The sequence below is a fragment of the Escherichia albertii genome (assembly GCF_028622335.1).
Lineage (GTDB): Bacteria > Pseudomonadota > Gammaproteobacteria > Enterobacterales > Enterobacteriaceae > Escherichia > Escherichia albertii.
Map to the genome: position 1 here is coordinate 1,441,789 of NZ_CP117568.1, position 115,343 is coordinate 1,557,131.

At 50.7% G+C, this 115,343-nt stretch carries 106 protein-coding genes, 6 tRNA genes, 1 other RNA gene and 3 pseudogenes (2 of these 116 only partly in view); 40 read left to right on the top strand and 76 right to left on the bottom strand.

The window, feature by feature from the left end:
• Window positions 1-595: the 5' portion of a beta-ketoacyl-ACP synthase I gene (gene fabB, locus PS053_RS07050; RefSeq protein WP_000817188.1), read on the bottom strand. Its footprint begins 626 nt before the window's first position; 595 of the gene's 1,221 nt are visible here — the first part of the coding sequence; the start codon lies at window positions 593-595; its stop codon lies beyond the left edge, outside the window.
• A 158-nt stretch (window positions 596-753) separates the two neighbouring features.
• Between fabB and mnmC the strand changes: the two genes are divergently transcribed.
• A complete protein-coding gene (mnmC, locus tag PS053_RS07055; RefSeq protein WP_256878993.1) occupies window positions 754-2,760 on the top strand; it encodes a bifunctional tRNA (5-methylaminomethyl-2-thiouridine)(34)-methyltransferase MnmC2/FAD-dependent 5-carboxymethylaminomethyl-2-thiouridine(34) oxidoreductase MnmC1 in 2,007 nt (668 codons plus the stop codon).
• 226 nt (window positions 2,761-2,986) lie between these two features.
• On the opposite strand, the gene PS053_RS07060 is transcribed toward mnmC, so the two are convergent.
• The 6 genes from PS053_RS07060 to prmB are packed head-to-tail and all read right to left on the bottom strand — an operon-like array spanning window position 2,987 to window position 7,536.
• Complete coding sequence (locus PS053_RS07060) at window positions 2,987-3,265, bottom strand: YfcL family protein (protein WP_000559765.1); 279 nt, start codon at window positions 3,263-3,265, stop codon at window positions 2,987-2,989.
• Window positions 3,266-3,298: 33 nt separating this feature from the next.
• Window positions 3,299-3,847 (bottom strand): elongation factor P hydroxylase, encoded by a 549-nt coding sequence (epmC, locus tag PS053_RS07065; RefSeq protein WP_001089214.1) that lies wholly within the window; start codon window positions 3,845-3,847, stop codon window positions 3,299-3,301.
• The gene (locus PS053_RS07070; RefSeq protein WP_000379359.1) at window positions 3,847-4,656 is read right to left on the bottom strand and encodes a sulfite exporter TauE/SafE family protein; all 810 of its coding nucleotides are present in this window, start codon (window positions 4,654-4,656) and stop codon (window positions 3,847-3,849) included. Before PS053_RS07070 ends, epmC begins: the two co-directional genes overlap by 1 nt.
• Entirely contained in the window at window positions 4,656-5,480 is an 825-nt protein-coding gene (gene mepA, locus PS053_RS07075) for a penicillin-insensitive murein endopeptidase (RefSeq protein WP_273774840.1), read from the bottom strand. Before mepA ends, PS053_RS07070 begins: the two co-directional genes overlap by 1 nt.
• Before the next feature lie 3 nt (window positions 5,481-5,483).
• Entirely contained in the window at window positions 5,484-6,569 is a 1,086-nt protein-coding gene (gene aroC, locus PS053_RS07080) for a chorismate synthase (protein WP_010326100.1), read from the bottom strand.
• Window positions 6,570-6,603: 34 nt separating this feature from the next.
• The gene (prmB, locus tag PS053_RS07085) at window positions 6,604-7,536 is read right to left on the bottom strand and encodes a 50S ribosomal protein L3 N(5)-glutamine methyltransferase (RefSeq protein ID WP_010326099.1); all 933 of its coding nucleotides are present in this window, start codon (window positions 7,534-7,536) and stop codon (window positions 6,604-6,606) included.
• Between the two features lie 164 nt (window positions 7,537-7,700).
• On the opposite strand from prmB, the gene smrB reads away from it, so the two are divergent.
• Complete coding sequence (gene smrB / locus PS053_RS07090) at window positions 7,701-8,252, top strand: endonuclease SmrB (protein WP_000730462.1); 552 nt, start codon at window positions 7,701-7,703, stop codon at window positions 8,250-8,252.
• Window positions 8,253-8,318: 66 nt separating this feature from the next.
• Here smrB and PS053_RS07095 read toward each other — a convergent pair whose 3' ends face one another.
• The 11 genes from PS053_RS07095 to PS053_RS07145 form a co-directional block, all read right to left on the bottom strand.
• Window positions 8,319-9,170, bottom strand: a complete 852-nt coding sequence (locus tag PS053_RS07095; RefSeq protein WP_306294377.1) for a StfH/YfcO family fimbrial adhesin — start codon at window positions 9,168-9,170, stop codon at window positions 8,319-8,321.
• 7 nt (window positions 9,171-9,177) lie between these two features.
• On the bottom strand, window positions 9,178-9,675 hold the full coding sequence (locus PS053_RS07100) for a fimbrial protein (protein WP_076740149.1): 498 nt from the start codon (window positions 9,673-9,675) through the stop codon (window positions 9,178-9,180).
• Between the two features lie 47 nt (window positions 9,676-9,722).
• Window positions 9,723-10,202, bottom strand: a complete 480-nt coding sequence (locus PS053_RS07105; RefSeq protein WP_000824796.1) for a fimbrial protein — start codon at window positions 10,200-10,202, stop codon at window positions 9,723-9,725.
• Window positions 10,199-10,690 (bottom strand): fimbrial protein, encoded by a 492-nt coding sequence (locus PS053_RS07110; protein WP_025238635.1) that lies wholly within the window; start codon window positions 10,688-10,690, stop codon window positions 10,199-10,201. Before PS053_RS07110 ends, PS053_RS07105 begins: the two co-directional genes overlap by 4 nt.
• Window positions 10,691-10,705: 15 nt before the next feature.
• A complete protein-coding gene (locus PS053_RS07115) occupies window positions 10,706-11,455 on the bottom strand; it encodes a fimbria/pilus periplasmic chaperone (protein ID WP_000555837.1) in 750 nt (249 codons plus the stop codon).
• A gap of 10 nt (window positions 11,456-11,465) precedes the next feature.
• On the bottom strand, window positions 11,466-14,114 hold the full coding sequence (locus PS053_RS07120; protein ID WP_059274633.1) for a fimbrial biogenesis outer membrane usher protein: 2,649 nt from the start codon (window positions 14,112-14,114) through the stop codon (window positions 11,466-11,468).
• A gap of 78 nt (window positions 14,115-14,192) precedes the next feature.
• On the bottom strand, window positions 14,193-14,750 hold the full coding sequence (locus PS053_RS07125) for a fimbrial protein (protein ID WP_000033341.1): 558 nt from the start codon (window positions 14,748-14,750) through the stop codon (window positions 14,193-14,195).
• A 644-nt stretch (window positions 14,751-15,394) separates the two neighbouring features.
• Window positions 15,395-15,880 carry a phosphohistidine phosphatase SixA gene (gene sixA, locus PS053_RS07130; RefSeq protein ID WP_001195822.1) on the bottom strand — a complete coding sequence of 162 codons (486 nt, stop codon included), beginning with the start codon at window positions 15,878-15,880 and terminating at the stop codon, window positions 15,395-15,397.
• 202 nt (window positions 15,881-16,082) lie between these two features.
• Entirely contained in the window at window positions 16,083-18,227 is a 2,145-nt protein-coding gene (fadJ, locus tag PS053_RS07135; protein ID WP_256878992.1) for a fatty acid oxidation complex subunit alpha FadJ, read from the bottom strand.
• Window positions 18,227-19,537: an acetyl-CoA C-acyltransferase FadI gene (fadI, locus tag PS053_RS07140; RefSeq protein ID WP_059250543.1), complete on the bottom strand. Its 1,311-nt coding sequence runs from the start codon at window positions 19,535-19,537 to the stop codon at window positions 18,227-18,229. The genes fadJ and fadI overlap by 1 nt, the downstream gene beginning before the upstream one ends.
• Window positions 19,538-19,717: 180 nt before the next feature.
• Window positions 19,718-20,002, bottom strand: a complete 285-nt coding sequence (locus PS053_RS07145; RefSeq protein WP_059223876.1) for a YfcZ/YiiS family protein — start codon at window positions 20,000-20,002, stop codon at window positions 19,718-19,720.
• A 371-nt stretch (window positions 20,003-20,373) separates the two neighbouring features.
• Between PS053_RS07145 and fadL the strand changes: the two genes are divergently transcribed.
• Window positions 20,374-21,714, top strand: a complete 1,341-nt coding sequence (fadL, locus tag PS053_RS07150; RefSeq protein WP_002461669.1) for a long-chain fatty acid transporter FadL — start codon at window positions 20,374-20,376, stop codon at window positions 21,712-21,714.
• 61 nt (window positions 21,715-21,775) lie between these two features.
• Here fadL and mlaA read toward each other — a convergent pair whose 3' ends face one another.
• On the bottom strand, window positions 21,776-22,531 hold the full coding sequence (mlaA, locus tag PS053_RS07155; protein ID WP_000776777.1) for a phospholipid-binding lipoprotein MlaA: 756 nt from the start codon (window positions 22,529-22,531) through the stop codon (window positions 21,776-21,778).
• Window positions 22,532-22,814: 283 nt separating this feature from the next.
• Between mlaA and PS053_RS07160 the strand changes: the two are divergent.
• Window positions 22,815-22,910 (top strand): annotated as a pseudogene (locus tag PS053_RS07160) (hypothetical protein); the annotation flags it as partial.
• 60 nt (window positions 22,911-22,970) lie between these two features.
• A tRNA-Arg gene (locus PS053_RS07165) sits at window positions 22,971-23,045 on the top strand.
• 132 nt (window positions 23,046-23,177) lie between these two features.
• Here the strand turns inward: PS053_RS07165 and dsdC are convergent.
• Window positions 23,178-24,125, bottom strand: a complete 948-nt coding sequence (gene dsdC / locus PS053_RS07170) for a DNA-binding transcriptional regulator DsdC (RefSeq protein WP_024164897.1) — start codon at window positions 24,123-24,125, stop codon at window positions 23,178-23,180.
• 217 nt (window positions 24,126-24,342) lie between these two features.
• Between dsdC and dsdX the strand changes: the two genes are divergently transcribed.
• Window positions 24,343-25,680, top strand: coding sequence for a D-serine transporter DsdX (gene dsdX / locus PS053_RS07175; RefSeq protein ID WP_000556029.1), 1,338 nt, complete (start codon window positions 24,343-24,345; stop codon window positions 25,678-25,680).
• Window positions 25,681-25,697: 17 nt separating this feature from the next.
• A complete protein-coding gene (dsdA, locus tag PS053_RS07180) occupies window positions 25,698-27,026 on the top strand; it encodes a D-serine ammonia-lyase (RefSeq protein WP_059218297.1) in 1,329 nt (442 codons plus the stop codon).
• Window positions 27,027-27,380: 354 nt separating this feature from the next.
• On the opposite strand, the gene PS053_RS07185 is transcribed toward dsdA, so the two are convergent.
• Window positions 27,381-27,623, bottom strand: coding sequence for a YfdY family protein (locus PS053_RS07185; protein ID WP_000639870.1), 243 nt, complete (start codon window positions 27,621-27,623; stop codon window positions 27,381-27,383).
• 384 nt (window positions 27,624-28,007) lie between these two features.
• Here PS053_RS07185 and lpxP point away from each other — a divergent pair, with 384 nt between their 5' ends.
• Window positions 28,008-28,928 carry a kdo(2)-lipid IV(A) palmitoleoyltransferase gene (gene lpxP / locus PS053_RS07190; protein WP_256878991.1) on the top strand — a complete coding sequence of 307 codons (921 nt, stop codon included), beginning with the start codon at window positions 28,008-28,010 and terminating at the stop codon, window positions 28,926-28,928.
• Window positions 28,929-29,284: 356 nt separating this feature from the next.
• Window positions 29,285-29,356, top strand: a complete 72-nt coding sequence (ypdK, locus tag PS053_RS07195) for a membrane protein YpdK (RefSeq protein ID WP_010723117.1) — start codon at window positions 29,285-29,287, stop codon at window positions 29,354-29,356.
• A 63-nt stretch (window positions 29,357-29,419) separates the two neighbouring features.
• Here the strand turns inward: ypdK and alaC are convergent, their stop codons facing one another.
• Entirely contained in the window at window positions 29,420-30,658 is a 1,239-nt protein-coding gene (gene alaC, locus PS053_RS07200) for an alanine transaminase (RefSeq protein ID WP_059228342.1), read from the bottom strand.
• A 377-nt stretch (window positions 30,659-31,035) separates the two neighbouring features.
• On the opposite strand from alaC, the gene ypdA reads away from it, so the two are divergent.
• The 3 genes from ypdA to PS053_RS07215 are packed head-to-tail and all read left to right on the top strand — an operon-like array spanning window position 31,036 to window position 34,354.
• Complete coding sequence (ypdA, locus tag PS053_RS07205) at window positions 31,036-32,733, top strand: two-component system sensor histidine kinase YpdA (protein WP_000544353.1); 1,698 nt, start codon at window positions 31,036-31,038, stop codon at window positions 32,731-32,733.
• 14 nt (window positions 32,734-32,747) lie between these two features.
• Window positions 32,748-33,482, top strand: a complete 735-nt coding sequence (gene ypdB / locus PS053_RS07210) for a two-component system response regulator YpdB (protein ID WP_002461650.1) — start codon at window positions 32,748-32,750, stop codon at window positions 33,480-33,482.
• Between the two features lie 14 nt (window positions 33,483-33,496).
• Window positions 33,497-34,354 (top strand): AraC family transcriptional regulator, encoded by an 858-nt coding sequence (locus tag PS053_RS07215; protein WP_000642252.1) that lies wholly within the window; start codon window positions 33,497-33,499, stop codon window positions 34,352-34,354.
• Between the two features lie 2 nt (window positions 34,355-34,356).
• On the opposite strand, the gene ptsP is transcribed toward PS053_RS07215, so the two are convergent.
• The 6 genes from ptsP to glk form a co-directional block, all read right to left on the bottom strand.
• Window positions 34,357-36,852: a phosphoenolpyruvate--protein phosphotransferase gene (ptsP, locus tag PS053_RS07220; RefSeq protein ID WP_204629233.1), complete on the bottom strand. Its 2,496-nt coding sequence runs from the start codon at window positions 36,850-36,852 to the stop codon at window positions 34,357-34,359.
• A 24-nt stretch (window positions 36,853-36,876) separates the two neighbouring features.
• Window positions 36,877-37,914 carry an aminopeptidase gene (gene ypdE / locus PS053_RS07225; RefSeq protein WP_025238628.1) on the bottom strand — a complete coding sequence of 346 codons (1,038 nt, stop codon included), beginning with the start codon at window positions 37,912-37,914 and terminating at the stop codon, window positions 36,877-36,879.
• Entirely contained in the window at window positions 37,914-38,999 is a 1,086-nt protein-coding gene (gene ypdF, locus PS053_RS07230; protein ID WP_256878990.1) for an aminopeptidase, read from the bottom strand. Before ypdF ends, ypdE begins: the two co-directional genes overlap by 1 nt.
• Before the next feature lie 14 nt (window positions 39,000-39,013).
• Window positions 39,014-40,261, bottom strand: coding sequence for a PTS fructose transporter subunit IIC (locus PS053_RS07235; RefSeq protein ID WP_025238626.1), 1,248 nt, complete (start codon window positions 40,259-40,261; stop codon window positions 39,014-39,016).
• Window positions 40,262-40,281: 20 nt separating this feature from the next.
• Window positions 40,282-40,608 carry a PTS fructose transporter subunit IIB gene (locus PS053_RS07240; protein WP_000038455.1) on the bottom strand — a complete coding sequence of 109 codons (327 nt, stop codon included), beginning with the start codon at window positions 40,606-40,608 and terminating at the stop codon, window positions 40,282-40,284.
• Window positions 40,609-40,826: 218 nt separating this feature from the next.
• Complete coding sequence (gene glk, locus PS053_RS07245) at window positions 40,827-41,792, bottom strand: glucokinase (protein ID WP_059225735.1); 966 nt, start codon at window positions 41,790-41,792, stop codon at window positions 40,827-40,829.
• A gap of 203 nt (window positions 41,793-41,995) precedes the next feature.
• Between glk and PS053_RS07250 the strand changes: the two genes are divergently transcribed.
• Window positions 41,996-43,231, top strand: a complete 1,236-nt coding sequence (locus PS053_RS07250) for an ion channel protein (RefSeq protein ID WP_000903166.1) — start codon at window positions 41,996-41,998, stop codon at window positions 43,229-43,231.
• 134 nt (window positions 43,232-43,365) lie between these two features.
• The gene (gene ypeC, locus PS053_RS07255; RefSeq protein WP_000490097.1) at window positions 43,366-43,692 is read left to right on the top strand and encodes a DUF2502 domain-containing protein YpeC; all 327 of its coding nucleotides are present in this window, start codon (window positions 43,366-43,368) and stop codon (window positions 43,690-43,692) included.
• 80 nt (window positions 43,693-43,772) lie between these two features.
• Here ypeC and PS053_RS07260 read toward each other — a convergent pair whose 3' ends face one another.
• Window positions 43,773-45,011 (bottom strand): Nramp family divalent metal transporter, encoded by a 1,239-nt coding sequence (locus tag PS053_RS07260; RefSeq protein WP_000186362.1) that lies wholly within the window; start codon window positions 45,009-45,011, stop codon window positions 43,773-43,775.
• Window positions 44,992-45,048, bottom strand: coding sequence for a hypothetical protein (locus PS053_RS23145; protein WP_418921615.1), 57 nt, complete (start codon window positions 45,046-45,048; stop codon window positions 44,992-44,994). The genes PS053_RS07260 and PS053_RS23145 overlap by 20 nt, the downstream gene beginning before the upstream one ends.
• Window positions 45,049-45,346: 298 nt before the next feature.
• Here PS053_RS23145 and nupC point away from each other — a divergent pair, with 298 nt between their 5' ends.
• Entirely contained in the window at window positions 45,347-46,534 is a 1,188-nt protein-coding gene (gene nupC / locus PS053_RS07265) for a nucleoside permease NupC (RefSeq protein WP_002461638.1), read from the top strand.
• A 121-nt stretch (window positions 46,535-46,655) separates the two neighbouring features.
• Here nupC and tnpA read toward each other — a convergent pair whose 3' ends face one another.
• The 4 genes from tnpA to PS053_RS07285 all read right to left on the bottom strand — a co-directional run bounded on the left by tnpA (window position 46,656) and on the right by PS053_RS07285 (window position 50,041).
• Entirely contained in the window at window positions 46,656-47,114 is a 459-nt protein-coding gene (gene tnpA, locus PS053_RS07270) for an IS200/IS605-like element IS200C family transposase (RefSeq protein ID WP_000526135.1), read from the bottom strand.
• 357 nt (window positions 47,115-47,471) lie between these two features.
• Window positions 47,472-49,661, bottom strand: a complete 2,190-nt coding sequence (locus PS053_RS07275) for a bifunctional diguanylate cyclase/phosphodiesterase (RefSeq protein WP_256879235.1) — start codon at window positions 49,659-49,661, stop codon at window positions 47,472-47,474.
• A gap of 189 nt (window positions 49,662-49,850) precedes the next feature.
• A tRNA-Ala gene (locus PS053_RS07280) sits at window positions 49,851-49,926 on the bottom strand.
• 39 nt (window positions 49,927-49,965) lie between these two features.
• Window positions 49,966-50,041, bottom strand: a tRNA-Ala gene (locus tag PS053_RS07285).
• 220 nt (window positions 50,042-50,261) lie between these two features.
• On the opposite strand from PS053_RS07285, the gene PS053_RS07290 reads away from it, so the two are divergent.
• Complete coding sequence (locus PS053_RS07290; RefSeq protein ID WP_000472030.1) at window positions 50,262-50,621, top strand: YfeC-like transcriptional regulator; 360 nt, start codon at window positions 50,262-50,264, stop codon at window positions 50,619-50,621.
• A gap of 1 nt (window position 50,622) precedes the next feature.
• Entirely contained in the window at window positions 50,623-51,015 is a 393-nt protein-coding gene (locus PS053_RS07295) for a MerR family transcriptional regulator (protein ID WP_000826487.1), read from the top strand.
• 47 nt (window positions 51,016-51,062) lie between these two features.
• Here PS053_RS07295 and gltX read toward each other — a convergent pair whose 3' ends face one another.
• Window positions 51,063-52,478 (bottom strand): glutamate--tRNA ligase, encoded by a 1,416-nt coding sequence (gltX, locus tag PS053_RS07300; protein ID WP_256879234.1) that lies wholly within the window; start codon window positions 52,476-52,478, stop codon window positions 51,063-51,065.
• 258 nt (window positions 52,479-52,736) lie between these two features.
• Here gltX and PS053_RS07305 point away from each other — a divergent pair.
• From PS053_RS07305 to PS053_RS07320, 4 genes are all read left to right on the top strand, one after another.
• Window positions 52,737-52,812: transfer RNA gene (locus PS053_RS07305), tRNA-Val, on the top strand.
• Window positions 52,813-52,856: 44 nt separating this feature from the next.
• Window positions 52,857-52,932, top strand: a tRNA-Val gene (locus PS053_RS07310).
• 4 nt (window positions 52,933-52,936) lie between these two features.
• Window positions 52,937-53,012, top strand: a tRNA-Lys gene (locus PS053_RS07315).
• A gap of 24 nt (window positions 53,013-53,036) precedes the next feature.
• A non-coding RNA gene (locus tag PS053_RS07320) (RtT sRNA) lies at window positions 53,037-53,168 on the top strand.
• Window positions 53,169-53,219: 51 nt separating this feature from the next.
• Here PS053_RS07320 and PS053_RS07325 read toward each other — a convergent pair.
• The 6 genes from PS053_RS07325 to PS053_RS07350 form a co-directional block, all read right to left on the bottom strand.
• Window positions 53,220-54,104, bottom strand: a complete 885-nt coding sequence (locus PS053_RS07325; protein WP_000446234.1) for a LysR family transcriptional regulator — start codon at window positions 54,102-54,104, stop codon at window positions 53,220-53,222.
• A 71-nt stretch (window positions 54,105-54,175) separates the two neighbouring features.
• A complete protein-coding gene (locus PS053_RS07330) occupies window positions 54,176-55,432 on the bottom strand; it encodes a nucleoside permease (RefSeq protein WP_059228336.1) in 1,257 nt (418 codons plus the stop codon).
• Between the two features lie 58 nt (window positions 55,433-55,490).
• Window positions 55,491-56,324: a xanthosine phosphorylase gene (gene xapA / locus PS053_RS07335; protein WP_000194404.1), complete on the bottom strand. Its 834-nt coding sequence runs from the start codon at window positions 56,322-56,324 to the stop codon at window positions 55,491-55,493.
• 247 nt (window positions 56,325-56,571) lie between these two features.
• Window positions 56,572-56,841, bottom strand: a complete 270-nt coding sequence (locus tag PS053_RS07340) for a hypothetical protein (protein ID WP_273774849.1) — start codon at window positions 56,839-56,841, stop codon at window positions 56,572-56,574.
• Complete coding sequence (locus PS053_RS07345) at window positions 56,838-57,500, bottom strand: nucleoside 2-deoxyribosyltransferase (protein WP_273774850.1); 663 nt, start codon at window positions 57,498-57,500, stop codon at window positions 56,838-56,840. Before PS053_RS07345 ends, PS053_RS07340 begins: the two co-directional genes overlap by 4 nt.
• Before the next feature lie 42 nt (window positions 57,501-57,542).
• The gene (locus tag PS053_RS07350; protein ID WP_001049809.1) at window positions 57,543-58,796 is read right to left on the bottom strand and encodes a nucleoside permease; all 1,254 of its coding nucleotides are present in this window, start codon (window positions 58,794-58,796) and stop codon (window positions 57,543-57,545) included.
• 621 nt (window positions 58,797-59,417) lie between these two features.
• On the opposite strand from PS053_RS07350, the gene PS053_RS07355 reads away from it, so the two are divergent.
• Window positions 59,418-60,416, top strand: a complete 999-nt coding sequence (locus tag PS053_RS07355) for a bile acid:sodium symporter family protein (protein WP_059234609.1) — start codon at window positions 59,418-59,420, stop codon at window positions 60,414-60,416.
• On the opposite strand, the gene PS053_RS07360 is transcribed toward PS053_RS07355, so the two are convergent.
• The 3 genes from PS053_RS07360 to zipA all read right to left on the bottom strand — a co-directional run bounded on the left by PS053_RS07360 (window position 60,413) and on the right by zipA (window position 63,714).
• Window positions 60,413-60,631 carry a DUF3820 family protein gene (locus PS053_RS07360; protein WP_256879233.1) on the bottom strand — a complete coding sequence of 73 codons (219 nt, stop codon included), beginning with the start codon at window positions 60,629-60,631 and terminating at the stop codon, window positions 60,413-60,415. The two genes, PS053_RS07355 and PS053_RS07360, sit on opposite strands and share 4 nt — an antisense overlap.
• Before the next feature lies 1 nt (window position 60,632).
• The gene (ligA, locus tag PS053_RS07365) at window positions 60,633-62,648 is read right to left on the bottom strand and encodes an NAD-dependent DNA ligase LigA (RefSeq protein WP_256879232.1); all 2,016 of its coding nucleotides are present in this window, start codon (window positions 62,646-62,648) and stop codon (window positions 60,633-60,635) included.
• A 70-nt stretch (window positions 62,649-62,718) separates the two neighbouring features.
• A complete protein-coding gene (gene zipA, locus PS053_RS07370; RefSeq protein WP_256879231.1) occupies window positions 62,719-63,714 on the bottom strand; it encodes a cell division protein ZipA in 996 nt (331 codons plus the stop codon).
• Between the two features lie 229 nt (window positions 63,715-63,943).
• Between zipA and cysZ the strand changes: the two genes are divergently transcribed.
• From cysZ to crr, 5 genes are all read left to right on the top strand, one after another.
• On the top strand, window positions 63,944-64,705 hold the full coding sequence (gene cysZ / locus PS053_RS07375) for a sulfate transporter CysZ (RefSeq protein WP_000255063.1): 762 nt from the start codon (window positions 63,944-63,946) through the stop codon (window positions 64,703-64,705).
• 184 nt (window positions 64,706-64,889) lie between these two features.
• Window positions 64,890-65,861, top strand: coding sequence for a cysteine synthase A (gene cysK, locus PS053_RS07380; RefSeq protein WP_000034395.1), 972 nt, complete (start codon window positions 64,890-64,892; stop codon window positions 65,859-65,861).
• A 381-nt stretch (window positions 65,862-66,242) separates the two neighbouring features.
• Window positions 66,243-66,500: a phosphocarrier protein Hpr gene (gene ptsH, locus PS053_RS07385; protein WP_000487600.1), complete on the top strand. Its 258-nt coding sequence runs from the start codon at window positions 66,243-66,245 to the stop codon at window positions 66,498-66,500.
• Window positions 66,501-66,544: 44 nt separating this feature from the next.
• The gene (gene ptsI, locus PS053_RS07390) at window positions 66,545-68,272 is read left to right on the top strand and encodes a phosphoenolpyruvate-protein phosphotransferase PtsI (RefSeq protein ID WP_000623128.1); all 1,728 of its coding nucleotides are present in this window, start codon (window positions 66,545-66,547) and stop codon (window positions 68,270-68,272) included.
• 40 nt (window positions 68,273-68,312) lie between these two features.
• On the top strand, window positions 68,313-68,822 hold the full coding sequence (gene crr / locus PS053_RS07395; RefSeq protein ID WP_000522254.1) for a PTS glucose transporter subunit IIA: 510 nt from the start codon (window positions 68,313-68,315) through the stop codon (window positions 68,820-68,822).
• Between the two features lie 42 nt (window positions 68,823-68,864).
• Here the strand turns inward: crr and pdxK are convergent, their stop codons facing one another.
• Complete coding sequence (pdxK, locus tag PS053_RS07400; protein ID WP_256879230.1) at window positions 68,865-69,716, bottom strand: pyridoxine/pyridoxal/pyridoxamine kinase; 852 nt, start codon at window positions 69,714-69,716, stop codon at window positions 68,865-68,867.
• Window positions 69,717-69,819: 103 nt separating this feature from the next.
• Between pdxK and PS053_RS07405 the strand changes: the two genes are divergently transcribed.
• On the top strand, window positions 69,820-70,194 hold the full coding sequence (locus PS053_RS07405) for a YfeK family protein (protein ID WP_000719930.1): 375 nt from the start codon (window positions 69,820-69,822) through the stop codon (window positions 70,192-70,194).
• Between the two features lie 39 nt (window positions 70,195-70,233).
• On the opposite strand, the gene PS053_RS07410 is transcribed toward PS053_RS07405, so the two are convergent.
• Complete coding sequence (locus tag PS053_RS07410) at window positions 70,234-71,613, bottom strand: DKNYY domain-containing protein (protein ID WP_223274641.1); 1,380 nt, start codon at window positions 71,611-71,613, stop codon at window positions 70,234-70,236.
• A 148-nt stretch (window positions 71,614-71,761) separates the two neighbouring features.
• Here PS053_RS07410 and PS053_RS07415 point away from each other — a divergent pair, with 148 nt between their 5' ends.
• Entirely contained in the window at window positions 71,762-71,932 is a 171-nt protein-coding gene (locus PS053_RS07415; protein ID WP_002461616.1) for a hypothetical protein, read from the top strand.
• A gap of 81 nt (window positions 71,933-72,013) precedes the next feature.
• Here the strand turns inward: PS053_RS07415 and cysM are convergent, their stop codons facing one another.
• The 6 genes from cysM to ucpA all read right to left on the bottom strand — a co-directional run bounded on the left by cysM (window position 72,014) and on the right by ucpA (window position 77,832).
• Complete coding sequence (gene cysM / locus PS053_RS07420) at window positions 72,014-72,925, bottom strand: cysteine synthase CysM (RefSeq protein ID WP_010340238.1); 912 nt, start codon at window positions 72,923-72,925, stop codon at window positions 72,014-72,016.
• A 133-nt stretch (window positions 72,926-73,058) separates the two neighbouring features.
• Complete coding sequence (gene cysA / locus PS053_RS07425; protein ID WP_000021026.1) at window positions 73,059-74,156, bottom strand: sulfate/thiosulfate ABC transporter ATP-binding protein CysA; 1,098 nt, start codon at window positions 74,154-74,156, stop codon at window positions 73,059-73,061.
• On the bottom strand, window positions 74,146-75,021 hold the full coding sequence (cysW, locus tag PS053_RS07430) for a sulfate/thiosulfate ABC transporter permease CysW (protein WP_059274002.1): 876 nt from the start codon (window positions 75,019-75,021) through the stop codon (window positions 74,146-74,148). The genes cysA and cysW overlap by 11 nt, the downstream gene beginning before the upstream one ends.
• Window positions 75,021-75,854, bottom strand: a complete 834-nt coding sequence (gene cysT, locus PS053_RS07435; protein WP_000458400.1) for a sulfate/thiosulfate ABC transporter permease CysT — start codon at window positions 75,852-75,854, stop codon at window positions 75,021-75,023. The genes cysW and cysT overlap by 1 nt, the downstream gene beginning before the upstream one ends.
• Window positions 75,854-76,870 carry a thiosulfate/sulfate ABC transporter substrate-binding protein CysP gene (gene cysP / locus PS053_RS07440; protein WP_256879229.1) on the bottom strand — a complete coding sequence of 339 codons (1,017 nt, stop codon included), beginning with the start codon at window positions 76,868-76,870 and terminating at the stop codon, window positions 75,854-75,856. The genes cysT and cysP overlap by 1 nt, the downstream gene beginning before the upstream one ends.
• Before the next feature lie 170 nt (window positions 76,871-77,040).
• Window positions 77,041-77,832 carry an SDR family oxidoreductase UcpA gene (gene ucpA / locus PS053_RS07445; RefSeq protein WP_000517455.1) on the bottom strand — a complete coding sequence of 264 codons (792 nt, stop codon included), beginning with the start codon at window positions 77,830-77,832 and terminating at the stop codon, window positions 77,041-77,043.
• A 289-nt stretch (window positions 77,833-78,121) separates the two neighbouring features.
• Between ucpA and murQ the strand changes: the two genes are divergently transcribed.
• From murQ to PS053_RS07460, 3 genes and pseudogenes are all read left to right on the top strand, one after another.
• On the top strand, window positions 78,122-79,018 hold the full coding sequence (gene murQ, locus PS053_RS07450) for an N-acetylmuramic acid 6-phosphate etherase (RefSeq protein ID WP_256879228.1): 897 nt from the start codon (window positions 78,122-78,124) through the stop codon (window positions 79,016-79,018).
• A gap of 3 nt (window positions 79,019-79,021) precedes the next feature.
• Entirely contained in the window at window positions 79,022-80,446 is a 1,425-nt protein-coding gene (gene murP / locus PS053_RS07455; protein WP_001040438.1) for a PTS N-acetylmuramic acid transporter subunit IIBC, read from the top strand.
• 2 nt (window positions 80,447-80,448) lie between these two features.
• A pseudogene (locus PS053_RS07460) lies at window positions 80,449-80,815 on the top strand (serine hydrolase); the annotation flags it as partial.
• Window positions 80,816-81,022: 207 nt separating this feature from the next.
• On the opposite strand, the gene yfeX reads toward PS053_RS07460, so the two are convergent.
• The 4 genes from yfeX to PS053_RS07480 all read right to left on the bottom strand — a co-directional run bounded on the left by yfeX (window position 81,023) and on the right by PS053_RS07480 (window position 83,661).
• Entirely contained in the window at window positions 81,023-81,922 is a 900-nt protein-coding gene (gene yfeX / locus PS053_RS07465) for a porphyrinogen peroxidase (protein ID WP_000084594.1), read from the bottom strand.
• A gap of 94 nt (window positions 81,923-82,016) precedes the next feature.
• Window positions 82,017-82,592, bottom strand: a complete 576-nt coding sequence (locus PS053_RS07470; protein WP_025238614.1) for an RpoE-regulated lipoprotein — start codon at window positions 82,590-82,592, stop codon at window positions 82,017-82,019.
• 207 nt (window positions 82,593-82,799) lie between these two features.
• Window positions 82,800-83,249, bottom strand: coding sequence for a DUF2919 domain-containing protein (locus PS053_RS07475; protein ID WP_010332548.1), 450 nt, complete (start codon window positions 83,247-83,249; stop codon window positions 82,800-82,802).
• The gene (locus PS053_RS07480) at window positions 83,236-83,661 is read right to left on the bottom strand and encodes a GNAT family acetyltransferase (protein WP_010332550.1); all 426 of its coding nucleotides are present in this window, start codon (window positions 83,659-83,661) and stop codon (window positions 83,236-83,238) included. The genes PS053_RS07475 and PS053_RS07480 overlap by 14 nt, the downstream gene beginning before the upstream one ends.
• 211 nt (window positions 83,662-83,872) lie before the next feature.
• Between PS053_RS07480 and amiA the strand changes: the two genes are divergently transcribed.
• From amiA to PS053_RS07500, 4 genes and pseudogenes are all read left to right on the top strand, one after another.
• Window positions 83,873-84,742, top strand: a complete 870-nt coding sequence (amiA, locus tag PS053_RS07485) for an N-acetylmuramoyl-L-alanine amidase AmiA (protein ID WP_000102912.1) — start codon at window positions 83,873-83,875, stop codon at window positions 84,740-84,742.
• Between the two features lie 3 nt (window positions 84,743-84,745).
• On the top strand, window positions 84,746-85,645 hold the full coding sequence (hemF, locus tag PS053_RS07490; protein ID WP_137648431.1) for an oxygen-dependent coproporphyrinogen oxidase: 900 nt from the start codon (window positions 84,746-84,748) through the stop codon (window positions 85,643-85,645).
• Between the two features lie 93 nt (window positions 85,646-85,738).
• Window positions 85,739-87,000: pseudogene (locus tag PS053_RS07495) on the top strand (DUF1963 domain-containing protein).
• A gap of 50 nt (window positions 87,001-87,050) precedes the next feature.
• The gene (locus tag PS053_RS07500) at window positions 87,051-87,368 is read left to right on the top strand and encodes a hypothetical protein (RefSeq protein WP_044709100.1); all 318 of its coding nucleotides are present in this window, start codon (window positions 87,051-87,053) and stop codon (window positions 87,366-87,368) included.
• Window positions 87,369-87,444: 76 nt separating this feature from the next.
• Here the strand turns inward: PS053_RS07500 and eutR are convergent, their stop codons facing one another.
• The 18 genes from eutR to maeB form a co-directional block, all read right to left on the bottom strand.
• Window positions 87,445-88,497 (bottom strand): HTH-type transcriptional regulator EutR, encoded by a 1,053-nt coding sequence (gene eutR / locus PS053_RS07505; RefSeq protein ID WP_054411216.1) that lies wholly within the window; start codon window positions 88,495-88,497, stop codon window positions 87,445-87,447.
• Window positions 88,498-88,542: 45 nt separating this feature from the next.
• The gene (eutK, locus tag PS053_RS07510; RefSeq protein WP_059274006.1) at window positions 88,543-89,055 is read right to left on the bottom strand and encodes an ethanolamine utilization microcompartment protein EutK; all 513 of its coding nucleotides are present in this window, start codon (window positions 89,053-89,055) and stop codon (window positions 88,543-88,545) included.
• A 12-nt stretch (window positions 89,056-89,067) separates the two neighbouring features.
• Entirely contained in the window at window positions 89,068-89,727 is a 660-nt protein-coding gene (gene eutL, locus PS053_RS07515; protein ID WP_001111022.1) for an ethanolamine utilization microcompartment protein EutL, read from the bottom strand.
• 9 nt (window positions 89,728-89,736) lie between these two features.
• Complete coding sequence (gene eutC / locus PS053_RS07520) at window positions 89,737-90,624, bottom strand: ethanolamine ammonia-lyase subunit beta (RefSeq protein ID WP_098400948.1); 888 nt, start codon at window positions 90,622-90,624, stop codon at window positions 89,737-89,739.
• 20 nt (window positions 90,625-90,644) lie between these two features.
• Window positions 90,645-92,006 (bottom strand): ethanolamine ammonia-lyase subunit alpha, encoded by a 1,362-nt coding sequence (gene eutB, locus PS053_RS07525; protein WP_000769982.1) that lies wholly within the window; start codon window positions 92,004-92,006, stop codon window positions 90,645-90,647.
• A gap of 11 nt (window positions 92,007-92,017) precedes the next feature.
• A complete protein-coding gene (gene eutA, locus PS053_RS07530) occupies window positions 92,018-93,421 on the bottom strand; it encodes an ethanolamine ammonia-lyase reactivating factor EutA (protein ID WP_054411210.1) in 1,404 nt (467 codons plus the stop codon).
• On the bottom strand, window positions 93,418-94,644 hold the full coding sequence (gene eutH / locus PS053_RS07535; RefSeq protein ID WP_000512343.1) for an ethanolamine utilization protein EutH: 1,227 nt from the start codon (window positions 94,642-94,644) through the stop codon (window positions 93,418-93,420). The genes eutA and eutH overlap by 4 nt, the downstream gene beginning before the upstream one ends.
• 116 nt (window positions 94,645-94,760) lie before the next feature.
• Complete coding sequence (gene eutG / locus PS053_RS07540; RefSeq protein ID WP_256879226.1) at window positions 94,761-95,948, bottom strand: ethanolamine utilization ethanol dehydrogenase EutG; 1,188 nt, start codon at window positions 95,946-95,948, stop codon at window positions 94,761-94,763.
• Entirely contained in the window at window positions 95,938-96,774 is an 837-nt protein-coding gene (eutJ, locus tag PS053_RS07545; protein WP_044709179.1) for an ethanolamine utilization protein EutJ, read from the bottom strand. The genes eutG and eutJ overlap by 11 nt, the downstream gene beginning before the upstream one ends.
• 10 nt (window positions 96,775-96,784) lie before the next feature.
• On the bottom strand, window positions 96,785-98,188 hold the full coding sequence (locus PS053_RS07550) for an aldehyde dehydrogenase family protein (RefSeq protein WP_137646438.1): 1,404 nt from the start codon (window positions 98,186-98,188) through the stop codon (window positions 96,785-96,787).
• Between the two features lie 11 nt (window positions 98,189-98,199).
• A complete protein-coding gene (eutN, locus tag PS053_RS07555; protein WP_000761496.1) occupies window positions 98,200-98,487 on the bottom strand; it encodes an ethanolamine utilization microcompartment protein EutN in 288 nt (95 codons plus the stop codon).
• 106 nt (window positions 98,488-98,593) lie between these two features.
• Entirely contained in the window at window positions 98,594-98,887 is a 294-nt protein-coding gene (gene eutM / locus PS053_RS07560; RefSeq protein ID WP_000387719.1) for an ethanolamine utilization microcompartment protein EutM, read from the bottom strand.
• Window positions 98,888-98,925: 38 nt separating this feature from the next.
• A complete protein-coding gene (gene pta / locus PS053_RS07565) occupies window positions 98,926-99,942 on the bottom strand; it encodes a phosphate acetyltransferase (protein ID WP_256879224.1) in 1,017 nt (338 codons plus the stop codon).
• On the bottom strand, window positions 99,939-100,742 hold the full coding sequence (gene eutT / locus PS053_RS07570) for an ethanolamine utilization cob(I)yrinic acid a,c-diamide adenosyltransferase EutT (RefSeq protein ID WP_059216100.1): 804 nt from the start codon (window positions 100,740-100,742) through the stop codon (window positions 99,939-99,941). Before eutT ends, pta begins: the two co-directional genes overlap by 4 nt.
• Window positions 100,739-101,440 carry an ethanolamine utilization acetate kinase EutQ gene (gene eutQ / locus PS053_RS07575; RefSeq protein ID WP_000733887.1) on the bottom strand — a complete coding sequence of 234 codons (702 nt, stop codon included), beginning with the start codon at window positions 101,438-101,440 and terminating at the stop codon, window positions 100,739-100,741. The genes eutT and eutQ overlap by 4 nt, the downstream gene beginning before the upstream one ends.
• Window positions 101,415-101,894, bottom strand: coding sequence for an ethanolamine utilization acetate kinase EutP (gene eutP / locus PS053_RS07580; protein ID WP_000820776.1), 480 nt, complete (start codon window positions 101,892-101,894; stop codon window positions 101,415-101,417). The genes eutQ and eutP overlap by 26 nt, the downstream gene beginning before the upstream one ends.
• Before the next feature lie 12 nt (window positions 101,895-101,906).
• Complete coding sequence (gene eutS / locus PS053_RS07585) at window positions 101,907-102,242, bottom strand: ethanolamine utilization microcompartment protein EutS (protein ID WP_000356954.1); 336 nt, start codon at window positions 102,240-102,242, stop codon at window positions 101,907-101,909.
• 294 nt (window positions 102,243-102,536) lie between these two features.
• Window positions 102,537-104,816, bottom strand: a complete 2,280-nt coding sequence (gene maeB / locus PS053_RS07590; protein ID WP_000344305.1) for an NADP-dependent oxaloacetate-decarboxylating malate dehydrogenase — start codon at window positions 104,814-104,816, stop codon at window positions 102,537-102,539.
• Between the two features lie 287 nt (window positions 104,817-105,103).
• Between maeB and tal the strand changes: the two genes are divergently transcribed.
• Both tal and tkt read left to right on the top strand, forming a co-directional pair.
• Entirely contained in the window at window positions 105,104-106,054 is a 951-nt protein-coding gene (gene tal, locus PS053_RS07595) for a transaldolase (protein WP_256879223.1), read from the top strand.
• Between the two features lie 19 nt (window positions 106,055-106,073).
• Entirely contained in the window at window positions 106,074-108,077 is a 2,004-nt protein-coding gene (gene tkt / locus PS053_RS07600; RefSeq protein ID WP_256879222.1) for a transketolase, read from the top strand.
• Window positions 108,078-108,239: 162 nt separating this feature from the next.
• Here tkt and nudK read toward each other — a convergent pair whose 3' ends face one another.
• Both nudK and aegA read right to left on the bottom strand, forming a co-directional pair.
• Window positions 108,240-108,815, bottom strand: a complete 576-nt coding sequence (gene nudK / locus PS053_RS07605) for a GDP-mannose pyrophosphatase NudK (protein ID WP_010343559.1) — start codon at window positions 108,813-108,815, stop codon at window positions 108,240-108,242.
• Between the two features lie 67 nt (window positions 108,816-108,882).
• Window positions 108,883-110,862: a formate-dependent uric acid utilization protein AegA gene (aegA, locus tag PS053_RS07610; protein WP_059244522.1), complete on the bottom strand. Its 1,980-nt coding sequence runs from the start codon at window positions 110,860-110,862 to the stop codon at window positions 108,883-108,885.
• Window positions 110,863-111,067: 205 nt separating this feature from the next.
• Between aegA and narQ the strand changes: the two genes are divergently transcribed.
• Both narQ and acrD read left to right on the top strand, forming a co-directional pair.
• Window positions 111,068-112,768, top strand: coding sequence for a nitrate/nitrite two-component system sensor histidine kinase NarQ (gene narQ, locus PS053_RS07615; protein WP_002461597.1), 1,701 nt, complete (start codon window positions 111,068-111,070; stop codon window positions 112,766-112,768).
• A gap of 158 nt (window positions 112,769-112,926) precedes the next feature.
• Window positions 112,927-115,343, top strand: partial view of a multidrug efflux RND transporter permease AcrD gene (gene acrD, locus PS053_RS07620; protein ID WP_256879221.1) — the 5' portion only. It continues 697 nt past the right edge of the window; 2,417 of the gene's 3,114 nt are visible here — the first part of the coding sequence; its start codon is at window positions 112,927-112,929; its stop codon lies off the right edge, out of view.

Consider the following 115,343-nt stretch of genomic DNA (forward strand, 5'->3'; position numbering starts at 1 on the left):
ACGCCATTTCCCAGCACAGCTCTTCGCCGCCGCCAGCAAATACGATGTCTTGTTTGCCCAGTTGGATCTGCTCTACCGCATTACCGATACAGTGTGCGGAAGTCGCGCACGCGGAGCTGATAGAGTAGTTAACGCCGTGAATTTTGAACGGCGTAGCGAGACAGGCAGAAACGCCAGATGCCATCGCTTTGGTGACCACATACGGACCAACCGCTTTCAGGCCGCGCGGGCTACGCATTGCGTCAGCGCCAAATACCTGAAAACGCGGGGAACCGCCGCCGGAACCTGCAATCAGGCCAACGCGCGGGTTATTCTGGTAAGTTTCCGGGGAGAGGCCGGCATCTGCAATTGCCTGCTCCATAGAAAGGAATGCATAGATGGATGCGTCGCTCATAAAGCGCACTACTTTGCGGTCAATGAGGCCAGTGGTATCCAGTTTTACGTTGCCCCAAACGTGGCTACGCATGCCGGAATCCTTCAGCTCCTGAGAGAAAGTGATCCCTGAACGTCCTTCACGCAGAGATGCCAGGACTTCCTGCTGGTTATTACCGATGCTGGAAACAATGCCCAGGCCAGTAATCACTGCACGTTTCATTCAATACCTCTGTAAGTCGCACATAGAGTAAGTTTCGCATGCACAATAGCGTACACTTGTACGCCGAACAAGTCCGATCAGCCAATTAATAGAGAAATTTGCGCCGCCTGGCACACATCGCTAAGATCGAGCCACCGCCTGTGAGACGAGTAACTTACGTGAAACACTACGCCATACAACCTGCCAACCTCGAATTTAATGCTGAGGGTACACCTGTTTCCCGAGATTTTGACGATGTCTATTTTTCCAACGATAACGGACTGGAAGAGACACGCTATGTTTTTCTGGGGGGTAACCAATTAGAGGCACGTTTTCCCACACATCCATATCCTCTGTTTGTGGTAGCTGAAAGCGGCTTCGGCACCGGATTAAACTTCCTGACGCTATGGCAGGCATTCGATCAATTTCGCGAAGCGCATCCACAGGCGCAATTGCAGCGATTGCATTTCATCAGTTTTGAGAAATTCCCCCTCACCCGCGCAGATTTAGCGCTGGCGCATCAGCACTGGCCGGAGCTGACCCTGTGGGCGGAACAGCTTCAGGCGCAGTGGCCTTTGCCCCTGCCCGGTTGCCATCGTTTATTGCTCGATGAAGGCCGCGTAACGCTGGATTTATGGTTTGGCGATATCAACGAACTGACCAGCCAACTGGACGATTCGCTGAACCAAAAAGTGGACGCCTGGTTTCTGGACGGTTTTGCGCCAGCGAAAAACCCGGATATGTGGACGCAAAATCTGTTTAATGCCATGGCACGCCTGGCACGCCCCGGCGGTACGCTGGCGACCTTTACTTCCGCCGGTTTTGTCCGCCGTGGTTTACAGGAAGCCGGATTTACCATGCAAAAGCGCAAAGGGTTTGGTCGTAAACGGGAAATGCTTTGCGGCGTAATGGAGCAGACATTACCACTCTCCTGCTCCGCGCCGTGGTTTAACCGTACGGGCAGCAGCCAACGGGAAGCGGCAATTATCGGCGGCGGTATTGCCAGCGCGTTGTTGTCGCTGGCGCTGTTACGTCGCGGATGGCAGGTAACGCTTTATTGCGCGGATGACGCCCCTGCGCTGGGGGCTTCCGGTAACCGTCAGGGCGCGTTGTATCCGTTATTGAGCAAACATGACGAAGCATTAAATCGCTTTTTCTCCAATGCGTTCACCTTTGCCCGCCGACTTTATGACCAATTCCCCGTTACATTCGATCATAACTGGTGCGGTGTAACGCAGTTGGGATGGGATGAAAAAAGCCAGCATAAAATCGCACAGATGTTGTCGATGGAATTACCCGCAGATCTGGCGAGTGCGGTAGAAGCGAGTGACGTTGAGCACATTACAGGCGTTGCGACGAATTGCGGCGGCATTACTTATCCGCAAGGTGGCTGGCTGTGTCCGGCAGAACTGACCCGTAATGTACTGGAACTGGCGCAACAGCAAGGTTTGCAGATTCGTTATCAACATCGGTTACAGGATTTATCCCACCAGGATGATGTGTGGCAACTGAGGTTTGCGGATAATCAGCAAGCGACACATAGCGTGGTGGTACTGGCGAACGGGCATCAAATCAACCGTTTCAATCAAACATCGCATTTGCCGGTTTATTCAGTTGCCGGTCAGGTCAGCCATATTCCGACCACGTCGGAGCTGGCGAAGCTGAAGCAAGTTTTGTGTTATGACGGCTATCTCACACCGCAAAATCCGGCAAATCAGCACCATTGTATTGGCGCCAGTTATCATCGCGGCAGCGAAGATACGACCTACAGTGAGGACGATCAGCAACAGAATCGGCAGCGGCTTATTGATTGTTTCCCACAAGCACAATGGGCGAAGGCGGTTGATGTCAGAGATAAAGAGGCACGTTGCGGTGTTCGCTGTGCTACCCGCGATCATCTGCCAATGGTAGGCAATGTGCCTGATTATGACGCAACGCTCACGGAATATGCCTCTCTGGCGGAACAGAAAGATGAAGCGGTAAGCGCACCGATTTATGCCGATCTGTTTATGCTTGCTGCTTTGGGGTCGCGTGGTTTGTGCTCAGCCCCGCTGTGCGCCGAAATTCTGGCGGCACAGATGAGTGAAGAACCGATTCCGATGGATGCCAGTACGCTGGCAGCGTTAAATCCGAATCGATTATGGGTACGGAAGTTGCTGAAAGGTAAAGCGGTTAAGGCTGGGTAATCTGCTTTGGCATTGTTTTGTCGGATGCGGCGTGAACGCCTTATCCAACCTGGGTGTAACCTGTAGGCATGATAAGACGCGACAGCGTCGCATCAGGCATGGTGCACTCAATGTCGGATGCGGCGTGAGCGCCTTATCCGACCTACGCATAACCTGTAGGCCTGATAAGACGCGGTAAGCGTCGCATCAGGCATCGTGGCTCCGAACGCCGGATGCGACGAATAATTTACTGCTGCGAGGCCTGCTGAAACAGGTGTTCCCACATATCGGTTACCAGCGCCTGGTCGCGCGGCGACAATTCACCCGCGCCAATAGCTTTTTCCAGACTCTGGCTAACCGTTGTATATACCGCCTGGGCGGAGTGGTCATCGCCACTTTCCAGTTCTGCAATGGCTAATGTCAGGTGGCCACGCAAATACCCACTGGCAAATAACTCATCATCACTGGCATGGTCAACCATACCGTCGATTAATGCCAGAATGCGTGATTCAAACTCCGCGATCATCTTCTTTCCTCATTGTAAAACGTGGCGCAGGCTTCAGTTGAGCGCTTCCGGCCACGGGAACTGTTCCGCCGTAAGTTCCGGCGTGTGATAATAATTTTGTAATGCTTTGATAAAGCGTGCCGGACGTTCGGGAATACCGTTCTCCAGATAGTTCATTACCTGTGCATGGACCCGCCGTTGAAATGCCACGCGATCCGGTTCGAAATCCCCTTCAAGGTTGTCGCAACTGACATTAAACGGATATCCCGCCGCCACGCAAAACAACCAGTCAAGCGCCTGCGGCTTCACTTCAACATCTTCAAACTGGCTCTGCGTTTGAGCATCGCGACCATCCGGGCAATACCAGTAGCCGAAGTCAACCAGTTCTCGGCGCGCTTTCCCGGCAATACACCAGTGCGAAATCTCGTGGATGGCACTGGCGTAAAAGCCGTGAGCGAAAATAATGCGGTTATACGGTACTTCCGCATCTGCAGGAAGATAGATCGGTTCGTCGTCGCCTTTAATCAGACGGGTATTAAATTCATCGGCAAAGCAGTTATTAAAAATTTCAATCAGCTGCTCATAGTGGTGTGTACTGTTCATTAGTTCATCCCCAACCAGTGGAGGATCTCCTGTCCGTGGCTATCATAAAGTAATTTGGCGCTCATCACCGCTGAGACGATAACGATCATCGGGCGGATCAGTTTTTGTCCTTTGCTCAACACCAGTCGTGACCCCATGCGCGCGCCGAGAAATTGCCCCACCAGCATCACAAATCCCGTCGCCCAAATAACTTTACCGCCGAGAATAAACAGCAACAAACCGCCGAGGTTTGACGTTGCATTGAGTAATTTCGCGTGGGCGGTGGCTTTAGCGAGGTTGAATCCGCACAGCGTCACAAAGGCCAGTGCGTAAAACGAGCCGGCTGCCGGGCCGAAGAAACCGTCATAAAAGCCAACGCACCCACCAGCAATTAAGGCAAAAGGCAGACCGTACATCCGGCGCTGACGGTCTTCTTCACCCAGTTTTGGCATCAGCAAGAAATAGAGGCCGATACAAATGACCAGGAGCGGCAAAATCTGCCGTAACACATCGGCTTTAACGTACTGCACCAGTAAAGCGCCGCTCATTGAGCCGACAAAGGTCATAGCAATATTGAGCTTCTGGTCGCTTAAGCTAACCACTTTACAGCGAATAAAATAGATGGTTGCAGAGATAGAGCCGCCACAAGCCTGCAGTTTATTGGTTGCCAGCGCATTAGCCGGAGGCATTCCTGCCGCCATCAATGCCGGGATAGTGAGTAACCCACCGCCGCCCGCTATCGAGTCGATAAATCCCGCCAATATGGCGACCAAAAAGAGGACGCCCAGCAACAGCGGGGAGACCATAAACAGATGATTAAAAGTATCCATTACAGTACGTGCTCATCCAGTAGCGCCTGGCAGGAAGGCGGCAACGGAGGCGGTGTCTTCTTCTCAGGCTTGATTATTCCTGGTTTTGGCGGTTCAAACCAGCTTTGCAGTTCTGCCCCACAGCCATCGCCTGGCGGTGGTAAAGGTTGATCTTCACACTCCAGACTATCGGCAGGACAACGTAATCGTACATGCATATGCGCGCGATGCTGGAACCAGGGCCGCACTTTCCGCAACCAGTCGCGATCGGTGCCTGCATCCAGACAAAGTTGTTGTTTAATCGCCGGATTAACAAAAATGCGGGTAACATCTTCGTCCTGCGCAGCAAGTTTAATCAGATTGAAAATTTCCGGTTTCCATAGCGATGGAACAACGTGCTTACCGTCGCGAGAAACGAGATCCAGCGCCTGTGGCCGCAAAAGTTGCGCCGAGGTCCAGCGTGTTTTTGGCAGTTGCAGGAAGATATCAACATCCAGTCCGGTCTGGTGGCTGGCGTGACCGCCGTTGAAGCGCCCACCCGCAGGCATCCCCATATCGCCAATCAGTACCGTCCCCATCCCCAGATTATTGACCTGGCGGCTAAGACGCTGAATAAACCTGACCAGATCCGGGTGACCGAAATAGCGACGCTGATCGGTACGCATCACCTGATAATGTTCGGACTGTATCGGCAGCGTGTCAGCGCCGACGATACAGCCATTAGAAAAACTGCCTATCGATTGTGCGCTACCCGGCACAGGTTGGGTAATTTTTTGCCACGGCGTCGCCGCCAGGCTGACGTTGCTGGCAAGCAGGGCCAGCAACGCAATCGCGGTTTTGTTCATTTTTTACCAGCGTGGAATATCAGTCTTCACATCGGCATTTTGCGCCCGTTGCCGTAACAGGTGATCCATCAAAACGATCGCCAGCATGGCTTCGGCGATCGGCACTGCGCGGATCCCGACACAAGGATCATGGCGACCTTTGGTGATCATCTCTACTTCTTCGCCAACGCGGTTAATTGTACGCCCCGGCACGGTAATACTGGAGGTCGGTTTCAGCGCCATATGAGCAATGATTTGCTGCCCGCTGCTGATGCCGCCGAGAATACCGCCCGCGTGATTACTCTGGAAACCTGCTTTGGTGATTTCGTCGCGGTTCTGGCTGCCGCGCAGCGCTACAACGTCAAAACCATCGCCGATTTCCACACCTTTCACCGCGTTAATGCTCATCAGCGCATGGGCGATGTCGGCATCCAGGCGATCAAATACTGGCTCGCCAAGTCCGGCGGGTACGCCATTTGCCACCACGGTCACTTTCGCGCCGATGGAGTCGCCCTCTTTTTTCAGCGCGCGCATCAGTTCATCTAAGGCGTCGATTTTGTCCGGGTCCGGGCAGAAGAAGGGATTTTGCTCAACCTGCGACCAGTCTTTGATTTCCAGTGGAATGTCGCCCATTTGACTCAGGCAGCCGCGAATTTCGATACCGAATTTCTCGGCGAGATATTTTTTGGCAATCGCCCCTGCTGCCACGCGCATCGCCGTTTCGCGAGCGGAAGATCGTCCGCCGCCGCGATAATCGCGCAGACCGTATTTTTGTTCGTAGGTGTAATCGGCATGACCCGGGCGGAAAACATCTTTAATTGCGCTGTAATCCTGGGAACGTTGATCGGTGTTTTCGATCAACAAACCAATGCTGGTGCCGGTGGTAACGCCTTCAAAAACACCGGAGAGTATTTTGACCTGATCCGGTTCGCGGCGCTGGGTGGTATAGCGCGATGTCCCGGGGCGACGACGGTCGAGGTCATGTTGCAGGTCCGCTTCCGAGAGCGGAATGCCTGGCGGAACACCATCGACGATACAGCCGAGCGCCAGCCCGTGCGATTCGCCGAAGGTGGTTACGCGAAAGAGTTGTCCAATTGTGTTTCCAGCCATCACGGTTCCGTTATTGTTGTGTTTGCGTGTTTACTTAATCTTTATAAATACCGAAATGTTCACGGGCCGCCAGCAATTGTGCTTTAGTGAGCATAAACACACCGTCGCCGCCGTTATCAAACTCCAGCCAGGTGAACGGAACATCCGGGTATTGCTCCATCAGATGTACCATGCTGTTGCCCACTTCACAAATCAGTACGCCGTCATCCGCAAGGTAATCAGCCGCATTACCGAGAATGCGACGTGTCAGTTTCAGGCCGTCGGTGCCAGACGCCAGACCCAGTTCCGGTTCGTGGCGATATTCATTTGGCAAGTCAGACATATCTTCCGCATCGACATACGGCGGATTAGTGACAATCAGGTCGTACTGTACTTTCGGCAAATCGCGGAACAGATCGGAACGAATCGGAATGACGTTATGAATCAGGCCGTGTTCTTCAATGTTCTGTTCGGCAACCGCCAGCGCATCAGGAGAAATGTCTACCGCGTCGACTTCCGCTTCCGGGAAAGCATAAGCACAGGCAATGGCGATACAACCGCTACCGGTGCACATATCTAAAATGTGCTGCGGTTGTTTGTTGATAAGCCCGGCAAATTTGTTGTTGATCAGTTCCCCAATCGGCGAGCGCGGTACCAACACGCGCTCATCGACGTAAAATTCATGGCCGCAGAACCAGGCTTTATTGGTCAGGTAGGCAACCGGAATGCGCTCGTTGACGCGACGGATTACGCGCTCAACAATACGGTGTTTTTCGCTGGAGGTCAGGCGCGCATTGCGCATGTCTTCCGGGATATCCAGCGGCAGATAAAGCGACGGTAATACCAGTTGTACCGCTTCATCCCACGGGTTATCGGTGCCGTGACCGTACCAGATATTCGCCGCGCTGAAGCGGCTCACCGACCAGCGCAACATGTCCTGAATGGTTTGCAGTTCATTTACTGCTTCATCAACGAAAATTTTATCCACGTGTTCCTCCAGGGCATGATTGCATTAATTTCGGCGGCTAGTTTGCCATGAAGGCGGTGATAAATCAGCATCCATGCGCCGTGAGTGAGGAAAAATACGTTTAAAACGATCGATTGCGCGGCGAGTCGGGTAAACTGTAGGAAAATGAGAAATGAGAAGCGTAAATGAAAAAGAAATCACCACTTAGTGAGGAGGATCAGGCGCTGTTCCGCCAGTTGATGGCGGGGACTCGCCAGCTTAAACAGGACACGATTGTCCATCGACCGCAACGCAAGAAAATCAGCGAAGTACCGGTCAAACGTTTGATTCAGGAGCAGGTTGATGCCAGCCATTATTTTTCCGATGAGTTTCAGCCGTTATTAAATACCGAAGGTCCGGTGAAATATGTCCGCCCGGATGTCAGCCATTTTGAGGCGAAGAAGTTGCGACGCGGGGATTATTCACCGGAGTTGTTTCTCGATTTACACGGTCTGACGCAACTACAGGCGAAACAGGAATTAGGCGCATTGATTGCCGCCTGCCGACGGGAACATGTGTTTTGCGCCTGCGTGATGCATGGTCACGGTAAACATATTCTCAAGCAGCAAACGCCGCTGTGGCTGGCGCAGCATCCGCATGTGATGGCATTTCACCAGGCGCCGAAAGAGTACGGCGGTGATGCGGCATTGCTGGTGCTTATTGAGGTAGAAGAGTGGCTGCCGCCGGAACTTCCCTGAGAAATATCTTCGCGGAAACCTGTTATCCGACCAGGACTCTGGTCGGATAATATTGAATCATCAACGCTACAGCTCGTTCAAAATATACTGGAAGCGACAGGTCGCGGCGATCGCGGGGACGTTGTTGGAGGTATTCACCTGCAACACCATATCGTGCAGTTGTTTGTCGGTGATGGGGTGCGGCGTTGGCGTGACGCTAACCCTGGCATCATCGCAGCCCGAGGCGGTAAAGGTCATCAGTTGAGCCACCAGACGGCAATAAAGGCCACGTTCATCAGGCTGGCTACCGTCGCACAGTTGACCATCTTTCATCAGATAGGTAGAAAGCGTTTGGGTGACAACACCACCGCCCCCGGGCAGGCGTACCGTTTTATTATGCGCCACATAGTTTTCATCCCAGGAGACGTCATAAGGTGCAACCGCCACTGGCGGGCACGATGAGTTATGCGCTTTCGGGCCAGTATAAGGCCCCTGATCTCCGGTGAAGGTGCTGTGATAAAATGTTGTTATATATGATGAAATCAACCACGGACATCCGCCAACCGGTTGATCAACATAAACCGAGATATTCGTAAAGTAACACCCCCATGCGCTGGTGTTTGGCGCATCATGAACACCGGGACATGGCCCAATGCTTCCCGCGCCGGAGGCGGCCCCCATATTCAAACGAGGTGCATGGATAGTCCCCGTGGTGTCACTCCAGTAAATGTTTGTTATATTTCCAGTATTCAAACGCTGGCTTGGCTCCTGATATGTCCCATAGTACGTTCCGTGCGGCGTCACCACCTCCAGATAAAGAGTGAAATTGGTCATAGAGGGGTTACCTGCGCCAAAATAGGTATGCAGGTCACCAACATATGTATCCGCCTGCCCTCCGAAACTCAACAGCATCAACAACCCTAAAAAATAGCGTGTCATTTTCATCTTAAATATACTCAAATGTCGCCGTCAGCTGGGCGGTAAAGTCGCCAGGCGTCACATCCCGGCCGCTTTTCGCCTGAAGCCAGGCATTGAAATTCAGCGAATTGTTACCGCCGCTTGCGGTAGTGAGCACAAATGTCGCCCCGGTGGTGCTATTGATTGGCACTTGCACACCGTTGGTCGTTTCCATACCAATCCCTACCCCTTGCGCTCCTGAAGAAGCGTCCAGCGCCAGAAATCCCGGCTGACCGCTGTCTTCCGTGCCAGTAAGCGTGACCTTAACGTTGTACTGCGCAGGCCCCTTGCACTCTTTCAGTTGAAAAACCACCGGCACGCGCGCGGACTGCCCGCTCACCATCAGGTCTTTGTAACTCATGGTAGGAAAATGCACTTCCACCAGCAGCCCGCCGTTCGATACCGGGGTGCAGGACTTGCTCAACAAATTACCGTGCAGATACAGGTTGTCGTTCTTAGCCTGAGTCACACCGCCAAAAACCAGCATCAGGCCACACGCCAACGCCAGATGGTTAAACACTCTGCTTATCGTCGTCATTGATAATCCACCTGTAAGGTGGCGTAAGCGCTGAAATCACCATCGTTCAGCACCGCGCCATTTTTCTTCACCGGCACCGCCTTCAGCGTCGGCAAATTCGTTGTATCGATCGTCAGTGGCGTATTCCAGCGAAACGGCTGGCCGTTTTGCTGAAGCTGAATGCCCAATCCTGTCACGTTGGTTTGCACCGCCGCGTTATCAAAATCCGTTTGCGATCCTGTCCAGGTCAGCGTCATTACCCAGGCGGAATTTCGGCTGGCACTGTCGCAGGTAATGGTATAGGGCACATCCTGGCGGAAGTTAACGCCGTTGATATTGTCGATAATGACGTCCTGAAACAGCACATCAATGGTGTTATTGGCACTGACGGTACACGCGGGCGGCGCCAGCAAATTCCCCTGAAACGTAATATCTTCTGGCGCGGCAAACGTTACGCCACAGAGTCCAGACAGTAAAAAAAGCGCGAGTCGTTTCATTGGTAGTCCACCACCATCGTTACTGTGGCGCTAAACGCCGACGCAGTAAGCTGAACGCCGCTCTGTTTCACCGGTACCGCCTCCAGCTTCGGCTGATTGGCGAAATTAAAAGGCGTCCAGTTATCGTTCCCCACAGCAAACAGCGAATGATCGCTGACGCTCTGTACCCGAATACCGAAACCGTCAATGCCGGTAGCGACCACCGTCTGGCCATTAATAGTGGCGGTGGTGCCGCGAAGCTGCATTCGCAGATCGTCGAATTTGCGAGCGCCGCAGTTCAGCGTGTAGCCGACAGGCTTCAGATAGTTGCTGCCGTCGATGCTTTTAATCAGCACATCGCCAAAATTCACCGCACTACCCTTTATCGAACAGGGCGGCGGCGCATCCACCAGCACACGTAGCTCCATGTTTACCGTTTTGCTGTCGGCCCAGACTGTGACACTGGTCAGCAACAACGCGGCAGCAATGGGCAGAAAAGCTCCTCTCATCGTGACCTCCCGGCGTTAGCCTTTGCGGCTTTGCGCGTCATCCACCTGGCAGGTATCACCAGCGCAGTGGAAGAACAGCGGTAAACGCGCGCCGTAATCATTGACATAAGTCAGCACCGGCACGCTGTCCATTTTCACCTTCAACGGTTGCGAGGTTTTCGGCAGAATAACCAGCGGCGAGAAACCTGCCGCCGTGCTGCCATCGTTTTTCGCCCCGGCGTTGCTGAGAATGACGTAGTACGGCGTCGGGTTATTGACGGTAAACGTTTGTCCGGCGCGGGTGAGCGTCACTTTGTATTGCCACGGGTTTCTCATATCCACTTTTTCCAGCGCTTTCGGTCGCCAGAACAACTTGATGCGCGTTTGCAGGGCGATTTGCAGCGTATTGGGGGTGTTCGATTTCGGCGGGATCTCGCGCACGTTGAAATAGAACATGCTTTCACGATCGGCGGGCAGATTATGGATATCCGGCAGCCCCTGCACCTTAACCTGACCATTCATCATGGCGTCGATGCGCTGCACTGGCGGCAACACCGCCAGCGGCGAACTGATCTTGTTGCCCTTCGCATCTTCGAGCCAGCTCTGAGCCAGATACGGTGATTTAGGGTCGTTATTGCGCAGCGTCACGCTGATCGAGTTATCGCTTTCATTAAAAATCAAGCGGGTACGGTCGGGCGTAACCGAAGCCTGCGCAGGCAGGCTGGCGGCGGTGAGCAGCAACATCAGTGCCGCCCCGAGGGTTGTTGAAGGCTGAAGTGAGTGCATGGATCGTTCCTTAATCACGTAACTGAAGAGAAGAGAGCGCTGCGGGCGCCACCGTTGGCGCAACTTTATGCGCCTGCTCCTGAATTGCGGGTTTGACATCAACCGGCGCTGTCGCAGGCGTCTGTGCATTTTTCTGTCGGCAAGGCAACAACAGGCCGTTAAACAGATTGGCAGGCAGCGGATCGGGCAGCGAGATATCGCATTGAATTGCACCATCCCAGGAGACCGCCATATGCTCACCCGCTTTCACACCCGCGAGGTAGACATTACCGTCGTCGTCCACCAGTCCAACCTGCTGCTGACTGTCATTTTTTACTTCCGCGCCGAACGGCGGGTAGCTGCCGTCGCGTAAACGCAGTACGGCCATCGCTTTTTGCCCGCTAATGACGCTAAATTTGCGGTAGCCGATAGCCCCTTCGGTCAGCGTCGCCTGTACCACGGATTGCGTCGCTTCGGCGTTCTCCGGCATATTGTTTAAGTCGATATTGGCCTGGTTACGGTAGTAGCTGTTCACATCACCGATGACCGCCTTACCGAACATATTGGTGTAGACCGGCGCGCCGTTGCTCTGCACAGGCACTCCGCCAACGCCGTCGGCATCGACCAACAGACGCGTACCACCCATATTTTGCAGGCGATGCAGCGCGCCGCCATGTGCAGTCAACGTGGCCCCGCCCTGTAAAGAGATCCCCGCCGACTGATATTGTCCTTCGTAATAGTTGGCGTTGAGATCGACTTTCGCCAGCGTGCCATCGTGACTCAGATAGCCGTCCACGCTGGAGTGATGATCGCTGGTACCGACGTTCACCTGATAGTGCGTGGCGTCGTCGATACGGCTGAAGTAACCGACCTGGCTGCTGTTCGGGCCGTTGCCGTAAGAACCGTTGTAGTTAATGGTGCTGGTGTCGCTCCACGGAATACTCATAGTGACGTATACGCCCTTATCGCTGCTGTTATCGTATTCATAGCGATAACCGGTCAGCGAGAGACTCATATTGCGGATGTTGCCGACGCTGAAATAATGGGAGAACATCACGTTGTAGTTCGTTTGTTCCGGGCGATCCCAGTAAGTACGGCGAGAATAGTTGAGATAGACAGAGACGCCGGCATTGGCAAAATTCTGGTTATAAGTGACCGTGTACATCTCTTTATCGTTGCCCGTGCGCGCGTAATCGGCGTTATTCGCATCGAGATACTCGCTCATGGTCATGTAGTTCTTTTCCGAGAAACGATAGCCAGCAAAGGTGATGCGGCTGTTCAGTTCGTCGAAATCTTTGGCATAGCTCACGCGAAATGAGTTGCCATTCTGCGCCCCCTTGCCATAAGCGTTATTGTCGTCCAGTTGTGCATGGGCGTGCGTGACGTCAAACGCCAGCGCGCCAAGCAGCGCTAAATCTCGTCCAACGCCCAGTGCCAACGACTGATAGTGATTGTCTGCCAGCGCGCCGCCGTACAGCGACCAGCCATCGGCGACACCCCAGGAGGCTTCACCGCCGGAGAAAAAGCCGCTTTCAACATGGTGATCCCAGTCCTGTGGGCGCCCCATCATCACTTTGTAGCGCACTCGTCCCTCGCGGGTCAGGAAAGGCATGGAGGCAGTACTGACGTCATACTCCTGTATCTGCCCATTTTGTTCTTCAATACGCACATGCAGCGTGCCGGACACCGAGTCGCCGATATCCTGAATACGGAACGGTCCGGCGGGCACCTGTGTTTCATACAGCACGCGTCCCATCTGTGTGACGGTCACTTTCGCCGTACTGTGGGCCACGCCGGAAATATCCGGGGCGTAGCCACGCAGGTTGGGCGGCAGCATTTGATCGTCGGAATTGACGCTGGCGCCGATGTAGCTGAAGCCGTCAAAAATATCAGAGTTGAGGAAATCCTCCCCAATGGACAGTTTGGCTTTTAAGGACGGCAGTGCGCGCCAGGCGTAATAACGGCTCCACTGCCAGCTTCTTTCCGTACCGTCGCTGCTTTTATCATCGCTATTGCGAGTGTGCTGATAGTCGCTTTGCCAGTCGGCGCGCAGGCGCCATGCGCCAAGATTGGCGCCCACAGTACCGTTGCCGCTGACATCATAGTTATTTTCGCCGTTGTCTTCCTGATGCCGGGTTTGAGCGTTGATACTGTAGTCGGCAATAAGCCCTGGGATACCATCATCCCAGCGCGAAGGGGGATCCCAATCGTTATCGGCGTATTCGAGGTAAGCCTGCGGCAGAGAGATGACTAATGCCGACTGGCTGAGATCGCCCTCAACCGTCATCCCATCTAACTGACCTGACTTCAGACACTGACCGTCATGCGTCCATTGTAAAGCTTTGGCGATATCGTCTTTCAGACCAAACAGCGCGACCAGCTCCGGCGTCAGGCAGGCATAACTTTTACTGGCGTCATTCTCTGCAGCGTACCAGTAAATATCATATTCGTTGGGTAACGGTTGTTTATTTACCAGAACACGTAAATTATATTTCCCGGGTTCGACGTAGCCTTTATGAGAAAAGCGACCAAGGTCGATTTTCGTGTCGCCTTTTAATTCCAGAAAACGGGGGTCAAATTGAATGGTATCATCGGCCCATGCATTAAACTGGCATCCTGTTATCGCCAGAGCGATATACCAGGGCAGCCCACGTAAACGAAATAAAGAGTGGTCAGGCATACACGTATCATCCGTGATTATAATAGTTTAATGGCGATATATTGAGGCCCCATAGCGTAACGCCATGGGGCAACCACATTAGAGATAGGTAATCTGGAAGGTGGTGAGGGTTTCAAAGGCGCCCAGATCGGCCTGTGTAGCTTCACCCACTAACCAGGCTTTAAATTCCAGAGTCTGTTTAGCTTTGCCTTTGCCAGTAGCGGTATCCATCACAATACTCTGTTTGATAGGCTGACCCACTCTATAACCAGCACCCGCTTTATCGCCAATCACCAGGCTGACGTTTTTCATTTCACGTCCCGTATCCTGGCTAAACAGCGCATAGTTATCGGTATTCGGGCCAGTATAATTCGTACCGGTGAATGTCGTTTCCATAGTGGTTTCAGTACCGAATGCACAGTCCTGCAAACGGATCTGGAAAGATTTCGGTGTAGACGTGGTGTTTAAGATCGCGCTGGCGCCAATATCACCCATGTCGACTTGCAGTTTGTGATCGTCAGGAATAATAGAGCAGACAGAATCTTCCAGCGTACCGTAGAAACGCGCGGTACCGTTGTTAGCGGCAAAAACAGAAGCAGAAGAAAGCGCACCCATGACCAACGCTGCCGCAACGGCAGTTTTAACAAACTTACTCATTATTCATCCTTAAACTCTAAATGATTAAAATATAAACATCGTGGAATATATAATCCGCAGATCATAAATATCCTGGAAGTGTTTATACCCAGCCATCGAATAAGCTATCCGACCAATAGTGAAATAGGTCGAGCAAGAAGATATTCTTTGGTGTGGCGAGACATTACGGTTTTTGTCCAGATGCTTCAATTTAATTTTACTTAATTCAGAAGTTAGAAAATATTGTTATATAGAAACAATGTATTTATTCATAAGACTATCCTGATTATTTTGTACACTTTATGTTAAAAACACGACATAAACATACACCATGCAAATATTTATCATTCGCAAAAAGCACAAAAAAAATATTTAATTTGCCTGCCTGTTCTTTTATGAATATAATTTAAAGGAATTTAAATAATATATTATCTGGACCCAATAATATTATTAGTAATACCCGCCATAGGTTTTGAGTTTATTAATGTAATAATACATCACGACGAAAAATCTCCTCTTCCCCTCGACGAACTCTCCAAAAGCTCCCAAAGGCGCTAGCTGAAAGCGGAGATAAAGATAACCCGGCTTGTTTTCGGTCGAGTGTTGATGATGAGATGTAAAACAGAAATGCCCGATATGTTGCTCATATCGGGCATACCAGGAGGTTAAATCGCTTTCGCCATCTTCAGATTACATGGGCTCATTTGCCAGTTGAATGTACCGTTTCCGCTTTCATCAAGCGTTACACAGGCAATGGCTGAAGTGGTAAACATAGGCGGCGTTTCGCCCGGGCATAACTCGGAAACCAGATACCCAACTAACGGTAAGTGAGAGATAACCAGGACCGATTTGACACCCTCGTTGGTCAATGCCTGAAGATAAGCACTGACCAGACCAACATCGCCGCAGGGCGTCAACTCCGGCAGAACTTCCACGCTGGAAGGCAGATCCATACAATCCCCGACTTCTTCCAGTGTTTGCTCGGCTCGCAGGAACGGGCTCACCAGAACACGTTCGATTTCCACTTTTTGACCTTTCAGCCAGTTCGCCATCAGGCGAGATTCGTCACAACCATTAGTGGTCAGAGGACGAACCGAATCACTGGCGGCATCGAGGGCTGCGTCGCCGTGACGCATGATAAAAACTTGCATATTGCACCGCTTTTGTTAACCAGATTCACCCGTCTTGTTTCATCTGAAACCAGAGAAACGAAACGGTGGCCGGCATTGTGCCTTATCCATTCACCGAATGAAACGCTGTTTTTTACCTCAATGGCGTAAGTATAGTCAATATGTGTTTACATTTTGACCTGAACTCCGCCATTCAGCGCGGATTGATATAGCTTTGACCCTTTTAATGAGGGTCAGTTGCAGTTGTTTTCCAAAAACTTTCTCCACGCTCGCTCATCTCTTGTAAACGTTCACAAGGGGTAAAGCGCGAACCATACTGCGTGGCCAGGCGTTGCATTATCGCCACGACTTCCCCCACCCCGAGTGTATCGATATAGCGGAACGGGCCACCAAGAAACGGCGGGAAACCAATACCAAATACGGCGCCAATATCGCCATCGCGGGCACTGCGAATAACCTGTTCGTCCAGACAACGTACGGCTTCATTCAGCATTAACATCACGCACCGCTCAGCAATCTGTGGTGCGGAAAGTCTCCCCTGCCCTTGTGCGCCAATCAGCGGATAAATGGCGGGATCGACCTGTTTTTTGCTTTTACGCCCTTTTGGGCCATAAAGATAGAAACCCCGGCCATTTTTTCTGCCTTTGCGATCGTCATTCAAAATTGAAGAGACAATATTTGCAGGCGCGCTAAAACGCTCTCCATAAGTTGCTTCCAGTACAGGAATAATTTTAGTCCCGGTGTCGATTCCTACCTCATCCAAAAGTTGGATTGGTCCGACAGGAAAACCAAATTTAACCAGCGCTGCATCGATATGCTCCACACGCTCGCCTTCAGTCAACATGCGGATAGCTTCGTTAATGTACGGCGCTAAAATGCGATTGACATAAAACCCGGCTTTATCCTGCACCACGATCGGCGTTTTACCTTGTTTTTTCGCCAGTTTTACCGTGGTGGCGATGGTTTGCGCCGATGTACCGACATGAGGAATAATTTCCACCAGCGGCATTTTTTCGACCGGACTAAAGAAATGCAGGCCGATAACCTGTTCTGGTCGCGTGGCATACGCGGCGATATCGCTAATGGGTAAAGATGACGTATTCGACGCAAAAATAGTATGAGAAGCGCAATTTTGCTCAACTTCTGCCACCATCTTTTGTTTTAATTCGAGATTTTCAAATACCGCTTCAATAATCAAATCGCGATGTGAAAAACCGCGGTAATCCGTCGTACCGGAAATTAAAGCCAGTTGCTTGTCGCGTTCGCTGGCTTTGAGATGACGACGGCGCACTTTGCTGTCCAGCTGATCCCAACTGTATTTCAACGCATGATTAATGCCCTGGGCGTTGATATCTTTAATTCGTACCGGAAGACCCGCTTTGCAGGCAGTGACGTAAGCAATACCGCCGCCCATCAAGCCGCCGCCTAAAATCCCCACGCTGTTTAATGGGCCAGGTTCGACATCGCTACCGGGATCTTTCTTCACTTCTGTACTGGCAAAAAAGAGATTACGCAGAGCTTGCGATTGCGGCGTCATCGCCAGCTCGCCAAAAGCACGAGCTTCAGCGTCATAACCACTGCTGACGCCTTGCGCCAGCCCGGTTTCGATAACCTCAAGAATACGCTCTGTCGCCGGATAATTGCCCTGTGTTTTCTGCTCTGTTTTTTTGCCGACCATTTTGAACAGCAACGCACGCCCCAACGGCCCCGCCATTACGCGCTCACGGATTGGGAGAGTTCGTGAAGCCTGACGATTCTGCTTCGCCAGCTCTACCGCGGCTTCCAGTAAAATGGAATGAGGAACGACATCATCCACCAGTCCAGATTTTAACGCCTGTTTCGCACGAAGTTGCTTGCCGGTGAGGATCATCTCCAGCGCAGTGCTAACGCCCACCAGTCGGGGTAAACGCTGAGTTCCGCCCGAACCGGGCAATAATCCCAGTTGGACTTCCGGTAAACCAAGCACCGTTTTAGGGTCGTCACTACAGACGCGTCCGTGACAGGCCAGCGCCAGCTCCAACCCGCCACCGAGGCAAGCGCCGTGGACAGCGGCAATAACCGGTACGGGTAAGGCATGAATTTCCGCCATCAACTGCTGGCCTTGCCGCGCCAACGCTTCCGCCTCTTGTGCCGTTTTGCAGTTGCCGATCATGTTGATGTCTGCCCCGGCAATAAAGTTGTCCGGCTTCGCGGAGATAAACACCACGCCGCGCAGATTTTTGTTTTCACGGAGTTGCTTAATGATGGCGCGTACCTGCGAAGCGAACTCTGCCTTCAGGGTATTCATTTTCTCGCCGGGAACGTCAATAGAGATGACGGCAACATTGTCCAGACGCACATTGAGGGTAAATGCTGATGCTATTTCCATTATTCCGCCTCCAGAACCATTGCTGCGCCAAGTCCACCTGCGGCACAGGCGGTCACCAAACCAAATCCACCGCCACGGCGGCGCAGTTCATGTAAGGTCTGGGTGATCATTCGCGCACCTGTTGCGGCAAAAGGATGACCGTAAGCAATGGAACCGCCGAGCACATTAAATTTACTGTCGTCAACTTCACCGGTAGCATGCATTCTTCCTAACACATCGCGGGCAAAACGTTCACTACCGAGTAACTGGATATTCGCCAGCGTTTGGGCGGCAAAGGCTTCGTGCATATCAATCAACGTCAGATCGGCCATCGTCAAACCAGCACGTTCCAGCGCCAGCGGTGTTGACCAGGCCGGGCCGAGCAACATGTCCTGCCAGACATCAATCGCGGTAAACGCGTAGCTACGCAGATATCCCAACGGTATCAGCCCTAATTCTTTCGCCCGCGATTCGGTCATCAGGATCACAGCGGCTGCGCCATCGGTCAGCGGCGTACTGTTCGCCGCAGTCACTGTGCCATGTTTACGATCAAACGCCGGGCGTAACTTTGCGTAATCAGCAAGCGTGGAATTACCGCGAATATTATTATCTTCTGCGAGAGGCTGTTTATAAGGAGGGATGTAGGCGGTCATCACCTCTTCTTTAAGTTTTCCTTCCGACCACGCCAGAGCGGCACGTTGATGCGAACGATGGGCCAATGCATCCTGCTGTTCGCGAGTAATGCCGTATGTTTTCGCCATTTGCTCCGCAGTGTCACCCATTCGCAAGCCGGTGGAGTATTCCGCCACCGCAGGCGGTACAGGCATCAGGTCACGTAAACGCAGGCGGGAGAATAGTTTCAGACGCTGGCTCAGCGTGCGGGCTTTGTTGACATCCACCAGCACTCGCGCCAGTTTTTTACTGACGCCAATTGGCAATACGGAAGAGGAGTCAGCTCCGCCCGCAATACCCGCGCGAATGGTTCCCGCCATTAAACTTTCGGCAACGTTAGCGACAGCCTGAAAACTCGTGGCGCAAGCGCGACTAACGCTATAAGCATCGGTATGGACATTCATTCCGACGCCAAGAACAATTTCACGGGCAATGTTGGGGGCTTCCGGCATTTGCACAACCTGACCAAAGACCAGTTGTTCAATCACATCGGCGGGAATTTCACTGCGGGCGAGCAGTTCACCGACCACCATCTTCCCCAAATCAACAGCAGGAATGCCATGAAATGCCGTCGCCTGACGGGCAAAAGGCGTACGTAGCCCACTGACAATGGCGATACGATCGCCGTGACGGGTAACCAGCGGTAAAACCTGACCCATAACATTCCCCTGTAAAAAAAAGATATAAAGTGGTCTGACCTGATCATAGTCTTAACCATTTTTTTACATTTAGCCAAGCAGAGAAAAGGGAAAGTGAGAGCTATGACACAGTGATAACGGGAAGAAGAAAAGAAAACGCCCCTGCCAGCAACGGGCAGAGGCGTCGTTATCCGAGAGGAATTAACGCAGACCCAACTGGAAGATCAGCATTTCAGCTTCGCAGGCAAAAGTAAAATCAATATCCAGACGAACACCGTCAGACTCTTCAGTGAAAGTCGGAGTAATTTTGCACGGTTCGGACTCTACGCTACGGGCTTTTTCAGTCAGCGCCACCAGCGTTTGTTCTGCTTCTGCGCGGTTTGCAAACACACGGCTGTAAGACGCGGTGCAATCGGAGTTGTCCATAATGGTGCCAACATCCATACAGCAGCAAACCGGGGTTTCATCAGCACTACATTTACTCATCGTTGATTTCCTCTGTATGTGCACCCAAGGTGCCAGATAAACGTTACGGATATTTTACGCTTCTGGAAAGTGCCGCTCCAGTTGTTAATTCTGCAAAATCAGATAAGTGACCGAAATCACACTTAAAAATGATCTAAAACAAAATTCACCCAAATGAATGAGTGCGCCACCTCCAAATTTTGCCAGCTGGATCGCGTTTCTTTGATCATATTTGAAAAAGTATCGAAACATACTTGCAACATTCTATCTGGTCCGACCTATACTCTCGCCACTGGTCTGATTTCTAAGATGTACATCAGACCCTACACTTCGCGCTCCTGTTACACCACGTAACATAGTTTGTATAAAAATAAATTATTGAGGTTATGGTCATGAGCCAGAAAACCCTGTTTACAAAGTCTGCTCTCGCAGTCGCAGTGGCACTTATCTCCACCCAGGCCTGGTCAGCAGGCTTTCAGTTAAACGAATTTTCTTCCTCTGGCCTGGGTCGGGCTTATTCTGGGGAAGGCGCAATTGCCGATGACGCGGGTAACGTCAGTCGTAACCCGGCGTTGATTACTATGTTTGATCGCCCGACTTTTTCTGCCGGTGCGGTTTATATCGATCCTGATGTGAATATCAGCGGGACTTCTCCGTCTGGTCGTAGCCTCGACGCGGATAACATCGCGCCGACGGCATGGGTTCCGAACGCTCACTTTGTGGCGCCAATTAACGATCAGTTTGGTTGGGGAGCTTCCATTACCTCCAACTACGGTCTGGCGACAGAGTTTAACGACACCTATGCAGGTGGTTCTGTCGGTGGTACAACCGACCTCGAAACCATCAACATGAACCTAAGCGGCGCCTATCGTTTAAATAACGCATGGAGTTTTGGTCTCGGTCTGAATGCCGTCTACGCCCGCGCGAAAATTGAACGCTTCGCGGGCGACCTGGGGCAACTGGTTGCAGGTCAGATTATGCAATCTCCCGCCGGGGCGACGCCACAAGGGCAGCAACTGGCGGGCATGGCTAATAGCATCCCAAGCGATGAGAAAATTGCTCATCTGAATGGCAACAAGTGGGGCTTTGGCTGGAATGCCGGCATCCTGTATGAACTGGATAAAAACAACCGCTACGCGTTGACCTACCGTTCTGAAGTTAAAATTGACTTCAAAGGTAACTACAGCAGCGATCTGCCAGTGGCTATTAACAACTACAATTTCGGTCTGCCAACGGCTACGGGCGGAGCAACGCAGTCAGGTTATCTGACGCTGAATCTGCCTGAAATGTGGGAAGTGTCGGGTTATAACCGTGTCGCGCCGCAATGGGCGATTCACTATAGCCTGGCTTACACCAGCTGGAGCCAGTTCCAACAACTGAAAGCGACCTCTACCGGTGGCGATACGTTGTTCCAGAAACATGAAGGCTTTAAAGACGCTTACCGCATCGCGTTGGGTACCACTTATTACTACGATGATAACTGGACCTTCCGTACGGGTATCGCCTTCGATGACAGCCCGGTTCCGGCACAAAACCGTTCGATTTCCATTCCCGATCAGGACCGTTTCTGGCTGAGCGCAGGTACGACTTATGCGTTTAATAAAGATGCATCCGTCGATGTTGGCGTTTCTTATATGCACGGTCAGAGTGTGAAGATTAACGAAGGCCCATACCAATTCGAGTCCGAAGGTAAAGCCTGGCTGTTCGGTACTAACTTCAACTACGCGTTCTGATAACCTGGTCATTTAATAAGAAAAAAGGTGAGTTTTGCGACTCACCTTTTTTATTTATCGATTACTCAGAATCGATTTCTTTTAACTCATCCTGAATCGCTTGCGCGTTCGGGTTTTCCTGCGGTTTAAGTTCACCGCCATTGGCAATGAAGTCATGACGCTGGAAGTAGGCCTCACGCACCATAATATAAGGATCTGACGACTGGCGAAGCAGGCCATCAGAATCCAGCAATTGCGCACGAGTTTCGATACCTTCAAGCGTCCATTTACCGATAGACATCGGCCAGGTCAGCCAGGAAAGTACCGGATACAAGCCATCCGCCATATCACCGCCATCATCACGCAACGTGAAGCTGCCGTAGAACGGTAATTGCATGTACGGCCCGTAGCCAACGCCGTAATGGCCCAGAGTGCTACCAAAACGATGAGGTTCCGTACGTTGCAGTTTCGGATTTGCCATCCCCGCGACATCAATAAAGCCGCCCATACCCAAAATGGTGTTCAGGAAAAAGCGGGTAAAGTGGACCATCCCCTGATAAGGATCGCCCTGCAAGAAATAGTTGACCATTACCGCAGGTTCTTCAAGGTTGCCGGTAAAGTTGCTCAGCCCATTACGAGCCGGTTGCGGGACATAGTCGCGCCAGGCGACAGCCACCGGTCGAACAACATACGGATCTAACACATTGAAGTTGAAATTGTACATGGTGCGGTTAAACCCTTCTAACGGGTCAGAACGCCCTTGCTGATCTGTGCCGGAACTCGCACACCCCACCAGAAGCGTAGTTCCCAGAGCAAGCGCCGACAGGCGAAGCTTCATAAATGTCTCCCTGTTTTTTTATGGCTTATGCAGTTTGCCATCCATGACGGAACGATACCGTATCCGCCTGTTTAGGTGTGTGCGATTGTAACAGCACGTCAAATGATGTCCAGACGACTTGTTTTGCTGATTTGATCATAGCCTGGTAATTGATGACCTGTAGGCTACGCGATTTCACGAAAGCAGAAAAAGGCATACATCGTCATTTATGCATTTTCAGAGTAACACCCGCCAGTTACGCGTAAAAAAATCGTCACAATTTAGCTATACGTGCTAATGAGCCAGCAACAAGCGTAAAGAAGATGCGCATCCAAAAGCAGAAGATGCGGAAAACATTAAGAAAAATGATAAAAACCACGCACAGGTGGCGAGGGTTTAGGCAATCGAACATTCACATACTTACCCCGTCGTTCATTAGCGGGTATACTCATGCCGCAATGTCCTCTTAGTTAAATGGATATAACGAGCCCCTCCTAAGGGCTAATTGCAGGTTCGATTCCTGCAGGGGACACCATTTATCAGTTCGCAAAATCCCCTGAATATCTCCCCTGTCAGTGAATCATCAGTTCGTTACCTTAAGACGGGTAAAAAGCGGATAAAATAAATTTACCCACCGGATTTTTACCCATGCCCGCCGTTTAATACATTATGAAATGTGGTTTTCAGACTGGCAGACTTGTTCTCTTAACCAGTGAATAAAAGCCTCAATTTTCGGCCACTGCCTTCCCGGCAGCGTAGTGATGTAATAATGCTGATGACATTTCACCGCCATATCGCCAAACGGTGCGACAAGTTCACCACTGGCAAGCCTTTTTTGTACCAGACGTTTTCTGCCCATCGCGACCCCAATATGATTCATCGCTGCGATGACGGCTAAGTCTGAACGATCAAAGCCAATTCCCGAAGATGTCGGCAAATTAACCGCATAATGTTGTGCCCAACTGTGCCATTCATCCGTGCCAGAGTCATTGCTCCATGCCTGTCTGTCGTGCAGCAGAGTACAGTGGCGCAAATTAATTACCGTGTTTGTTAAAGCATGGCGTTGGGCATATTCAGGACTGCACACTGGCAATATTTCTTCATCCATCAGGAAATGATGAGTCAGTTGCGCTGACGGCGCATCATCAAAGTAAATCGCTAAATCGACCCCGGCACGTTGCAGATTAATGTTGTCATTACCGGTGAGCACGGTGAGCGAAATCGACGGATAGCGGCGTGTAAAGTCACCTAATGCAGGCACCAGCCAGCATTGCGCGATAGAGGGACGAGAATACAAGGTTAAGGTTCCCGATAACTCCTGATTTTTAATATCAAGGATCTCCTGATTCAGGGTATCCAGCGACGATTTTAACGCCCAATAAACACGTTTCCCCTCATGCGTTAATTCCACTTTGCGATGGGAACGGACAAACAACTGAATGCCCAACTCTTCTTCCAGCTGATTAATACGGTGACTTACCGCGCTGGGACTCAGCGACAATTCCTCTGCCGCCAGGGCGAAAGACTGATGCCTGGCAGCCACTTCAAAAGTATGCAGTTTTGATAGTTGCCAGCCATTAAGCAGTCGATTTCTCATTTCACGTAGGGGTTCCATAATCACCTCATTTTTTTCCTGAGTGTAAAAAAATGACAGTGAAAATTCAGCTTTAAGGTGAACCAAAGTGAACCATATCTCATTTCACCCCTATTTTTAGACATAAATCACTCTCTTGATTCGATTTACCTCATGTGAATGGCAAATTTTATCGTTTGTCAGTCTGCGTTGTTTTTTTGTCCAATATCACCAGGTTAATCACAGGGGAAGGTGAGATATGCACTCTCAAATCTGGGTTGTGAGCACGCTGCTTATCAGCATCGTGTTAATCGTACTGACCATCGTGAAGTTCAAATTCCACCCGTTTCTGGCGTTGTTACTGGCCAGCTTCTTCGTGGGAGCGATGATGGACATGGGGCCGCTGGAGATGGTGAATGCCATTGAAAGTGGGATTGGAGGAACGCTGGGGTTTCTCGCTGCAGTTATCGGCCTTGGCACAATTCTGGGAAAAATGATGGAAGTTTCCGGGGCGGCAGAAAGAATTGGTCTGACGCTCCAGCGCTGCCGCTGGCTTTCGGCTGATGTCATTATGGTGCTGGTGGGCCTGATTTGTGGCATCACGCTGTTTGTTGAAGTGGGCGTTGTGCTGTTGATTCCTCTGGCTTTTTCAATTGCTAAAAAAACCAATACCTCATTGTTAAAGCTGGCTATTCCGCTGTGTACCGCGCTGATGGCCGTTCACTGTGTGGTTCCTCCGCACCCGGCGGCTTTGTATGTTGCCAATAAATTGGGCGCAGATATCGGCTCGGTGATCGTCTACGGCTTGCTGGTTGGGCTGATGGCATCACTGATTGGCGGCCCGCTTTTCCTTAAATTTCTGGGTCAACGACTGCCCTTTAAACCTGTACCCACAGAGTTTGCCGATCTCAAAGTTCGCGATGAAAAAACGCTGCCCTCATTAAGCGCAACGTTATTCACCGTACTGCTGCCCATTGCGCTGATGTTGGTGAAAACGATTGCCGAACTGAATATGGCACGTGAGAGCGGTTTGTATTCCTTGCTTGAGTTTATTGGCAACCCTATCACTGCCATGTTTATCGCTGTGTTTGCCGCCTATTATGTGTTAGGCATACGCCAGCACCTGAGCATGGGGGCGATGCTCACGCATACAGAAAACGGCTTTGGTTCGATTGCCAATATTTTGCTGATTATCGGGGCCGGAGGCGCATTCAACGCCATTCTGAAGAGTAGCGGTCTTGCGGATACACTGGCAGTTATTCTCTCCAATATGCATATGCACCCGATTCTTCTGGCCTGGTTGGTGGCGCTTATTCTGCATGCGGCAGTGGGCTCCGCTACCGTAGCAATGATGGGAGCGACGGCAATTGTCGCACCCATGCTGCCGCTGTATCCCGACATTAGCCCGGAAATTATTGCAATTGCCATCGGTTCGGGCGCAATTGGCTGCACAATCGTGACAGACTCGCTTTTCTGGCTGGTGAAGCAATATTGCGGCGCTACGCTCAATGAAACATTTAAATACTATACGACAGCGACATTTATCGCTTCGGTCGTCGCTCTGGCGGGCACATTCCTGCTGTCATTTATCATCTAAGCGCAAAGAGACGTACTATGGAAAACGCTAAAATGAATTCGCTCATCGCCCAGTATCCGTTGGTAGAGGATCTGGTTGCTCTTAAAGAAACCACCTGGTTTAATCCTGGCACCACCTCATTGGCAGAAGGTTTACCTTATGTTGGCCTGACCGAACAGGATGTTCAGGACGCCCATGCGCGCCTGTCTCGTTTTGCGCCGTATCTGGCAAAAGCATTTCCTGAAACGGCTGCCGCGGGGGGGATTATTGAATCAGAACTGGTTGCTATTCCTGCTATGCAAAAACGGCTGGAAAAGGAATATCACCAGCCGATCGCCGGGCAATTGCTACTAAAAAAAGACAGCCATTTGCCGATTTCCGGCTCCATAAAAGCACGTGGTGGGATTTATGAAGTCCTGGCCCATGCTGAAAAACTGGCTCTGGAAGCGGGTTTGCTGACACTTGAGGATGATTACAGCAAACTGCTTTCCCCGGAGTTTAAACAGTTCTTTAGCCAATACAGTATTGCTGTGGGATCAACCGGAAATCTGGGGTTATCAATTGGTATTATGAGCGCCCGCATCGGCTTTAAGGTAACGGTGCATATGTCTGCTGATGCCCGTGCGTGGAAAAAAGCGAAACTGCGCAGTCATGGCGTTACTGTCGTGGAATACGAGCAAGATTATGGTGTTGCCGTCGAGGAAGGACGTAAAGCCGCGCAGTCTGACCCGAACTGTTTCTTTATTGATGACGAAAATTCCCGCACGTTGTTCCTTGGATATTCCGTCGCAGGCCAGCGTCTTAAGGCGCAATTTGCTCAGCAAGGTCGCATCGTCGATGCTGATAACCCTCTGTTTGTCTATCTGCCGTGTGGTGTTGGCGGTGGTCCTGGTGGCGTCGCATTCGGACTTAAACTGGCGTTTGGCGATCATGTTCACTGCTTTTTTGCCGAACCAACACACTCCCCGTGTATGTTATTAGGCGTCCATACCGGATTACACGATCAGATTTCTGTTCAGGATATTGGCATCGACAACCTTACCGCCGCGGATGGCCTTGCGGTTGGTCGCGCATCGGGCTTTGTCGGGCGGGCAATGGAGCGTCTGCTGGATGGCTTCTATACCCTTAGCGATCAAACCATGTATGACATGCTTGGCTGGCTGGCGCAGGAAGAAGGCATTCGTCTTGAACCTTCGGCACTGGCGGGTATGGCGGGGCCTCAGCGCGTGTGCGCATCAGTAAGTTATCAACAGATGCACTGTTTCAGCGCCGAACAACTGCGTCATGCCACTCATCTGGTGTGGGCGACGGGAGGTGGAATGGTGCCGGAAGAAGAAATGAAACAATATCTGGCAAAAGGCCGCTAATTACTTTTCAACGCAGCATCGCTCTGAATGAGCGATGCTGTCTCATCAGTTCATCATGAACGTATAAAAGTCGGTCAATGACCTTGTTCTGATATCACTCATTGCATTTTATGAACATCCAGAAAACAATGAATGATTATTTCAATTTCAAATAAAAAAATTCCAGCGTGATTTCAGAAAAATGCAATCCGGGAGCCTGGAGATTTTTATAATCTTTATTTACACTATGTTGAATTGAGATGTTTTTTAATTCCCAACTATGAATAGCAATATAAAACAAAGCTAGCCTGAACGTTCAGCGCAGGCTGGAATAATTTAATTCCAGCACTGCCGAAATATTCCTGCCCTTCAAGGTTATTGTTTTCCGTATCCCACCATAAAACGGATCATCAAACCACAAGCCGGAGCAATAAACATAAATATGCCCGTTACCAGCTCATTAGCGCCAGTTAACCACATAGTGAAGTAATAAATAATGGCGGCGAGGATCACCATTCCGAAGAAGGAAGAGACTGCTGATACCACGCCCAATACCTGTCCTATGTATCCACTGACACAAACAATACAAAGGGCGAGAAACATCCATAAATAAATCATAGCTCAACCTCCTGCCTCGCTAAAAAACCTGTAACATCAATCATTTTAATAATAAGACAATCCTTACCCATTGGCAATTTTGGCAATCTTTGCCAGAGATTTTTTCTTTTCCGACGGATAATAAAAGAAAAACAAGATGTTAGCCTGGCGCTAATATCACACTAAAATATATTCACGCAGAGTGACTAATAAACAGTGGCGAAAAGCAGGCTGCTAATGATAAAGTAGAAGGACCGCATTCATGCTCCTCGTGGTTTTGTCCTGACTAGTCTTTACACTCTTTACAGGAACCATTGTCGTACATGATGGCCTAATCAATTGAGTGTACCGCTGTCGACAAGAAATCTTCTGCGATACAACAACGCGTATCTACAGAAGGTAACTATGTTTCCACAACGCAAATTTTCTCGCGAGTTTCTCCATCCTCGCTACTGGTTCACGTGGTTTGGTTTGGGTGTACTCTGGCTTTGGGTACAGCTTCCTTACCCTGCCCTGTGTTTTCTTGGTACACGCATCGGCACAATGGCCAGACCGTTTCTTAAACGTCGTGAATCCATCGCGCGCAAAAACCTTGAGCTTTGCTTCCCACAATATTCAGTTGAACAACGCGAGAAGATGATCGCTGAAAACTTTCGTGCGCTTGGTATGGCGCTGGTAGAAACCGGAATGGCCTGGTTCTGGCCCGATCATCGCGTACATAAATGGTTTGATGTTGATGGCCTGGATAACCTCAAACGCGCGCAAATGCAAAATCGCGGCGTTATGGTGGTCGGCGTGCATTTTATGTCGCTGGAGCTGGGTGGCCGCGTGATGGGCCTGTGTCAGCCGATGATGGCCACTTACCGCCCGCATAATAACCAGCTAATGGAGTGGGTGCAGACACGTGGCCGCATGCGCTCTAATAAAGCGATGATCGGCAGAAATAATCTGCGTGGTATCGTCGGCGCACTGAAAAAAGGCGAAGCCGTGTGGTTCGCCCCCGACCAGGATTATGGTCGTAAAGGCAGCTCTTTCGCTCCTTTCTTCGCGGTAAAAGATGTCGCGACGACTAACGGTACCTATGTGCTCTCTCGTCTTTCTGGCGCAGCCATGCTAACCGTAACGATGGTGAGAAAAGCCGATTACAGCGGTTACCGTCTGTTTATTACGCCGGAGATGCAAGGTTATCCGGCAGATGAAAATCAGGCTGCTGCTTACATGAACAAAATTATTGAGAAAGAGATTATGCGTGCGCCGGAGCAGTATCTCTGGATCCACCGCCGCTTTAAAACCCGTCCCGTGGGCGAAGCGTCGTTATACGTTTAACAAATAACCGCTGCACTCATCCTCCTCGAATCAGCCATAATAACCTCATGGTTTTTATGGCTTTTTTCTTAAGTTTTTTTCCTTCGCTGAATCGTGAATTATTACTGCCAGAAATTAAACTGTCGCCGATATGAGACACTCGTAAGTTACTAAAAGTAAATAAGAAAATGCCTCTTGTTTCGTCCCATTTTTAGGCGTACATTAGCGCCGTCTCGAGCAGATTAGCTCAGAATTCTGGGGTGGCGCCCACGGCAAAACAGAGAACTTTTAAGGTCGTTTTGCCCGGTGTCAACTCACTGTAGCAGGTGTAATGAAGTCATTCAGGCGTAACAGTAAATTACGCGGAGAGATGTAAAGTGAAATATTTCTTTATGGGCATTTCTTTTATGGTCATCGTTTGGGCCGGTACTTTTGCCCTGATGATCTAAAAGCAAACTGTGCAATGAAAAACAGGAGCCATCTGGCTCCTGTTCGCTTTTCTGAAGAAGCGTTTATTCAGCGTCTTCGTGAATATGTTTGCTGCTGGCTGGCAGTAAGCCATCGGCGCGGAACATCGCTTTAATGCCCCTGATGGCCTGACGAATACGATCACGGTTTTCAATCAGCGCAAAGCGCACATGCGTATCGCCGTAGTCGCCAAAACCGATGCCTGGAGAAACACACACCTTCGCTTCATTGAGCAGTTTCCTGGCAAATTCGAGCGACCCCATTGCGGCATATGGTTCTGGTATTTTTGCCCAGACGTACATCGAAGCCTTCGGCATTTCAACCATCCAGCCTGCTTCATGTAGCCCTTTTACCAACACATCGCGGCGACGCTTATACTGTTCAGCAATATCACGCACACATTGCTGATCGCCTTCCAGCGCCGCAATAGCGGCTACCTGCAATGGCGTAAAGGTGCCGTAATCGTGATAGCTTTTGATACGCGCCAGCGCGCTGACCAGCGTCTTGTTACCAACCATAAAACCAATTCGCCAGCCTGCCATGTTGTAGCTTTTCGACAGAGTAAAAAACTCAACCGCCACATCACGCGCGCCCGGCACCTGCATGATTGACGGCGCTTTCCAGCCGTCGTAGACGATATCGGCATAGGCCAGGTCGTGGACCACCAGCACATCGTAGCGTTTCGCCAGCGCGATCACTTTTTCGAAGAATTCCAGTTCCACACATTGCGCTGTAGGGTTCGACGGAAAGCCAAGAATCATCATCCTGGGTTTCGGATAGCTTTCACGAATGGCGCGTTCCAGTTCGTTGAAGAAATCGACACCTTCCACCAGCGGCACTGAACGTACCTGCGCGCCGGCAATTACCGCACCGTAAATATGGATCGGATAGCTTGGATTTGGCACCAGCACGGTGTCGCCATGATCCAGCGTCGCCAGCATCAGATGCGCCAGTCCCTCTTTCGAGCCAATGGTGACGATAGCTTCTGATTCCGGGTCGATATCAACGTCATAGCGCTCCCGATACCAGTGGGAGATCGCGCGACGTAACCGCGGAATACCGCGTGACGTGGAGTAACCGTGTGTGTCCGGTCGCTGCGCCACAGTACATAATTTTTCGACAATATGCGGTGGAGTCGCACCGTCCGGGTTGCCCATACTGAAATCGATAATATCTTCACCGCGCCGACGCGCAGCCATTTTCAGTTCAGCGGTAATGTTAAAAACGTAAGGCGGGAGGCGATCAATGCGCGTAAAGCGACGTTCAGGGCGAGTGTCAGCCATAATTTCCTCAGATTCACGTGAGCGCCCGGACCGTCCGAGCGACGCTGCCACGATGGTGGCTGTTTTGAAAATAGCCTGAACAAATTCTGTCTGTCGAGTGCTTTAGCAAAATATTTTTTATTGCCAAAAAAGAGGAACACATTTCTTAAAACAGGAAATTAAGAACAATCGACACGAAAAACACCACCAACATAATTAACATTATAATTGCAATAAATTTACTATTTAGCGTGTCATCAGCAAGAGAGGTATTGTTAATACACCATTCAGCGATCAATCCCCTTTTAAAAATGTGGTTTTTCCTCAAAAAGAAGCACACTGGTCATCGGCCTTCAGGTTACCTATCATAGAGGTTTAATCCTTATTCAGAGTCACCCGTGCACGAAATATTCAACATGCTGCTGGCGGTATTCGATCGGGCAGCGTTAATGCTTATCTGCCTGTTTTTCCTCATTCGTATCCGTCTGTTTCGCGAACTGTTGCACAAGTCGGCACACTCACCGAAAGAGTTGCTCGCCGTTACCGCGATATTCTCACTGTTCGCCCTGTTCAGTACCTGGTCCGGCGTACCGGTGGAAGGTTCACTGGTTAACGTCCGTATTATCGCGGTAATGTCTGGCGGGATCCTGTTTGGCCCGTGGGTGGGCATCATTACCGGCGTGATCGCCGGTATTCATCGTTATTTAATTGATATTGGTGGTGTGACGGCGATCCCCTGCTTCATCACCAGTATTCTCGCAGGATGTATTTCCGGCTGGATTAACCTGAAAATCCCTAAAGCGCAACGCTGGCGCGTCGGTATTCTCGGCGGCATGTTGTGTGAAACGCTGACCATGATTCTGGTGATTATCTGGGCGCCGACTACCGCACTGGGGCTGGACATCGTCTCCAAAATTGGTATCCCGATGATCCTCGGCAGCGTCTGTATCGGCTTTATTGTGCTGCTGGTACAAAGCGTTGAGGGCGAAAAAGAAGCCAGTGCCGCGCGGCAGGCTAAGTTGGCGCTGGATATCGCCAATAAAACGCTGCCGCTGTTTCGTCATGTGAATAGCGAATCATTACGTAAAGTCTGTGAAATTATCCGCGATGATATTCACGCCGACGCAGTGGCGATTACCAATACGGAACATGTACTGGCCTATGTTGGCGTGGGGGAACACAACTACCAGAATGGCGATGATTTCATTAGCCCAACGACGCGTCAGGCAATGAACTACGGAAAAATCATCATTAAAAATAATGATGAAGCCCACCGCACGCCGGAGATCCATTCCATGCTGGTGATCCCGCTGTGGGAGAAAGGCGTAGTGACCGGCACGTTGAAAATTTACTACTGCCATGCTCACCAGATAACCTCGTCATTACAGGAAATGGCGGTCGGCCTGTCGCAAATTATCTCCACTCAACTGGAAGTTTCTCGCGCCGAGCAATTACGTGAAATGGCAAATAAGGCAGAACTTCGCGCCCTGCAAAGCAAAATTAATCCCCATTTTCTGTTTAATGCTCTGAATGCAATCTCATCGTCGATTCGTCTGAATCCAGATACCGCTCGCCAGCTCATCTTTAATTTATCGCGTTATCTCCGCTATAACATTGAATTAAAAGACGATGAGCAAATCGATATCAAAAAAGAGCTGTACCAAATTAAAGACTATATCGCCATTGAGCAGGCCCGTTTTGGCGACAAACTGACCGTTATCTACGATATTGATGAAGAGGTAAATTGCTGCATTCCAAGTCTGTTGATTCAGCCGCTGGTAGAAAATGCCATTGTGCACGGTATTCAGCCCTGTAAAGGGAAAGGCGTTGTCACCATCAGCGTTGCAGAGTGCGGTAATCGGGTTCGGATTGCAGTGAGAGATACCGGACACGGCATTGACCCGAAAGTCATTGAGCGAGTCGAAGCGAACGAAATGCCGGGTAATAAAATCGGCCTGCTGAATGTGCATCATCGTGTGAAGTTATTATATGGTGAGGGGTTACATATCCGTCGTCTGGAACCGGGAACGGAAATCGCGTTTTACATTCCTAACCACCGCACCCCCGTCGCCTCACAGGCTACGTTATTGCTTTGAGCCGGAGTGATATTGTGAAAGTCATCATTGTTGAAGACGAATTCCTGGCACAACAGGAACTTAGCTGGCTGATAAAAGAGCACAGCCAGATGGAGATTGTCGGCACCTTTGACGACGGTCTGGACGTGTTGAAGTTTTTGCAACATAACCGCGTCGACGCCATTTTTCTGGATATCAATATTCCGTCGCTGGATGGCGTACTGCTGGCGCAAAACATCAGCCAGTTTGCCCATAAACCGTTTATTGTATTTATAACCGCATGGAAAGAACATGCGGTGGAAGCGTTCGAACTGGAAGCATTTGACTACATTCTCAAGCCATACCAGGAGTCACGCATCACCGGGATGCTGCAAAAACTGGAAGCGGCCTGGCAACAACAGCAAACCAGCAACACGCCCACCGCACCGCTAACGCGTGAAAATGACACCATTAATCTGGTGAAAGATGAACGCATCATCGTGACGCCAATCAATGACATTTATTACGCTGAAGCGCACGAAAAAATGACGTTTGTCTATACGCGGCGTGAGTCTTATGTGATGCCAATGAATATTACCGAGTTTTGCAACAAACTCCCGCCATCGCACTTTTTTCGCTGTCATCGCTCGTTTTGTGTCAATCTGAACAAAATTCGCGAGATAGAACCGTGGTTTAATAACACCTACATTTTGCGGCTGAAAGATCTGGATTTTGAAGTGCCAGTTAGTCGCAGCAAAGTAAAAGAGTTCAGGCAGTTAATGCATCTCTGATTCAGGGAATACAAATGAAAGCAGCAGGCTTGCCCGCCGATCAACAATTTTTCGCCGATCTGTTCAGCGGCCTGGTGCTTAACCCGCAACTGCTGGGGCGCGTCTGGTTTGCCAGCCAGCCTGCCTCACTGCCTGTCGGGAGTTTATGTATTGATTTTCCGCGTCTGGATATTGTGCTACGCGGCGAATACGGCAACTCGCTGGAAGCAAAGCAGGTACGCATGGTGGAAGGAGAAATGCTGTTTATTCCGGCGCGTGCGGCTAATTTACCGGTCAACAACAAACCGGCAATGCTGTTAAGCCTGGTATTTGCCCCAACCTGGCTTGGATTATCGTTTTACGATAGTCGCACTACCTCGCTGTTGCATCCTGTTCGTCAGATCCAGCTTCCCAACCTGCAACGCGGCGAAGGCGAAGCGATGCTCACCGCCCTCACCCATCTCAGCCGTTCACCGCTGGAGCAAAATATCATTCAGCCGCTGGTGTTAAGTTTGCTGCATCTTTGCCGAAACGTGGTGAATATGCCGCCCGGTAATACACAACCGCGCGGCGATTTCCTCTATCACAGCATTTGTAACTGGGTTCAGGATAATTTTTCCCAGCAGCTCACCCGTGAAAGCGTGGCGCAGTTTTTTAATATCACACCCAATCATCTGTCAAAACTGTTTGCTCAGCATGGAACGATGCGCTTTATCGAATATGTTCGCTGGGTACGGATGGCGAAGGCAAGGATGATCTTGCAGAAATACCACCTGTCGATTCATGAAGTGGCTGAACGTTGCGGTTTTCCTGATAGCGACTATTTTTGTCGCGTTTTCCGGCGTCAGTTTGGCCTGACGCCGGGAGAGTACAGCGCCCGTTTTCAGGGCTAATCTCAGAAGGTTAATTCTGCTTCCAGTAACGTCAGGATGCTTTGCGCATCTTGCGCGGCAAACAGTGACTGGCGAAAGTTTTTATTCACCAGTTTGCGCGCCAGTTGCGAGAAGACTTTCACATGGTTCATCCCTTCGTTAGCGCCCAGCGTTAGCATGATCACCAGTTCCACATCGCCCATCTCTGACTGCCAGTCGATTGGTTTTACCAGCCGGGCAATACTGATACTGGAATGGCGGATCCACTGGGATTTGGTATGCGGGATCGCCACGCCAAAACCGACGCCGGTGGTAACAATCTCTTCCCGCTGCCAGACATCTTCTTCCAGTTCAAATGGATGCTCAGTACGCCCGTTAACGCCCAGATTGCCGCAGAGGAACTGAATCGCCTGTTCTTTATTGCGAAAGGCCTGATCAACGAAGATATTCTCCAGCGCTAACAATGGGCGAACGTCCTCTTCCGGCGTAAACGCGGTAAGTAATGCTTCAATCTCCTGCGCACTACGGCATTCGCACGCCTGACGAGCCAGTTCCCGGCACGCTTCACTGTCGAGTTGGCGAAGCTGGCTTTTCACTGCCGGAATGCGTGGACTACTCATACTCAGCTCATCAAGCCCCAGCCCAAGTAGTAACGGCAGATAGCGGCTTTCGCCGCCGAGTTCCCCGCAAATACCTACCCATTTTCCTCGCTGATGCGCAGTAGTAACGATTTGCTGCAACATACGCAGGAACGATGGCGTAATCGGGTTATACAGCGATGAGACGCGCGGGTTATTACGATCGACTGCATACAGATATTGCGTCATATCGTTGGAACCAATACTGAAGAAATCAACCTCATCGCAGAAGTGGTCGATGATGTAACACACCGATGGGACTTCAACCATAATCCCGAGCGGGATCGTCTCTGCATGACGCAGGCCATCGCGCTTAAGTTCAACGATCGTTTTTTGGATCTCATCCTTCACCCATAAGATCTGATCGAGACTGTGAACCATCGGGATCATCAACTGAGCATTGCCAAAACTGGCAGCGCGCAAAATCGCCCGTAGCTGAGTACGAAACAGGCCAGTAAATTCCGGGTAGATTCGTACCGCGCGGTAACCAAGGAACGGATTCTCTTCCTGAGGAATATTCAGATAAGGAATGCTTTTATCGCCACCGATGTCCATCGTGCGGAAGATAATCGGTTTGTCGCCCGCCGCCAATAACACCTGCTGGTAGGCTTCAAATTGCTCCTGCTCGTCCGGCGCGCTGTCGCGATCCATATACAACATTTCGGTACGGAATAGCCCGACGCCTTCCGCGCCGTTGGCAAACGCACCTGGGGCTTCCAGAGCGGTGCCAATATTCGCCGCAATATCAATCCGCTTATTATCACGAGAATAGGCCAGTTGCGCGGCGGCCTGCGCCTGTTGCTGCTGACGTTTGTCCGCCAGCGTCTGCGCAACCTGATAATAACCGCTCACGGCGTCATTGGGGTTAATCGCCAGTACGCCGCACTGGGCGTCGAGTACCGCCGGTTGCCCGGCATATCGGGCAATCGCATCCAGCGGCAGGCCACTCAAAACCGGGATCGCCGAGGCGCGGGCCAGAATCAGGGTATGCGAGGTACGCCCGGTTTTCTCCAGAATCATGCCCGCAAGATTCTTCAGTTCGAGGCTCAGGAACTGGCTTGGGGTTAAATCTTCGGTCACCAGAATGGTGGGTTTTTCAAGTACCAGATTGTTGCGCGGTTTTAGCTCCGGCCAGGTAATATGCAACAACTGCTCACTGATATCGCGAATATCGCTGACCCGCTCGCGCAAGTAGTCACTGGCGGAGGCAGAAAGCTTGGCGCAAATCTGCTCCATATTATTGATAATCGCCACGCCCAGCCCCTGATGTTGTTCCGCCATCAGGCGACGGATATTCCCCGCAAATTCATCATCCTGAATCAGCGATAAATGGGCGCTCAAAATAGTTTTGCTTTCGCCGTCACGCTCGCGCAGTTGTTGGTTCAGTTGCTCAGCAAGCGTTGCCAGGCTGTGTTCCAGCCGGGTGATATCTTGTGCACTCGCTGGAATCGCACGATAACTATCGAGGCTGTCGCTCTGTAACAGGGTCAGCGTACCCACGCCGACGCCGCTTGCCAGCATATTGCCGTAAAGCAAATCGGGATTCAGGCGGCTTAATGAACGCGGCAGCGGGTGCGTCGCCAGTTCTGCCTGCGTCGGTTGTATGCTGTCACTGTCGATAAAACGCGCCTGGATGTACTCTTCCAGTACGCGTCGTGCCTGCTCTTCATCGCTGCCGCTAATATTCAGGCTGCAACTGTCATTAAATAAGGTGCCAGTGCCAATCAATGCCAGCGAGCTTTTCGCATCGGCTTTCGTATTCTGGCGGTGGTTTATGAAGGTCACTTCGCTTTGCCACTGGCTACACTGCTCTTTAAGCTCCCACGCCGGACGGGCATGAAGACCGTTAGGCAAAGGGCAGAGAAATTGAATCGTTAACATAACCGCTCCGGGTTAATCAGGAGATCATCTGAAGTCCGTCAGTTGAACAACTGTCTCACGCGTAAGACGTTGAATGAGGGCAGATAAAAGCTGCTGTATTTGCAAAATGTCGCGGCAATCGGCAATCGACGCGGCGCAATGTCCGTGGCGGGTAGCAGGCCCCATCACCACTGTGGGAACGCCAGTACCGGTTAAGTGCACCGCCCCACCGTCCGTGCCACCATTGCTGAACATATCCACCTGTAACGCCACGCCAGTTTCTGCCGCCACGGTTTCAATCCACGCAGTGAGTTTGGGTGGCGCAATCAGCGATTTATCGCTTAACACCAGCATCGGGCCATTACCAATCTGGCGATGGTTAGCCGCGCCATAATCAAAGTTTTTCGCCCAGCAAGCGGTATCCAGCACAATGGCGACGTCCGGCGACACCGCCCGGGTGGCGGTTTGCCCACCACGTAGCCCAACCTCTTCGCTGGAGCTGCCTACCAGCCAGACTTCCGCAGGCAGTTCAGCTTCATGCAATTCACGCAATAACATCACCAGCAGATAACAACCGAGGCGGTCATCAAAAGCTTTCCCCATTACCCGCTGGTGAGGGAGAACCTGAAAAGTCGTATCAAACGTAACACGATCGCCTGGACGAATTCCCGCCTGCATCACTTCGTCATACGAGCGCGCGCCAATGTCCACGCGCATGGCGCTAACATCATTCCCCTGCCGCTCGCCGTCAAGCAGACCTGGAATTTTGCACTCTTCACGGGTGGTGATCCGCACAGGCTGAAGCTGGCGGGCAGCCATGCGTACGTTGCCAACCGGCAGCACATCGATCGCCCCTTCGCGGGAGATGCTACGCACCATAAATCCCACTTCATCCATATGCGCACAGATCATCACCTTCGGACCTGTCGATTCATTCAGGCGGATCAGTACCGATCCCAGACCATCAAAACGGACCTCTTTTTGCAGGCGATCCGCTTCTTCCAGCAGGATCTGCCGCACTTCCTGTTCCGAGGAGGCGATCGCATCTGCCTCGCTCAACGCTTTTAATAGCGATAAATCCATTATTCATCTCCCGTGAGCAACACTGTTTTCGGCGTGGCATACAGCACTTCGGCGCCTTGCGGGATAACCAGTACGACATCTTCAATACGCACGCCCCCCAGCCCTGGCAGATAAATCCCCGGCTCCACGGTCAGTAGCATGCCTGGCTGTAGCGTCGTGGTGTCTCGCGGTGAAAAACGCGGCTCTTCATGGACTTCAATGCCAATGGCATGACCAGTGTTGTGACCGAAATAGTCGCTAAAACCTGCCTCGGTAATCACCCGGCGCGCGGCGTCGTCAACCTGCTGGCAGCGCACACCGGGGCGAATCGCAGAGATGGCCGCCAGTTGTGCTTGCAGAACAATCTGGTACACGCCAAACAGTGGATGAGATTCGGCGCTCACCCCTTCGCCATTCACCAGGAAGGTGCGCGTCATATCAGAGCAGTAGCCCTGATACAGCGCACCGAAATCGAGAGTGACAAACTCGCCCGCGGCAACAATCTTGTCGCTGGCTTTACCGTGCGGTAGCGCTCCGCGCCAGCCACTGGCGACAATGGTGTCAAAAGAAGCTTTTTCTGCCCCCTGCTGGCGCATAAACCACTCCAGTTCAGCAGCAATCTCGCATTCGCTCATCCCCGCCTGAATAAAACGGCGAATATGCTCTGCACCGCGATCGGCAATTCCACAGGCAAGGCGGATTTTCTCCACCTCCGCAGGCGTTTTGATTTGCCGCAACACATCCGGCGTGGCGCTTACCAGCGTTGAATTAAGTTCAGACTGCCAGCGGTGCACGGTTTCCCAGCTCACCTGCTGGCCCTCAAAACCGAGCGTTTGCAGTTGCTCATCGGCAATGATTTGCCTGGCGATGGTTGCCAACGTGTTCGTCGCGTCAAGCAAATGCAGCTGGTAGCCTTGTGTACGGGCTTCCACATCCGCGTAATAGCGCGAATCCAGCAGAATGTGCGCACTTTCATGGCTAATCACCACATAGCCTGATCCGGTGGAGATCCCCAGATGCGGCTGCTTGTTCTGCCGTGAGGAGAGAACCATCGCATCCAGTTGTTGCTCTGTAAGCCAGTCGCGCAGCGAGGCGAGTAATGTCATCAGGATTATCCTTCTTACAGGCTATCGAGTAACAATTTGCCTTTGCGGAACATCATCAGACGCAAGAACACCACCATCAATGCGGTAATGATTGCCCCCAACGCGATCCCTGCCATGTAGACGCCAAGATTGCTTACCAGCGGCCATGCCCAGATAGCGGATTCCGGGAACCATTGCACTGCGCCCAGCCAGACAGCGGCGGTAGAACCGACTATCGCGCCAACCATATAGGACGGAATGGCGGTGATGGGGCTTTCCAGCGCAAACGGAATGGCACCTTCACTGATCCCCATAAAGGCGAGGAACATTGCCGTTTTCCCCTGCGGATAAAGCTGAGCATTGAACAGGCGTTTACCCGTTAAACGGCGGTCGATAATGGTCGCCAGTCCCAGACCAATTGGCGGAATAACAATGGCAATAGAGCGCGCTGTAACGGGTAAAACATGGTCAGTGGTAAAGCTGAAGGCAACGAATCCAGCCGCTTTGTTAATCGGCCCACCGAGGTCAATTGCGGTCGCCGCAGCGATCCCCATTGCGTACATCAGCGCGCCCTTCTCACCAGCAGCAGTCAGGATGGTACGGATACCCCCATTGATCCAGCCGCCAAACGGCGTAATGACGTAATACATTGCCAGCATGACAAAAATAGCGGAAAGGATCGGCAGCAAAAATGTGGTTTTGAACGCCAGCAGGAAATCCGGCAACTGAATTTTCTGGTTCATCCATTTCACGAGGTAACCCGCAACAATGGAGATAATCAGCGCACCGATGAAGGTTGATGGAATAGGAGCACTGGTGACCCATTGCATGGTGCTGGCATCAAAATTCAGCAGTTGCGTAGGTTGAGTGGACATCAACCCACCAATAAATCCAGCCGGAAACGCCAGCTTGCCGCCGATTGAGTTAGCCACAAAAGCAGCAAACATCGGAATAGCAAAGCCAAACAACACGCCGCCAAAAGATTGTGACAGCCAGGCAAATTTCAGTAAAGAGAGGTTAAAACCGGTGAATTTTCCGCTATTAAGCGCATCCATAATGCCGATATCAGCGGGAATTTTCAGCCAGGTATAAGCAATCAACTGACTGAATGCGAGGATCACACCGCCCATGATTAAGGTCGGTACCATGCGCGAAATCCCGGACATTACATGCTGCGGAAGTTCGCCCCAGAAGCTGCTTTTAGAGGCCTGCGGATTCTTAATTGCCGCTGCCGCACCGGATGTGCCAGGCACAACGGTTGCACTGCGTTTTTTAATGGCCATAACGTTATCCCTGTCGAAAATTACTGTTGTTCAGCAGCAATCATCTCTTCGATTTCTTTGATGATGCCTGCCGCGTTTTTAATTGCGTCCTGTAAAGTGATTTCGTAAACATCCCGAGATTCGAAACGTTCGTTATCTTCCGGTGTGACGGCCACGGAGTGAATGATAATGGTCGCTTCGGCGATATCCTGCGCCGTCAGGCGGTTCTGGATACCGTCCGCGCCCTGGGTTTCAATTTTCACTTCATAACCCGCTTCCACCGCTGCTTCTTCCAGCGCCTGGGCAGCCATAAAGGTGTGAGCCAGGCCCATCGGACAGGCACATAAGGCAATCAGTTTCTTACTCATCATCAATTCCTCGTCTGGTTATAGTTGACGAATGAAATTATGAACGTGCAAAACAAATCGCCGTTACCAGACAAATAATGCATTTACTGGATAATTAATCCCGTTACTCGGAAGTGTGACGCAGGTCGGCCTTGTGATGAGACACAAAGAAAAATTGAATTAATCGATTGATTTGAATGGATATCGGGAGGAATTATCTCCCGACATATCAGGAAGGATTAAAGAATGTGGCCCAGTGTCTGGCGTAAATGCGCTCCTGAACCAAGAAGACCAGGATTGTCATGAACAATGAGATATACCGGAATATCATGGATATATTCTTTAAAGCGGCCTTTATCTTCAAAAGCGGCACGGAAACCGGAAGCTTTGAAAAACTCAAGAAAACGCGGCACGATCCCCCCCGCAATATAAACGCCGCCAAATGTGCCGAGATTTAACGCCAGGTTGCCGCCAAAACGCCCCATAATCACACAAAACAGCGATAATGCCCGACGGCAATCAGTGCAACTATCTGCCAACGCACGCTCGGTAATATCTTTGGGTTTGAGATTTTCCGGCAGGCGGTTGTCGGCTTTCACAATAGCGCGATACAGGTTCACCAGCCCAGGCCCGGACAGCACGCGTTCAGCGGAGACATGACCAATTTCCTCACGAAGAACGTTGAGAATAATGGTCTCTTCTTCACTGTTTGGCGCAAAATCAACGTGACCGCCTTCGCCCGGTAAACTAATCCAGCGTTTATCGACATGTACCAGATGCGCTACTCCTAACCCTGTTCCGGCACCGTAGACTGCGATAGGTTTGCCTTCGACCGGTTCCTGACCACCAAACTGGATCAGATGCTCTTTTTTCAGCATCGGGATCGCCATCGAAACGGCTGTAAAATCGTTGATGATTTCCAGATGGCTAAAACCAAGGCTCTTTTTCATTTCAGCAATCGAAAACGCCCAGGTATGGTTGGTCATCGCAACCCAATCCCCGGTAATTGGGCAAGCAATGGCGATACAACCGTCTTTCACCTCGACCTTATGTTCTGCAAGATAAACGCGAATAACCGCTTCCAGACTGGGATAGTCGAGTCCTGAATAGGTTTTAGCCTGCGAGATTTCACCACTGGCAATATCACACAGAGCAAGACGTGCGTTGGTGCCGCCCACATCACCGACTAATGCATACTTTGTCATTCTTCTACTGCTCCGCTAAAGTCAAAATAATCATTTCTCACACTGTAAATATCCGGGGGCATAACAACAACGCCGGAAAGGCAGGCTCCCTGTAAATATCGATCTGGGTCACACATTTACTTTATCGTTTCAGCACCAATTGCAGCGATGCCTTTGTACAAGCTGGGCAAACTAAATATCTGACCCCGCATAAGGAATAAAACATGCTCCATCCGCGAGCCAGAACCATGTTGTTATTGTCGCTTCCCGCCGTGGCGGTTGGGATTGCGTCCAGTCTTATTCTGATTGCGGTGATGAAAATCGCCTCAGTTTTGCAGAATCTGCTCTGGCAACGATTACCGGATAGTCTGGGAATACCCCTGGATTCACCGCTGTTGATCATCGGAATATTAACGCTGACAGGTGGCGCGGTGGGGTTGGTTATCCGTTTTAGCCAGGGGCATGCCGGGCCAGATCCTGCCTGTGAACCGCTTATTGGGACGCTGGTCCCTCCTTCCGCGCTGCCTGGATTGATCGTAGCATTAATTCTCGGGCTTGCCGGCGGCGTCAGTCTGGGACCAGAACACCCGATTATGACGGTCAATATTGCCCTCGCTGTTGCCATTGGCGTTCGGCTGATGCCCCGAGTGAACACTATGGAGTGGACCATTCTAGCTTCTGCAGGCACTATCGGCGCGCTGTTTGGCACCCCTGTTGCGGCAGCGTTGATATTTTCGCAAACATTAAACGGTAACAATGAGGTTCCGCTGTGGGATCGTCTCTTTGCGCCGTTAATGGCGGCAGCGGCTGGCGCCCTGACAACCGGGCTGTTTTTCCATCCCCATTTTTCATTACCCATCGCTCATTATGGGCAGATGCAGATAACAGACATTCTCAGCGGCGCAATTGTCGCGGCCATCGCCATTGCGGCGGGGATGATTGCTGTCTGGTGCCTGCCAAGATTACACACGATGATGCATCGCCTGAAAAATCCTGTGCTCATGCTGGGGCTTGGCGGTTTTTTGCTGGGTATCCTGGGCGTTATTGGTGGGCCTGTTTCGCTGTTCAAAGGCCTGGATGAGATGCAGCAGATGACAATGAATCAAGCTTTTAGCACCAGTGATTTCTTTTTACTGGCGGTGATTAAGCTTGCCGCGCTGGTCGTTGCCGCCGCCAGTGGTTTTCGCGGTGGGCGAATTTTTCCGGCGGTGTTCGTTGGCGTGGCGTTAGGATTGATGCTGCATGCTCACGTTCCGACTGTCCCGGCGGCGATTACAGTATCCTGCGCTATTCTCGGTATTGTTTTGGTCGTCACCCGCGATGGCTGGTTAAGTTTATTTATGGCAGCGGTTGTCGTACCTGACACTACGCTGCTGCCGTTACTGTGTATTGTGATGCTGCCCGCGTGGCTGCTGTTGGCAGGAAAACCAATGATGATCGCAAGCCGTACGAAACAATAAACACAGCGCCAACAATCTTTAGCAAAAAATGCTCTCACTCATGATTTCGGAGTTATGCCGATGATACAGGGCTTTACCTCCCCGTAATATTGCGTTAACAGGCCGCTTACGGCTCGATCGTGAAGGAGAATAACATGTTCAGGTCACTGATTCTGGCGGCCGCCCTGATGGCATTTATCCCGCTTGCTGCAAATGCAGGTGAAATTACTTTACTACCATCAATTAAATTACAAATTGGCGATCGCGATAATTATGGCAATTACTGGGATGGCGGCCACTGGCGCGATCGTGATTATTGGCACCGCAATTATGAATGGCGTAAAAACCGCTGGTGGCGTCATGATAATGGCTATCACCGTGGCTGGGACAAGCGTAAAGCGTATGAGCGTGGCTACCGTGAAGGCTGGAACGACCGTGATGATCATCGCGGAAAAGGCCGCGGACATGGTCATCGGCATTAAACCCGTTCCATTAAACGCGTAGGGCGGATAAGGCGTTTACGCCGCATCCGCCGGCAGTGCCAGATGCGACGCCAGTTCAACTACAACCCCAGGGCCGTCCCCACTAACAACCAGATATTCAGCGCAACAACCAGCACTACAATAACCCAGCCAATCTGTTTTACGCGCTTACTGTTTACCAGGTCGCCCATTAATTTACTATCACTGGTGAAAATCAGCAGCGGCACCAGCGCCAGAGCAATACCAAAACTTAACAGTACCTGACTCATCACCAGAATCTGTGTTGGATCAAGCCCCATCAGAATGACAATAAATGATGGCAGCATGGTGACGGTACGACGTACCCACAGTGGAATATGGAAGCGTATAAAGCCCTGCATGACGACTTGCCCTGCTAACGTCCCCACAACCGTTGAGGAAAGTCCGGCAGCCACCAGGCTTAACCCAAAGACCGTTGCTGCCGCATGACTTAACAGAGGTTGCAATGTCAGATAAGCCTCATCAAGATCGGCAACGCCAGTATGACCAGAAAAGTGGAATGCAGCGGCAGCCGTTGCCATCATCGCCAGGTTGACGAAACCGGCTATCGTCATGGCAATCGCCACGTCCCATTTGGTAGCCGAATAACGTTGCTGGCGCGAACCACCATGCAGATGCTGCGTTAAAGAAGAGTGCAGATAAATCACGTGTGGCATAATGGTCGCCCCCAACACACCTGCGGCGAGGAAGACCGCTTCCGAGGTAGGTAAACTCGGGATCGCCATACCTTTACCTAACTGCGCCAGGTTCGGCTGAGAGAAAATCAACTCAACAATGTAAGCCGCTGCAACAAACAGCAGTAACCCGCCAATCACTTTCTCCAACGGTTTTTGCCCACGGCGTTGCAGCATTAAAATCAGGAAAGTGGCGATCCCCGTCAACACTGCGCCCTGCAACAGCGAAACTCCCAGAATGAGTTTAAAACCGATCGCCGCACCGATGAATTCAGCCAGGTCGGTAGCCATCGCAATAATTTCTGCCTGAACCCAATAGAACCACACTACGGGACGCGGATAGTGATCGCGAATTTGCTCCGCCAGATTTTTACCGGTGGCAATCCCAAGTTTGGCTGAAAGAATTTGAATCAGCATCGCCATCAGGTTTGCCCATACGACAACCCACAGTAACTGATAGCCGAAGCTGGCGCCCGCCTGAATATTCGTCGCAAAATTACCGGGATCGATATAGCCAATCGCCGCAATGAACGCAGGTCCCATTAATGCGAGCCTCATCTTGCGCGCCGCCCGTCCGCTGCTACTCTCAACGCGATAGTTCGTCATCTTGTTCCTCTAAAACATAGCCTTTGCTATGTTTCATGCTATGTCAAATGAGAATGATTATCAAATTCATTTAAATAGGTTGTGATGATTTCTCTGATAGACCAGGATTATGACTACGAAAAGGCTGATAACTTGAATGTTGTGTTTTTGTTTAATGTTAGCACATTTACATAACTTCCCGCTTCCATACACAACATAGCAGAAATGTATGACAGCTCACTATTTTTGAAGCTTGTCACAGGACATCATTATAGTGTGTGTCAGATCTCGTTTTCCTGAATCATGTTGCATAGAATGTGCACGGAAACTTAACCTGCCTCATATTTGGAGCAAATATGGACCGCGTCCTTCATTTTGTACTGGCACTAGCCGTTGTTGCGATTCTCGCATTGCTGGCAAGCAGCGACCGCAAAAAAATTCGTATCCGTTATATTATTCAACTGCTTGTTATCGAAGTATTACTGGCGTGGTTCTTCCTGAACTCTGACGTTGGTCTGGGCTTCGTGAAAGGCTTCTCCGAAATGTTCGAAAAACTGCTCGGGTTTGCCAACGAAGGGACTAACTTCGTCTTTGGTAGCATGAACGATCAAGGCCTGGCGTTCTTCTTCCTGAAAGTGCTATGCCCTATCGTCTTTATCTCTGCACTGATCGGTATTCTCCAGCACATTCGCGTGTTGCCGGTGATTATTCGCGCGATCGGTTTCCTGCTCTCCAAAGTCAATGGCATGGGCAAACTGGAATCCTTTAACGCAGTCAGCTCCTTGATTCTGGGTCAGTCCGAGAACTTTATCGCCTATAAAGATATCCTCGGCAAAATGTCCCGCAACCGCATGTACACCATGGCGGCCACGGCGATGTCTACCGTGTCGATGTCTATCGTCGGCGCGTACATGACCATGCTGGAGCCGAAGTACGTTGTTGCTGCGCTGGTTCTGAACATGTTCAGCACCTTTATCGTCCTCTCTATCATCAACCCATACCGCGTTGATGCCAGCGAAGAAAACATTCAGATGTCTAACCTGCACGAAGGACAGAGCTTCTTCGAAATGTTGGGTGAATACATTCTGGCGGGCTTCAAAGTGGCAATTATCGTTGCCGCAATGCTGATCGGCTTTATCGCCCTGATCGCAGCACTGAACGCTCTGTTTGCTACCGTTCTGGGTATTTCCTTCCAGGGCATTCTGGGCTACATCTTCTATCCGATTGCATGGGTAATGGGTGTACCGGCCAGCGAAGCGCTTCAGGTGGGCAGTATCATGGCGACCAAACTGGTTTCCAACGAATTCGTAGCGATGATGGATCTGCAAAAAATTGCTTCTACGCTCTCTCCGCGCGCTGAAGGCATCATCTCTGTATTCCTGGTATCGTTCGCCAACTTCTCTTCCATTGGTATCATCGCTGGTGCGATTAAAGGCCTGAACGAAGAGCAAGGTAACGTCGTTTCTCGCTTCGGTCTGAAACTGGTTTACGGCTCTACTCTGGTGAGTGTGCTTTCTGCATCAATCGCAGCACTGGTACTGTAATCGCAATGCATTAATAAATATCCTCCGGCATAGCCGGAGGTTTTTCAAATGCGCCTGTAAGGCTCTCTTACCAGCCGCGCCCTAACAGGCGCACACGATCTGACATTTGCATCCAACTTCCTTACTTACGGCCCGTAAACGGGCTGCCCGGATAGGGAATCGATAACTGCTCTCCCATTTTATCCTCTTCAAGCTGGTGCTTTATGTAATCCTGTATCTTCGCCGTGTTCTTACCCACCGTATCGACGTAGTACCCTCTGCACCAGAACTCCCTGTTCCTGTATTTGAATTTCAAATCCCCAAACTGCTCGTAAAGCATCAGACTGCTTTTCCCTTTCAGATATCCCATAAAGCCGGATACGCTCATTTTGGGCGGGATCTCCACAAGCATATGGATATGATCTGCACAGCATTCAGCTTCCAGAATCCGTACGCTTTTCCACTCACACAGCTTTCTCAAAATACTGCCTATTGCTCTACGCTTCTCTCTGTAGAACACCTGTCTTCGGTATTTTGGCGCAAAAACTATGTGATATTTACAGTTCCATCGGGTGTGCGCTAAGCTCTTTTCGTTCCCCATTGGGACCCCCTTTTGATTTCTTGTTTGACACTTGCAGTTGCCAGACCGCAAGGTGTTTTAACAAATCAAAAGGGGTTTTAATAACTGGCTCAAAGCTGAAAGCTTTCCAGAACCCCCAGCCTAGCTGGGGGTTTTCTGTGCACAAAAAAGCCGGGGAGATTCCCCGGCTTCAGTTTGTTGACAAAGTGCGCTTTGTTTATGCCGGATGCGGTGTAAACGCCTTATCCAGCCACAAAATAACGCAAATTCAATAGATTGTGTTCCATGTAGGCCTGATAAGCGCAGCGCATCAGGCAATTTTCTGTTTGTCATCAATCTCAAATGCCGGGGGGAATTCCCCCGGCTTTTTTATACCCGCTAGTCCACTAATGGCTGCGGACGACCAACTAAATACCCTTGCAGATACTGTACCCCAAGTTTATGTAATAGCGCCTGCTGCTGTGGCGTCTCAACAAACTCCGCCACTACGCTTAACGACTTCGCTTTCGCCAGATCGGTAATCGACCTCACAATCATCGCATCCAGCGTATTAGTAACGATATCTTTTACAAAGACACCATCAATTTTGATGATATCAGCCCGCAAACGCTTTAAGCGCTCATAATTGGCGTAGCCAGTACCAAAATCATCAATCGCAATACGGAAGCCAAACTTATGCAGTTGTTCAATATTGTACATACTGCTCTCTGCGTTAGAAAACGCCTGCTCCTCGGTGATCTCAAGAATGACAGTCTCCGGGGAGATGTGATAACGCTTAAACAGGCGAATAATCCGCCAGGCGATATTCTTTTGCAGCAGCGTGAGCGGCATTAAATTGACTGAAAAGCGCGGGCCTTTTTTGTGGCAAGGGTGAGTCGCCAGCCACTTCAACAGGGATTCCAGCACCTGCAAATCGAAACGCGCGCTGAGGTTAAACTGAGCAATAAGCGGCAGGAATTTATCCGGCGTCATAATACCGTCCTCGTATTTCAGACGAGCGAGGATCTCATCATAGCCCTGCCCATCTTTGTTACGGATTGGCTGAGCGTAGAGCAGTAAATCCCCCTGATCCAACGCTTTACGGATAGTATTCAGCAGCAATACCTGTTGTGTTGTCTGCCCTGAAACGACTTCTTCCTGGTTATCCAGCGCCAGTACATGATGATGAACGCAGGATTGTTCCGCCAGCCAGCTCAACTGCCCCAACAGAGGCTGCAGCGTTTCCTGATTGCCATCAAAACGCCCCCACGCCGCGCCATAGCCCATATCCAGCCCGGTATTATTCCAGTGGATCTGCCGACTATTGAGAACGTTGACCATATGCTGCAAACGGCCTTCCGTTTCCGGCCCGGTCAATACCAGCAGCAATTCACTCCCCGGCAACTGATACAACTTTTCATTTTCCTGCATCAATGGCAGCAGTGTGCGATAAATAGAGCGAATACAATGAACGCGCATCATTAATCCGTAATGGCGGCTCATAAACTCAAGATTATCAATCCGCAAACAGCAAAAACTCTTTCCAGCTTCTTGCTCCTGCGATTGCTCCAGCGCACGAAAGTTAGGCAATAGCGTTAATGGATCGGTCAGTGCCTGTAAATGCCAACGACGGTTAAGCCACTCGCTACGACAATAAATGCGCATCATATAGAGCAGGCAAACGCTAAAGGAAATCAATACCGCAAGAATAAACGCCAGCGAATATTCTGTTTCCACCCCTTGTAAAAAGTTCTGGTTGTAATTCAGAAGACAAAGCGTCGAAACCGCCCAGGTGAGATTTAAAAACGGATAACGAAGTTTGCCGACACCAAGAGTGAAGATAATAAAGAAAACGGGAACCAGATAACCGGCAATAAAGTCATTTTCATAAGGCGTACACATCAGCAGCAACAGCACGGTAAGTGTTGCCAGCCAGCTTAAGGTAAACGCGCGTTTCTCTTTATTTAGCGAGGGAGCGATATCTCTGCGCCACAATATCTGCGCGAAGTGGGGATTCACAATCATGCGGGTGAGATAGTAAAAGAGCATGTTGTAAATCAATACCGCAGTGAAAAGACTCAGCAAATCCACAACGGTAAAAATGGCATCTGCATCACCGAAAAAGGTCGATATCTTGAGTGGAAAATCAAAGAAACGGCCCACAAGATACATGCTGCATTTGATGCCAATTGGCGTCACTAAACCAAGCCAGAAGAGACGTTTCCAGACATTTCGGGTGATTAATCCATAACGCCAACGCGACCCAAGCTGCCAACGTAATATTGCGCAGGCACACAGCATAACGAACGTCTGGCTCCCAAGCATAACGGCGCTCTGCAATAACGTGAGATTAAAATTCCACAGATTGATGCAAAACATCCCGCATAAAACGGGAACAGCGCCGCGCCAGCCAAATATAAACAATATTGACAGCATTACGCACAGTGGCATCCACGCCAGGAAAATGTAGTTGGAATGGATAACAGCAAGTGGCGAAATAAAACGGGATAGCTGAATAAGTACCACGGTGAGCGTAAACGCCAGTGTGAATATCTTGATATTTTTTATCAGGTTATGCTCCACAAACATGAGTACACTACTCTCACTGATCGGGGTTTTCAGGCACACAAATAATAAGTTTATTCGCGTCGCGAAGCAAACAGAGGCCGGTCTGTTGCTGGTTTTTCATACGATGTGGCTTTTTATCCGGGCACAGGCTGTATTGCAATAGCGGCCCAAAAAGACAAAACCCCCGCTTTGCAGCGAGGGTTTGAAATTTGGTGGAGCTAAGCGGGATCGAACCGCTGACCTCTTGCATGCCATGCAAGCGCTCTCCCAGCTGAGCTATAGCCCCACGAGTTGTTTACGTATCAAATTCATCGAGTGCAGAATTTGGTGGAGCTAAGCGGGATCGAACCGCTGACCTCTTGCATGCCATGCAAGCGCTCTCCCAGCTGAGCTATAGCCCCATCACGTAAAGCTTGTCGAGTTGACGGGCGGCATCATATGAATTCCGTCCTGATGTGTCAACGGCAAATTGCAGCGCACAGTTTCAATCGCTGAAAAATCAGGCAAATGAACATTTTTGGATTACGCCTCGCATTCAGTAGTTATTCATGTCACGGTTTCATGTAAATTGATGCTATAAAATGAACACCTAATAGACCCACAACCATTCAGGGAATTGTTATGTTCAAGGAGAGGATGACGCCAGAAGAACTTGCAAAGCTGACCGGTTATAGCCGCCAGACCATCAATAAATGGGTACGCAAAGAAGGCTGGGCGACATCGCCAAAACCAGGCGTTCAGGGGGGAAAAGCCCGACTGGTTCACATCAATGAACAGGTTCGTGAATATATTCGTAACGCAGAACGCCCGGAAGGTCAGGGAGAGTCCCCTGCCCTGTCTGGCGATGCGCCGCTTGAAGTGCTGCTGGTGACTCTGGCGAAAGAGATGACGCCAGCTGAACAAAAACAGTTCACATCCTTGCTTCTGCGGGAAGGGATTATCGGGTTATTACAACGCTTAGGGATTCGCGACAACAAATAATATGAAAAGATTACGTAATAAAATGACCACCGAAGAACTGGCGGAATGTCTCGGTGTGGCTAAACAAACAGTTAACCGTTGGATCAGAGAAAAAGGCTGGAAGACAGAAAAATTCCCCGGTGTGAAAGGAGGTCGCGCCAGACTTATTCTAATCGACACGCAGGTTTGCGCGTTTATTCAGAACACACCTGCGTTCCATAATACGCCAATGCTTCTTGAAGCCGAAGAACCTCTTGCTGAATACGCGCCAGGTATACGTACACCGGCTTATCGGCAAATTATCAGTGCAATAGATAATATGACTCATGTTGAGCAGGAAAAAGTCGCACAATTTTTATCACGCGAAGGAATTCGTAATTTCCTTTCCCGTCTCGACATTGACGAATCTGTATAAATAAACGGCAGGATATTATCTCCTGCCGTTTATTTTTTATACGTTAATTACTGCTGATTTTCACGTTCAGCAATAAACGCCAGCGCTTTATTGATACGCTCAATGCTGCGTGTTTTGCCAATTGCGTGAACGGTAACATCCAGCGCCGGAGACTGACCCGCGCCAGTCACTGCAACACGCAGCGGCATACCGACTTTACCCATTCCGACTTCCAGCTCATCCGCCGTTGCCTGAATGGCGTGATGGACATTCTCAGCAGTCCAGTCAGAGATTGCAGCCAGTTTGTCACGAACCACTTCCAGCGGCTGACGTGCTACCGGGCGCAGGTGTTTTTTCGCCGCATCAGCGTCAAACTCAGCAAAATCTTCATAGAAATAGCGGCAACTCTGAGCCATTTCTTTCAGGGTCTTACAACGCTCGCCCAGCAATTTCACCAGCTCCGCCAGTTGCGGGCCGTTGCGGGTATCAATTTTTTCCTGCTCGATATGCCACTGTAAATGAGTAGCGACATACTCCGGCGGCAGCGCATTAATGTAGTGATGGTTCAACCACAGCAGTTTGTCGGTGTTGAACGCACTGGCCGATTTGCTGACGGCATTCAGAGTGAAGTATTTGATCATTTCTTCACGAGTGAAGATTTCCTGATCGCCGTGGGACCACCCCAGACGCACCAGATAGTTCAACAGTGCTTCAGGCAGATAACCATCATCGCGATACTGCATTACGCTAACCGCACCATGGCGTTTGGACAGTTTTTTACCGTCATCGCCATTGATCATCGAAACGTGCGCGTAAACCGGTACTGGCGCCTTCAGCGCTTTCAGAATGTTGATCTGACGCGGCGTATTGTTGATATGATCTTCACCGCGAATCACGTGGGTGATTTCCATATCCCAGTCATCAACAACGACACAGAAGTTGTAGGTTGGAGAACCATCTGTACGGCGGATGATCAGATCATCCAGTTCCTGGTTGCTGAACTCGATCGGCCCACGGATCTGATCGTCAAAAACAACGGAACCTTCCTGCGGGTTAGCAAAGCGCACCACGCACGGCTCATCATCAGCGTGATGTTCGTGGCTATGGCGGCAACGACCGTCGTAACGCGGCTTCTCGCCTTTCGCCATTTGCTCTTCACGCAGCGCTTCCAGACGCTCTTTGGAGCAATAGCATTTATAGGCGGTGCCCTCTTCCAGCATCTGATCAATAACCGCGTTATAGCGCTCAAAACGCTTGGTCTGGAAGTACGGGCCTTCATCCCACTCCAGACTCAGCCAGTTCATGCCATCCATAATGGCTTCGATAGCTTCCGGCGTGGAACGCTCAAGATCGGTGTCTTCAATACGCAGCACGAACTCACCGCCGTGATTACGTGCAAAAAGCCAGGAGTAAAGAGCAGTACGCGCGCCGCCAACGTGCAGATAGCCTGTTGGGCTTGGCGCGAAGCGAGTTTTGATTTTCATGAAATGGCCTTACGTTTAGAAAGATGCCGACAACCGGCAAATCCTGGAAAAATTGAGTGGGCGATATTCTATCACTCCCGCCTGATTCCTCAATGCAGTTCGGGTTTCTACCTTACGCATTATTGTTTTCGTTGAAAAATTGCGCAATACGGCCTGTTTCACGCATATCTTGCTTAAATTTACGACGAACAAACAATTTCTATGGAAAATGCGTTGACTCATTTCCAACTCGCCCTATAATGCGGCTCCACACAGCGGGGGTGATTAGCTCAGCTGGGAGAGCACCTCCCTTACAAGGAGGGGGTCGGCGGTTCGATCCCGTCATCACCCACCAACTACTCAATGTAGTTCCCGCAGTGTAACAATAAACCAAGAAGTGGGTGATTAGCTCAGCTGGGAGAGCATCTCCCTTACAAGGAGAGGGTCGGCGGTTCGATCCCGTCATCACCCACCACTTCGGGTCGTTAGCTCAGTTGGTAGAGCAGTTGACTTTTAATCAATTGGTCGCAGGTTCGAATCCTGCACGACCCACCAATGCAAAAAAGCACCCTAAAGGCGCTTTTTTGCTATGCGCAATATCTAAAGATTCGAACCTGCAGCAGGTTCGGGTTGAGCAAAGCGAAACAACGGAGCCGCTTGCGGCGACGGCCCGAAGGGCGAGCGAAGCGAGTCATCCTGCACGCCCACCAATGTAAAAAAGTGCCCTAAAGGCGCTTTTTTGCTATGCCTGATTTACCACGTTTATTCCGTTAACGCCTTAACCAACCTCTCCAGCGCTGGCGTCGCCTGTTGTTGCTCATAAACAATATACAAGTCGGCAGGAATACGTTCCTCCAGTGGGCGAAAGGTCACTCCCGGCCAACTCATCTGGGCATAGCTGTCCGCCATCAGCGTGACCCCCAATCCCATACTGATCATCGCCAGCACAGTTTGCGGCTCTACCGCTTCCCTAACAATCATTGGTGAAAACCCCGCCTGCTGGCAAACGCGCTGTAAGAATGCCCAGTCAGAATGGACCGATGGCAGTGTCACAAAATATTCATTGCGTAACACAGCCAACGGTATCGTTAATCTTGTCGCCAGATGATGGTCTTCCGGTATTGCTACCAAAAATGAGGATTCATGTAATCGTAAACTGGTAAATCCCGCGGTTGGTTCAATCGCCATCCGCCAGATACCCGCATCCAGTTCCCGACGCTCCAGTAACGCCATTTGCATACCGGGCGATTTTTCACGAAATGAAACATGAACATTAGGGCTCTCTTTCAAAAAACGTCGCATTGCCGGGCGCATTCGTCCCCACATGGCTGTTCCCACCACGCCCAACTCAATACGCCCTGCTTCGCCGCGACCTATCTGCTCTACTCGTGCCAGCGCCTGACTGGCATTAGCCAGCAAGCGGCGCGATTCTTCCAGTAGAATTTTACCCGCATGAGTAAGCGCCACACTGCGCGAATGACGAACAAACAGCAGGGTGCCAAGTTGCTGTTCCAGATCTTTAATATGAATGCTTAATGGCGGTTGTGACATATTCAATCGCGCAGCAGCCCGCCCAAAGTGAAGTTCTTCTGCAACCGCCAGAAAATAGCGCAATAACTTGAGATCAATACGATGTGTACTTTCCATAATTATTGCGCTCCATAGTAAGGTAAGACTCCAAATCTAGCACATTGCAATCGGGGTCAACCCCGTTTACATCAGCGAGCTAATGATTTTTGTGCTATTTTTTCAGGTTCATGCTTATAACGGAAAAACAGAGCAAAGATCACCGCCAGGGCTAACGCATACGTGGCAAATACCAGCCAGATAGTATGCCAGTCTTTCACACCATCAATCGTGAAATAGTCAACCGCCATGCCACTGAGAAGAGAGCCAACCCACGCCCCAACGCCATTGACCATCGTCATAAATAAGCCCTGAGCGCTGGCGCGAATACTGGAATCCACTTCCTGCTCGACAAATACTGAACCGGAGATATTAAAGAAGTCGAACGCGCAGCCATAAACAATCATCGACAGCAGCAATAAAACGAAGCCGCCAGGAGATGGATCGCCAAAGGCAAAGAAGCCAAAGCGTAATGTCCACGCCACCATACTCATCAACATGACGGTTTTTATACCAAAACGTTTCAGGAAGAATGGAATGGTAAGAATGAAGCCAACTTCTGCCATTTGCGAAACAGAGAGCAAAATGGAAGGGTATTTCACGACAAAGCTATCAGCAAATTCAGGGTTACGGGCAAAATCATGCAGGAACGGATTCCCAAAGACATTAGTAATTTGCAGTACCGCACCTAATAACATGGCAAATAAAAAGAAGATTGCCATACGCGGGTTTTTAAATAACACAAATGCATCCAGTCCTAATTTACTGGAAAGTGTAGTACTCGGCTTATGTTCTGCCACCGGAATTTTCGGGAGTGTTAGCGCATAGGCTGCTAATACTAAAGATGCGCCAGACGCGATATACAGTTGTATACTGCTCAACTCCAGGTGCAATAAACTCACCAGCCACATAGCAACAATAAACCCTACGGTGCCATACACGCGAATGGGCGGAAAACGGGTTACCGGATCTAATCCGGCCTGCGCCAGGCACGAATAAGATACGCTATTGGATAATGCAATCGTTGGCATAAACGCCATCGCGTTAAGTAACATTACCCAGAACATCATATTCGGTTCAGTAACAGAAGCGGCGTAAAACAGCACTCCTGCACAAATTAAGTGGCACAACATATAGGTACGCTCAGCCCGTAACCATTTATCGGCAATAATGCCCATGATAGCTGGCATTATTATTGCGGCAATACCTTTAGAGCTATATGCCATACCTACATCAGCACCAGTAAAATGTAAGGTATTTATCATGTAAGATCCGAGGGTAACCAACCAACTCCCCCAGATAAAATATTGTAAAAAGGACATGACTTTTAAACGTGTTGCGATATTCATTTTCGTTTTCCTTATCGCAGTGAGTTGGCCTCATCCACGAGGCCATTTTTTATTGTTTTCAGGCAATTTTGCGTAAAAATCCGCAAATCAGATTAATAAAATTTTGTCGGGATAATTCTGCTGCGGCCAATGTTTGTGCATGTGACAATTTCACATCGCTTAAACCTTCCGCCATATTGGTTATGGCTGACACGGCAACGACTTTCATTTCACAATGACGAGCAGTAATCACTTCAGGCACAACAGACATTCCCACGACATCACCGCCAATCATCTGCATCATGCGAATTTCCGCCGCCGTTTCGAAATTCGGCCCCGGATAAGAAACAAAAACGCCTTCAGTCAGAGGAAAACCTTCTTCCTGAGCAACAGCCTGCAACATAACCCGATAATCAGCATCGTAAGCGTTCGCTAATGAGAAAAAACGTTCGCCAAAGCGGTCATCATTAAGACCCGTCATTGGAGTCCCCGGCATCGTGTTGATGTGATCTTTCAACGCAACCAGGCTTCCTGCCCCCACTTCCGGGCGAAGCGAACCCGCAGCATTAGTGCAGAACAACAGTTCACAGCCCAGCAACTTAAATGTGCGAATAGCATCGGTCATAACTGTCATTCCCCGGCCCTCATAGAAATGACCGCGACCTTTCATGCAAGCAACAGGCACGCCAGAAAGTACGCCGAGGACCAACTCTCCTGCGTGGCCGTGTACGGTGCTCACCGGAAACCCCGGCAACTCGGTATAAGAAATGGCCACTGCATCTTCAATCTGTTCAGCCAATGCTCCCAGTCCCGAACCCAGAATAAACGCAACGCGTGGGGTAAAGTCTGGTTTGTGACGACGAATGATATCTGCGCAATACCACGGATTTTGTGAAAAATGAGATTGGGTCATGGCAAGTCCTTGTAATAAGCATTATTCGTTAAATATGAGTCACTTCTTTTTATAGCGAGAAAAATAAGTGAGTTACCAATACATTTGTCAGAGATATTCAATATAATTTTTAAATCGATCATAGCGCCATTTGTAGGAATATATAAACCTGGCGACTCGATAGTATCGATTTTATTTTAAACATTAATAAAAAAACAAAGACTGATTATCAGGCAATCGCTTACCTGATAATCAAACAAAATAAAAACTACAGTTTCGTATTTCCAATCAATACTTCAAGTTCTGCAAATGAATGGGCTACCGTTGATGACCAGGTAATCATTAAATTCAAATAATCCGTTGCCAGCACAGACTGATATTTTTGTTGTTTACTACAATAAATAATAGATTGCTGGCCTAATGCATAAGCAATGCCATTCATAATACCGGTATCAACATTTGGCTCAAAGGTATCTGAATAAAAAATAGCTTGCCTTGACTTTCTTAAATTATCGATATCAGTCGCAATATCATTCATGTTGTCGCCAACGATGAAAGTCTTACCTGACTGCTGATCGCATCTTTGATCTTCTCCAGTAAACCCCGGGAGGGTTCGGTATACATAAAGTTAGGATCAAGGTAATAATCATATTCAATCGGCAATGACGCAACCGGTTCGGCAGGAGTAATCGCCGTACCGAAGTCGGCGATTAAATTTTGTTGAAATATTTGCAACGCACGTTTGATGATATCGTTCGTTTGCTCACGATAGTTGCTAATACTGACATCAGAATCTGACACCGAAACAACGTTTGCAACGTAATTTGTCAACTTACTTATCGGATAAAACTCTGTAGAATTACCCGCCGCCCATAAGAGAAAATCTGTTGTAATCAGATGCACCGGCATCCCTAAAGCCCAGGCATAACCCACCTCCCATGCACAACCGGAATCATAGGTTCCACCATCAAAATACCCGATAACCCCAACACTGTTGTCCATATTCGCGACATCATTAACAAAAATATCTTCTTCACTGGAGGCACCGGCATCATCACGATAGGGAAGAAAAGTATGAATCAAAGGCGGCAACAGACCATCGTCAATCCATTGATCGATAATATCATTTAAGTTTAGAGCATCTAATCGCCAGGGCGCGCAATAAACCCGACATTGGTTATATAATTGATTTGCCATAACATCCTCTTTTGCGAATCATTAATTTTGATAAAGACCATATCAGGCGTAATGACTGGAAGTTGCCGGAGCGCCATTATGTTTGTATTTAAATAGCACCATAAATGCAATGGCAAGAACCAGCGAATATCCGGCAAACACCAGCCAAATGGTTGACCAGTGTGGATTACCATCCGTCGTTAAATAATCGACAACTTTGCCACTAATAAAACCGCCAAGAATGCAACCAAAACCATTGGCCATCATCAGGAATACACCCTGTGCGCTATTGCGAATCGATGGGTCCACCTCTTGTTCGACAAATACCGAACCTGAAATATTGAAAAAATCAAAAGCACAGCCATAGACAACCATGGAGAGTATTAACAGAATTGTGCCGCCGAATGAGGGATCACCATAAGCAAATAATCCGAAGCGCAGCATCCAGGCAACCATACTCATCAGCATGACATTTTTAATTCCATACTTTTTCAGGAAAAAGGGGATGGCCAGAATGAAGCACACTTCAGAGATCTGGGAGATAGATAAAAGAATCGAAGCGTGGGTGACGACAAAACTGTTTGCGAACTCTGGAACACTCTCGAAGCTGTGTAGAAAAGTATTACCAAACATACCGGTAATCTGTAACTCTGCCCCAAGCAGCATGGCAAAAATAAAGAAAATCGCCATTTTGCTGTTCTTAAACAGTGTAAATGCACGCAGTCCGAGAACATCTATCATTCCTTGCGCCTGGTTAGATTTCGCCACTGGTACAGTTGGTAATGTCAACGTAAACAGGCTTAAACCTAATGAAGCCGCCGCTCCAATATACAATTGCATATGACTTAATTCAAAACCCGCCAGGCTCACAGCCCACATAGCAACAATAAACCCGATCGTTCCCCAGATGCGTATTGGTGGAAACTCAGTCACAATATCCATTCCTGCATTTTGTATACGGTAATAGGAAATCGTATTACTCAAGCCAAGCGTTGGCATATAAACGAGAGAGTTAAGTAAAATGACAATGAACATTGCTGAAGGTGTCGTAACCGATGCTGCGATAAATAATGTTACCGCACCAAAGAAATGGCAGGCGGCATATATCCATTTAGCACTTATCCATTTATCTGCCACAATACCGAATAATGTTGATGTTATTAATGCGGCAATACCCAGTGTACTGTAAACCGCGCCAATATCTTCCCCTTTGAAGCGTAGCGTAATAAACATATAAGAACCAAATGTATTCAGCCAACTTCCCCACAAAAAGAATTGCAGAAATGAAAGAACTTTTAACTGTAGTTTTAGATTCACCCTCTTCCCCTTCGATTTTGAGCCTCCCCTTTAAATATCCAGAAATTCATCAAAACTACCAATATTTTTTATCGTGACGATCCATTTCGATTTGATATCAATCCTGAACATATTCAAGATAATACTCTGTCATTACATGGACATAATGTATTGATTACAGTTATCACAATCAATTAGCCTTTTATCATAAACAATCATGACGCAAATGTTTATCCTTATTTAATTCATTAAATTATTAATTACATACAAGTGATGTGATGAAAAAACAATTCTGACGTTAAATATAACTCTGGCTTTTATGGTTTTACGGAGAGTATTTTAAGCTGAACTCAGAAGTGGGGTTAATGATATTATCTGGCATCTCTCCAGGCTAAAGATAAAACTTAAAAATATTATGGATATTAGCAAACAGTCACACTACGTTATATTTTCATCAGTGACACATTTCATGCATCCACCGTCATTTTCAGTTTACAGGTAAAATTTTTTCCCTAATCTGCCAATAGCGCATAAGTTAATTTCACATAACATCTCATTACCGCGCACAAATTGTTAAGCAATTCAGTTTTATTTATCGTCCAGAACAACGCACAATGAAAGCATCGATCATCTGGAGTCTTTATGAAACTTTTCCGTATCCTCGATCCTTTCACGTTAACTCTGATTACGGTAGTGCTGCTGGCCTCCTTCTTCCCGGCAAGAGGCGGCTTTGTCCCCTTCTTTGAAAATCTGACCACCGCGGCTATTGCGCTACTGTTTTTTATGCACGGCGCTAAGCTATCGCGTGAAGCCATTATCGCGGGCGGGAGTCACTGGCGGCTACATTTGTGGGTAATGTGCAGCACTTTCGTGCTGTTTCCAGTTCTGGGCGTACTGTTTGCCTGGTGGAAGCCAGTAAATGTCGATCCGATGCTTTATTCCGGTTTTCTCTATCTGTGTATTCTCCCCGCTACGGTTCAGTCTGCAATCGCTTTTACCTCTATGGCGGGCGGTAACGTCGCAGCGGCAGTTTGTTCTGCGTCGGCATCCAGTCTGTTGGGGATTTTTCTCTCGCCATTACTGGTCGGCCTGGTGATGAATATTCACGGTGCAGAGGGCAGTCTCGAGCAAGTCGGTAAGATTATGCTGCAACTGTTGCTACCGTTTGTGTTGGGGCATCTTTCCCGCCCGTGGATTGGTAACTGGGTGGCACGCAATAAAAAGTGGATTGCAAAAACCGATCAGACGTCCATTCTGTTGGTGGTTTATACGGCATTCAGCGAAGCTGTCGTTAATGGCATCTGGCACAAAGTCGGCTGGGGATCGCTGCTGTTTATTGTGGTAGTCAGCTGCATACTTCTGGCTATCGTGATTGTAGTTAACGTCTTTATGGCTCGCCGGCTGGGTTTCAATAAAGCGGATGAAATTACTATCGTCTTTTGTGGTTCGAAAAAGAGTCTGGCGAATGGCATCCCGATGGCAAACATTCTGTTCCCAACGTCAGTGATCGGCATGATGGTGCTGCCATTGATGATTTTCCATCAGATCCAACTGATGGTCTGCGCGGTGCTGGCGCGTCGTTATAAGCGCCAGACCGAGCAGTTACAGGCACAACAGGAAAGCAGCGCAGGTAAGGCTTAAAGCTGGCGTTTCAGGGGCTGAACCAGTTGCGTCAGCCCCTCGGTTTTAATCAGCAGCGTGATTTGCATTAGCTCCCCCAGTTTACCCGCCGGAAACTCATCCTTACGGGCAAACCACAGCAGATACTCTTCCGGCAAGTCGATTAAGCGACGCCCCTTATACTTGCCAAACGGCATAACCGTATTGGCAATCTCAATCAGCTGCCCTTTTTCCATTTCAGCTACCCAGCAAACGCAGCATTTCAGTTTCGTCGATCACTTCAATGCCCAATTCCTGCGCCTTCGCCAGTTTTGAACCCGCTGCCTCACCGGCAATCACCAGATCGGTTTTCTTCGACACGCTTCCCGCAACTTTTGCTCCCAGTTCAATCAATCTGGCTTTGGCATCATCACGCGACATCTGACTTAAGCTACCGGTAAGCACCACGGTTTTACCGGCAAACGGGCTGTCGATCTCTTCAGCATTAATCACCACTGGCGCAGGCCAGTGAACGCCTTCCGCTAAAAGCTCGCTGATGACATTGCGATTACTTTCTTCGGCAAAAAAGTTATGAACGTGTGATGCCACCACAATTCCGACATCCGGCACTTTTTGTAGCTCTTCAATCGACGCCGCTTCCAGGGCCTCCAGCGTACCGAAATAAGCCGTCAGCCCCGTCGCGGTGGCCTCGCCCACTTCGCGGATGCCAAGTGCATAGAGGAAGCGGGCAAAGGTGGTTTCCTTCGCTTTTTCCAGCGCATTAACCACGTTTTGCGCCGATTTTGGCCCCATACGCTCCAGTCCGGTCAGTTTGCCTGCGGTGAGTTTGAACAGATCCGCCGGAGTGTGGACATATTCTTTTTCAACCAGCTGATCGATGATTTTGTCGCCCATTCCGTCAACGTCCATCGCGCGGCGGGAAACAAAGTGCTTCAGCGACTCTTTACGCTGAGCACCGCAAATCAGGCCACCGGTACAGCGGGCAACTGCTTCACCTTCCACACGCTCGACATCAGAACCACATACCGGACAATGCGTCGGGAATACCACCTCACGGGTATCTTCCGGGCGTTCAGAAAGCACGACGTTCACCACCTGCGGGATCACGTCACCTGCACGGCGAATCACCACTTTATCGCCAATACGTAAACCAAGGCGTTCAATTTCATCGGCGTTATGTAGTGTGGCGTTGCTCACCAGCACGCCTGCAACATGGACGGGTTCCAGACGCGCAACAGGCGTAATGGCGCCAGTACGCCCCACCTGAAACTCAACGTCACGCACATAGGTCATCTGTTCCTGCGCCGGAAATTTAAATGCCACCGCCCAACGAGGCGCGCGTGCGACAAAGCCGAGTTCTTCCTGCTGTGCCAGCGAGTTGACCTTAATTACCACGCCATCAATATCAAACCCCAGCGTTGGACGGTCTTCCTCCACTTTGCGGTAAAACGCCAACACCTCTTCCGCCGATTCACATAATGTAACGCGATCGCTGACGGGCAATCCCCATTCTTTAAATTGCATTAAACGCCCAAGATGGGTATCCGGCAATTCACCGCCTTCCAGCACGCCAACGCCATAACAGAAGAAAGTAAGTGGTCGTTTCGCCGTGATACGCGGATCAAGCTGACGCAGTGAGCCTGCCGCCGCATTACGTGGGTTAGCAAATACTTTTCCGCCCGTGCGTCGCGCATCTTCGTTGATCTTTTCAAAACCTGCCTGCGGCAGGAACACTTCACCACGCACTTCCAGACGCGCCGGGATATTCTCACCGCGTAGTTTCAACGGGATGGCGCGAATAGTACGCACGTTAGACGTAATGTCTTCCCCGGTGGTGCCATCGCCACGGGTCGCCGCGCTAACCAGAACACCGTTCTCATACAGAATGCTGACCGCAAGGCCATCAAGCTTCAACTCACAGCACCAGGTGACTTTTTCATTACTTTTAAGTCTGTCCTGTACACGTTTGTTGAAAGCAAGAAAACTCTCTTCATCAAAAACGTTATCCAACGACAGCATCGGCACTTCATGGCGAATCTGGCTGAACGCCGCCAACGGTGCGGCACCTACACGTTGAGTCGGTGAGTCTGGCGTAATCAGCTCTGGATGTTTGGCTTCCAGTTCACGCAGTTCTCGCATCAGCCTGTCGTATTCAGCATCAGGAATTTCCGGCGCATCCATCACATGATAAAGATATTCATGATGACGAAGCGTCGTTCGCAGTTCTGTCAGTTTTTGTTCGATTGATTCCATATCGCACCATCAATGCTAAAAACCCCCGACAAGCGGGGGTTCAGAAAGGAGTTTATCTGCCTAAAGTGTATCAGGCGTTGGCGTCTTTTACTTCACGGATGATGTCCTGATACTCGCGCAATTTCTGCGGGGTCATCATACGACGCTGATCGTCAAGCACTACGCCGCCCACTTCATCGGCAATATGCTGCGCAGATTGCAGCATCAACTTGAAGTTTTGTAATTCATCGCCGTAAGACGGTACCTGCATGAATATAGTGACGCCCGGCGTAGTGAAATCCTTCATTTCAGGATCGAAAGTCCCCGGCTTCACCATATTCGCCAGACTGAATAACGCCGGGCCGCTGCCATCCGGGCTAAGATGACGATGGTAAATATTCATATCGCCAAAGATAAAGCCCGCTTGTTGAATGCTGTTGAGCAGAACTTCGCCATTCAACTCGCTACCGTGATGCGCTGCGACGTTCATAATGATCACCGCTTCTTTACGCTTCGGCTTATCCATAACCGGAGCGGGTTCAGCGACTGGTTCAGGCTGCGGCGCCGCTACAGGTTCTGCGGTCTGGAAAACTTGTTGCGCAGGTTGCGGCGCGGGCTGCATTGGTTGCGCGACCTGAGGCGCTGCAGGCTGTTGAACCGGTTGTTCAGGCTGCGGCGGATAAACCGACTGCGGCACTGGCTGCGGTTGTTGAACTGGCTGCACTGGACGCTGAGCGTACTGCGGCGGTACCTGCGCTTCAGGCGGCTGCTGGACCGGTTGACGCGGTTGCGCAGACGCATAAGGCGGTTGGTACTGGTGTTGCGGCGACGGACGAGCAGTCTCATGCTCCTGGGCATTTGCCGGGGCATGATTTACGCGGTGAACACGAACCTCACCAACGCCCTCATCTTCTTCGACATCCTCATCATAAGAATCGTCGTCACGTTTTGACTTCATTCGTTTTAATGGGCGATCGCGGAACATAGAAGACCGTTCTTTACGGCTGGTCCAGAAACCATGTACCAGTAAAGCGATTATGGCGATCGCGCCAACAATGATTAATATCAGACGCAAATCCTGCATCATTATATTCTCTGTTGTTCTAACACCTTGCCACCACGGCAAACATTTACTCCCTAAGAGTATTTGCCGATTACCTCAAGTGCAAGTGCACTCTTAACTTTCACAGCACAAAGATAGATGAAATTGTGCTTTTTGCTGTTTTTTCGAACATATCCTAACTGTCCATTACGTAATTACCCGGTAAAATACGCCGAATTTTCCTGGGATTGGTCAAAAGGAGCTCATCCTGATTATGGTTTCATCATACACACCTGCCCCGCGCAGCGGTTTTTACTATTTCGCGCAAGGCTGGAAACTCGTTTCACAACCTGGGATTCGGCGTTTTGTCATTTTACCCTTGCTCGTTAATATTTTGTTGATGGGAGGCGCATTCTGGTGGCTCTTTACCCAACTGGATGTCTGGATCCCTTCACTGATGAGTCACGTACCAGGCTGGTTGCAATGGTTAAGTTACTTGCTATGGCCAGTAGCAGTCATCTCTGTATTATTGGTTTTTGGTTACTTCTTCTCAACAATCGCCAACTGGATTGCCGCTCCGTTTAACGGTTTGTTAGCAGAGCAGTTAGAAGCCCGACTGACTGGCGCTACGCCACCGGACACCGGTATTTTTGGTATTATGAAAGATGTGCCGCGGATTATGAAACGCGAATGGCAAAAATTTGCCTGGTATCTACCACGCGCTATCATATTACTGCTCCTCTATGTTATTCCCGGCATTGGTCAAACTGTCGCGCCAGTGTTATGGTTCCTGTTCAGCGCCTGGATGCTCGCTATCCAGTACTGCGACTATCCATTCGATAACCATAAAGTACCGTTTAAAGAGATGCGCACAGCCCTGCGCACGCGCAAAATCACCAATATGCAGTTTGGTGCATTAACCAGCCTGTTCACGATGATTCCGGTACTTAATCTGTTCATCATGCCGGTGGCCGTCTGCGGCGCGACGGCGATGTGGGTCGATTGCTATCGTGCAAAACATGCCTTATGGCGGTAACAGCTTTTCGGTTATTTTGTAAACCATTTGTGTGAAACAGGGGTGGCTTATGTCGCCCCTTATTCCATCTTGCGAGCCATTATTTCCCTTCTGCATATAGATATGCTAAATCCTTACTTCCGCATATTCTCTGAGCGGGTATGCTTCCCGTTGTATCCCAATTTCATACAGTTAAGGACAGGCCATGAGTAAGATTTTTGAAGATAACTCGCTGACTATCGGTCACACACCGCTGGTTCGCCTGAATCGCATCGGTAACGGACGCATTCTGGCAAAGGTGGAATCTCGTAACCCCAGCTTCAGCGTTAAATGCCGCATCGGTGCCAATATGATTTGGGATGCCGAAAAACGCGGCGTGCTGAAACCCGGCGTTGAACTGGTTGAGCCAACCAGCGGCAATACGGGTATCGCACTGGCTTATGTGGCCGCCGCTCGCGGTTACAAGCTTACCCTGACCATGCCGGAAACCATGAGTATCGAACGCCGCAAGCTGCTGAAAGCTCTGGGGGCAAATTTAGTGCTGACTGAAGGTGCCAAAGGTATGAAAGGCGCCATTCAAAAAGCAGAAGAAATCGTCGCCAGCAACCCAGAAAAATACCTGCTGCTGCAACAATTCAGCAACCCGGCGAACCCAGAAATTCATGAAAAAACCACCGGCCCGGAGATTTGGGAAGATACCGACGGACAAGTTGATGTATTTATTGCTGGTGTAGGCACTGGCGGTACACTGACTGGTGTTAGCCGCTACATTAAAGGCACTAAAGGTAAAAAAGATCTCATTTCTGTGGCTGTTGAACCAAGCGACTCTCCGGTTATCGCTCAGGCGCTGGCTGGCGAAGAAATTAAACCTGGTCCGCATAAAATTCAGGGTATTGGCGCAGGCTTCATTCCAGCGAACCTTGACCTCAAACTGGTCGATAAAGTTATCGGCATCACTAATGAAGAAGCGATTTCTACTGCTCGCCGCCTGATGGAAGAAGAAGGCATTCTGGCCGGCATCTCTTCTGGCGCTGCTGTTGCCGCTGCGTTGAAACTACAAGAAGATGAAAGCTTTACCAACAAGAATATTGTGGTTATTCTACCGTCATCGGGTGAGCGTTATTTAAGCACTGCATTGTTTGCCGATCTCTTTACAGAGAAAGAGCTGCAACAGTAATGCCAGCTTGTTAAGAATGCGTAAAAAAGCACCTTTTTGGGTGCTTTTTTGTGGCCTGCTTCAAACTTTCACCTCTCCTGGCATTGATTCAGCCTGTCGGAACTGGTATTTAACCAGACTAATTATTTTGATGCGCGAAATTAATCGTTACAGGAAAAGCCTTAGCTGAATCGATTTTATGATTTGGTTCAACGCTTCCTTTAGCGGCATAATGTTTAATGATGAACGAAACATCAGCGGCCAACCCGCCAACAATGGACTGTATTGAGCACATCGTGCGTCGCGTCTGTTAAAAACTGGCGCTAACTATACAGGCTAAAGTCAAACCGCCAGGCTAGACTTTAGTTCCACAACACTAAACCTATAAGTTGGGGAAATACAATGTTCCAGCAAGAAGTTACCATTACCGCTCCGAACGGTCTGCACACCCGCCCTGCTGCCCAGTTTGTAAAAGAAGCTAAGGGCTTCACTTCTGAAATTACTGTGACTTCCAACGGCAAAAGCGCAAGCGCGAAAAGCCTGTTTAAACTGCAGACTCTGGGCCTGACTCAAGGTACCGTTGTGACTATCTCCGCAGAAGGCGAAGACGAGCAAAAAGCGGTAGAACATCTGGTTAAACTGATGGCTGAACTCGAGTAATTTCCCGGGTTCTTTTAAAAATCAGTCACAAGTAAGGTAGGGTTATGATTTCAGGCATTTTAGCATCCCCGGGTATCGCTTTCGGTAAAGCTCTGCTTCTGAAAGAAGACGAAATCGTCATTGACCGGAAAAAAATTTCTGCCGACCAGGTTGATCAGGAAGTTGAACGTTTTCTGAGCGGTCGTGCCAAGGCATCAGCCCAGCTGGAAACGATCAAAACGAAAGCTGGTGAAACGTTCGGTGAAGAAAAAGAAGCCATCTTCGAAGGGCATATTATGCTGCTCGAAGATGAGGAGCTGGAGCAGGAAATCATAGCCCTGATTAAAGATAAGCACATGACGGCTGACGCAGCTGCTCATGAAGTTATCGAAGGTCAGGCGTCTGCCCTGGAAGAACTGGATGATGAATACCTGAAAGAACGTGCGGCTGACGTACGTGATATCGGCAAGCGCTTACTGCGCAACATCCTGGGCCTGAAGATTATTGACCTGAGCGCCATTCAGGATGAAGTTATTCTGGTTGCCGCTGACCTGACACCATCCGAAACCGCACAGCTGAACCTGAAGAAAGTGCTGGGCTTCATTACCGACGCGGGTGGCCGTACTTCCCACACCTCTATCATGGCGCGTTCTCTGGAACTGCCAGCCATCGTGGGCACCGGTAGCGTCACCTCGCAGGTGAAAAACGACGACTATCTGATTCTGGATGCCGTAAATAATCAGGTTTACGTCAATCCAACCAACGACGTTATTGATAAACTGCGCGCCGTTCAGGAGCAGGTTGCTTCTGAAAAAGCAGAGCTTGCTAAGCTGAAAGATCTGCCAGCTATTACGCTGGACGGTCACCAGGTAGAAGTGTGCGCTAACATCGGTACTGTTCGTGACGTTGAAGGCGCTGAACGTAACGGCGCAGAAGGCGTTGGTCTGTATCGTACAGAATTCCTGTTCATGGATCGCGACGCGCTGCCGACTGAAGAAGAACAGTTTGCTGCCTATAAAGCAGTGGCTGAAGCATGTGGCTCGCAGGCGGTTATTGTTCGTACCATGGATATTGGCGGCGACAAAGAGCTGCCATACATGAACTTCCCGAAAGAAGAGAACCCGTTCCTCGGATGGCGTGCTATCCGTATTGCAATGGATCGTAAAGAGATCCTTCGCGATCAGCTTCGCGCTATCCTGCGTGCCTCTGCTTTCGGCAAATTGCGCATCATGTTCCCGATGATCATCTCTGTTGAAGAAGTACGTGCACTGCGTAAAGAGATCGAAATCTACAAACAGGAACTGCGCGACGAAGGTAAAGCGTTTGACGAATCAATTGAAATTGGCGTGATGGTGGAAACACCGGCTGCCGCGACAATTGCGCGCCATTTAGCCAAAGAAGTTGATTTCTTTAGTATCGGCACCAATGATTTAACGCAGTACACTCTGGCAGTTGACCGTGGTAATGATATGATTTCACACCTTTACCAGCCAATGTCACCGTCCGTGCTGAACTTGATCAAGCAAGTTATTGATGCTTCTCATGCTGAAGGCAAATGGACTGGCATGTGTGGTGAGCTTGCTGGCGATGAACGTGCTACACTTCTGTTGCTGGGGATGGGTCTGGACGAATTCTCTATGAGCGCCATTTCTATCCCGCGCATTAAGAAGATTATCCGTAACACGAACTTCGAAGATGCGAAGGTGTTAGCAGAGCAGGCTCTTGCTCAACCGACAACGGACGAGTTAATGACGCTGGTTAACAAGTTCATTGAAGAAAAAACAATCTGCTAATCCACGAGATGCGGCCCAATTTACTGCTTAGGAGAAGATCATGGGTTTGTTCGATAAACTGAAATCTCTGGTTTCCGATGACAAAAAGGATACCGGAACTATTGAGATCGTTGCTCCGCTCTCTGGCGAGATCGTCAATATCGAAGACGTGCCGGATGTCGTTTTTGCGGAAAAAATCGTTGGTGATGGTATTGCTATCAAACCAACTGGCAACAAAATGGTCGCTCCAGTTGACGGCACCATTGGTAAAATCTTTGAAACCAACCACGCATTCTCTATCGAATCTGATAGCGGCGTTGAGCTGTTCGTCCACTTCGGTATCGACACCGTTGAACTGAAAGGCGAAGGCTTCAAGCGTATTGCTGAAGAAGGTCAGCGCGTGAAAGTTGGCGACACCGTGATTGAATTCGATCTGCCGCTGCTGGAAGAGAAAGCCAAGTCTACGCTGACTCCGGTTGTTATCTCCAACATGGACGAAATCAAAGAACTGATCAAACTGTCCGGTAGCGTAACTGTGGGTGAAACTCCGGTTATCCGCATCAAGAAGTAATTCTTGCCGCAGTGAAAAATGGCGCCGTTAGGCGCCATTTTTTTATGCTTCCGCCAGCGGCGGCAGAATCAACTCATCGCTCTCATGCCGCTGGGTATAGCACATCACCTCCAGTACACGCAAACCTGCGCTGTGTACCGCATCAGTTAATTCCTGCCCTTTCAGCAAGCCGCTGATGAGCTGCGCGCAAAACAGGTCGCCTGTGCCTTTAAGGTCTGTTTTCACCCGCGAATGGGAAATAACATTTACACTCTCGGCACTGACCACTACTACCTGCATCTCCTGGTTTTCTTCATTGCCGGAGGCGCTGGTAATTACCACCCATTTTAATGTCTCTGAAAGCAGACTTTTTGCTGCGGCAATGGCGTTGTCAAGATCGCGGCAATTCTTACCAGTCAGGATTTCCAGTTCAAAGATATTTGGCGTGATGCCCTGCGCCAGCGGCAGTAAATATTGCCGATATGCCTCGGGAAGATCTGCTTTGACATAAATACCGCTATCAATATCGCCAATCACCGGATCAACCATAATCAGCAAATCAGGATTCTCTTCACATAAAGCGGTCAGCCACTCGGCAAGGATTTTAATTTGCGATGCCGTTCCCATATAGCCCGTGGTTACAGCACGAAGTTGGCGCAGCGCATCGCGCTCCTGAAGCGCACGCAAATAGCCACTAAACCATTCGTCTGGAATCGCACCACCGTAGAACGAGTCATAATGCGGCGTATTACTCAGCAACACGGTAGGTACGGCAAAGACATTCAGGCCGTTTTGTTTAATCGCTGGCACGGCAATACTGTTGCCCACGCTGCCGTACACCACCTGCGACTGCACAGCGACGATATCCGCCTGCAGCGCCCTGCTCTTATCGTTAAACAACAACAAACTACTCATTTAATTTTTTCTCCTTGCCGATGAGCCTCATCGCATTTCAAGCGAAACTTTACCTGATTTTGGCAGTCAAATCGGCTAACACAAACAAGGATAAGGTAATTCAGTGAAGAAAATCATTTGTCTGATCATCACACTACTGCTAACACTCCCCGCTTACGCGAAGTTAACTGCCCATGAAGAAGCCCGCATTGACGCCATGCTGGAGGGATTAGCACAGAAAAAGGATTTGATATTTGTGCGCAACGGCGATGAACATACCTGCGATGAAGCGGTTTCTCATCTGCGCCTGAAGCTAGGCAATACCCGTAATCGTATTGATACTGCTGAGCAATTTATCGATAAGGTTGCCTCGTCATCATCGATTACCGGGAAACCCTATATTGTGAAGATACCCGGTAAGAGCGATGAAAACGCGCAACCTTTTCTTCATGCTCTAATTGCGCAAACGGATAAAACGCTAGAACTAAAAAACAAATAGTGAAAAAGAATGGGGCAGTATCTCTTCTGCCCTATTATACTATTTTATAACTTCAGCACTCCACCTTCCAAGTTGATATTCATGATGATTATCCGTAAAAATAAAATGGTCTGCCTCATATCTACCGTCAATATTCATATCTCCAGATATATCGCCTGAAAAATTTTTATCTATTTTTAGCTGATAAAGTCCATCTGGAGATTGAGAGTAATTACGTACACTAAAACGTCTATTCGCTATACCCTGATCGCAATTACCATTATTTTCAAACCGAAACATCCCTCGTTCTTCAAGAAAATCATCAGCATTATTGGCCAGAAAACCACTGAATGAGGTCATCATTCCACATTCTAAATTGTATATTTTTTTATCATCAATGATAAGAAATGGTGTTCCCAGTCCATTAACATAACGAATAGCATCATTTGTGCCAAGAGTAATTTTTTTCGGTTCTTCTTTTTCTAATTGAATCCACAACGAATCTTTAGACTTAAGTAGTGTAGACTTATGTTCGGCAAAACACGATATTAAAGGATAACCAGAAACTGGGCATTCTTGTTTAACAATAGAAATACCATGTGCATCTAATTTATCTATTATCTTACTTCGATACAGAAGATACTTTCCATCGGTCGAAAGCTCTTTACCGGGCAATGACCTCAAACTTGCAGAGATATTATCTATTTTTGTAAAGTAAAAATTACCATAATCAAAGGATTGCTCATCATCCTGATCATTATCAGCGTTTTTTAACTCATAGACATCATTACCCGAAACGATTAAAGATGAATTTATCACCTTCACTTTTCCTGTGACAGGGATATTACTTTTTTTAGCATTCACATACAGCCACTTACTGTCCCATGATAATTGTTTTCCCAAAGAGATCTGCTGTGGTTCAGTTGTATCATAGGTCTGAAAAGTTGCAGGATCAGCAACATTGATTTTATCACCTTTATAAAAAACTACTTTTCCATCAGTGATATAATGGCCAGTACCATATAATTTAACAACATTTTTATATATTGAATATTGGCCAATTCCCAACACATGGACCTTATTCACATCCAGAGGAAGTCGGGTATAAGTCAAAATATTATTTTCAACCTCAGGAAGTGGATTCAAATTAAGACTAATAACACCTACACAGGAAGGGTTAGGGCAACCTCTCCTGCCGCCATGAATATTATCATATTCATTACGTTCAGAGACATACCAAACTTTATTATCATATATTGAATATGTACTACCAATTTTTTTACCTTTGTCCGCACAGCTTTTAGTTTCAACGCTCTCGCCATCATGAAACTCTATATTACACCGATGAATCGTTGCCGTGCACGCGGTCAAGGAGTACAAGATAGAAATCACAAATATATAAACATACATAAAACGAATATACGAGATAGAAACATTCACAATATATATACCTTATAATTTAAATAATCATCCCTGATTGATAAGGTTATAGAGATTTTAAAGTCGATAATATGTTCAAAATCATTCAAGTTGCATCAAGGCAGCAAGGGAGTGAACGAGTACAGCCAACGCAGAGGCAGTTTGAAGGATGACGCGTAAAGACAGCAAGGGAGTGAGTTCCCGATCACTTATTGAATTAAATGACCGGGAGAATGAGTACCATCAGGGAAGAAATAAATTAAAAGCAGAAAAGTATAAACGCAAAATACTTGTTTGCGGATTATTTATCACTTTGAATCCAAATGATTTTATCCGTTGACTCAAGCATCATGAGGTTCATAGAGCATAGTGAATAACCATTCAAACAATAATATAAGGAATTAGGCATATACTATCCCCCTTAAATCCCCAGCCCCTGGCTAAAATGCTCTTCCCCGAACACTCCAGTCGAAAGGTAGCGGTCGCCACGATCGCAGATGATCGCTACCACCATCGCGCCTGGATTATTTTTCGCTACACGTAACGCTCCCGCTACCGCGCCGCCGGAACTCACACCGCAGAAAATCCCTTCCCGCACCGCCAGTTCACGCATGGTGTTTTCCGCATCATGCTGATGAATATCCAGCACCTCATCCACCAGTGAAGCATTGAAAATTCCCGGCATATATTCCGCAGGCCAGCGGCGGATCCCCGGAATACTGCTGCCCTCTTCCGGCTGCAGGCCAACAATCGTCACCGCTCTGGATTGCTCGCGCATAAACCGTGACACTCCAGTAATGGTGCCGGTTGTCCCCATACTGGAGACAAAATGGGTGATGCGACCACCAGTTTGCTGCCAGATTTCCGGCCCGGTGGTGGTGTAATGCGCATAAGGGTTATCGGGATTATTGAACTGATCGAGCAGCTTGCCTTCACCGCGATTGGCCATCTCCAGCGCCAGGTCGCGAGCGCCTTCCATGCCCTGCTCTTTGGTCACCAGAATCAGCTCCGCACCGTAGGCACGCATCGCTGCTCGCCGCTCCTGGCTCATGTTGTCCGGCATTAGCAGTTTCATGCGATAGCCTTTTAGCGCGGCGATCATTGCCAACGCAATGCCGGTATTACCGCTAGTCGCTTCGATTAACGCATCGCCCGGCTTAATTTCACCGCGTTTTTCCGCCTCGACAATCATCGATAACGCCGCACGATCTTTCACCGAACCTGCCGGGTTATTGCCTTCCAGTTTTAGCCACACTTCACTGCCGTTATCCGGCCCCATTCGCTGTAATTTCACCAGAGGCGTATTACCAATTGTTTGTTCTAATGTACTCACGTTCTCTGTCCATACGTGGTGTTGCCTGATGCGACACTTACGCGTCTTATCAGGCCTACAGGTTACAAACCTTGCCATTAAAAAACCCGGATCGCGGGATGCGCTTCCGGGCGTTTAAGATTCACTCAACCTATCAGGCGCTTTGTGCGAGAGCAAGTTCTTCATCGCGGGTTTCAATACGCTGAGCACCGTTATACAGCCGTGCATGTTGCAGACCAACGAATAGACGATCGCCGCGCTGCGGGGCGTCGTCACCGTGCATCACGACCGTCAGCGGTTCGTTGTACCACCCCAGCGGCTGCACCACTAATTGGGTGTAGTGGCCTTTCGGACTGGCTTCCAGTACCTGTACCGGCAGCGGCGATTCAAGGCTGGTATGGCGGCTGATATCCACTTCCCACGGACGCAGGAAAAGATCTACCGGCCCCTGATACGCAGGTGTATATCCCAGCGGCCAGCGATGCGCGCCAACGTGGAACTGCCCGCCGCGAATGGTTCCCTGCAAGCGATTCACTTCGCCCATAAACTCCAGCACAAAACGGGTCGCCGGTTCACGCCATACCTGCTCCGGCGCGTCAGCCTGTTCAATATGGCCCTGGCTCATCACCACTACGCGATCGGCAACTTCCATCGCCTCTTCCTGGTCGTGAGTAACGAATACACTGGTGAATTTCAGCTCTTCGTGGAGCTGACGCAGCCATCGACGCAGCTCTTTACGCACCTGCGCATCCAGCGCGCCAAACGGTTCATCAAGCAGCAGAATTTGCGGCTCCACGGCCAGCGCGCGCGCCAGCGCCACTCGTTGTTTCTGCCCACCGGAAAGCTGGGCCGGATAACGATCCGCCAGATGCGCAAGCTGCACCATCTCCAGCAATTTTGTCACTTTCGCTTTGATGGCTGCGGCATTCGGGCGTTCACGCCGCGGCAACACCGTCAGGCCAAAAGCAATGTTGTCGAACACCGTCATATGGCGGAACAGCGCGTAGTGCTGAAACACGAAACCGACTTTACGGTCGCGCGCGTGCAGGCGGCTGACGTCGGTGCCGTGGAAGCGAATATGACCGCTGGTTTGATGCTCCAGCCCGGCAATAATGCGCAGTAGCGTGGTTTTCCCGGAACCAGACGGCCCCAGCAATGCGACCATCTGACCAGAAGGAATATCCAGTGAGATATCGTTCAGCACCTGAGTGCGACCAAACGACTTCTTAATATTGGCAATCTCAATGCTCATGATATTCCTCCTGCTGCGCGCGTTTTTCCTGATTCTCCAGGCGCCACTGCAACATACTCTTTAAAAACAGGGTGATAATCGCCATTAGCGTCAATAGCGCGGCGGCGGTAAAGGAACCGACTGTGTTGTAGTCCTGCTCCAGCAATTCAATCTGTAACGGTAGCGACAGAGTTTCGCCGCGAATCGAGCCGGAAACCACCGACACCGCGCCAAACTCGCCAATCGCGCGGGCGTTGGTCAGCACCACACCATACAGCAGCGCCCAGCGGATGTTCGGCAGCGTGACGCGGCGGAACATCTGCCAGCCAGACGCACCAAGCAAAATCGCCGCTTCGTCTTCCTGGCTGCCCTGACTTAACATCACTGGCACCAGCTCACGCACTACAAACGGGCAGGTGACAAAAATCGTCACCAGCACCATTCCCGGCCAGGAGAACATAATTTGCAGATTATGCTCATCCAGCCAACCACCCAACGGGCCGTTCGAGCCGTAGAACAGCAGATAAACCAGACCAGCAACCACTGGCGACACGGCAAACGGAATGTCCAGCAGCGTCAGCAGCAACTGGCGTCCGGGGAAATTAAATCGCGTCACCAGCCACGCCATCAGGATGCCGAAAACCAGGTTCATCGGCACAGCAATCAGCGCAATCATCACCGTCAGCCAGATGGCGTGCAGCATGTCCGGGTCAGTCAGATTCTGTAAAACTGGCATCAGCCCTTTACTGAATGCCTGCACAAAGATGTAAATCATCGGCACCAGCAGGATGAACGCCGAAACCAGCATCCCGATGCCAATCAGCAACCATTTGCCCCAGTTAATCGGGCGCGCGTCATAACGCTTCAATTGGGTCACTTCCGCCATTAATGACCTACCACACGCCGACCAAAGCGACTTTGCAGAGTGTTAATCGAGAACAGTAATAGTAGCGATGCGGCAAGAATCACCGAAGCAATCGCGCTCGCCGCCGGGTAATCAAACTCCTGTAAGCGAACGAAAATCATCAGCGAGGTCACTTCCGTCTTCCAGGCGATATTCCCGGCGATAAAAATCACCGCGCCAAACTCACCGAGGCTACGCGTAAACGACAGCGCCACGCCCGCCACCAGCGCCGGAGAAAGCTCAGGCAGTACAACCTTGCGGAAGCTTTGCCAGCGCGTCGCGCCCAGCGTTTCTGCCGCTTCTTCGTATTCCGGGCCTAACTCTTCCAGTACCGGCTGCACGGTACGCACCACAAACGGAATGCTGGTAAAGGCCATCGCCACCGCAATCCCAAGCCAGGTATAGGTGACTTTGATATCAAGTTTTGCCAACCATTCGCCGTAAAAACCATTAATCGAAAAAAGCGAGGCCAGCGTCAAACCGGCGACCGCCGTCGGCAGCGCAAAAGGTAAATCCATCAACGCATCAAGCAGCGTGCGACCCGGAAAGCGATAACGGGTTAAAATCCACGCCATCAGTAAGCCAAAAACACCGTTAAAAATCGACGCCACAAATGCCGACAACAATGTCACTTTATAGGCCGCCACCACCTGCGGGTTGGTGATCACCTCCCAGTACTGCGCCCAGCTCATCTGGGCCAATTGCATCACCAGCGCAGAGAGCGGCAGCAGCAAAATCAGGCACACAAACAGCAGACTGGTGCCAAGGCTTAAGGTAAAGCCTGGCAGCACGCGTCTGGAGGAAACGGCAAACATTACTTACGCCCCGCCGCCAGCAACTTATCTAACTCGCCGCCGCTGGAAAAGTGGGTTTTCATCACTTCCGGCCAGGAACCAAATTTATCTTCCACACGGAACAGTTCGGTCTGCGGGAATTTGTCTTTCAGTTTGTCCATGACTTCCGGGTTATTTACGCGGTAGTAGTAGTCGGTGATGATAGTTTGCGCCTGCGGGCTGTAGAGCCAGTTCAGGTAGGCTTTTGCTGCTTTTTCTGTGCCGTTGGCCCGCACGTTTTTATCCACCCACGCCACCGGAAATTCCGCCAGAATGTTGGTTTTCGGAATCACCACTTCAAAGCCCTGCGCTTCATATTGCTTGCGGATGTTGTTCACTTCCGATTCGAAGCTAATCAGCGCATCGCCCAGCCCGCGCTCGGCAAAAGTGGTGGTGGCGCCACGCCCGCCGGTATCGAACACTTCAACATTTTTCAGGAACTGGGTCATAAACTGTTCGGTTTTGGCTTTATCGCCGCCGTCAGCTTTATCCGCTGCGCCCCATGCCGCAAGGTAGGTGTAACGCGCGTTACCCGACGTTTTCGGGTTCGGGAAAATCAACTTCACGTCGGAGCGCACGAGGTCATTCCAGTCATGGATATTCTTCGGGTTGCCCTTACGCACCAGGAAGCCCATGGTGGAATAGAACGGCGAGCTGTTATTCGGCAGGCGCGACTGCCAGTCCGCGGGGATCAGTTTGCCTTTGTCATGCAGGATTTGTACGTCAGTCACCTGGTTATAAGTGACAACATCTGCTTTTAAGCCCTGCAAAATCGCCAGCGCCTGTTTTGATGACCCGGCATGAGATTGTTTAATCGTCAGTTTGTCGCCGCTGTTATCTTTTGCCCACTGCTGTTCGAACGGAGTATTCAGGGCGGCAAACAGCTCGCGAGAAACGTCATAAGAACTGTTCAGCAGTTCCGTTGCCTGTACGTGGCCTGCCAGCAGCAGAGAAGCAGCCAGCGCGAGATATTTCTTTTTCAGCAAGTTAACGGCCATTGCGCACCCTTATAAATTTAATGACTTTCTGATAGCCATCATATTTATAACGGACACGAAAGGAGTAACGGTTTTATATACCGTTTGGTGATTTAGAAGTTAAAAAGGGAATAAGAACCAGGTTTCCGACGAAATCCTCCCCACTCATGCAGGGAGGAAACTGAAGTAAATCAGATACCGACGCTAACGCTTTCTGGCAACGTACTGCCGCCATCGATCACATTCTGAGTACCCGTTAAATAGCTGGATTCATCGGAGGCGAGGAATGCGGCCAGTTCGCCCACTTCCAGCGGATCGGCGAGGCGACGCAGCGGGATTGCTTTCGCCATTTCAGTCAGTACCGATTCTGGATCTTCCGGGTTCGACTGGCGGGCAATACTTTCCGCCATTGGCGTACGAACATAACCCGGACAAATTGCATTAACGCGAATACCGGATTGCGCGTACTCCACCGCCAGCGATTTGGTCAGCCCAACAATCGCCGCTTTCGTTAAGGCATACGCCGTTTCGCCTGGGTCCGCCACCATATCGCCAGTGACCGAAGACATCATCACAATACGACCATCCTTGCGGGCAATCATTTCCGGCAGCACCGCCTTCGTGACGTTCCACACGCCTTTAATATTGATATCAATATGGAAATCGCGATCTTCATCGCTCATATCGAGAAAACTGCCCAGGCGGCAAACACCTGCGTTATTCACCAGAATATCAATGCGCCCTTCTTTTTCCTTCGCGCGCTTGATAGCCGCGGCAACCGATGCCGGGTCGCGTACGTCGGCAATGACGGCTGTGCAACGATGACCGCGTCCTCCCAGTTCATCCGCCAGCCTTTCGATCTCATCGGAGATATCCAGCAAGATTAGGTTCGCGCCATAACGCGCAAAAGTTCTGGCAATCCCTTCGCCAATCCCTTGCGATGCGCCTGTAATCAATGCTGTCTTGCCCGTGAGTTTACCCATTTTAATGCTCTCCTTGTTAATACAGAGCGTTACACTCCATTGCCTCTGAAAATACAGGATAAACAAAATATTGCTGCGTATCAGCTCACTAATTGGGGAAAATCTCAATCTAACCGCCGCTTTATGCATCACTTTACTCACGACATAAGCACACTACTACGCTCAATCATTTTCAGCGACGCCACACTAGTGGTATTCGGACTTAATGATTCCTTTGTGTCCGCCCAATCGGGATATATGATCCCATTTATCTGCAATTATTCGATCGCAAATATTAAGGTCACCACCGATGCAACTTGAAAAGATGATTACCGAAGGCTCGAATAACGCCTCCGCTGAAATTGACCGCGTATCAACGCTGGAAATGTGCCGGATTATCAACGAAGAAGATAAAACCGTACCGCTCGCCGTTGAATGTGTACTGCCGGATATCGCTGCGGCGATCGACGTTATTCACACCCAGGTGAGCGGCGGTGGCCGTTTGATTTATCTCGGCGCAGGAACCTCAGGCCGTCTGGGAATTCTGGATGCCAGCGAGTGCCCCCCCACCTACGGTGTGAAACCGGGCCTGGTAGTTGGTTTGATTGCCGGCGGCGAATATGCCATTCAACATGCCGTAGAAGGCGCGGAAGATAGCCGGGAAGGCGGCGTTAACGCTCTGAAAAATATCGGCTTAACCGCGCAGGACGTAGTGGTTGGTATTGCCGCCAGCGGACGCACGCCGTATGTGATCGCCGGACTGGAGTACGCTCGCCAGCTTGGCTGTCGCACAGTGGGAATTTCCTGTAATCCAGGGAGCGCTGTTTCAACTACCGCAGAGTTTGCCATTACGCCGGTTGTCGGTGCCGAAGTGGTTACCGGCTCTTCGCGGATGAAAGCGGGGACAGCACAGAAACTGGTGCTCAATATGCTCTCCACTGGGTTGATGATTAAATCCGGCAAAGTGTTCGGCAACCTGATGGTCGATGTGGTCGCCACCAATGAAAAATTACATGTGCGCCAGATCAATATCGTCAAAAACGCCACCGGATGTAGCACAGAACAAGCGGAAGCGGCATTGGTTGGCTGCGATCGCCACTGCAAAACAGCCATTGTGATGATATTGAAAAATCTTGATGCCGCTGAAGCTAAAAAACGCCTGGATCAACACGGCGGCTTTATTCGCAAGGCTCTGGAAAAGGAATAACCCATGGCAAAAGAGATCAGCAATGAACTTCTGAACACCATTCTTACCCGGGTCGGTGGCCCGGGAAACATCGCCAGTTGTGGTAACTGTATGACGCGCCTGCGTCTGGGTGTACATGACAGTTCACTGGTTGATCCCAATATCAAAACGCTGGAAGGCGTTAAGGGCGTCATTTTAACCAGCGATCAAGTACAGGTGATATTCGGACCGGGCAAAGCACATCGTGCCGCAAAAGCGATGAGCGAGCTGCTGGGCGAAGCGCCTGTGCAGGACGCCGCAGAAATCGCCGCTCAGAACAAACGCCAGCTAAAAGCCAGACAAACTTCCGGCGTGCAACAATTTCTCGCCAAATTTGCCACCATCTTCACGCCGCTGATCCCCGGTTTTATTGCTGCTGGTCTGCTGCTGGGGATAGCGACGTTAATTGCCACGGTGATGCACGTCCCGGCAGATGCTCAGGGAACGCTGCCCGACGCCCTGAACTTTATGAAGGTGTTCAGTAAAGGCTTGTTCACTTTCCTGGTGATACTGGTAGGTTATAACGCCGCTCAGGCATTTGGCGGCACGGGCGTCAATGGCGCGATTATCGCCGCGCTCTTTTTGCTCGGTTATAATCCTGCCGCCACCACCGGTTACTACGCTGGTTTTCACGATTTCTTCGGCCTGCCCATCGATCCGCGCGGCAATATTATCGGCGTGTTGATTGCTGCGTGGGCCTGTGCCCGCATCGAAGGCATCGTGCGTCGCTTTATGCCGGACGATCTCGACATGCTGCTGACCTCATTAATCACCCTGCTAATCACCGCCACACTGGCGTATCTGGTGATTATGCCGCTGGGGGGTTGGCTGTTTGAAGGCATGTCGTGGTTATTTATGCACCTGAACAGCAATCCGCTTGGTTGTGCGGTATTAGCCGGGCTGTTCCTGATTGCTGTAGTGTTTGGCGTGCATCAGGGGTTTATTCCCGTTTATCTGGCCTTGATGGATAGCCAGGGATTCAACAGCCTGTTCCCCATCCTTTCCATGGCTGGCGCAGGTCAGGTAGGCGCAGCGCTGGCGCTTTACTGGCGAGCGCAGCCGCATAGTGCATTACGCAGTCAGGTACGTGGAGCGATTATTCCCGGTCTGCTGGGCGTTGGCGAACCATTGATTTACGGCGTCACCTTGCCACGGATGAAGCCGTTTGTTACCGCCTGTTTAGGCGGTGCGGCGGGCGGTTTGTTTATCGGGCTGATAGCCTGGTGGGGCCTGCCAATGGGATTAAACAGCGCTTTCGGGCCATCTGGTCTGGTCGCCTTGCCATTGATGACGTCCGCACAAGGCATCCTTCCGGCAATGGCGGTTTATGCTGGCGGAATTCTGGTGGCATGGGTTTGCGGATTTATTTTCACCACGCTCTTTGGCTGTCGCAACGTTAGTCTGGACTGATTATGAAACGGACAATGTTCTATTTTTCTCTGCTGGCTGTCAGTTGTAGCGTCAGCGCCGCAAAATACCCTGTTCTGACAGAAAGTTCGCCAGAGAAAGCAGGGTTCAATGTCGAACGGCTAAACCAGATGGATCGCTGGATTAGCCAGCAAGTGGACGTCGGTTATCCCGGCGGACCCACAATACCCGAATAAAGCCGTCGCGGGCGCGTTATATTCCCAGGATAAAGGCCAGACGCTGGAGATGATTAAACGTACGCCGCTGGAATATCAGCCCGGTAGCAAACATATCTACAGCGATGTCGATTATATGCTGCCTGGATTTATCGTCGAGTCAGTTACTGGCCAGCCGCTTGACCGCTATGTTGAAGTTGAGAGTACTGACAAACGCAAAACTGCCTGATGCGCTACGCTTATCAGGCCTACGTGGAGCCCGCAATATATTGAAGTAGCACGATTTCGTAGGCCGGATAAGGCGTTCACGCCGCATCCGGCGTGTACAACGCGCACCGGGTCAACAATCTGAGGCCAGTCAGTAATGTTACGGCCTGGCCTTTCATCATCGAATCAGAAACGATTACAGCGCCATCAGCTTGTCCAGCGACGGCGCGAAGTAATAGCCGCCAGTAACCGGTTTGGTGAAACGCAACATCGCATCACGCTTACCATCGGTATCGCCAAACATGCTCAGCAGTTGCTGCTCAATGTTATGCAGACGTGCGCAGTAAGCGCAGAAGTACAGACCGTGCGTGCCGCTGGCGGTGCCGTATGGCAAACTCTGACGAACAATCTTCAGCCCTTTGCCATCTTCTTTCAGATCAACGCGGGTCAGGTGAGAGGTTTCTGGACGCTCATCGCCGTCAATCTCTTCGTTATCTTCTTTCGTGCGCCCAATCATCATCTCCTGATCGTGAATGCTCATACGGTTGAGTTGCTTCAGGTTGTGCTCCCAACGCTGCACAAACACGTAGCTGCCGCCTGCATCCACGCCATCTTTAATGACTGCCACTTCGCGACGCGTCTCTTCGCCCGCCGGGTTTTCCGTGCCATCAACAAAGCCGCTCAGATCGCGCTCTTCCACCCAGCGGAAACCGTGGATCTCTTCTTTCACGTCAATGCAGTCGCCGAAAGCTTCCATCGCCGCCTGAGCCACGGAAAAGTTAACATCGTGGCGCAGAGACAAAATGTGAATTAACACATCAAACTGAGTCGTCGGCGCAAGTCCTTTACCGTAACCAGGAAAATCTTTCAGCTCTTCAGCACCTACACCGCCGCTCAGAGCGCGCCAGGTGTTGTTGCCAAAGGCAACCACCGCGCCGAGATGCGCGTCCGGGAATTTTGCTTCAAAGGCTGCCAGTTTCTCGGCAAATGTTTTACTGGCCGCACGCAGGGCATCAACTTCCCCTTTAACGTTGGCTTCGATCCAAATCGCCGCGCGGCAATGTTCTGGCAAAATGCCACTCTGAACCTGAGACATTGTTCCTCCTGAAATAAGAATGCCACGCAATCCGTGGCATTGTTGGGCGCTATTTTACGTGTTTTTTAGCGGCGGCGGTTTGTTCAGACGCAAATTAACGCCGCCAGATAATTTTACTGACCTTCCAGTTTTTCAGCGTATCGTCAGAAGGCATTAACCCTTCAGGACCGCTCCACTCGCCGCTGAACTGGTAGCTAATATGTTGGCTGCCTTCGGCTTTACATTCGACAGCACGATTATCGTCACCCTCAGCTTTTTGGCAATGACCAAATGCTTTGCTGTAAACGTCGCTAAACGGTGTACCGATTTTAACACCGGTGTCAGCAGGAATATTGTTATCCAACACATCAATGCGATTAATTGTCCCCTGGTCGCCGTTAATGACCATCGCCACGCTGTCGCCTTTCATCACTTCAAAAAAGCGCACGACATTCCCATTAGCGGTTTTCATACCACTGCGCAGACGATAATCGCTATCAAGCGCATCAGCAATGGCTTGCTCTTTCAATGGGGTAGACGCCGTTAACTCACCCACGCCCTTCTCGCTTACTTTAGTGGACGAACCAAACCAGTTCCACGGGTTAGCAGCAGACCAGTTAACTGACGATATCGTGGAACAGCCAGTCAGCATCAACGGCATAGCGCATAACAATAAACGCAGCGATTTCATGTCACTTCCTTTGGTTATTCAATAACGTTGCTTGGAGTGCGAATTTGCAAAAAAGTGCCGTTAGAGGTTGATGACAAACTCAAAATTGCCTGATGCGCTACGCTTATCGGCGTCTATTCTTCCCTGCAATATATTGAATTTGAAAAACTTTGCAGGCCGGACACGGCGTTCGCGCCGCATCTGGCATAAACAAAGCGCACCTCTGCGTTATTCTTTTTCTTCAACAAAACAAGCGCGTAAACGTCGATTGGTCAACAACCAGATTAACGCCACAAAATCCGCCACCACCAGCGCCAGACCAATACCGCTAACAGATTCACCGTTCAGCCACAACCACGGTTGCCAGCAAAGCAAAACCATCTGCGCCAACAGCAACAAAAAATAAAGCGCATGCCAGGAACGAGGAAATTTAGCGCGTCGGCCACTCAGCAAAAACGCCAGCACCGCCGGAACGCCGGGAATCAATCCCAACCAGAAATTATCATGATCGGGATAAAACAGATTCAGTAGCACAGTGCCCTGCTCACGCGACGCGCCAGCAATCACAAACAACACCCAGGTTCGCGCCTGAAGCAGCAGCACGCACCAGAAGAGGAAAGGTAAACGCAAGCGTCCGTGCACATCGTAATGGGCAGGATGAAACTCAGTACTCTTCATCTTCAATCAAACGCTTGCCCATACTCAGCACATCGGCGTGTTCATATCCCAGACGCTCGTACATCCCGAGCACCATGTCATTATCTTCCGGCACGTTGATTTGAATCTTCGGACAGCCACGGGCAATGAGCTTCTTCTCCAACCGATTCAGTAACGCATTGGCAATTCCGCGCCCGCGAAATTCTGGATGTACACCAAGATAATAAGCAGAACCGCGATGCCCATCATAACCGCCCATCACTGTGCCAACTACTTCGCCGTTGACTTCCGCCACCAGGAACAAACTGACGTCATGGTGCATCTTGCGCTCGATGTCCATCTCAGGATCGTTCCACGGACGCAACAAATCGCAACGTTCCCAAAGGGTGATCACCTCTTCGAAATCAGTCTGGCGAAATACGCGTATCTCCATGGTATAGGTTACCTTTTTGGGCTTAAAACGGTGATTATGGCGTGAACAGTCGAATTAGCCAATATCTGACGAAAAACGGCGAGAAAAATGACATAATGAGTAATTGTCATCTATTGAAATGAAAAGTAAACAATTCTCAACAGCAAATGGTCGTAACGGATTACGCGATACGATATAACATCTGGAACTTTATTATTACAACTCAGGCCGTATGAGCACTTTTAAACCACTAAAAACACTCACTTCGCGCCGCCAGGTGCTGAAAGCCGGATTGGCTGCCCTGACGTTGTCAGGAATGTCGCAAGCCATCGCCAAAGAAGAACCGTTAAAAACCAGTAATGGGCACAGTAAGCCGAAAGCCAAAAAAACCGGAGGCAAGCGGATAGTCGTTCTCGATCCGGGTCACGGAGGAATTGATACCGGGGCGATTGGCCGCAACGGTTCAAAAGAAAAACACGTAGTGTTGGCAATAGCTAAAAATGTTCGTTCCATATTGCGCAATCATGGAATTGACGCGCGTTTAACGCGTTCTGGCGATACGTTTATCCCACTGTACGATCGCGTTGAAATCGCCCATAAGCACGGCGCAGATCTGTTTATGTCAATCCACGCCGACGGGTTTACTAACCCGAAAGCGGCGGGTGCTTCAGTCTTTGCTCTCTCTAACCGCGGCGCAAGTAGTGCGATGGCAAAATATTTGTCGGAACGCGAAAACCGCGCGGATGAAGTCGCCGGCAAAAAAGCGACTGACAGGGACCATCTATTGCAGCAAGTGCTGTTTGATCTGGTGCAAACCGATACTATTAAAAACAGCCTGACGCTTGGCTCGCATATTCTGAAAAAAATTAAACCGGTGCATAAGTTACATAGCCGCAACACTGAGCAGGCGGCGTTTGTGGTGTTGAAATCACCATCGGTTCCTTCGGTACTGGTAGAAACGTCGTTTATCACCAACCCGGAAGAAGAACGGTTGCTGGGTACGGCGGCGTTTCGTCAGAAAATCGCCAATGCTATTGCCGAAGGCGTAATCAGTTATTTCCATTGGTTTGACAATCAGAAAGCACATTCGAAAAAGCGATAAGTTATGAAACCCGACACACACCAGGTTAAACAGTTCTTGCTCAATCTTCAGGATTCGATTTGCCAGCAACTCGCCGCCGTCGATGGCGCAGAGTTTGTTGAAGATAGCTGGCAACGCGAAGCTGGCGGCGGTGGGCGCAGTCGGGTGTTGCGTAACGGCGGTGTTTTCGAACAGGCAGGCGTCAACTTTTCGCATGTTCACGGCGACGCGATGCCTGCTTCCGCTACGGCACATCGCCCGGAGCTTGCCGGACGAAGTTTTGAAGCGATGGGCGTTTCGCTGGTGGTGCATCCACACAATCCATATGTTCCCACCAGCCACGCGAATGTGCGCTTTTTTATTGCCGAAAAACCGGGAGCCGATCCCGTCTGGTGGTTTGGCGGCGGTTTCGATTTAACGCCTTACTACGGCTTTGAAGAAGATGCCATTCACTGGCATCGCACTGCCCGTGATCTGTGTCAGCCGTTCGGCGAAAATGTTTATCCACGTTACAAAAAGTGGTGCGACGATTACTTCTACCTCAAACATCGCAACGAACAGCGCGGCATTGGCGGTCTGTTCTTTGATGACCTGAACACGCCAGACTTCGACCACTGCTTCGCCTTTATGCAGGCGGTAGGTAAAAGCTACACCGACGCTTATTTACCGATTGTTGAACGCCGTAAAGCAATGACATACAGCGAGCGCGAGCGCAATTTCCAGCTTTACCGTCGCGGTCGCTATGTCGAGTTCAACCTGGTATGGGATCGCGGCACATTATTTGGCTTACAAACAGGCGGTCGCACCGAATCTATCCTGATGTCAATGCCACCACTGGTACGCTGGGAATACGATTATCAGCCGGAAGAAGGCAGTCCAGAAGCAGCGCTGAGCGAGTTTATTAAGATCAGAGATTGGGTGTAATGTATTAGACTCCTGACAGTTGACTATTTATTACGAGCACTCAGGAGACACGAATTTATTATAAAGGATTTAATTAATGCATGGAGCGCCCCAATGACCGACCGTATTCCCTGTAAAAACCCCACTTGCACATCGACCATTCTGCCACAAACCGCCGTGCGCACCGGTGGATATTGTATGCCCTGCGTTCAGGCACAAAAAAAGCGTGAACACGATGAATATATTAGAAATAACAAAAAAATCGTAAATGCGTTTGCAGGGTTAAACGATCCGGTTGCCATGCTGAAATTAGTCCACCAACCACGAAAATTCGATGCGTTGATCGACTGGACTCCCTGCCCTGTTCCCACCGATTTGTTGTATCAACAATTGTCTCCCGATCAAGCGCAGCAGATGGCTAATTACGCCACAGAACGGTTTGTATCTGGAGAATATCAGCACGCTCAGGAGATTTGTCTCTGTCTTGCAGCATTTACTCAGGCAAATCTGGATGCGTATTTAAGAGAATGGATCTCTTATAATGATTTGGATAGTTATTCTTGCTTACCTTTTCATCGCGCCCCTGCGGATGTTCGCGATGCGCTTTTAAAGCAGGTTGAGATTGATGCAGACAACAGAAATTTTATTCTGCAATGTCTGGCATGGATTGGTGATGATATCGTTATCGAGCATTTTTCCCAGTGGCGCAAGAATCCACCGCCGTGGCGCAGTTCACTTTACATTGCGCCAGAAGAATATGCGCATGTTGCAGGTTGGGAATTAACCGCTGAAGGGCAAAGGCGTAATCTCTATTTATCTCAATGTTTTCACCTGGAGAAGAAAAGCACCGGGTCTTCCGAAGTTTTCCTTGTTGCTGGTGAACGCGGCGACACCTGTCCAAATTGCGCATTACCTCTAACGAATCTTTTCGATATTGAACCAAAAGCCATTGGCCTTAATGGTAACGCCAGGTTTCGCGTCGTGACTTGTGAATGTTGCACCGCTTATAACACTATTTTCGGCTATACGGATTCACAGGGAAACGCTTATTTATCTGCCCAAAATGTTCCGCCCTCCTGGCTGCCGGATGATGTGTCCGACTGGCGGCGACTCCCCATTAATAACATGCAAGCAGGAAACCCCAGGTCACCGTTATTCGCCGCAGACCCATTTTTACCTGTTTCTTTCTCCCAAATTGGCGGCCATCCCACCTGGATTCAGGATGCAGAATATCCTCACTGCCCGGAATGTTCCCGCACAATGATGTTTCTCGCGCAGCTCGATTATGCTGATATTGAACAATATGGCGAAGGAATGCTTTATGCGTTTATCTGCCTGGAGTGCCGGACAACGGCGAGTCCTACCAACAATCGTAGGAATGATTTATCACCAGCTTACTCACGGGCTACAAGGGAGAGCGCCACAAATGTCAGAGACATTACGTAGCAAAAGCAAATGGCATTCCCATCTGGATATGAGTTTTTTGGGCTGTGTGCTGGCATTTATACTGGAAGTTTATTTTGAAGATAAAATATTTATTCCCCACGGTGGTGGGGCCAATTTGGGGATAATTGTATTAATCGTCATTAATATGATAACTATCCCGGCGGTGATTACAGTAACAACACTATTTTGCTATTTATTTAAAATCTCGCAAAAGTACATAAATCGTATCCTGATATTTCTGTTGGCATGTATTTTGACAATTATCGGTTTGTTTATCGCATATCCAGTTGGGCAATAAAATACATAACGACTCAATGCAATTTGCAACAATATTACTGGCCGGATCAAACGCTATCTTAATCCGGCCCACAATCTCACCCCAACTCCCGCATCCGCTGATGCAGCGTCAGCGACGGTTTCTCGGCAAACAGTTGCTGGTAGTCCGTGGCAAATTGTCCAAGATGCCAGAATCCCCACTGCATGGCGGCGTCTTTTACGGTCATACTTTTCGACCACGGGCTAATTAATTCTCTACGCACGGCGTTCAGGCGAATGCGTTTTAACCACGCGTTTGGGCCAATGCCTAAAATAGCGTGAAAGGCGTTTTGTAACGTGCGGCGGCTGACATGTAATTGATTGCATAAATCCAGCACCGTCACCGGTTCGGACATATTTTCCAGCACATATTCCCGCGCGTGGGTCAGCAAACGGCGATAGCTCTGATGGCTAATGCTCTCTGCCGTCATCATTGGTTGCGCTTCTTCCAGCATCACTCCCATTGCCAGCAACAAATTATCGCCAAGCACTTTGCGCACCGCTGATTGATGCAAATTCTCTGGATTCTCGCAAAATGTCGCCAGCGCCTGTTGTACAAAGCCCCACAGCGCCGCTTTATGCTGTTCTTTCACTTCCAGTGCCGACTGGTTTCTCAGCATATGCAGCACCCGATCCGGGTGATGCAAAAAATTAGCATGACGGGAGATCACATCTTCCGAAATAACCACGCCAAGAATGGTGTAATCGTCCGGCGTACTTAATTCAAACTCGGTGCCGCCAGGGCGCGTGGCTATTTCCGCATTCCCCAGGCATTGCGAACCGATAAATCCCTGCTCACCACGCGTCGCCGGAATACCAAACCAGAACGAGTTCGGCCAGACCAGACACGACTGACGCAGCGCCAGACCGGTGTATTCACGGAAAACCTGGATATCATCAAGCAGAATTTCCGTAAATTCACCATGAAACTTGCCGGGATGCAGCTGATCATAAATCTGCTGCCAGGCGGTAATTGTTAAAGCATGCTCATAGACATCCGTTGTCTGTCGTTGATGAACATTATCCACTTCAACCTTTGGCGTAAGCTTCAGGTTCTCGGGTAAGGGTTCATGATAAAGATGGTGTAAATTCGCTGTACGGGTCTTTTTCATGATGTTAATGCCGGGCGTTGCATAACGCCCGGCACCTCCGACAGGTTAATTAGGCTTGAGACGATAACGACTACTGCGTTTACGTAACGTCCCGGCAGAAAAGAGCTGCTCGAGCGCATTTCTGGCTTTTTCCAGCGGCCAACCAAAGTGGGCGGCGACTTCTCCTGCCGTCATTCCCTGACGTACTGATGTTAGCAACGCCAACAGCTCGTCAGCAGATTCCGCGACGATAGCTGGCGTCGCTGGTTCCTTTATCGGATCTTTCGCAGGTTGTTTCGGCTGGCGATTAAAACTACCAATTAGCCACTGGGTATCATCATCAGGCCGACCAATTTCCTTACGGCTGATGACGCGTCCGGTACGCATCGCGGCGGCATAACCCGCATCCAGCGCCGCACGGCACGCCGCCAGATCGCCCTCTACCACCAGCGTCAACCGACCGGGGTCAAGCACTTCATGACTCAGCAAACGCACGTCGGCGGATTTCAGCATGGCATCCGCCGCATCGATTGCAGCCACCATGCCATCCACTTCCAGCAATCCCAGTGCATTGATCATCGGCAACCTCCGTTACGCACGCTGGATTGGATTACGCGCGATTTCCAGTACAGCATCGGTAAAGGCGTTGCAGGCAGCCTTACACGCCGCCTGACTACCGGTTAAAAATGCCGCCGAGTAGTTGGTTTCTGACGGCGGCGGTACATAGGTCACCAGTTGCACATCGGCAGATTTCAACGCTGCATCAATGCCGTAGGTCGCTTCCAGCGGCGGCGCCACCAGATACGCCATCGGATCGCCAAGCGTAATCCCGGCGGTTGATGAGAGATAAGACCCCGTGCGTGAAACCACATGTGCGAGGAATGCCGTATCTTGCGCATCGTTGGCCCACTGGAACGCCGCGCCATTTTCAATATGCGCAACCATCGCATCCAGACCGGCGCGGACTTCCGCCGGGTTTGGCCCACCCAGCATAATCAGCACTTCACCAGCGGTTGGTGACGGCCCGTGCGCCGCTCCTGCATACAACGAGCGGCCATAAACCACTTCCACCATCGCCTGTTTCGTTGCTTCGTCAGCCGCAATGTAGGTTACGTCATCAGAATCGGCAGAAATGAGCCCCAGACTACGAATATGCGGCGGTAATTTCAGCTCACGCGCAAATTCCGGGTTAATAGAGGCAATCACCCGCATGGCGGTAACAGACGGTCGAATCAAATCTAAAGCTGGCATGATGCCTCCTTAACGGGTCATATTGATGCCGGATGCTTTCTGCTCCAGCATTCGTTTCGCTAAATCCACAATCACGGCTGCGGCTTCAACCGGCGGCGTACCGCCCTGGTGAATGTTAGAGATACAAGTGCGGTCAGCCTCAACGGTGGTCGCCATACGCGGCGAGTAAACGGCGTAGCAGGAGAGACTTTCCGACTGCCCTAACCCCGGGCGTTCACCTACCAACAGAATCACCACTTTCGCCCCGAGAAGCTCACCGATCTGATCTTCAATTTTTACGCGCCCATAACGCACAAAGAACGGTGTACCAACTTTCAAACCAGCCTGTTGCAGGCCCGCCATCAGCGGCGGCAGGATCTCTTCGTAGTTAACGGTGATCGCGTCAGTAGACAAACCATCAGAGATAACAACCTGTACATCTGGGTTGGCGACACACTGCGTTTTCAAAGCCTCAATAGCTTCCGCGCACAGGCGACGGCCCATATCCGGGCGGGTCAGGTAGAGATTTTTGTCACTAATTTCAGAGCGGACTTCCAGCAAGCCCTGTGCTTTCACCCACTCAGCGGGAACTTCTTTCAGGACGGTGTCTTTCGAACGAGAATGATCCGCCAGAAAACGCAACAGCGCCTGGGTACGCGGACGCGGTCCGGCACGACCGGTGCACACACGAGCCACAGTACTGCGGCGCAGTTCGGTCAATACGTCCGCGCGATGCGGATTTTCGACGCCAATCCACGCTTTCGCTTCAACGGAACCTAAATCCAGCGCACAACTTTCAGAAGTCACTGGCGCAGTACACGTTGTGGCGGCGGATTTTGCCTCTGACGGCACGGCATCTGCTTGTCCCATTGACGCCATCACGCTGCGTACAATTTCTTCAATCTGTTTTTGATCCATGATGTGTTATCTCCGCGTCATCAGAAGAACAGTGACGGATCACCCGCCCGTTTGGTCAGGCGACCGTTTGCCATAATGCCCATGCTTTCCAGCCAGCGTTCAAATTCCGGTGACGGGCGCAAGTTGAGTAACTGACGCACAGTGGCGGTGTCGTGGAACGCCGTGGTCTGGTAGTTGAGCATGATGTCGTCGCCCAGAGGCATCCCCATGATGTAGTTACAGCCTGCGGTGGCGAGCAGGATCATCAGGTTTTCGTTGAGGTTCTGATCAGCGTCAGCGTGGTTGGTATAGCAGCAGTCGCAGCCCATCGAGATGCCGCTCAGCTTGCCCATAAAGTGATCTTCTAAGCCCGCACGGATAATCTGGCGGTCGTTGTAGAGATACTCCGGCCCAATAAAGCCGACCACGGTGTTGACGATAAACGGATCGTAATGACGTGCCAGCCCGTAGTTACGCGCTTCCATCGTCACCTGGTCAGCGCCGAAGTTAGCGCCAGCGGAGAGTGCAGAACCCTGCCCGGTTTCAAAGTAGAGGCAGTTTTCCCCGGCGATACGGTTGAACTCGGCGCCCACTGCGCGTGCTTCGTCAAGCATCGCCAGCTCTACGCCGAACTCTTTCAGCCCTTTTTCGCTGCCACAGATACTCTGGAAAATCAGCCCACCCGGCGCGCCGCGACGAATTGCTTCAATTTGCGTCGTAACATGCGCCAACACACAGCCCTGGGTCGGAATGTTGAATTTGTCGATCACGCCATACACTGTGTCCAGTACGCGGCTTAAGTTTTCCACGTCGTCAGTCACCGGGTTAACGCCGATCACCGCATCACCTACCCCGAAAGAAAGCCCTTCGTAGATTTGCGCAGCGATGCTTTGCACATCGTCACGGGTGTCGTTTGGCTGCAAACGGGCGCTAAAGGTGCCCGGAATACCGATGGTGGTATTAGCCTTTTTGATAACCGGCATTTTCTTCGCGCCGTAGATCAGATCGGCGTTAGAGCAAATCTTCGCTACCGCCGCCACCACTTCCGAAGTCAGTCCTTTACGGGTAAAGGCAATGTCATCAACACTGGTTTCATCGCTCAACACATATTCGCGCAGCTCGCTGATACTCCAGTTTTTAATCTGGTTATAGGCTGTTTCGTTAACGTCGTCCTGAATCAGCCGCGTCACGCAGTCCTCTTCATAGGCAATCACCGGGTTATTACGGATATCCGCCACCGTCATTTCCGACAACACTTGTTTTGCCGCCACCCGCTCCTGTGAGCTTGCCGCTGCAACGCCCGCCAGCACATCCCCCGAACGCAGTTCGTTGGCTTTAGCCAGCACCTCTTTTACATCCTTAAACTGATATACATTGCCGAACAATGTGGTCTTTAGTTTCATAAGTCGTTCCCTCAGGAAGGAAATGCGAGTGATTTCACCGTCACCGGCACAACCGATCCGCCAAAAAGAGGCGTACCAATGTCGATATAGTCCCCCGCGCGAACAATCACTTCGTCAATGACTGCCAACGGGAGTTGTTGTAACTGTGGGCGCAATAACATGCCCAGAGCTTTACCAAAGTCCTGCCCGGCCACCACCAGCAGGGGATGCGGATTCGGAAAACGCGCCACGAAATCGACCAGCGCGTTGATGACCGTCAGTACCGCGGCGTAACGCACAGGCAGCGAGGCGGGAAGCGCCAGCACGTACGCGTCAGTTTTAGGATCCAGATCGAGCTGAATTAACGCCTGTTGCCAGGCATTCACCAGATCCGTTTCATCAATCGGGATCGCCACTGGCAAATTGCGCAGCGGCAGTTGTACTCCCTCCAGCCAGATAGTGCTGCCAGAGAGCGAAAGGGTATGTGCGCCCGCACCAATCACCGTAGCGCGCACGGTTTGCGCCGGAAACTGCACGTTCATCTCACGCAGGCGCGGATGGTCATGCAGCGCCGTTGCCAGTAGCGGGCCAATATCGGCAAAACAGAACGGATCGGCGGGCTGATGGCGATAACATTCACCCACACCGCCGGAAAGGGTAATAATGTCAGGCGTAACGCCTGCGGGCAGCAGACCAGTTTGCATCAATGCCTGCGCGAGAGGCGAAAGCGTTCCCTCAATCACTTCAACAATCAGTTCCGCCATCCGCCGGGTAACCTGCACCAATTGCGCGCCGATTAGCGAACGGGCGTCGGTGCCTGGTCCGAAGCACTCGTCCACAATCATCTGCCCCGGTTTATGGGCGTACACCACGCGTCCCTGACTGTCGGTTTCCAGCAGGCGACCGCCGACATTGAGGCAGGCAGTGCCGCTGATTTTTCCGGCATCGAATAAGGCATAGTTCGCGGTGCCACCGCCGACGTCGATATTCAGTACCCGACATAACCGTTGTTCAGAAAGGGTTTGCGCCCCAGCGCCGTGACCCGCAATCACGGATTCGAGATGCGGTCCCGCGCTGGCAACCACAAAATCGCCCAGCGATTGAGAGAGCGTCATCACCGCCGGGCGGGCGTTGCGGGTTTTCGCACTTTCGCCGGTGATGATGATGGCGCCGGAATCAACGCTTTCCGGCGCGATACCCGCGGCCTGATATTGCTCGAGGATTAAGGTTTTTAGTTCCGCTTCTTTTAAACCGCCCTGTTTATCGACAGGGGTAAAGAACACCGGGCTTTGCCAGCTAATTTCGCGTTTGATGAATTCGTAGCGCGGCACCTGCGACACCGCCGCACGATTAACCAGCTCCAGGCGAGAGAAGATCACCTGAGTAGTGGTGGTGCCGATATCGATACCAACGCTCAGTAGCTGGCGAGTGTTCACGATTGCGCCTCCACTTCGGTTTTCACCTGTGCGGCATCATCTTTAGGCACCAGCATCATCGCCACGCCAATCGCCGTGACGCCGCCAATCAACTTGCCGACAATCATCGGGAAGATCATGGCGTTCATGTTGGCGGCGGCGAAACCTAAGTGGTCACCCAGGGCGAACGCCGCGGAGACAGCGAAGGCGCAGTTGATAACTTTGCCGCGGGTATCCATCTGCTTCATCATGCCGAACATCGGGATATTATTGGCCAACGTCGCCACCATGCCCGCCGCCGCAATATTATTCACATTCAGTAACTTACCGACGTTCATCAGCGGTTTTTCAAACCAGCGGGTCAGCAGCAGCACCATCGGGTACGCCCCCAACAGCACGCAGGAGATAGAGCCGATAACTTCAATGGCGCGCATCACTTCGCCGGGTTTATCGCCAGGGGCCATGAAGATCGGATCCAGACCGGGGATCAATTCCCAGCCAAGCAGGAATTTGACCACGGCGGCAGCAAGACCAATCGTTATCAGCGCCACGAGAAATTTGGCGAAGATCTGGAAGCCGTTGATCATTTTTTCCGGGATGAATTTCAGCCCCAGCGCCACCAGAACGGCAACGATGATCACCGGGATCATATTCATCAGGATCAGGGCGAAAGTAAATTCCACCGGTTGACCGTTGATCTGTACGCCGGAATACATGGCGATCAAACCGCCGGCAATACAGCCAATCGGAATAGTGACTATCCCGGCCAGCACTCCGAGCGCCAGATAACGACGATCGGAAGGTTCGATAATGCCGAGCGCCACGGGGATGGAAAACACAATTGTTGGTCCCATCATCGAGCCCAGAATCAAACCAGAGTATAGCCACGCCGCCACATCGCCGCCCGCCAGCTCTTTGGCGAGGAAGAAACCGCCCATATCACACGCCAGCAGCGTTCCGGCAAACATAGAAGGGTTTGCGCCGAGCATTTCGTAAACCGGAATGATCACCGGACCCAGCACATGCGCCAGTACCGGCGCCAGCGCGGTCATACCGACCATCGCCAGGCCCAGCGCGCCCATTGCCATAAAGCCTTCTTCAAACTGACCGCCCGCTCCTTCAATACTTTTACCGAACTTACCGAGGAAACGAGCCGAACCGCCAAACTGCGACAGGATCCTGTCTACGGCAGCTATCAACATAAAGAACATCATGATGTACATGATGATTTCGTTAATTCCCATCGCCTTTACTCCCTGTTAGTTGTTATTTATTGGCGGATGCGGCGTAAACGCCTTATCCGCCCTACATGTGCAATCCCGTAGGCCGGATAAGACGCGGCAAGCGTCGCATCCGGCATTTATTGCGTCGCTGCGTACAGGCTGACAATCTGCTCCAGACTGGCGGAGCGCGGATTGCTGCGCAGACAAATATCTTCCAGAGCGGCCTGTGCCCATGCGCCGTAATGCGCAGATGTCGCACCAACATCGCCCAGCCGTTTACCGATCCCAACTTCCGCAATCAGCTCGCTTACCGCACTAATGGCGTCGCGATCGTCCGATTTTTTAGTCCGCAGCGCTCGACCAATCTGACTAAAACGCTCACGACAGACCATTCGGTTAAACTCCATCACCGTCGGCAACAGCATGGCGTTCGCCAGACCATGCGGAATATGCAGCGTCGCCCCAGGCTGATGCGCCATTGCATGACACAACCCCAGCCCGGCGCTGGAAAACGCCATTCCCGCCATACATGAAGCCAGCAACATACTCTCGCGTGCGGCAAGGTCGTGTCCGTAACCCACCACCTTCGGCAGCGATTTACCCATCATCGCAATAGCGCCAATCGCCAGACTGTCAGTAAACGGTGTCGCATTCAGCGAGCTGTAAGCCTCAATCGCGTGGGTTAACGCATCGATACCTGTCATCGCCGTCACATGCGACGGCACGCCTTCGGTCAGGGCGGCGTCGAGAATGGCCACATCCGGCATCAGCGAGGCATGTGCCAACACCTGCTTACGCCCGCTCACCGCATCAATAATCACCGTAATGTTGGTGCTTTCAGAGCCGGTTCCAGCGGTGGTTGGGATGGCAATCAACGGCAGGCGCGGTTGCAGCACGCTGGTTTCTGAAATTTTCGCCAGCGTACATTCCGGGTTAGTCACCAACAGCGCCACGGCTTTCGCTGCATCCAGCACCGATCCGCCACCAAAAGCGACGACGCCATCGCAATCCGATTCACGCAGTTGCGCCACTGCCGCGCAGACATCGGTAATGCACGGTTCGCCTACCGGACACGGCCACAGCGTCATAGCGATGCCTTTAACGGCCAGACTGCGCGCCAGTCCGGCAGTCATCCCCGCCTGATGTAAAAAGCTGTCAGCCATCACGAAAAGATGCTTTAACCCGCGAGTTTGCGCTTCCTGCCCACAACAGCTCACTGCCCCCAAACCACAAAGCGTCATTGGTGGAACACTAAATGTTTTTATCTGTTGCCGATTCAGGGTATCGAACGCCTGAAAGAGCGCCGTTTGCAATTCACTTTGCATATATCCCCTCCGCTTTCTCTCGCCCACTACTGGCGATTGCCAGCGGGGTCATAAACAAACTGTGTTGCGGTAAATGCACCTGTAACGCCGGGAATTGCTTGCGAAACAGCTCCGCCACGCCCGGTTGCATACAGGAGCCGCCCGCCAGCCATAAATCCGTAACGCTCTGCCCGGCGATATGACGGGCGACAATGTCCGCCATTTTTTCGTACACCGGTTTCACCACAGGCCAAATCTCTTCACCGTGACCGCGCTTGTACTGCTCCGCCTCCTCCAGCGAAATACGACGATTTCCGGCAAGAGTCAGAGAGATATGATGTCCGCCGGTGGCTTCATCCGCCGAGTACGTCACTTTGCCCTGTTTCACAACGGCAATACCGGTGGTGCCGCCGCCGATATCCACGACACCGGCGTTATCCAGTTGCAGCAAATCCGCCACTGCCGTCGGTTCGTCAAGCGCATGACTTACTTCCAGTCCGGCAGATTCCAGAACGTTGATGGATATACGTGGGTCAGTACCCGGAGGAAATGACGTCGCCGCATGGCTAAAACGGCGACCAAATTGCTGCTCAAGGGTGTCGAGATGGCGACGAACAATGGTGACTGCGCCGAAGAAATCCCAGACGATGCCGTCGCGAACCACATCGGCCCAGTCGAGGCATACCGCCACCGGCTGACCGTCGCGGTCGACAACCATCGACACCACATCGCAGGTGCCCAGATCCACCCCCAGCCACAGTGGCGATCCCATCGCGACAGGTGTCTGGTTGCACAGCATTGCCGCCGTTTGCAGCCGTGGGTTGAGCCATTGTTCGTCGTGCGCCATCTGTTACTCCTCAAACAATGCGAAACGCATCGACTAATACACAGCGACGCAGACGGACAAACGTGCGCGCGCTGGTTACACCTTCACCAGTCGGCGTGGTGATGGTCATGGTGGTCCAGCCTTCCCCGCCCAGCCCCAACCCGGCAATGCACGGCCCGTTCTTGACGAAAATGCTGGTATCAATGGCGTTCGCCATCTGGTTCATGTTGTCGATGTTGCGCGAGTGCATTGCCGCCGTATGATGGCAACCACCTTCCAGTTTCACCGCCAGAGCAATGGCATCCTCCACGTTGGCAACGCGCACCACTGGCAGCACTGGCATCATCAGTTCGGTCACGGCAAACGGATGTTCCGCTGTGGTTTCCACAAACAACAGGCGCGTTTCTTGTGGAACCTTCAGGCCGATTGCCGCCGCGATTTTCGCCGCGTCGCGACCAACCCAGTCACGACTGACCGTGCCTTTACCGCGCTCATCAACATTTTTTAGCAGTACGGGCTGAAGCTGCTGCGCCTGCTCTGCGGTCAGTTTCACCGCATACTGGCCTTCCATCAGACGCATCAGTTCATCAGCCACGCTATCAACAACAATCAGAACCTTTTCATCGGCACAAATGATGTTGTTATCGAAAGAAGCGCCTTTGACGATAGACTGAGCGGCACGGGCGAGGTCGGCGGTTTCATCTACCACTACCGGCGGGTTACCAGCACCTGCGGCAATCAGACGTTTATTGGTGTGTTTGCGCGCCGCTTCCACCACCGCTTCGCCGCCAGTCACCACAAGCAGGCCGATGCCTGGAAACCTGAACAAGCGTTGCGCGGTTTCGATATCCGGGTTTGCCACAGTAACCAGTAAGTTTTCCGGTCCACCCGCGGCAACAATGGCCTGATTGAGCAACGCGATCGCCCGCTGAGAGACTTTTTTCGCTGCCGGATGCGGCGCAAAAATGACGCTGTTGCCTGCGGCAATCAGGCTGATAGCGTTATTGATTACGGTCGCCGCCGGGTTAGTGGAAGGCGTCACCGAAGCCACCACACCCCAGGGCGCATTTTCAATTAAGGTCAGGCCGTTATCGCCAGTCAGCACCTGAGGTGAGAGGCATTCAACGCCTGGCGTGCCGCGCGCCTGAGCGACGTTTTTGGCAAATTTATCTTCAACGCGGCCCATGCCAGTTTCGCTGACGGCAAGTTCCGCTAAATCTCTGGCGTGTTTTTCGCCAGCCTCACGAATAGCGGCAATAGCCAGTTGACGCATCGCCACGCTTTTTAGCCCTTGCTGGGCGACTTTGGCTGCCGCGACAGCGTCATCCAGAGACGCGAAAACGCCCATTTCATGAACGGCGGCAGGCGGCGTGTCGCTGCTTTGCATTTTCAGCAGTACTGCTTTCACCACCTGTTCAATATCCTGTTGATTCATGATGTTCTGCCTTATTTGTGGAAAATAACCTGACCGCCAGACACCACCTCATCGACGATGCCAATCACGCACAGATCGACCGGAGATGTTTCGCTTTTGTGCGCCTGGCGGGCGGAACTGCCACTCACCAACAACACCCACTCCCCGGTTCCCGCGCCAATATTGTCGATGGCAACGGCACACTTCCCGTCAGGGTTTCCTTGTGGATCAATCATTTCCACCATCAGCAATTTGTCATGTGCCAGTCCGTGATGGCGTACGGTACAAACAATTTGTCCAGTGACGATTGCCAGTTTCATACCCGCCTCCGTGGCGTATTTCAGGTAAAAGCTCCCCTTACCCTCCGTGGAAGGTAAAATGAAAAAGGAGAGAGCGTGACGCCAGAATCGACGTCACACAGAGCGATTACAGGTTGCTGCTGTCGCCTTTCAGGCCGATCGGGAACACTTCTTCCAGATCGCCATGCGGACGCGGGATCACGTGTACGGATACCAGCTCGCCAATACGCTGTGCCGCCGCAGCACCGGCATCGGTCGCTGCTTTACAGGCTGCGACATCGCCGCGAACCATTGCAGTCACCAGACCGCCGCCAATCTGCTTAACACCGACCAGTTTGACGCGAGCAGCTTTTACCATCGCATCAGAAGCCTCAATCAGTGCAACCAGGCCCCGGGTTTCGATCATTCCTAATGCTTCCATTGTGTTTTCCTCTTTATAGGGGTCCAGAACGGGACCGTTCATTCAACCAGTGTTTGTAAACTGCTTTCGTGGTTCACTTCTGTCTGACGCGGTACGGCCGCCACCAACGCCAGTTCGATAATTTCCTGCACGTTACAACCACGAGAGAGATCGTGCATCGGCGCGGCAAGTCCTTGTATCAATGGCCCGACGGCACGGTATCCGCCAAGTCGTTGGGCGATTTTGTAGCCAATATTTCCTGCTTCCAGCGACGGAAAAACCATTACATTAGCTTTGCCTTGTAGTGGACTGGCTGGCGCTTTTTGCGCTGCAACATCCGGCACAAAAGCGGCGTCGAACTGCAACTCGCCATCGACCACCAACCGTGGTGCGCGCTCACGGACGATTTCTGTCGCCTGTTGCACGTTGGCAACACAAGGGTGACGGGCACTACCGTTGCTGGAAAACGACAGCATCGCCACGCGCGGTTCTTCTCCGGTGATGGCCTGCCAGGTTTCAGCACTGGCAAGCGCAATATCCGCCAGTTGCGCCGCCGTCGGTTGCGGCACCACGCTACAATCGGCAAAACCTAACGCAGGCCCGCTGTATTGCGGCAACATCAGAAAAATGGAGGAGAGCGTTTTACAGCCTGGCTGTAAACCGATAATGCGTAATCCAGCACGCAGGACATTCGCCGTGGAAGAGAGGTTGCCCGCAATGCAAACATCTGCTTTATCAGCGCTGACCATCGCGGCGGCGAACATCAGCGGATCGGTGAGTTTATCCAGAGCATCCGGTGGTGTTTTCTCTCCCGCACGGGCCAGCCAACGCCGGGCAAATTCTTCCCGCATAGCAATATTGCTGTGTGGGTCAATGACCTGCACCCCGTCCATCGCCACGCCGTGGCTGAGCGCAAACTGACGAAGTTCAAACGGGCTGGCGACCAGAATGGGCGTCGCCAGACCTTGTTGATGCAAATATTGCGCGGCTTTTAGCACTCGCTGGTCTAATGCGTCTGGAAACACCACTCGAGCGGGAGCTCGCAACGCCAGTTCACGACAACGTTCAATAATCATTGCGTTTCTCCCAGTCGTTGTTGGATCTGTTTCATCGTTAGCGGCTGCTTCGTTACGCTCAGGATCATCATCACGTAGACCGTGCTGGAAAGACGGTTCAGCGCCTGCAAAATATCCGGGCGTAGCACGTCAAAACTGCGGGTAATAAACACCTGCGCCGCCACCGTTTCGGTTTCCCGTACTTTGGTCCGTAGCAGATTCAACAATGCCGCATCGCGCCCGTGGCTGGCTTCCGGCACCAGATGATCGTGATCGAGATAACGCAGAGGTTGATGAGAGAGACGATGCAGATCTTCGTCAGAAAACCCGACAATCGCCTGTTCTGCCAGCGGTTCCTCCAATGCATCAGCTCGCATAATGTTGCCAAGACGCGAACGGATATCCGCCAGCCACGGCTGCCACGGTTCCGCCAGTTCAATTTGCAGCCACACGGTCAGTGCAATGGTGCTATCGAGAACAGCACGAAAACCCAGTCGCGGATCGCTTTTAGCAACCATTTTTTCCGCCGACAGATGAGTCAACGTATCCGGCTTTTTCGCTACCGGCTGACGACATAACTCACAACACGCCTGCGAATGCTCATTTCTACTGGTCAGTCCGTGGACAGGCTGTAGCTGCTGCTGTTCATCGTCAACGAACAAGCTACCCAGCTCATCAATAAACTTGATGCGCAAATGGCGGCTTTCCAGCAATTCCCGGGCAGAGGGCGTCAGGCGACTGTCCGCAGGGAGATGAATCTCTGCGCCTTCGCTAAGCGTATGGTTCGCTCTTAGCCATGCTTCGGTGATGAAATCTTTCATAGGGATTGCCAGTTAGCCGGCCAGGCGACATACAGGAACTTAACGCTGGATGTCGTACCAAATTCGATGCTGGAACCTTTCGGGATAAACATCACGTCGCCCGCTTTGGCGATCATGGTTTCGCCTTCGTGGCGAACATGCAGTTCCCCTTCCAGTACCATGTCGATTTCGTCGTAGTTCAGCGTCCACGGGAAAAAGGCGTTCTCCCATTGCATAAAACCGGCAGCCATGCTGCTGCCATCGTCTCCGGTGACCAAATCCGTTAAACCGACGCAGTGCGGTTCCGCCCCATCGAATCGACCAAACTTGACGCTGCCGCCATCAATCACTTTGATGCCGCCTTTGCCAGTTACAGATTTAAAGCTCGGCTGCATTGCGCCCTGCTCCAGCGACTGTTTTTCCTTCATCACTTTTTCCATCAACTGTGCGACCAGGCTTTCAGTGAACTGGCCTTCTGGCAGTTGGGCGATGATAGTTTCACGAATACGCTGACTCTCCGTTTTATCGGCTGACACGTTAACGGAGACTGATGCCGTTAACGGTGCCGACTCATCGCATTCGGTGATGATAAATCCCAGAATGTCCGCCACTTCGCGCGCTTCCGGGGTAATAATGCTGGCGCGCAAAACAACGGACATTGCCTGTTCGCCACGCGCATGTGCTTCACGAATATCATTCGCTGTAATGAGTTTTTTCACCTGCTTCCTCCTGTTCGGTGAGAGATGCCAGATAATCCACCAGTTGCTGCACGCTTTGCGGGTCGTGGCTGTTTAACTCGAAAATCGGTTCTTCAAAACCAGTCTCCCGCAGTAGCTGTCGCGTTGCAGCGACATCAGCATCCGGCATATCCGTTTTACTGATGACGGCGATTTGCCGCTTACTGGCGCCAATATCCAGCAGCCCGGCAGGCAATCGACTTTCCGGGTCATTCGCGCCATGGACATAGATCAGCATGTCCACATCCTGTAGCGTGGTAATTAAGGCGTGATACCAACGGGGATGGCTAAAATATTCACCCGGTGTATCGATATCGCCTTTGTCATTAAATTCCACAGCCTGCGTTTTTCTGGCAAGGGAATAATTTCCCTGCAACGCATTAAAAAGCGTTGTTTTTCCTGCCCCGACGGTACCCACAAACGCAATTCGTTTCATGAATATCTCGCATTAACTTTTGGTCATTTCACAAAGCGTATAATTCAATAATCGTCCCAGGCCGCTGACAGTTTGTAATAACGCTTCTTCCACCGCGCCAACCGAACCATATATCACTAACGCCCCGCTGAAGCGGTCGAGAAAACCGATATGCACATCGGCGGCTTTCAGAGCTAAATCACCAGCGATCATCGCCGTTTCGCCGGGAGTTAGCGTCATAATGCCAATGGCGCCCGCATCTGGAACGCCGATTTTTTTTGCTAATTCCTCGCCGGGATGCGCAATGAGATGCGCCAGCGTGACCTGTTTACCGGGCACAAATTCCTGAATGATGCGTTCTTTATCCATGAGTCGCCGCCTGTGAAAAACTTGCATGTATCGTGACAATTTTTTGTCAGAGTAAATAACAAAATTCGGCAAGCGCGTTTAAAAGGTGAGGTAGATCACTAAGAATGGAGAGATATTTACTGTGATGCATAAACTTTCATATGCAACGCATGAATATAAATAAAATAATATCGAGATATTTTTATATACCTCAATTTTTTATTATTCGAAAAACCAGTAATAAGCCTTACTAATATATTGCAGCTAAACCGTTTACCCTGAATATTCAGGGTAAACGTAAGAGTTAAGCAGAAATTACAGCGGTTGAGTTTGCGCTTCTACAACAGCCAGCGCCACCATGTTGACAATACGGCGTACTGACGCAATCGGCGTTAACACGTGAACCGGTTTCGCCACGCCCATCAACACCGGACCAACCGTCACGCCTTCCGAGCTGGAAACACGCAGTAGGTTGTAGCTAATGCGAGCAGCTTCCATGTTCGGCATTACCAGAATATTGGCAGAACCTTTCAGAGGACTGTCCGGCATACGATCGTTGCGAATCGCTTCCACCAGTGCCGCATCACCGTGCATTTCACCATCAATCATCAGTTCTGGCGCTCTTTCCCTGACCAGTTCCAGCGCTTTACGCATTTTACTGGACGACGGGCAGTCAGAAGAACCAAAGTTAGAGTGCGACAACAGAGCAACTCGCGGCTCAATCCCGAAACGACGGACGGTTTCTGCCGCCATCAGCGTGATTTCCGCCAGCTCTTCTGCATCTGGTTCGTCATTGACGTAGGTGTCAGCAATAAAGGTGTTACCACTCGGCAGCAACAGCGCATTCATTGCGCCAGCGGTGTGAACGCCATCACGATAACCGAAGACATTTTTCACCACGCTAAAGTGTTCGTGATAATCCCCCACCGTACCGCAGATCATTGCATCGGCTTCGCCGCGCTGAACCATGATCGCACCGATCACCGTCGGATTACTTATCAAGGCACGCTGCGCCTGTTCCTGGGTTACGCCGCGACGCTTCATGATCTGGAAGTATTCAGTCCAGTACTCTTTAAAACGCGGATCGGATTCATTATTAACGATCTCAAAATCAACACCCGCTTTAATCTGCAAGCCCAGTTTCTGAATGCGCATTTCGATCACGTTCGGACGACCAATAAGGATCGGTTTCGCCAGCCCCAACGTCACCAGTTCCTGAGTCGCGTGCAGAACGCGCGCTTCTTCCCCTTCCGGCAGAACAACGCGTTTCGGCGCTTTGCGAGCCTGGGAGAAAATCGGCTTCATAAACAGGTTGGTTTTGTAAACAAACTCCGTCAGCTTGTCGATGTAGACGTCGAAATCCGCAATTGGACGCGTCGCCACTCCAGACTCCATCGCCGCTTTCGCTACCGCTGGAGCGATCTTAACGATCAACCGTGGATCGAACGGTTTTGGAATGATGTATTCCGGTCCAAAGCTCAGATCCTGATCGCCATACGCGGAAGCAACCACTTCGCTTTGCTCCGCATGGGCCAGTTCAGCAATCGCCCGTACCGCCGCCAGTTTCATCTCTTCGTTGATGGCAGTTGCGCCAACGTCCAGCGCGCCACGGAAGATGAACGGGAAGCACAGCACGTTATTGACCTGGTTCGGATAGTCGGAACGGCCTGTACAAATGATGGCATCCGGTCGGACTTCTTTTGCCAGCGGCGGCAGAATTTCTGGTTCAGGATTCGCCAATGCCAGGATCATCGGTGAGCGAGCCATTTTCTTCACCATCTCCTGGGTCAGCACTTTCGGGCCGGAACAGCCAAGGAAAATATCCGCGCCTTCAATCACATCATCGAGGGTACGTTTGCCGTCATCCACTACGGCATAAGCCGCTTTGGTTTCCGCCATATTTGGCTCACGACCCTGATAAATAACGCCTTTTGAGTCGCAAACAACGATGTTGTGTTTTTGCAGTCCCAGCGCCACCAGCAGGTTCATACAGGCGATCGCCGCAGCCCCCGCACCAGAAACGACCATCCGCACGTCGGAAATATTTTTTTCCACCACGCGCAAGCCATTGAGGATAGCGGCAGTGCTGATGATTGCCGTCCCGTGCTGGTCGTCGTGGAATACCGGAATGTTCATCCGCTCACGCAGTTTCTGCTCAATATAGAAACATTCCGGCGCCTTGATATCTTCGAGGTTGATACCGCCAAAAGTCGGTTCGAGCGCGGCGACAACTTCAATAAATTTGTCGGGATCCAGCTCATCGACTTCAATATCAAACACATCAATCCCGGCGAATTTCTTAAACAGAACGCCCTTGCCTTCCATCACCGGTTTGCCTGCCAGTGCGCCAATGTTGCCTAATCCCAGCACCGCCGTGCCGTTAGAGATCACCGCCACCAGGTTGCCGCGCGCGGTATATTTGTAAGCTTTTAACGGATCTTTTTCGATTTCAAGACAGGGCGCGGCGACACCCGGTGAGTAAGCCAGCGCCAGATCGCGCTGCGTTGCCAGAGGTTTGGTCGGTGAAACCTGGATTTTCCCTGGAACTGGAAATTCATGGAAATCAAGTGCACTTTGTTTTAACTGCTCATCCATTTGTTTGTTCCTTTCACGTAACGTTCACAAAAAAGTGTGTGGGCAACTGCCTCTGTCCACAACGTGGCGCACATTATTACCCTGCCGGAGTCGCCAGACTTTGAGCAAGTCCAAACTCTCACCATTAACACAATGTTTTGGTAATAATCTTATAACACTGATGTTACCTGCTTAATCCAGCAATACCATGCCTGTCTGCTATGCTTTTTTGATGCGTGTGCCTGAATTTCTCAGAAGTGTGAATTAACGCACTCATCTAACACTTTACTTTTCAAGGAGTATTTCCTATGAATGAGTTAGACGGCATCAAACAGTTCACCACTGTTGTGGCAGACAGCGGTGATATTGAGTCCATTCGCCATTACCATCCTCAGGATGCCACCACCAACCCCTCGCTCTTACTCAAGGCAGCCGGATTATCACAATATGAGCATTTAATAGACGATGCTATCGCCTGGGGTAAAAAAAATGGTCAAACTCAGGAGCAACAAGTCGTTGCGGCCAGTGACAAACTGGCAGTCAATTTCGGTAGCGAAATTCTGAAAATAGTCCCCGGTCGCGTCTCAACAGAGGTTGACGCCCGCCTCTCTTTCGATAAAGAAAAAAGCATCGAAAAAGCGCGCCATCTGGTGGAGCTCTACCAGCAGCAGGGCATTGAAAGATCGCGAATTCTGATAAAACTGGCCTCAACATGGGAAGGAATTCGCGCGGCGGAAGAGCTGGAAAAAGAAGGCATAAACTGCAACCTGACGCTGCTGTTTTCCTTTGCTCAGGCTCGTGCTTGTGCCGAAGCAGGCATTTTTCTGATTTCACCGTTTGTCGGGCGTATTTATGACTGGTATCAGGCTCATAAGCCGCTGGATCCGTATGTAGTGGAAGAAGATCCGGGCGTTAAATCGGTGCGTAATATCTACGACTACTATAAACAGCACCGCTACGAAACCATTGTGATGGGTGCGAGCTTCCGCCGTACCGAGCAAATCCTTGCCTTAACCGGCTGCGATCGTCTGACCATTGCGCCGAACTTGCTGAAAGAGTTGCAGGAAAAAACCTCGCCGGTAGTGCGTAAATTAATCCCGCCTTCTCAGACGTTCCCGCGCCCTGCTCCCATGAGCGAAGCGGAATTCCGTTGGCAGCACAATCAGGATGCGATGGCAGTCGAAAAACTGTCTGAAGGCATCCGCCTGTTCGCTGTCGACCAGCGCAAACTGGAAGATCTTCTTGCCGCCAAACTGTAAACCAGCCATGGAGTGTTATATGTCCCGAAAAGACCTTGCTAATGCGATTCGCGCGCTCAGTATGGATGCGGTACAAAAAGCCAATTCTGGTCACCCCGGCGCACCGATGGGGATGGCCGATATTGCCGAAGTGCTGTGGAACGATTTTCTTAAACATAATCCCACCGACCCTGGCTGGTATGACCGCGACCGCTTTGTTCTCTCTAACGGCCACGCCTCAATGCTGCTCTACAGTTTGCTGCATCTCACCGGCTATGATTTGCCGCTGGAAGAGTTGAAAAATTTCCGTCAACTGCATTCAAAAACTCCAGGCCACCCGGAGATTGGCTATACGCCGGGCGTTGAAACCACCACTGGTCCGTTGGGGCAAGGCCTGGCAAATGCCGTTGGACTGGCGATAGCGGAACGCACGCTGGCGGCGCAGTTTAACCAACCGGGCCATGAGATTGTCAATCACTTCACTTATGTGTTTATGGGCGACGGCTGTCTGATGGAAGGTATCTCCCATGAAGCCTGCTCACTGGCGGGAACGCTGGGACTCGGCAAACTGATTGGCTTTTACGATCACAACGGTATTTCGATTGATGGTGAAACCAAAGGCTGGTTTACCGACGATACCGCAAAACGGTTTGAAGCCTACCACTGGCATGTTGTTCACGACATCGACGGTCACGATCCGCAGGCAGTGAAAGAAGCGATTCTTAAAGCGCAAAGCGTGAAAGATAAGCCGTCACTGATTATCTGTCGTACGATCATTGGCTTTGGCTCGCCGAATAAAGCAGGTAAAGAAGAAGCGCATGGTGCACCGTTGGGTGAAGAAGAAGTTGTGCTGGCACGGCAAAAACTGGGCTGGCATCATCCGCCGTTTGAAATCCCGAAAGAAATTTATCGCGCCTGGGACGCCCGTGAAAAAGGCGAAAAAGCCCAGCAGCGCTGGAATGAGAGATTTGCCGCTTATAAAAAGGCCCATCCGCAACTGGCAGAGGAATTTTCCCGCCGGATGAGCGGTGGTTTACCGAAGGACTGGGAGAAAACGACGCAGAAATATATCAATGAATTACAGGCGAATCCGGCGAAAATTGCGACCCGTAAAGCGTCGCAAAACACGCTTAACGTTTATGGACCAGTATTGCCGGAATTACTCGGCGGTTCAGCGGATCTGGCTCCCAGTAATTTAACCATCTGGAAAGGTTCTGTGTCACTGAAGGAAGATCCGGCAGGGAACTACATTCACTACGGGGTGCGTGAATTTGGCATGACCGCTATTGCTAACGGTATCGCACTCCACGGTGGATTTGTGCCATATACCGCGACGTTCCTGATGTTTGTTGAATATGCCCGTAACGCCACGCGAATGGCGGCGCTAATGAAAGCGCGGCAGATTATGGTTTATACCCACGACTCAATTGGTCTGGGCGAAGATGGCCCGACTCACCAGGCAGTAGAGCAACTGGCAAGTCTGCGCCTGACACCGAATTTCAGTATCTGGCGACCGTGCGATCAAGTCGAAGCGGCGGTGGGCTGGAAACTGGCGGTCGAGCGCCGCAACGGGCCGACGGCGTTGATCCTCTCAAGGCAAAATCTGGCGCAAGTGGAACGTACGCCGAGTCAGGTAAAAGAAATTGCCCGCGGTGGTTATGTGTTGAAGGACAGTGGCGGTAAGCCGGATATTATTCTGATTGCTACCGGTTCAGAAATGGAAATCACTCTGCAAGCGGCGGAGAAACTGGTGGGCGAAGGACATAATGTGCGCGTGGTTTCTCTGCCCTCGACCGATATTTTCGACGCCCAGGATGAAGAGTATCGCGAGTCGGTGTTGCCTTCTAACGTTACGGCCCGAGTGGCGGTGGAGGCGGGTATTGCCGATTACTGGTACAAATATGTTGGTCTGAAAGGGGCGATTGTTGGGATGACCGGCTACGGGGAATCTGCTCCGGCAGATAAGCTGTTCCCGTATTTTGGCTTTACCGTCGAGAATATTGTGGCAAAAGCGCGTAAGGTGCTGGGGATTAAAGATGCCTGATGCGACGCTGACGCGTCTTATCAGGCCTACCAGTTCGTGCCAGATTGTAGGGCGGATAAGGCGTTTACGCCGCATCCGCCATTAAAACACAGCGTATATTCATTGCGCAGGTAGTGCGGTTCAACCGGAGTGAGCCAATAGCGAAGAGCGAAATAGCATCTTTCAGTCCATTAAATGCGATGCTTGCAAATAATTAAGTAATAATACCGTCTTACCATCGCGTATCTCGCCGGTTTTAATCATCTCCAGCGCCTGGCTGAACGGCAGCTCAAGCACTTCAATATCTTCATCTTCTACGCCGCCTCCGGCGCTGGCGCGCTGGCTGTCATTGTATTCAGCAATAAAAAAATGAATTAACTCGGTTACACCGCCAGGCGACATATACAGTTCAAATAATTTCCGTACTTCGCCAACTTCATACCCTGTCTCTTCAATCGCTTCTTTGCGAATACACACTTCCGGTTCATCGTTATCCAGCAACCCTGCACAGGTTTCAATCAGTTGCCCGCTTTCATTGCCATTAACCCAGGTTGCGACGCGGAACTGGCGAATCAACACGACCGTCTTTTTCTTCGCGTTATACAGGAGGATCGTCGCCCCATTGCCGCGATCGTAAACTTCGCGCTTATGACGGATGACGTCACCCTCTTTGCGCGTGAGCTCGTAGGTAATATTGTGCAGAGTGAAATAGTTATCGGAGAGAATTTTATCTTTGATGAGGGTAATTTGTTGCGTCATACCGACTCCACAGCGCGAAATGAACAATTATCTTACGCCGTGAAGTCGGGTTTGTCTGCGTACAGAATTAGTGAGGCTTGATTGATTTTACGCCCAGCCAGTCAATAATCCCCTGCGCCGCATGACGCCCTTCCGCCATCGCGGTTACCACTAAATCCGCGCCACGGACGGCGTCGCCGCCAGCGAAGATTTTCGGGTTTGTAGTCTGATAACGGTATCGACTTTCTACATCTGCAGAAATCCGCCCCCAGCTATCCACTCTGACGCCATGCGACTCCAGCCACGGCATACTGTGTGGGTGGAAACCAAACGCCATAATTACCACGTCAGCTGGCATCACAAATTCACTGCCCTCAACAGGAACAGGGCGTCGGCGCCCCTGAGCGTCCGGTTCGCCAAGACGAGTACGTAAGAAACGTACACCGCAGACATGGCCTTGCTCATTCAATTCAAGCGCCACCGGCTGGACGTTAAACTCAAAGTTGGCCCCTTCTTCACGCGCATTTTTCACCTCTTTTTTCGAGCCCGGCATGTTGGCTTCATCACGCCGATAGGCGCAGGTGACATTGCTCGCACCATGACGCAGGGCGGTACGGACACAGTCCATTGCAGTATCGCCGCCGCCCAACACCACTACATTCAGCCCGGCGGTATTGATAAACGGTTCTTCCGGCAACGCTTCAAGCCCCATTACCTGTTTCGTGTTAGCGATGAGGAACGGCAATGCGTCATAAACGCCCGGCGCATCTTCATTCGGTAAATCCGCCTTCATGGAACGGTAAGTTCCCACACCAAGGAATACCGCATCGTATTCTTCAATCAAAGCATCCAGCGACAGATCCTTGCCAATTTCGCAATTAAGCCTGAAGTGAATTCCCATATCGCTGAAGATTTCACGACGACGCGCCAGCAGTGATTTATCCAGTTTGAATGAAGGAATGCCAAAAGTGAGCAGGCCGCCAATTTCTGGATGGCGATCGAACACCGTCACCTCAACGCCATTACGCGTCAGCACGTCGGCACAGGCCAACCCTGCCGGCCCTGCGCCGATAACCGCCACACGTTTATCGACTTTAGTGACATGGCTTAAATCGGGACGCCAGCCTTTCGCCAGCGCTTGATCCGAAATGTAGCGCTCAATGTTGCCAATCGTCACCGCGCCGTACTCATCACGAAGGGTACAGGCGCCTTCACACAAACGGTCTTGCGGACAAACGCGACCGGTGATCTCCGGCAGCGTATTGGTCTGGTGAGAAAGCTCAACAGCAGCGTCGATATTTCCTGCTTTCACTAACTCAATCCACTGCGGAATATGGTTATGCAATGGGCAGGTCCATTCACAAACACTGTGATCGCCGCACTTCAGGCAACGTGAGGCCTCCCGCTCCGCCTGCTCAGCACGGAACGGCAGATAAATTTCATCAAAACCAGTTTTGCGCGCGCCAATCGCCAGTTTATCCGGCTCTCCACGTTCAGGCGTCGCCTGCATTTGTTCCACTTTGCTCATTGCGGGCATTTCCTGTGTCGATGAACAGGAATGCCACGGCTGATGCTCCTGACGCGCGGTGCGCAGGCGACGGGATTTCGCCATGCCGGAGAGCGCGGTGTCAGTAACCAGTTGCAGCGCATCCGCTGGACAGTTTTCGACACAGGCCGGACCATTTTCTCGCCCTGCACACAGATCGCATTTATGCGCCATCGCTTTGACTTTACCGGGCGCGACGGGCGTCAGTACGATTTGCATAGTGCCAAACGGGCAAGCTACGACACAGGATTTACAACCGATACATTTTTGTTGGTTAACCTGAATGCTGTCATCAACATGGCTGATGGCGCCATTGGGACAACTACGGGCACAGGGCGCATCTTCGCAATGGTGGCAGGTCACCGCACTGCGCTGTTGCTGATGTTTAATAACCGTAATTCGGGGATGAAAATGGTGCTTGCTCAGCACGTGTTGCTCATCATTGTGAGCCATCACACAGGCTATTTCACAAGCATGACACCCCAGACATTGCTGACTGTTGGCCATAATAAAACGATTCATAACGACCTTCTTTTTTGGTTGTAAAAACCTTATTCTTTATATGAGTGTTGTTATTACCCGACTTAGACGGGAATCGGCAACGTTCATTTGCCCAGAACACTAAACTATTTCGCTATAAACTGTGGCAGATCAAATAATCTTATCGCTTATCAAATTGCGTTTTAGCGATCTGAAACATTGATTATTTTATGTGGAGAAGACGCGTGTGATTGTCAAACGCCCTGTCTCGGCCAGCCTGGCCCGGGCCTTTTTTTATATTGTGCTGCTGTCGATTCTTTCCACTGGAATTGCCCTGCTGACTCTGGCAAGTAGTTTGCGCGACGCCGAGGCTATCAATATTGCCGGCTCGCTACGTATGCAGAGTTATCGTCTGGGTTACGATCTGCAACGCGGCAGTCCGCAACTCAATGCCCATCGCCAGTTGTTTCAGCAGGCGCTGCTCTCGCCAGTCTTAACCAATCTCAATACGTGGTATGTACCAGAGGCGGTAAAAACCCGCTATGCGCATCTGCATGCCAACTGGCAAGAGATGAATAACCGATTGATGAAGGGTGATTTGCCGTGGTATCAGGACAATATTAACAATTATGTCAACCAGATAGACCTGTTTGTGCTGGCTTTACAGCACTATGCAGAGCGCAAAATGTTGCTGGTCGTGGCGATTTCACTGGCTGGCGGTATCGGTATTTTTACGCTGGTCTTTTTTACTCTTCGCCGCATACGCCATCAAGTGGTCGCACCGCTGAATCAACTGGTCACCGCCAGCCAGCGTATTGAACACGGTCAGTTTAACTCACCGCCGCTGGATACCAGCCTGCCGAATGAACTGGGGACGTTGGCAAAAACCTTTAACCAGATGTCGAGTGAATTACATAAATTGTATCGTTCGCTGGAAGCATCGGTGGAAGAGAAAACGCGCGATCTACACGAAGCCAAACGTCGTCTGGAAGTGTTGTATCAATGTTCTCAGGCACTGAATACCAGCCAGATTGACGTCCACTGCTTCCGCCATATTCTGCAGATAGTTCGCGACAACGAAGCCGCTGACTATCTGGAGCTTAACGTCGGTGATAACTGGCGAATTAGTGAAGGGAAGCAAAATCCTGCTCTGCCGATGCAGATTTTACCCGTCACCATGCAAGAGACCGTGTATGGCGAACTGCACTGGCAAAGCAGTAACGAATCTACCTCTGAACCACTGCTTAACAGCGTTTCGTCAATGCTGGGTCGCGGTTTGTACTTTAATCAGGCACAGAAGCATTTCCAGCAGTTATTGTTAATGGAAGAACGCGCAACGATCGCCCGCGAACTGCATGACTCGCTGGCGCAGGTGCTTTCTTATTTGCGTATCCAGTTAACGTTGCTGAAACGTTCGATACCGCAAGATAACGCAACCGCACAAAGTATCATGGCTGATTTTTCTCAAGCGTTGAACGATGCGTACCGGCAGCTACGTGAACTTTTAACGACTTTCCGCCTGACGCTCCAGCAGGCCGATCTACCCTCTGCGCTGCATGAAATGCTGGATACGTTACAAAATCAAACCAGCGCAAAACTCACTCTCGACTGCCGTCTCCCTACCCTGGCGCTGGATGCGCAGATGCAGGTGCATTTGTTGCAAATTATTCGCGAAGCGGTGCTGAATGCCATGAAGCACGCCAACGCCAGTGAAATTGCCGTCAGTTGCGTCACCGCGCCGGACGGAAACCATACGGTTTATATTCGTGATAACGGTATCGGTATTGGCGAACCGACCGAACCCGAAGGTCACTACGGTTTGAACATTATGCGCGAGCGCGCGGAACGGCTCGGCGGAACGTTGACTTTTTCACAACCTTCCGGCGGCGGTACGTTAGTGAGCATTAGCTTTCGATCCGCGGAGGGTGAGGAAAGCCAACTGATGTAGCCAACTGATCCCAAAAGACTGGCACTTAAGGTTCAGTATAAAAGGGCATGATAATTTACATTATCTTCTTTTTTTCTCCACGATTAGTTCGTACCTTGCCGCTACAGTGAAGCAAGGCATGCCCATAACGATACGCAGAAACACGAGGTCCTTTTTTAATGGCGAATTTTTTTATTGATCGCCCCATTTTTGCCTGGGTGCTGGCAATCCTGTTGTGTTTGACAGGGACCCTGGCCATTTTTTCATTACCCGTTGAACAGTACCCGGACCTCGCGCCTCCCAACGTGCGAGTAACCGCTAACTATCCTGGCGCATCAGCCCAGACGCTGGAAAATACCGTCACTCAGGTTATCGAGCAAAATATGACCGGCCTCGATAACCTGATGTATATGTCGTCGCAAAGCAGCGGTACCGGTCAGGCGACGGTTACCTTAAGTTTTAAAGCGGGGACCGACCCGGACGAAGCGGTACAGCAGGTACAGAACCAGTTGCAGTCAGCCATGCGTAAGCTGCCGCAGGCGGTACAAAATCAGGGGGTGACGGTACGTAAAACCGGAGATACCAACATCCTGACCATCGCATTCGTCTCTACCGATGGTTCGATGGATAAACAGGATATTGCCGATTACGTTGCCAGTAATATTCAGGACCCGTTAAGCCGCGTCAACGGCGTCGGCGATATCGATGCCTACGGCTCACAGTATTCAATGCGTATCTGGCTGGACCCGGCAAAACTCAACAGCTTCCAGATGACAGCCAAAGATGTCACCGACGCCATTGAGTCGCAGAACGCACAGATTGCTGTCGGGCAGCTCGGTGGTACGCCGTCTGTTGATAAACAGGCACTGAACGCCACCATTAACGCCCAGTCGCTATTGCAAACACCTGAACAGTTTCGCGATATCACTCTGCGGGTGAACCAGGATGGTTCGGAAGTGAAACTGGGAGATGTCGCCACCGTCGAAATGGGGGCGGAAAAATACGATTACCTCAGCCGTTTTAACGGTAAGCCAGCCTCCGGGCTGGGCGTAAAACTGGCTTCCGGCGCGAACGAGATGGCCACAGCAGAACTGGTGCTCAACCGTCTTGACGAACTGTCGCAGTATTTCCCACACGGGCTGGAGTACAAGGTAGCCTATGAAACGACCTCGTTTGTTAAAGCCTCCATTGAAGATGTGGTGAAAACCCTGTTAGAAGCGATCGCGCTGGTTTTCCTCGTGATGTATCTGTTCCTGCAAAACTTCCGCGCAACGCTGATTCCCACTATCGCCGTGCCGGTGGTGTTGATGGGAACCTTTTCCGTGCTTTACGCCTTTGGTTATAGCGTCAACACATTAACCATGTTCGCGATGGTACTGGCAATCGGCCTGCTGGTAGATGACGCCATCGTGGTGGTGGAAAACGTTGAACGTATTATGAGTGAGGAAGGGCTCACTCCTCGCGAAGCGACGCGCAAATCGATGGGGCAGATCCAGGGCGCACTGGTCGGAATTGCGATGGTGCTTTCAGCCGTATTTGTGCCAATGGCTTTCTTCGGCGGCACCACCGGGGCTATCTATCGTCAGTTCTCCATCACCATCGTTGCGGCGATGGTGCTATCGGTACTGGTGGCGATGATCCTCACCCCGGCATTGTGCGCCACGCTACTTAAGCCACTGAAAAAAGGTGAACATCACGGACAGAAAGGCTTTTTTGCCTGGTTTAACCAGATGTTCAACCGTAACGCCGAACGCTATGAAAAAGGAGTGGCGAAAATTCTCCGCCGCAGCCTGCGCTGGATCATGATTTATGTCCTGTTGCTTGGCGGCATGGTGTTCCTGTTCCTGCGTCTGCCGACGTCATTCCTGCCGCTGGAAGATCGTGGCATGTTCACGACCTCGGTGCAGTTACCCAGCGGCTCTACTCAACAGCAAACCCTGAAAGTTGTCGAGCAAGTAGAGAAGTATTTCTTCACTCACGAGAAAGATAACATTATGTCGGTGTTTGCAACGGTAGGTTCCGGGCCTGGGGGGAACGGGCAAAACGTGGCCCGCATGTTTGTTCGCCTGAAAGACTGGAGTGAGCGCGACAGTAAAACCGGCACCTCGTTCGCCATTATCGACCGGGCAACAAAAGAATTTAATAAAATCAAAGAGGCTCGCGTTATCGCCAGCAGCCCGCCAGCAATCAGCGGCCTCGGCAGTTCTGCGGGATTCGATATGGAATTGCAGGACCACGCGGGTGCGGGTCACGATGCGCTAATGGCAGCACGTAATCAGTTGCTGGCACTGGCAGCGGAAAACCCGGATTTAACCCGCGTGCGCCATAACGGTCTGGATGATAGCCCGCAGTTGCAGATTGATATCGATCAGCGTAAAGCCCAGGCGCTGGGCGTCGCCATTGACGATATCAACGACACATTGCAAACCGCGTGGGGTTCAAGCTATGTGAACGACTTTATGGATCGCGGTCGCGTGAAGAAAGTGTATGTACAGGCTGCCGCGCCGTACCGCATGTTGCCGGATGACATCAATCTCTGGTATGTGCGTAACAAAGACGGCGGCATGGTGCCCTTCTCTGCTTTCGCGACCTCACA

Bases quoted from the DNA above. Each gene is read 5' to 3' on its own strand.
- hemF (WP_137648431.1), top strand. From the start codon at position 84,746: ATGAAACCCGACACACACCAGGTTAAACAGTTCTTGCTCAATCTTCAG.
- nudK (WP_010343559.1), bottom strand. From the start codon at position 108,815: ATGACGCAACAAATTACCCTCATCAAAGATAAAATTCTCTCCGATAAC.
- cysT (WP_000458400.1), bottom strand. From the start codon at position 75,854: ATGTTTGCCGTTTCCTCCAGACGCGTGCTGCCAGGCTTTACCTTAAGC.
- PS053_RS07215 (WP_000642252.1), top strand. From the start codon at position 33,497: ATGAAAGCAGCAGGCTTGCCCGCCGATCAACAATTTTTCGCCGATCTG.
- ypdF (WP_256878990.1), bottom strand. From the start codon at position 38,999: ATGACATTACTCGCCTCGCTGCGCGACTGGCTTACAGAGCAACAACTG.
- ptsI (WP_000623128.1), top strand. From the start codon at position 66,545: ATGATTTCAGGCATTTTAGCATCCCCGGGTATCGCTTTCGGTAAAGCT.
- aroC (WP_010326100.1), bottom strand. From the start codon at position 6,569: ATGGCTGGAAACACAATTGGACAACTCTTTCGCGTAACCACCTTCGGC.
- PS053_RS07250 (WP_000903166.1), top strand. From the start codon at position 41,996: ATGCTCCATCCGCGAGCCAGAACCATGTTGTTATTGTCGCTTCCCGCC.
- crr (WP_000522254.1), top strand. From the start codon at position 68,313: ATGGGTTTGTTCGATAAACTGAAATCTCTGGTTTCCGATGACAAAAAG.
- eutH (WP_000512343.1), bottom strand. From the start codon at position 94,644: ATGGGAATTAACGAAATCATCATGTACATCATGATGTTCTTTATGTTG.
- cysW (WP_059274002.1), bottom strand. From the start codon at position 75,021: ATGGCGGAAGTGACCCAATTGAAGCGTTATGACGCGCGCCCGATTAAC.
- dsdX (WP_000556029.1), top strand. From the start codon at position 24,343: ATGCACTCTCAAATCTGGGTTGTGAGCACGCTGCTTATCAGCATCGTG.
- zipA (WP_256879231.1), bottom strand. From the start codon at position 63,714: ATGATGCAGGATTTGCGTCTGATATTAATCATTGTTGGCGCGATCGCC.
- PS053_RS07340 (WP_273774849.1), bottom strand. From the start codon at position 56,841: ATGAATGATATTGCGACTGATATCGATAATTTAAGAAAGTCAAGGCAA.
- cysK (WP_000034395.1), top strand. From the start codon at position 64,890: ATGAGTAAGATTTTTGAAGATAACTCGCTGACTATCGGTCACACACCG.
- pdxK (WP_256879230.1), bottom strand. From the start codon at position 69,716: ATGAGTAGTTTGTTGTTGTTTAACGATAAGAGCAGGGCGCTGCAGGCG.
- tnpA (WP_000526135.1), bottom strand. From the start codon at position 47,114: ATGGGGAACGAAAAGAGCTTAGCGCACACCCGATGGAACTGTAAATAT.
- eutT (WP_059216100.1), bottom strand. From the start codon at position 100,742: ATGAAAGATTTCATCACCGAAGCATGGCTAAGAGCGAACCATACGCTT.
- PS053_RS07355 (WP_059234609.1), top strand. From the start codon at position 59,418: ATGAAACTTTTCCGTATCCTCGATCCTTTCACGTTAACTCTGATTACG.
- PS053_RS07060 (WP_000559765.1), bottom strand. From the start codon at position 3,265: ATGATCGCGGAGTTTGAATCACGCATTCTGGCATTAATCGACGGTATG.
- PS053_RS07185 (WP_000639870.1), bottom strand. From the start codon at position 27,623: ATGATTTATTTATGGATGTTTCTCGCCCTTTGTATTGTTTGTGTCAGT.
- alaC (WP_059228342.1), bottom strand. From the start codon at position 30,658: ATGGCTGACACTCGCCCTGAACGTCGCTTTACGCGCATTGATCGCCTC.
- eutJ (WP_044709179.1), bottom strand. From the start codon at position 96,774: ATGGCGCACGACGAACAATGGCTCAACCCACGGCTGCAAACGGCGGCA.
- sixA (WP_001195822.1), bottom strand. From the start codon at position 15,880: ATGCAAGTTTTTATCATGCGTCACGGCGACGCAGCCCTCGATGCCGCC.
- smrB (WP_000730462.1), top strand. From the start codon at position 7,701: ATGAAAAAGAAATCACCACTTAGTGAGGAGGATCAGGCGCTGTTCCGC.
- murP (WP_001040438.1), top strand. From the start codon at position 79,022: ATGGCAAAAGAGATCAGCAATGAACTTCTGAACACCATTCTTACCCGG.
- eutL (WP_001111022.1), bottom strand. From the start codon at position 89,727: ATGCCAGCTTTAGATTTGATTCGACCGTCTGTTACCGCCATGCGGGTG.
- eutN (WP_000761496.1), bottom strand. From the start codon at position 98,487: ATGAAACTGGCAATCGTCACTGGACAAATTGTTTGTACCGTACGCCAT.
- fadL (WP_002461669.1), top strand. From the start codon at position 20,374: ATGAGCCAGAAAACCCTGTTTACAAAGTCTGCTCTCGCAGTCGCAGTG.
- PS053_RS07095 (WP_306294377.1), bottom strand. From the start codon at position 9,170: ATGACACGCTATTTTTTAGGGTTGTTGATGCTGTTGAGTTTCGGAGGG.
- PS053_RS07470 (WP_025238614.1), bottom strand. From the start codon at position 82,592: ATGAAATCGCTGCGTTTATTGTTATGCGCTATGCCGTTGATGCTGACT.
- ypdE (WP_025238628.1), bottom strand. From the start codon at position 37,914: ATGGATTTATCGCTATTAAAAGCGTTGAGCGAGGCAGATGCGATCGCC.
- ucpA (WP_000517455.1), bottom strand. From the start codon at position 77,832: ATGGGTAAACTCACGGGCAAGACAGCATTGATTACAGGCGCATCGCAA.
- PS053_RS07275 (WP_256879235.1), bottom strand. From the start codon at position 49,661: ATGTTTGTGGAGCATAACCTGATAAAAAATATCAAGATATTCACACTG.
- PS053_RS07235 (WP_025238626.1), bottom strand. From the start codon at position 40,261: ATGGCCATTAAAAAACGCAGTGCAACCGTTGTGCCTGGCACATCCGGT.
- eutP (WP_000820776.1), bottom strand. From the start codon at position 101,894: ATGAAACGAATTGCGTTTGTGGGTACCGTCGGGGCAGGAAAAACAACG.
- ptsP (WP_204629233.1), bottom strand. From the start codon at position 36,852: ATGTTAACGATTCAATTTCTCTGCCCTTTGCCTAACGGTCTTCATGCC.
- epmC (WP_001089214.1), bottom strand. From the start codon at position 3,847: ATGAACAGTACACACCACTATGAGCAGCTGATTGAAATTTTTAATAAC.
- ptsH (WP_000487600.1), top strand. From the start codon at position 66,243: ATGTTCCAGCAAGAAGTTACCATTACCGCTCCGAACGGTCTGCACACC.
- dsdC (WP_024164897.1), bottom strand. From the start codon at position 24,125: ATGGAACCCCTACGTGAAATGAGAAATCGACTGCTTAATGGCTGGCAA.
- PS053_RS07100 (WP_076740149.1), bottom strand. From the start codon at position 9,675: ATGCTGGTTTTTGGCGGTGTGACTCAGGCTAAGAACGACAACCTGTAT.
- dsdA (WP_059218297.1), top strand. From the start codon at position 25,698: ATGGAAAACGCTAAAATGAATTCGCTCATCGCCCAGTATCCGTTGGTA.
- eutG (WP_256879226.1), bottom strand. From the start codon at position 95,948: ATGCAAAGTGAATTGCAAACGGCGCTCTTTCAGGCGTTCGATACCCTG.
- PS053_RS07480 (WP_010332550.1), bottom strand. From the start codon at position 83,661: ATGGAGATACGCGTATTTCGCCAGACTGATTTCGAAGAGGTGATCACC.
- yfeX (WP_000084594.1), bottom strand. From the start codon at position 81,922: ATGTCTCAGGTTCAGAGTGGCATTTTGCCAGAACATTGCCGCGCGGCG.
- maeB (WP_000344305.1), bottom strand. From the start codon at position 104,816: ATGGATGAGCAGTTAAAACAAAGTGCACTTGATTTCCATGAATTTCCA.
- fadI (WP_059250543.1), bottom strand. From the start codon at position 19,537: ATGGGTCAGGTTTTACCGCTGGTTACCCGTCACGGCGATCGTATCGCC.
- PS053_RS07330 (WP_059228336.1), bottom strand. From the start codon at position 55,432: ATGAATATCGCAACACGTTTAAAAGTCATGTCCTTTTTACAATATTTT.
- PS053_RS07105 (WP_000824796.1), bottom strand. From the start codon at position 10,202: ATGAAACGACTCGCGCTTTTTTTACTGTCTGGACTCTGTGGCGTAACG.
- PS053_RS07125 (WP_000033341.1), bottom strand. From the start codon at position 14,750: ATGAGTAAGTTTGTTAAAACTGCCGTTGCGGCAGCGTTGGTCATGGGT.
- PS053_RS07290 (WP_000472030.1), top strand. From the start codon at position 50,262: ATGTTCAAGGAGAGGATGACGCCAGAAGAACTTGCAAAGCTGACCGGT.
- pta (WP_256879224.1), bottom strand. From the start codon at position 99,942: ATGATTATTGAACGTTGTCGTGAACTGGCGTTGCGAGCTCCCGCTCGA.
- PS053_RS07325 (WP_000446234.1), bottom strand. From the start codon at position 54,104: ATGGAAAGTACACATCGTATTGATCTCAAGTTATTGCGCTATTTTCTG.
- fadJ (WP_256878992.1), bottom strand. From the start codon at position 18,227: ATGGAAATAGCATCAGCATTTACCCTCAATGTGCGTCTGGACAATGTT.
- PS053_RS07120 (WP_059274633.1), bottom strand. From the start codon at position 14,114: ATGCCTGACCACTCTTTATTTCGTTTACGTGGGCTGCCCTGGTATATC.
- glk (WP_059225735.1), bottom strand. From the start codon at position 41,792: ATGACAAAGTATGCATTAGTCGGTGATGTGGGCGGCACCAACGCACGT.
- cysA (WP_000021026.1), bottom strand. From the start codon at position 74,156: ATGAGCATTGAGATTGCCAATATTAAGAAGTCGTTTGGTCGCACTCAG.
- amiA (WP_000102912.1), top strand. From the start codon at position 83,873: ATGAGCACTTTTAAACCACTAAAAACACTCACTTCGCGCCGCCAGGTG.
- eutM (WP_000387719.1), bottom strand. From the start codon at position 98,887: ATGGAAGCATTAGGAATGATCGAAACCCGGGGCCTGGTTGCACTGATT.
- tal (WP_256879223.1), top strand. From the start codon at position 105,104: ATGAATGAGTTAGACGGCATCAAACAGTTCACCACTGTTGTGGCAGAC.
- mlaA (WP_000776777.1), bottom strand. From the start codon at position 22,531: ATGAAGCTTCGCCTGTCGGCGCTTGCTCTGGGAACTACGCTTCTGGTG.
- gltX (WP_256879234.1), bottom strand. From the start codon at position 52,478: ATGAAAATCAAAACTCGCTTCGCGCCAAGCCCAACAGGCTATCTGCAC.
- murQ (WP_256879228.1), top strand. From the start codon at position 78,122: ATGCAACTTGAAAAGATGATTACCGAAGGCTCGAATAACGCCTCCGCT.
- PS053_RS07345 (WP_273774850.1), bottom strand. From the start codon at position 57,500: ATGGCAAATCAATTATATAACCAATGTCGGGTTTATTGCGCGCCCTGG.
- PS053_RS07240 (WP_000038455.1), bottom strand. From the start codon at position 40,608: ATGAGTAAGAAACTGATTGCCTTATGTGCCTGTCCGATGGGCCTGGCT.
- PS053_RS07115 (WP_000555837.1), bottom strand. From the start codon at position 11,455: ATGCACTCACTTCAGCCTTCAACAACCCTCGGGGCGGCACTGATGTTG.
- eutC (WP_098400948.1), bottom strand. From the start codon at position 90,624: ATGGATCAAAAACAGATTGAAGAAATTGTACGCAGCGTGATGGCGTCA.
- PS053_RS07550 (WP_137646438.1), bottom strand. From the start codon at position 98,188: ATGAATCAACAGGATATTGAACAGGTGGTGAAAGCAGTACTGCTGAAA.
- tkt (WP_256879222.1), top strand. From the start codon at position 106,074: ATGTCCCGAAAAGACCTTGCTAATGCGATTCGCGCGCTCAGTATGGAT.
- cysZ (WP_000255063.1), top strand. From the start codon at position 63,944: ATGGTTTCATCATACACACCTGCCCCGCGCAGCGGTTTTTACTATTTC.
- PS053_RS07110 (WP_025238635.1), bottom strand. From the start codon at position 10,690: ATGAGAGGAGCTTTTCTGCCCATTGCTGCCGCGTTGTTGCTGACCAGT.
- eutK (WP_059274006.1), bottom strand. From the start codon at position 89,055: ATGATCAATGCACTGGGATTGCTGGAAGTGGATGGCATGGTGGCTGCA.
- PS053_RS07360 (WP_256879233.1), bottom strand. From the start codon at position 60,631: ATGGAAAAAGGGCAGCTGATTGAGATTGCCAATACGGTTATGCCGTTT.
- eutR (WP_054411216.1), bottom strand. From the start codon at position 88,497: ATGAAAAAGACCCGTACAGCGAATTTACACCATCTTTATCATGAACCC.
- PS053_RS07070 (WP_000379359.1), bottom strand. From the start codon at position 4,656: ATGGATACTTTTAATCATCTGTTTATGGTCTCCCCGCTGTTGCTGGGC.
- PS053_RS07260 (WP_000186362.1), bottom strand. From the start codon at position 45,011: ATGACGAACTATCGCGTTGAGAGTAGCAGCGGACGGGCGGCGCGCAAG.
- aegA (WP_059244522.1), bottom strand. From the start codon at position 110,862: ATGAATCGTTTTATTATGGCCAACAGTCAGCAATGTCTGGGGTGTCAT.
- mepA (WP_273774840.1), bottom strand. From the start codon at position 5,480: ATGAACAAAACCGCGATTGCGTTGCTGGCCCTGCTTGCCAGCAACGTC.
- PS053_RS07145 (WP_059223876.1), bottom strand. From the start codon at position 20,002: ATGAGTAAATGTAGTGCTGATGAAACCCCGGTTTGCTGCTGTATGGAT.
- cysP (WP_256879229.1), bottom strand. From the start codon at position 76,870: ATGGCCGTTAACTTGCTGAAAAAGAAATATCTCGCGCTGGCTGCTTCT.
- PS053_RS07500 (WP_044709100.1), top strand. From the start codon at position 87,051: ATGTCAGAGACATTACGTAGCAAAAGCAAATGGCATTCCCATCTGGAT.
- eutB (WP_000769982.1), bottom strand. From the start codon at position 92,006: ATGAAACTAAAGACCACATTGTTCGGCAATGTATATCAGTTTAAGGAT.
- nupC (WP_002461638.1), top strand. From the start codon at position 45,347: ATGGACCGCGTCCTTCATTTTGTACTGGCACTAGCCGTTGTTGCGATT.
- PS053_RS07415 (WP_002461616.1), top strand. From the start codon at position 71,762: ATGACGCGTAAAGACAGCAAGGGAGTGAGTTCCCGATCACTTATTGAA.
- PS053_RS07475 (WP_010332548.1), bottom strand. From the start codon at position 83,249: ATGAAGAGTACTGAGTTTCATCCTGCCCATTACGATGTGCACGGACGC.
- ypeC (WP_000490097.1), top strand. From the start codon at position 43,366: ATGTTCAGGTCACTGATTCTGGCGGCCGCCCTGATGGCATTTATCCCG.
- PS053_RS07295 (WP_000826487.1), top strand. From the start codon at position 50,623: ATGAAAAGATTACGTAATAAAATGACCACCGAAGAACTGGCGGAATGT.
- ligA (WP_256879232.1), bottom strand. From the start codon at position 62,648: ATGGAATCAATCGAACAAAAACTGACAGAACTGCGAACGACGCTTCGT.
- lpxP (WP_256878991.1), top strand. From the start codon at position 28,008: ATGTTTCCACAACGCAAATTTTCTCGCGAGTTTCTCCATCCTCGCTAC.
- xapA (WP_000194404.1), bottom strand. From the start codon at position 56,324: ATGACCCAATCTCATTTTTCACAAAATCCGTGGTATTGCGCAGATATC.
- eutS (WP_000356954.1), bottom strand. From the start codon at position 102,242: ATGGATAAAGAACGCATCATTCAGGAATTTGTGCCCGGTAAACAGGTC.